General features: G+C 37.1%; 104 protein-coding genes, 2 pseudogenes and 3 riboswitches (1 of these 109 running past the window's edge). Of the genes and pseudogenes, 15 read left to right on the forward strand and 91 right to left on the reverse strand.

Annotated elements, in window-relative coordinates; all coding sequences use genetic code 11:
• Positions 1–210: 210 nt before the first annotated feature.
• Positions 211–312, reverse strand: a riboswitch (purine riboswitch).
• 143 nt (positions 313–455) lie between these two features.
• The 3 genes from ACIQYS_RS11530 to ACIQYS_RS11540 are packed head-to-tail and all read right to left on the reverse strand — an operon-like array spanning position 456 to position 2903.
• On the reverse strand, positions 456–752 hold the full coding sequence (locus ACIQYS_RS11530) for a hypothetical protein (protein WP_402979475.1): 297 nt from the start codon (positions 750–752) through the stop codon (positions 456–458).
• 27 nt (positions 753–779) lie between these two features.
• The gene (locus ACIQYS_RS11535; protein WP_402979478.1) at positions 780–1868 is read right to left on the reverse strand and encodes an NAD(P)/FAD-dependent oxidoreductase; all 1089 of its coding nucleotides are present in this window, start codon (positions 1866–1868) and stop codon (positions 780–782) included.
• Positions 1869–1871: 3 nt separating this feature from the next.
• Positions 1872–2903, reverse strand: a complete 1032-nt coding sequence (locus tag ACIQYS_RS11540) for a S66 family peptidase (RefSeq protein WP_402979805.1) — start codon at positions 2901–2903, stop codon at positions 1872–1874.
• A 65-nt stretch (positions 2904–2968) separates the two neighbouring features.
• Here ACIQYS_RS11540 and ACIQYS_RS11545 point away from each other — a divergent pair.
• The 3 genes and pseudogenes from ACIQYS_RS11545 to ACIQYS_RS11555 all read left to right on the forward strand — a co-directional run.
• Positions 2969–3130, forward strand: a pseudogene (locus ACIQYS_RS11545) (neutral zinc metallopeptidase); the annotation flags it as partial.
• A gap of 204 nt (positions 3131–3334) precedes the next feature.
• Positions 3335–3898 carry a 3D domain-containing protein gene (locus ACIQYS_RS11550; RefSeq protein ID WP_402979481.1) on the forward strand — a complete coding sequence of 188 codons (564 nt, stop codon included), beginning with the start codon at positions 3335–3337 and terminating at the stop codon, positions 3896–3898.
• A 149-nt stretch (positions 3899–4047) separates the two neighbouring features.
• Complete coding sequence (locus ACIQYS_RS11555) at positions 4048–4944, forward strand: DUF899 family protein (protein WP_402979484.1); 897 nt, start codon at positions 4048–4050, stop codon at positions 4942–4944.
• A 21-nt stretch (positions 4945–4965) separates the two neighbouring features.
• Here ACIQYS_RS11555 and ACIQYS_RS11560 read toward each other — a convergent pair whose 3' ends face one another.
• Entirely contained in the window at positions 4966–5598 is a 633-nt protein-coding gene (locus ACIQYS_RS11560) for an NUDIX hydrolase (RefSeq protein WP_402979487.1), read from the reverse strand.
• Between the two features lie 237 nt (positions 5599–5835).
• Here ACIQYS_RS11560 and ACIQYS_RS11565 point away from each other — a divergent pair, with 237 nt between their 5' ends.
• Complete coding sequence (locus ACIQYS_RS11565; RefSeq protein ID WP_402979490.1) at positions 5836–6963, forward strand: polysaccharide deacetylase family protein; 1128 nt, start codon at positions 5836–5838, stop codon at positions 6961–6963.
• A gap of 64 nt (positions 6964–7027) precedes the next feature.
• Here ACIQYS_RS11565 and ACIQYS_RS11570 read toward each other — a convergent pair whose 3' ends face one another.
• Together ACIQYS_RS11570 and ACIQYS_RS11575 are read right to left on the reverse strand one after the other, a co-directional pair.
• On the reverse strand, positions 7028–7276 hold the full coding sequence (locus ACIQYS_RS11570) for a DUF3006 domain-containing protein (protein ID WP_402979493.1): 249 nt from the start codon (positions 7274–7276) through the stop codon (positions 7028–7030).
• Positions 7263–8453 carry an MBL fold metallo-hydrolase gene (locus tag ACIQYS_RS11575; RefSeq protein WP_402979496.1) on the reverse strand — a complete coding sequence of 397 codons (1191 nt, stop codon included), beginning with the start codon at positions 8451–8453 and terminating at the stop codon, positions 7263–7265. The genes ACIQYS_RS11570 and ACIQYS_RS11575 overlap by 14 nt, the downstream gene beginning before the upstream one ends.
• A gap of 135 nt (positions 8454–8588) precedes the next feature.
• Positions 8589–8633: riboswitch (PreQ1 riboswitch) on the forward strand.
• A gap of 7 nt (positions 8634–8640) precedes the next feature.
• On the opposite strand from ACIQYS_RS11575, the gene ACIQYS_RS11580 reads away from it, so the two are divergent.
• Positions 8641–9132, forward strand: coding sequence for a QueT transporter family protein (locus tag ACIQYS_RS11580; protein WP_402979499.1), 492 nt, complete (start codon positions 8641–8643; stop codon positions 9130–9132).
• Between the two features lie 43 nt (positions 9133–9175).
• Here the strand turns inward: ACIQYS_RS11580 and ACIQYS_RS11585 are convergent, their stop codons facing one another.
• The 8 genes from ACIQYS_RS11585 to ACIQYS_RS11620 all read right to left on the reverse strand — a co-directional run bounded on the left by ACIQYS_RS11585 (position 9176) and on the right by ACIQYS_RS11620 (position 18443).
• On the reverse strand, positions 9176–10069 hold the full coding sequence (locus tag ACIQYS_RS11585; protein ID WP_402979502.1) for a glycine betaine ABC transporter substrate-binding protein: 894 nt from the start codon (positions 10067–10069) through the stop codon (positions 9176–9178).
• A 6-nt stretch (positions 10070–10075) separates the two neighbouring features.
• Positions 10076–10720, reverse strand: a complete 645-nt coding sequence (locus ACIQYS_RS11590) for an ABC transporter permease (protein WP_402979506.1) — start codon at positions 10718–10720, stop codon at positions 10076–10078.
• The gene (locus ACIQYS_RS11595) at positions 10721–11683 is read right to left on the reverse strand and encodes an ABC transporter ATP-binding protein (protein WP_402979509.1); all 963 of its coding nucleotides are present in this window, start codon (positions 11681–11683) and stop codon (positions 10721–10723) included.
• Positions 11684–11797: 114 nt separating this feature from the next.
• Positions 11798–12814, reverse strand: a complete 1017-nt coding sequence (locus tag ACIQYS_RS11600; protein ID WP_402979512.1) for an LLM class flavin-dependent oxidoreductase — start codon at positions 12812–12814, stop codon at positions 11798–11800.
• A 133-nt stretch (positions 12815–12947) separates the two neighbouring features.
• Entirely contained in the window at positions 12948–14681 is a 1734-nt protein-coding gene (locus ACIQYS_RS11605) for a methyl-accepting chemotaxis protein (protein ID WP_402979514.1), read from the reverse strand.
• A 209-nt stretch (positions 14682–14890) separates the two neighbouring features.
• Complete coding sequence (locus ACIQYS_RS11610) at positions 14891–15868, reverse strand: ring-cleaving dioxygenase (protein WP_402979516.1); 978 nt, start codon at positions 15866–15868, stop codon at positions 14891–14893.
• 164 nt (positions 15869–16032) lie between these two features.
• Entirely contained in the window at positions 16033–17016 is a 984-nt protein-coding gene (locus tag ACIQYS_RS11615) for an ornithine cyclodeaminase family protein (RefSeq protein WP_402979518.1), read from the reverse strand.
• 83 nt (positions 17017–17099) lie between these two features.
• Positions 17100–18443: an MFS transporter gene (locus ACIQYS_RS11620; protein ID WP_402979520.1), complete on the reverse strand. Its 1344-nt coding sequence runs from the start codon at positions 18441–18443 to the stop codon at positions 17100–17102.
• 596 nt (positions 18444–19039) lie between these two features.
• Between ACIQYS_RS11620 and ACIQYS_RS11625 the strand changes: the two genes are divergently transcribed.
• Positions 19040–19552, forward strand: a complete 513-nt coding sequence (locus tag ACIQYS_RS11625) for a helix-turn-helix domain-containing protein (protein ID WP_402979523.1) — start codon at positions 19040–19042, stop codon at positions 19550–19552.
• 54 nt (positions 19553–19606) lie between these two features.
• Here ACIQYS_RS11625 and ACIQYS_RS11630 read toward each other — a convergent pair whose 3' ends face one another.
• The 3 genes from ACIQYS_RS11630 to ACIQYS_RS11640 form a co-directional block, all read right to left on the reverse strand.
• A complete protein-coding gene (locus ACIQYS_RS11630) occupies positions 19607–20890 on the reverse strand; it encodes an NCS2 family permease (RefSeq protein WP_402979525.1) in 1284 nt (427 codons plus the stop codon).
• 39 nt (positions 20891–20929) lie between these two features.
• A riboswitch (purine riboswitch) is annotated at positions 20930–21029 on the reverse strand.
• A gap of 759 nt (positions 21030–21788) precedes the next feature.
• Positions 21789–23384 (reverse strand): long-chain-fatty-acid--CoA ligase, encoded by a 1596-nt coding sequence (locus tag ACIQYS_RS11635; protein WP_402979527.1) that lies wholly within the window; start codon positions 23382–23384, stop codon positions 21789–21791.
• 15 nt (positions 23385–23399) lie between these two features.
• Positions 23400–24608 (reverse strand): CaiB/BaiF CoA transferase family protein, encoded by a 1209-nt coding sequence (locus ACIQYS_RS11640; protein WP_402979529.1) that lies wholly within the window; start codon positions 24606–24608, stop codon positions 23400–23402.
• 177 nt (positions 24609–24785) lie between these two features.
• On the opposite strand from ACIQYS_RS11640, the gene ACIQYS_RS11645 reads away from it, so the two are divergent.
• Entirely contained in the window at positions 24786–26222 is a 1437-nt protein-coding gene (locus ACIQYS_RS11645) for a phospholipase D family protein (protein WP_402979531.1), read from the forward strand.
• A 74-nt stretch (positions 26223–26296) separates the two neighbouring features.
• Here ACIQYS_RS11645 and ACIQYS_RS11650 read toward each other — a convergent pair whose 3' ends face one another.
• The 5 genes from ACIQYS_RS11650 to ACIQYS_RS11670 form a co-directional block, all read right to left on the reverse strand.
• Positions 26297–26833 carry a GNAT family N-acetyltransferase gene (locus ACIQYS_RS11650; RefSeq protein WP_402979534.1) on the reverse strand — a complete coding sequence of 179 codons (537 nt, stop codon included), beginning with the start codon at positions 26831–26833 and terminating at the stop codon, positions 26297–26299.
• 22 nt (positions 26834–26855) lie between these two features.
• On the reverse strand, positions 26856–27182 hold the full coding sequence (locus tag ACIQYS_RS11655) for a YnfA family protein (RefSeq protein ID WP_402979536.1): 327 nt from the start codon (positions 27180–27182) through the stop codon (positions 26856–26858).
• 33 nt (positions 27183–27215) lie between these two features.
• Positions 27216–27692: an NUDIX hydrolase gene (locus tag ACIQYS_RS11660; protein ID WP_402979538.1), complete on the reverse strand. Its 477-nt coding sequence runs from the start codon at positions 27690–27692 to the stop codon at positions 27216–27218.
• Between the two features lie 18 nt (positions 27693–27710).
• Complete coding sequence (locus tag ACIQYS_RS11665; RefSeq protein ID WP_402979540.1) at positions 27711–28181, reverse strand: YbaK/EbsC family protein; 471 nt, start codon at positions 28179–28181, stop codon at positions 27711–27713.
• 194 nt (positions 28182–28375) lie between these two features.
• Positions 28376–28531: a DUF1540 domain-containing protein gene (locus tag ACIQYS_RS11670; protein ID WP_402979542.1), complete on the reverse strand. Its 156-nt coding sequence runs from the start codon at positions 28529–28531 to the stop codon at positions 28376–28378.
• Positions 28532–28651: 120 nt separating this feature from the next.
• Here ACIQYS_RS11670 and ACIQYS_RS11675 point away from each other — a divergent pair, with 120 nt between their 5' ends.
• Positions 28652–29029 carry an SLAP domain-containing protein gene (locus ACIQYS_RS11675; protein ID WP_402979545.1) on the forward strand — a complete coding sequence of 126 codons (378 nt, stop codon included), beginning with the start codon at positions 28652–28654 and terminating at the stop codon, positions 29027–29029.
• A 672-nt stretch (positions 29030–29701) separates the two neighbouring features.
• Here the strand turns inward: ACIQYS_RS11675 and ACIQYS_RS11680 are convergent.
• Positions 29702–32077 carry an EAL domain-containing protein gene (locus ACIQYS_RS11680; protein ID WP_402979550.1) on the reverse strand — a complete coding sequence of 792 codons (2376 nt, stop codon included), beginning with the start codon at positions 32075–32077 and terminating at the stop codon, positions 29702–29704.
• A gap of 24 nt (positions 32078–32101) precedes the next feature.
• Positions 32102–32992 carry a phosphate/phosphite/phosphonate ABC transporter substrate-binding protein gene (locus ACIQYS_RS11685; RefSeq protein ID WP_402979553.1) on the reverse strand — a complete coding sequence of 297 codons (891 nt, stop codon included), beginning with the start codon at positions 32990–32992 and terminating at the stop codon, positions 32102–32104.
• Between the two features lie 210 nt (positions 32993–33202).
• On the opposite strand from ACIQYS_RS11685, the gene ACIQYS_RS11690 reads away from it, so the two are divergent.
• The gene (locus ACIQYS_RS11690) at positions 33203–33493 is read left to right on the forward strand and encodes a phospholipase (RefSeq protein WP_402979558.1); all 291 of its coding nucleotides are present in this window, start codon (positions 33203–33205) and stop codon (positions 33491–33493) included.
• Between the two features lie 54 nt (positions 33494–33547).
• On the opposite strand, the gene ACIQYS_RS11695 is transcribed toward ACIQYS_RS11690, so the two are convergent.
• Both ACIQYS_RS11695 and ACIQYS_RS11700 read right to left on the reverse strand, forming a co-directional pair.
• Complete coding sequence (locus ACIQYS_RS11695; protein WP_402979561.1) at positions 33548–33745, reverse strand: cysteine-rich CWC family protein; 198 nt, start codon at positions 33743–33745, stop codon at positions 33548–33550.
• 161 nt (positions 33746–33906) lie between these two features.
• Positions 33907–34200, reverse strand: coding sequence for an RNA polymerase alpha subunit C-terminal domain-containing protein (locus ACIQYS_RS11700; protein ID WP_402979564.1), 294 nt, complete (start codon positions 34198–34200; stop codon positions 33907–33909).
• A gap of 152 nt (positions 34201–34352) precedes the next feature.
• Between ACIQYS_RS11700 and ACIQYS_RS11705 the strand changes: the two genes are divergently transcribed.
• Positions 34353–35201: a YitT family protein gene (locus ACIQYS_RS11705; protein WP_402979567.1), complete on the forward strand. Its 849-nt coding sequence runs from the start codon at positions 34353–34355 to the stop codon at positions 35199–35201.
• 55 nt (positions 35202–35256) lie between these two features.
• On the opposite strand, the gene ACIQYS_RS11710 is transcribed toward ACIQYS_RS11705, so the two are convergent.
• From ACIQYS_RS11710 to ACIQYS_RS11735, 6 genes are all read right to left on the reverse strand, one after another.
• Positions 35257–36165, reverse strand: coding sequence for a hypothetical protein (locus ACIQYS_RS11710; protein WP_402979570.1), 909 nt, complete (start codon positions 36163–36165; stop codon positions 35257–35259).
• Positions 36166–36291: 126 nt separating this feature from the next.
• Positions 36292–36798, reverse strand: coding sequence for a GNAT family N-acetyltransferase (locus ACIQYS_RS11715; protein ID WP_402979573.1), 507 nt, complete (start codon positions 36796–36798; stop codon positions 36292–36294).
• A gap of 19 nt (positions 36799–36817) precedes the next feature.
• Positions 36818–37831, reverse strand: a complete 1014-nt coding sequence (locus ACIQYS_RS11720) for a glutathione S-transferase family protein (RefSeq protein ID WP_402979576.1) — start codon at positions 37829–37831, stop codon at positions 36818–36820.
• Positions 37832–37985: 154 nt separating this feature from the next.
• The gene (locus ACIQYS_RS11725) at positions 37986–38690 is read right to left on the reverse strand and encodes a YetF domain-containing protein (protein ID WP_402979579.1); all 705 of its coding nucleotides are present in this window, start codon (positions 38688–38690) and stop codon (positions 37986–37988) included.
• 303 nt (positions 38691–38993) lie between these two features.
• Entirely contained in the window at positions 38994–40451 is a 1458-nt protein-coding gene (locus ACIQYS_RS11730) for a GntP family permease (protein WP_402979582.1), read from the reverse strand.
• A 16-nt stretch (positions 40452–40467) separates the two neighbouring features.
• Positions 40468–40908 (reverse strand): MaoC/PaaZ C-terminal domain-containing protein, encoded by a 441-nt coding sequence (locus ACIQYS_RS11735; protein ID WP_402979585.1) that lies wholly within the window; start codon positions 40906–40908, stop codon positions 40468–40470.
• A 492-nt stretch (positions 40909–41400) separates the two neighbouring features.
• Here ACIQYS_RS11735 and ACIQYS_RS11740 point away from each other — a divergent pair, with 492 nt between their 5' ends.
• On the forward strand, positions 41401–41685 hold the full coding sequence (locus ACIQYS_RS11740; protein ID WP_402979588.1) for a hypothetical protein: 285 nt from the start codon (positions 41401–41403) through the stop codon (positions 41683–41685).
• A gap of 31 nt (positions 41686–41716) precedes the next feature.
• Here the strand turns inward: ACIQYS_RS11740 and ACIQYS_RS11745 are convergent, their stop codons facing one another.
• The 12 genes from ACIQYS_RS11745 to ACIQYS_RS11800 form a co-directional block, all read right to left on the reverse strand.
• On the reverse strand, positions 41717–43255 hold the full coding sequence (locus ACIQYS_RS11745; RefSeq protein ID WP_402979591.1) for an acyl-CoA carboxylase subunit beta: 1539 nt from the start codon (positions 43253–43255) through the stop codon (positions 41717–41719).
• Positions 43256–43267: 12 nt separating this feature from the next.
• Positions 43268–44062 carry an enoyl-CoA hydratase gene (locus tag ACIQYS_RS11750; RefSeq protein WP_402979594.1) on the reverse strand — a complete coding sequence of 265 codons (795 nt, stop codon included), beginning with the start codon at positions 44060–44062 and terminating at the stop codon, positions 43268–43270.
• On the reverse strand, positions 44055–44975 hold the full coding sequence (locus ACIQYS_RS11755; protein WP_402979597.1) for a hydroxymethylglutaryl-CoA lyase: 921 nt from the start codon (positions 44973–44975) through the stop codon (positions 44055–44057). The genes ACIQYS_RS11750 and ACIQYS_RS11755 overlap by 8 nt, the downstream gene beginning before the upstream one ends.
• 13 nt (positions 44976–44988) lie before the next feature.
• A complete protein-coding gene (locus ACIQYS_RS11760) occupies positions 44989–45201 on the reverse strand; it encodes an acetyl-CoA carboxylase biotin carboxyl carrier protein subunit (RefSeq protein ID WP_402979600.1) in 213 nt (70 codons plus the stop codon).
• A gap of 13 nt (positions 45202–45214) precedes the next feature.
• The gene (locus ACIQYS_RS11765) at positions 45215–46570 is read right to left on the reverse strand and encodes an acetyl-CoA carboxylase biotin carboxylase subunit (RefSeq protein ID WP_402979603.1); all 1356 of its coding nucleotides are present in this window, start codon (positions 46568–46570) and stop codon (positions 45215–45217) included.
• A gap of 32 nt (positions 46571–46602) precedes the next feature.
• Positions 46603–47394 (reverse strand): enoyl-CoA hydratase/isomerase family protein, encoded by a 792-nt coding sequence (locus tag ACIQYS_RS11770; RefSeq protein WP_402979606.1) that lies wholly within the window; start codon positions 47392–47394, stop codon positions 46603–46605.
• 18 nt (positions 47395–47412) lie between these two features.
• Complete coding sequence (locus tag ACIQYS_RS11775; protein WP_402979609.1) at positions 47413–48969, reverse strand: acyl-CoA synthetase; 1557 nt, start codon at positions 48967–48969, stop codon at positions 47413–47415.
• A gap of 224 nt (positions 48970–49193) precedes the next feature.
• Positions 49194–50555, reverse strand: a complete 1362-nt coding sequence (locus ACIQYS_RS11780; RefSeq protein ID WP_402979612.1) for a sigma-54 interaction domain-containing protein — start codon at positions 50553–50555, stop codon at positions 49194–49196.
• A 155-nt stretch (positions 50556–50710) separates the two neighbouring features.
• On the reverse strand, positions 50711–51217 hold the full coding sequence (locus ACIQYS_RS11785) for a YehS family protein (RefSeq protein ID WP_402979615.1): 507 nt from the start codon (positions 51215–51217) through the stop codon (positions 50711–50713).
• Positions 51218–51364: 147 nt separating this feature from the next.
• The gene (locus ACIQYS_RS11790; protein WP_402979618.1) at positions 51365–53722 is read right to left on the reverse strand and encodes a polyprenyl synthetase family protein; all 2358 of its coding nucleotides are present in this window, start codon (positions 53720–53722) and stop codon (positions 51365–51367) included.
• A gap of 180 nt (positions 53723–53902) precedes the next feature.
• On the reverse strand, positions 53903–54955 hold the full coding sequence (locus tag ACIQYS_RS11795) for an LLM class flavin-dependent oxidoreductase (protein ID WP_402979621.1): 1053 nt from the start codon (positions 54953–54955) through the stop codon (positions 53903–53905).
• A 245-nt stretch (positions 54956–55200) separates the two neighbouring features.
• Entirely contained in the window at positions 55201–56487 is a 1287-nt protein-coding gene (locus ACIQYS_RS11800) for a glycosyltransferase family 2 protein (protein WP_402979624.1), read from the reverse strand.
• A gap of 281 nt (positions 56488–56768) precedes the next feature.
• Between ACIQYS_RS11800 and ACIQYS_RS11805 the strand changes: the two genes are divergently transcribed.
• Positions 56769–58331, forward strand: a complete 1563-nt coding sequence (locus tag ACIQYS_RS11805; protein WP_402979627.1) for an alkaline phosphatase family protein — start codon at positions 56769–56771, stop codon at positions 58329–58331.
• A gap of 106 nt (positions 58332–58437) precedes the next feature.
• On the opposite strand, the gene pstB is transcribed toward ACIQYS_RS11805, so the two are convergent.
• The 9 genes from pstB to ACIQYS_RS11850 form a co-directional block, all read right to left on the reverse strand.
• Entirely contained in the window at positions 58438–59208 is a 771-nt protein-coding gene (gene pstB, locus ACIQYS_RS11810) for a phosphate ABC transporter ATP-binding protein PstB (protein ID WP_402979630.1), read from the reverse strand.
• 81 nt (positions 59209–59289) lie between these two features.
• Positions 59290–60117, reverse strand: a complete 828-nt coding sequence (gene pstA / locus ACIQYS_RS11815; protein WP_402979633.1) for a phosphate ABC transporter permease PstA — start codon at positions 60115–60117, stop codon at positions 59290–59292.
• Between the two features lies 1 nt (position 60118).
• Entirely contained in the window at positions 60119–61033 is a 915-nt protein-coding gene (pstC, locus tag ACIQYS_RS11820; protein WP_402979636.1) for a phosphate ABC transporter permease subunit PstC, read from the reverse strand.
• Positions 61034–61091: 58 nt separating this feature from the next.
• Positions 61092–61931 carry a phosphate ABC transporter substrate-binding protein gene (locus tag ACIQYS_RS11825; RefSeq protein WP_402979639.1) on the reverse strand — a complete coding sequence of 280 codons (840 nt, stop codon included), beginning with the start codon at positions 61929–61931 and terminating at the stop codon, positions 61092–61094.
• Between the two features lie 1022 nt (positions 61932–62953).
• Entirely contained in the window at positions 62954–63250 is a 297-nt protein-coding gene (locus ACIQYS_RS11830; protein ID WP_402979642.1) for an antibiotic biosynthesis monooxygenase family protein, read from the reverse strand.
• Positions 63251–63272: 22 nt separating this feature from the next.
• Positions 63273–64157: a VOC family protein gene (locus ACIQYS_RS11835; protein WP_402979645.1), complete on the reverse strand. Its 885-nt coding sequence runs from the start codon at positions 64155–64157 to the stop codon at positions 63273–63275.
• A gap of 147 nt (positions 64158–64304) precedes the next feature.
• Positions 64305–65882: a bifunctional 3-(3-hydroxy-phenyl)propionate/3-hydroxycinnamic acid hydroxylase MhpA gene (gene mhpA / locus ACIQYS_RS11840; RefSeq protein ID WP_402979648.1), complete on the reverse strand. Its 1578-nt coding sequence runs from the start codon at positions 65880–65882 to the stop codon at positions 64305–64307.
• Between the two features lie 177 nt (positions 65883–66059).
• On the reverse strand, positions 66060–67037 hold the full coding sequence (locus ACIQYS_RS11845) for a fumarylacetoacetate hydrolase family protein (protein WP_402979651.1): 978 nt from the start codon (positions 67035–67037) through the stop codon (positions 66060–66062).
• Between the two features lie 50 nt (positions 67038–67087).
• Positions 67088–67801, reverse strand: a complete 714-nt coding sequence (locus ACIQYS_RS11850) for a FadR/GntR family transcriptional regulator (RefSeq protein ID WP_402979654.1) — start codon at positions 67799–67801, stop codon at positions 67088–67090.
• Positions 67802–68347: 546 nt separating this feature from the next.
• Between ACIQYS_RS11850 and ACIQYS_RS11855 the strand changes: the two are divergent.
• Positions 68348–68491 (forward strand): annotated as a pseudogene (locus ACIQYS_RS11855) (transposase); the annotation flags it as partial.
• Between the two features lie 105 nt (positions 68492–68596).
• Here ACIQYS_RS11855 and ACIQYS_RS11860 read toward each other — a convergent pair.
• From ACIQYS_RS11860 to ACIQYS_RS11915, 12 genes are all read right to left on the reverse strand, one after another.
• Positions 68597–69508 (reverse strand): 1,4-dihydroxy-2-naphthoate polyprenyltransferase, encoded by a 912-nt coding sequence (locus tag ACIQYS_RS11860; RefSeq protein ID WP_402979658.1) that lies wholly within the window; start codon positions 69506–69508, stop codon positions 68597–68599.
• A 20-nt stretch (positions 69509–69528) separates the two neighbouring features.
• Positions 69529–70077 carry an NADPH-dependent FMN reductase gene (locus ACIQYS_RS11865; protein WP_402979661.1) on the reverse strand — a complete coding sequence of 183 codons (549 nt, stop codon included), beginning with the start codon at positions 70075–70077 and terminating at the stop codon, positions 69529–69531.
• The gene (locus tag ACIQYS_RS11870) at positions 70074–70508 is read right to left on the reverse strand and encodes a MarR family winged helix-turn-helix transcriptional regulator (RefSeq protein ID WP_402979664.1); all 435 of its coding nucleotides are present in this window, start codon (positions 70506–70508) and stop codon (positions 70074–70076) included. The genes ACIQYS_RS11865 and ACIQYS_RS11870 overlap by 4 nt, the downstream gene beginning before the upstream one ends.
• Positions 70509–70613: 105 nt before the next feature.
• Positions 70614–71309 (reverse strand): DUF4386 domain-containing protein, encoded by a 696-nt coding sequence (locus ACIQYS_RS11875; RefSeq protein WP_402979667.1) that lies wholly within the window; start codon positions 71307–71309, stop codon positions 70614–70616.
• A gap of 267 nt (positions 71310–71576) precedes the next feature.
• Positions 71577–71954, reverse strand: a complete 378-nt coding sequence (locus tag ACIQYS_RS11880; protein ID WP_402979670.1) for an SET domain-containing protein — start codon at positions 71952–71954, stop codon at positions 71577–71579.
• Positions 71955–73030: 1076 nt separating this feature from the next.
• On the reverse strand, positions 73031–73954 hold the full coding sequence (locus ACIQYS_RS11885) for a ParB/RepB/Spo0J family partition protein (protein ID WP_402979673.1): 924 nt from the start codon (positions 73952–73954) through the stop codon (positions 73031–73033).
• A 21-nt stretch (positions 73955–73975) separates the two neighbouring features.
• Positions 73976–74893: a ParB/RepB/Spo0J family partition protein gene (locus ACIQYS_RS11890; protein ID WP_402979676.1), complete on the reverse strand. Its 918-nt coding sequence runs from the start codon at positions 74891–74893 to the stop codon at positions 73976–73978.
• Between the two features lie 549 nt (positions 74894–75442).
• Entirely contained in the window at positions 75443–77779 is a 2337-nt protein-coding gene (locus ACIQYS_RS11895) for an ABC transporter permease (protein WP_402979808.1), read from the reverse strand.
• A 10-nt stretch (positions 77780–77789) separates the two neighbouring features.
• Positions 77790–78551: an ABC transporter ATP-binding protein gene (locus tag ACIQYS_RS11900; RefSeq protein ID WP_402979679.1), complete on the reverse strand. Its 762-nt coding sequence runs from the start codon at positions 78549–78551 to the stop codon at positions 77790–77792.
• Between the two features lie 225 nt (positions 78552–78776).
• Entirely contained in the window at positions 78777–80042 is a 1266-nt protein-coding gene (locus tag ACIQYS_RS11905; protein WP_402979682.1) for a HAMP domain-containing sensor histidine kinase, read from the reverse strand.
• Positions 80039–80728, reverse strand: a complete 690-nt coding sequence (locus ACIQYS_RS11910) for a response regulator transcription factor (RefSeq protein ID WP_402979685.1) — start codon at positions 80726–80728, stop codon at positions 80039–80041. The genes ACIQYS_RS11905 and ACIQYS_RS11910 overlap by 4 nt, the downstream gene beginning before the upstream one ends.
• A 408-nt stretch (positions 80729–81136) precedes the next feature.
• Entirely contained in the window at positions 81137–82009 is an 873-nt protein-coding gene (locus tag ACIQYS_RS11915; protein WP_402979688.1) for a YitT family protein, read from the reverse strand.
• A 189-nt stretch (positions 82010–82198) separates the two neighbouring features.
• Between ACIQYS_RS11915 and ACIQYS_RS11920 the strand changes: the two genes are divergently transcribed.
• The gene (locus ACIQYS_RS11920) at positions 82199–82639 is read left to right on the forward strand and encodes a YtoQ family protein (protein WP_402979691.1); all 441 of its coding nucleotides are present in this window, start codon (positions 82199–82201) and stop codon (positions 82637–82639) included.
• A 76-nt stretch (positions 82640–82715) separates the two neighbouring features.
• Here ACIQYS_RS11920 and ACIQYS_RS11925 read toward each other — a convergent pair whose 3' ends face one another.
• Complete coding sequence (locus tag ACIQYS_RS11925; protein ID WP_402979694.1) at positions 82716–83678, reverse strand: tRNA dihydrouridine synthase; 963 nt, start codon at positions 83676–83678, stop codon at positions 82716–82718.
• Positions 83679–84074: 396 nt separating this feature from the next.
• Here ACIQYS_RS11925 and ACIQYS_RS11930 point away from each other — a divergent pair, with 396 nt between their 5' ends.
• Positions 84075–85772: a M3 family oligoendopeptidase gene (locus ACIQYS_RS11930; protein WP_402979697.1), complete on the forward strand. Its 1698-nt coding sequence runs from the start codon at positions 84075–84077 to the stop codon at positions 85770–85772.
• Positions 85773–86115: 343 nt separating this feature from the next.
• Here ACIQYS_RS11930 and ACIQYS_RS11935 read toward each other — a convergent pair whose 3' ends face one another.
• From ACIQYS_RS11935 to purL, 25 genes are all read right to left on the reverse strand, one after another.
• Positions 86116–86625, reverse strand: coding sequence for a YfiT family bacillithiol transferase (locus ACIQYS_RS11935; protein WP_402979700.1), 510 nt, complete (start codon positions 86623–86625; stop codon positions 86116–86118).
• Positions 86626–86930: 305 nt separating this feature from the next.
• On the reverse strand, positions 86931–87671 hold the full coding sequence (locus ACIQYS_RS11940; protein ID WP_402979703.1) for an SDR family NAD(P)-dependent oxidoreductase: 741 nt from the start codon (positions 87669–87671) through the stop codon (positions 86931–86933).
• 236 nt (positions 87672–87907) lie between these two features.
• The gene (rlmD, locus tag ACIQYS_RS11945) at positions 87908–89269 is read right to left on the reverse strand and encodes a 23S rRNA (uracil(1939)-C(5))-methyltransferase RlmD (protein ID WP_402979706.1); all 1362 of its coding nucleotides are present in this window, start codon (positions 89267–89269) and stop codon (positions 87908–87910) included.
• 201 nt (positions 89270–89470) lie between these two features.
• On the reverse strand, positions 89471–90175 hold the full coding sequence (locus tag ACIQYS_RS11950) for a YjjG family noncanonical pyrimidine nucleotidase (protein ID WP_402979709.1): 705 nt from the start codon (positions 90173–90175) through the stop codon (positions 89471–89473).
• 75 nt (positions 90176–90250) lie between these two features.
• The gene (cydS, locus tag ACIQYS_RS11955) at positions 90251–90355 is read right to left on the reverse strand and encodes a cytochrome bd oxidase small subunit CydS family protein (RefSeq protein WP_402979712.1); all 105 of its coding nucleotides are present in this window, start codon (positions 90353–90355) and stop codon (positions 90251–90253) included.
• 11 nt (positions 90356–90366) lie between these two features.
• Positions 90367–91392, reverse strand: a complete 1026-nt coding sequence (locus tag ACIQYS_RS11960) for a cytochrome d ubiquinol oxidase subunit II (RefSeq protein WP_402979715.1) — start codon at positions 91390–91392, stop codon at positions 90367–90369.
• Positions 91389–92735 (reverse strand): cytochrome ubiquinol oxidase subunit I, encoded by a 1347-nt coding sequence (locus ACIQYS_RS11965; RefSeq protein ID WP_402979718.1) that lies wholly within the window; start codon positions 92733–92735, stop codon positions 91389–91391. The genes ACIQYS_RS11960 and ACIQYS_RS11965 overlap by 4 nt, the downstream gene beginning before the upstream one ends.
• A 224-nt stretch (positions 92736–92959) precedes the next feature.
• Complete coding sequence (locus ACIQYS_RS11970) at positions 92960–93874, reverse strand: diacylglycerol kinase (protein WP_402979721.1); 915 nt, start codon at positions 93872–93874, stop codon at positions 92960–92962.
• A 124-nt stretch (positions 93875–93998) separates the two neighbouring features.
• Positions 93999–94562: a thioredoxin family protein gene (locus tag ACIQYS_RS11975; protein WP_402979725.1), complete on the reverse strand. Its 564-nt coding sequence runs from the start codon at positions 94560–94562 to the stop codon at positions 93999–94001.
• A gap of 494 nt (positions 94563–95056) precedes the next feature.
• Positions 95057–96484, reverse strand: coding sequence for an Asp-tRNA(Asn)/Glu-tRNA(Gln) amidotransferase subunit GatB (gene gatB, locus ACIQYS_RS11980; RefSeq protein WP_402979729.1), 1428 nt, complete (start codon positions 96482–96484; stop codon positions 95057–95059).
• 1 nt (position 96485) lies between these two features.
• The gene (gatA, locus tag ACIQYS_RS11985; RefSeq protein WP_402979732.1) at positions 96486–97949 is read right to left on the reverse strand and encodes an Asp-tRNA(Asn)/Glu-tRNA(Gln) amidotransferase subunit GatA; all 1464 of its coding nucleotides are present in this window, start codon (positions 97947–97949) and stop codon (positions 96486–96488) included.
• A 21-nt stretch (positions 97950–97970) separates the two neighbouring features.
• On the reverse strand, positions 97971–98261 hold the full coding sequence (gatC, locus tag ACIQYS_RS11990) for an Asp-tRNA(Asn)/Glu-tRNA(Gln) amidotransferase subunit GatC (protein WP_402979735.1): 291 nt from the start codon (positions 98259–98261) through the stop codon (positions 97971–97973).
• A gap of 94 nt (positions 98262–98355) precedes the next feature.
• On the reverse strand, positions 98356–99492 hold the full coding sequence (locus tag ACIQYS_RS11995) for a CamS family sex pheromone protein (protein ID WP_402979738.1): 1137 nt from the start codon (positions 99490–99492) through the stop codon (positions 98356–98358).
• Positions 99493–99505: 13 nt separating this feature from the next.
• Entirely contained in the window at positions 99506–101509 is a 2004-nt protein-coding gene (gene ligA / locus ACIQYS_RS12000) for an NAD-dependent DNA ligase LigA (RefSeq protein ID WP_402979741.1), read from the reverse strand.
• Positions 101510–101532: 23 nt separating this feature from the next.
• On the reverse strand, positions 101533–103761 hold the full coding sequence (pcrA, locus tag ACIQYS_RS12005) for a DNA helicase PcrA (RefSeq protein WP_402979745.1): 2229 nt from the start codon (positions 103759–103761) through the stop codon (positions 101533–101535).
• A 60-nt stretch (positions 103762–103821) separates the two neighbouring features.
• Positions 103822–104505, reverse strand: coding sequence for a heptaprenylglyceryl phosphate synthase (gene pcrB / locus ACIQYS_RS12010; protein WP_402979750.1), 684 nt, complete (start codon positions 104503–104505; stop codon positions 103822–103824).
• A gap of 96 nt (positions 104506–104601) precedes the next feature.
• On the reverse strand, positions 104602–104922 hold the full coding sequence (locus ACIQYS_RS12015) for a YerC/YecD family TrpR-related protein (protein ID WP_402979753.1): 321 nt from the start codon (positions 104920–104922) through the stop codon (positions 104602–104604).
• A 30-nt stretch (positions 104923–104952) separates the two neighbouring features.
• A complete protein-coding gene (locus ACIQYS_RS12020) occupies positions 104953–106005 on the reverse strand; it encodes a DUF3048 domain-containing protein (protein ID WP_402979756.1) in 1053 nt (350 codons plus the stop codon).
• An 11-nt stretch (positions 106006–106016) separates the two neighbouring features.
• Positions 106017–107747 (reverse strand): adenine deaminase C-terminal domain-containing protein, encoded by a 1731-nt coding sequence (locus tag ACIQYS_RS12025; protein WP_402979759.1) that lies wholly within the window; start codon positions 107745–107747, stop codon positions 106017–106019.
• A gap of 212 nt (positions 107748–107959) precedes the next feature.
• Positions 107960–109219 (reverse strand): phosphoribosylamine--glycine ligase, encoded by a 1260-nt coding sequence (gene purD / locus ACIQYS_RS12030; protein WP_402979762.1) that lies wholly within the window; start codon positions 109217–109219, stop codon positions 107960–107962.
• A 14-nt stretch (positions 109220–109233) separates the two neighbouring features.
• Entirely contained in the window at positions 109234–110769 is a 1536-nt protein-coding gene (gene purH / locus ACIQYS_RS12035) for a bifunctional phosphoribosylaminoimidazolecarboxamide formyltransferase/IMP cyclohydrolase (protein ID WP_402979765.1), read from the reverse strand.
• Between the two features lie 115 nt (positions 110770–110884).
• Positions 110885–111457, reverse strand: a complete 573-nt coding sequence (purN, locus tag ACIQYS_RS12040) for a phosphoribosylglycinamide formyltransferase (protein WP_402979768.1) — start codon at positions 111455–111457, stop codon at positions 110885–110887.
• Positions 111457–112512 (reverse strand): phosphoribosylformylglycinamidine cyclo-ligase, encoded by a 1056-nt coding sequence (gene purM, locus ACIQYS_RS12045; RefSeq protein ID WP_402979771.1) that lies wholly within the window; start codon positions 112510–112512, stop codon positions 111457–111459. The genes purN and purM overlap by 1 nt, the downstream gene beginning before the upstream one ends.
• Positions 112513–112523: 11 nt before the next feature.
• Positions 112524–113945, reverse strand: coding sequence for an amidophosphoribosyltransferase (gene purF, locus ACIQYS_RS12050; RefSeq protein WP_402979774.1), 1422 nt, complete (start codon positions 113943–113945; stop codon positions 112524–112526).
• Positions 113921–115343, reverse strand: the 3' portion of a protein-coding gene (purL, locus tag ACIQYS_RS12055; protein ID WP_402979777.1) for a phosphoribosylformylglycinamidine synthase subunit PurL. 809 nt of this gene lie beyond the right edge of the window; only the last 1423 of its 2232 coding nucleotides appear in the window; its start codon lies beyond the right edge, outside the window; the stop codon is at positions 113921–113923. The genes purF and purL overlap by 25 nt, the downstream gene beginning before the upstream one ends.

Here is a 115343-nt window from a genome sequence, read left to right on the forward strand (position 1 = left end):
TCAAATGTTGGTGTGGTAACTACATTTTACACGAGGTCGTTATGGGCTTCTTTTAATTCAACTTATAGGTGTTGCACTTAATATTACAATTCGTCTAAACAAAAAAGCTCGAAGACATTATATCCATCCATACAAGGAGTGGAACAATGTCATTCGAGCTTATAAATTCGAATTAAAATAAAAGAAATCATGACAACTAGGTCATAATCCAATTATTTCATTGCCACTCATAGTCAGCTTATTTACGGTAAGCCGGTAGAAACTTGCAGGCCATATCCCTGCGATTATACGAGTTGTTGCTATTTGAATATTTCCCATTATAGCACGACAATTTTCTATTTCAATGAACATAAAATAAGTTGCATGATTCACAAAATTCAGTAGAAATATTAAAATTACATTATAATGTTATTGCCAAACTATTGCAGGTGCCTGACATCTGCAATAAATAGTTGCTATGCTTTGTTTTCTGCTTTTAAAGATTTGAATGCATGCATTAAAGGTGTTGGGTTATCTTGAATCTTATAAGAAAATACTCCTTGGTTTGTATGTAAATATAGGATGCCTCCACCGAACGAAAAAGATTTATGAGATATATCATGGACATGCCCAAGCTCAAATTGATGACGTGCTGTTGTGATTCCTTCCGTATTTAACTGAAGTTCATACTGTATTTCAATTTGTTGCATTTGATAATAAAAGTCTATTTTCCGTTCAATTTCAAAGTAAACTATAGAATGCTTGCTCAGCATCCACACCTCCTCAATCAATTTATTTTTTTAAATCGGCGCGTACAAAGATAGATCCAATTCAGTTTCATGCCCCAGCGCTAGTCTAGCGAGCTCGGCACCGACAAATGGCCCTGCTGTTAATCCAGAAGCTCCTAATCCATTTGCAAAAAATATGTACTCAAAACCTGGTAGATTCCCGATTACAGGTAAAAACTCTGGTGTATACGGTCTGAATCCTACGCGAACTTCCTGAATTTGCGCTTTTTCCAATGTTCTGGCAATGCCCGTAGCATTCTCTACTAATAATCGTTTTCCTTCTTCTGTAACATGGTGATCATATGCTACGACTTCTTCATATGTAGAACCCGCCACTATTTTGCCATTTTCAAATGCTAGCAAATATTGGTTTGTTGGGGGTAACACGACTGGCCAATCCCCTGTTTCCTCATTCTCTACATGAAAATGCATAATTTGCGCTTTTTGAAAGCTTACTTTCATATTTACACCTAGTTTAGACGGAATTTCATTGCCCCAAGCACCTGCAGTTAAAATTATTTTGTCAGCCACTAGCTGTTTTCCATTCACGAAAACAACGCCATCCGAAAACTGTGCATTCCCATCTATTATTTCCGCCCCAAGCTTTTCTGCTGCACGGACCAATGCATCTCGCATTGCACGTCCATCCACCCTCGCAGCCCCTTCGACATATAAGGAAGAATAGTCTTCTGAAATAAGCGGAAATAAGGATCTCGTTTCATCGGGTGAAAGAACTTTCAACTCACCAACTTCAGGTGCTTCTTCTCTTTTTTCTTTCGCACGATCAAGCATTTTTTTCAATTTTTTCGTATCATTTTGTAATGCAATTGCTCCAACTTGTTTGTATCCAGTCGAAGTTTCCCCTAAATCCTCGAGCTCTTTTACAAGCTGTTTATAATATTTCGCGCCATTTCGAACAAGTGCGTACCATTTTTTATTTCGACGCTGTGAGATCCATGGACAGATAATACCTGCGGCGGCGGCTGACGCTTGCCCTAGATCCTGTCGATCAATTAGCGTAACTCTCACATTCTGTTTTGCCAAATGATACGCTGTGGAGGCACCTAAGATTCCTCCTCCTATTACGATAAAAGAAGACATTTGTTACTCCACTCCACTTTCTAAAATAGAAAAAGTTCCATTTACACAATCAATTTCTGCCATAGCCCCATATGGCAACACAAATTTTGGCTCGGTATGACCAAAGTTCAAATTGTATAGAATCGGCAAATTCGTTAAATCGAATTCTTTCATTATTGTTAAGATCGATTCTTTATACTCTTCATAATAGGTTTCTTTTAAGGGCTTACCAAAAATAATTCCATTCACTTTTTGTAGTATTCCTTGCGAACCGTAGTTCCGTAACCAATATTCGATCAGTGAAGGTGCTGGCATATCTTCTGATGTCTCGAAAAATAAAATACTATCTTCCCAATAAGCTGACTCTGGCCAAAGAGATGTCCCTTTCGCAAATTCTAGTACTTCGATACATCCCCCGATTAATCTTCCGTGTACTAATCCAGTACCTTGCAGTACTTCGTAGCCCTTATTCGGATATAACTTTCGTTTTGTATGTTTATTTTCCTCGATCCATTCTAAACGGTCACTTGTCCATTCAAGTGCTGGTTTTATTTCCCCGATTATGTCATTTGCAAATACAGTCTTTTTCAATGCCTCCACTGTGTATTCATGCATTTCTACATTTTCCGCAAAGTCCATTAATATGGCAGGACCATAAAAAGAAGAAACGCCTGCTTTGTGACAAAATAAATGAGTCACAGTGGAATCTGAATAACCAATGAACACTTTCGGATTTGAACGTATGACATCAAAATCAATATATGGCAGTAAACGAATGCTGTCACTTCCACCAATATTTGAAATGATTCCTTTAATCGATGGATCCTTAAAAGCATTCATCAAATCCTCTGCCCGGGCTTTAGGGTTTTCATATAAATAATTAGCGCCTTTTAAACTATTTGGCATGGAAACAACTTCTAATCCAAACACTTTTTCCAGGCGTTCAACTCCTTGTTCATATCTCCATTTTAAGTTAGGTTCCCCTGCCCCTCCCCAAGATAAACTAATCGTAGCAACTTTATCCCCAGCTTGAAGCATTTTTGGTTTTATTAGCATCATAACGACTCCCACCCTTTTTAATCTAATTATAGCGGAAACATTGCATTTTTTATTGTCTAAAAGACTATTTCTCTGGTGTATGGGTAAAACATGCCGGGGGAATGGACTACGTTGTTCCAGAAAGCTTTACGCACGGTACATCTGAACAACGTAAAAATTGGTTTTACAAAGGCTATGAAAACGAAACAGAAGCTTTCGAAGGTATTGTTCAGTGGAAGAAATAAAATCAACTAAATGCGTTTTGAGGCATTCAAATATCTATTTGAAAGATTTTTTATGCATACTCCAAATAACTCTGGAATACACTTGTTTAGTATTTTGTAATATTATCTTTCTACTTTGTAACGCTATTGGTAAATTGTCGTAATATTCCTGTAATACAATACTGCTAACATATTGCTTAGACTAAATAGTAAGGAGTAGAGTATTTGAGAAAATTTCTTGGGACACTCATCATCACATTTGCACTATTGGTTAGCGGGACAACATCAGGTGTGGCCGCATCTACAACGCACACCGTACAAAAAGGAGAAACATTATATAAAATTGCGCAAGCGTATAATGTTTCCACCTCTAATTTAAAATCATGGAACAATTTAAAAACAGATACTATTCAACCTAAACAAGAACTAAAGATTGCACCTACAAATCAAGCATCCAAAACTAAAAACCCTTCTCGCTCTAATTCAGAGGATAAAGTAGTGAAGGAAATTGTTGTATCCGCAAGTGCATTTACTGCGAATTGCAATGGTTGTACTGGGATTACAAGTACAGGGATTAACTTGAAAAAGAATCCGGATATCAAAGTAATAGCGGTAGATCCAAAAGTAATTAAGCTTGGGACAAAAGTCCATGTGGAAGGATACGGTTATGCTATTGCTGGTGATACGGGAGGAAATATTAAAGGAAACAAAATTGATGTGTTCTTCTCCTCCCAGAGCGATGCGTATAAATGGGGACGTAAAGACGTGACAGTTAAAATATTAGAATAGGAATAAAAATGACTCCAACATTTTTTTGGGAGTCATTTTTCATGATAGCACTTGCCTTTTTATTTTTCGCCCTTAAGAATAAAGGAAAATTGGCTGCGTTAATTGAATTATAAAGGTAATCAAATAATATCAAAGGAGCTAGATAGCAAATGCCTAATTCAGTCTTACTCAGTCAAATTGAAGCACTTGAAAAAGAAATTCTTGAGAAAAAAGGACAGCTAACAGAGTTAAGAAAATCAGTGCCGGATAAATTAGTAAAAAACTATTCTTTTGAACAATCTAATCCACAGAAAACTACTTTGCTCGAATTATTTGGTAATAAAAATGAGCTTATCCTCATTCATAATATGGGAAAATGTTGCTCGTATTGTACAATGTGGGCAGATGGATTTAATGGTGTCTTTCATCATTTGATCGAAAAAGCAGGGTTTGTGTTAGCTTCTCCTGATTCCCCTGCTATACAAGAGAATATTGCAGCAGAGCGTAAGTGGAACTTTCCGATGATTTCTACTAGAGGAAGCTCGTTTACGACGGATATGGGGTTCCAGAAGGGTAATTCTCTCATGCCAGGTGTTTCAACGTTTTACAAGGATGAGGATAATAATATTTATCTTCACTCTCAAGCTCCTTTAGGACCGGGTGATGATTTCTGTTCTACATGGCCTTTGTTTGATTTACTCCGGTCAGGTGCAAGTGATGTTATTGCAAAGAAAAAGCTCAACAATCACTCTGCTTTTCAATTGACTAATAATATAGCTGTAGGCGTTAAAAATGTTGAAAAAGCAGTTGAATTCTATGAAAACATTATTGGAATGAAGAAAGTTAATACGCTAGAGAACGAAACAAAGCTTTCCATAAGCGGTACCAACTTTTATTTAGAAGAAAGTAATGAAAATAATACTTTTTTTGAATTTGCAGTGGAGGATTTCGAGTCAACCAAAAACAGTCTTCTTAGTAACAACTGTACCATTACAGAGGAATTTTCAAATACGAGTATAATGATTGCAGATCCATACGGCATAAAATTTCATTTATTCCAAGTTTAAAAGACTTTAGAGCCAGGCTATTTAGTAACTGGCTCTTATTATTTTATCAATGCCACGAATTATAGCTTCATAGTAAGACTGTTCATGTAGCACAAAGTTATTCTTTGTTACGATCTTATTAAATGAAACTCTTTTTCCTGCTTTATTTATTTCAAAGCCTTCTATTTGAATCTCTTCTAATTCCCCCAACCAAAGCTCCGAGAATGGTTTGAATTTAGCTCGAACAACTCCTGAAACTTCTTCTGTTTGAATAGCAAAATCATCAAAACCTAAAGTACAATTATATACATAGACATTTGCTAACTCTCGATCAATAAGTTCCCCTGTCGTCACCGAATAATCTATTATCCCAAGCGAAACTAGCTCCTCAAACGAAACGCCGATTCCAAGTTCTTCTTTCACTTCTCTAACACCATCTTGCACCGTCTCATTGGCTAATAAATGACCTGCCGCTGTAATATCTAAAAGTCCAGGATAATCCTTTTTGGAATCACTTCGGATTTGCAAATAAATATAATCTACTTCCTCTTCCCGACTAATAAACCAACAATGAAATGTTTCATGCCAATGCCCGAGCTTATGCACTTCATGGCGTGGTGCTGTCCCTATAGCATTTCTATTTCTATCAAATATTCTCAGTAATTCCTCTTCCATCTCTTTATCCCTACTTTCAGTTTGTCACATGTGCCTGGCACCAGAAACATTATGCTTTTATAAGATTTACAAAGTCATTTAATTTGTCTAATGATGTTAAATTGCGATTACATTTGACTGTCTTGGCAAATATAACTGCCTTTCTTTATTCATAGTTTATTACAAGCATACATGGATTACCAAATTCATATAGTTTTTAAAAAGAGATTCTAAACTATATTAAGGGTGGTCAATAACATGAGAAAATTGTTACTAATATTCGTAGTTTTTATTATTTCTACTATTTTTAGTTCAACCACTGGAACAGCAGCTGAATTACCTGTGACCCACATCGCATTCCAAGATCAATTGCTCGATTTTAGTGAAATCAAAGTGATAAATGAAGATACAAAAGTTCCATTGGAAGAAATCGCCGCACATCTAGATATCCCTTTTGAAATAGAAAAAGTCGTTACTTACATACGAAAAAATGGGATAGAAATTAGTTATAACGAAACTTCACAACTAACATCCAAAGACGGCGTAGCACTCGACTGGACACCAATTGTTAAAGTCGATGGCAAGCTTTTTATTAGTGTTAAATATATAGCAAGTGAAATAGGATACAAAGTGAAAACTTTTGAGAAACAGAAAACACAACGCATCTACAAGGAAGACTGGGCTCATATTTCACATGAGAATTTTGAGATTTATCTAAACAAAATCCTGAATAAAAAACAACCATCTCAAGCCAAATCGAAAGCAAATGTCTATTTAACATTTGACGACGGTCCTAACAAATTTACAGCGATTAATAATTCCATATTAAAAAAATATAACACCAAAGCAACTTTCTTCTTTTTGGGAAATCTTATGAAAAAGAACGAATCCATTATCAATTCGGTCGTAAAAGATGGACATTATATTGGAACACACAGCATGACACATGACAAAAATAAAGTTTATCTTTCCTCCAAATCTTTCATAAATGAAATGATTGAAGGGACGAAACTGATCAAAAAAATGACTGGGAAAGACGCAAAACTTGTCCGTACGCCCTATGGCAGTAAACCACATTTAACAACCGCTATGAAGGATGAGCTAGTGGCAAATGGTTTCAAACTATGGGATTGGGACGTTGATTCAAACGATTGGAAATACACCGATAAAGAAGCCAACAAAATCGTCCAAAACGTCAAAGTCGGTGTAGATAAAGCCTATAAATCTGGAGATCAGGACATCATCATCCTTCTCCACGACCGTAGTCAAACAACCAAAGCACTACCACAAATAATAGAATGGCTTCAAAATGAAGGCTATACACTCAAAACATACGAACCAGAACATCATATCGTACAAAACTTCCTTCGAGACAACACCCTATAATCAAAAAATGACAGTTATGTTACTAGTGCCAGGCGCCGGTAACATAACTGTCCTAATGAAAATTTTACTTTTGCTGATTTTTCAATTTTTCCAATAATCCTCTTACTTTTTCTCTTTGATTCTCTGTTTCTTCTGCTAATCTTTTTACTTTATATATGTCATTCTCAATCGAGATCAGGACAATATCACCTTCTTTTATCCCTTCATCTAGTTCAGAAATAGGGATATGCAGTGTTTCTGTTTCACCCGGATATTTTAAAAACACTGCGAGCTCTCCTTCTACTCGATCGAGTGTGTATCTATTTGAGTTCACTCATCACTACCCCTTTCTCATTTAACAACTGTGCTGCATCTCCATCGTTATTCCACATTTGTCTATTCGTCCATTTCAAATGTCGTTCGTCTTCTTTCGCATTCGGACCACTCGTAATATAAATGGTTTCCCCGGCCTCGATAGATATATTCGGAAAATTATACACTTGATTGCCCGCAACGGAAACCAACTGCCATCCCTCTAAATTTACTACTCCATCCCCTTGATTTGTAATACCAACAGTTTCTTCCCGTAAATCTTTCTCCGAAATAAAAAGTGGTGTTTCCGCTACATTTCCCTGTTCATTAGGAAGATAATCCTTGGAAACAGTATATCCTCTTCCATCTGTTGTCACTATAATGTTTCCTAACTCTGCTGTGCTATAAATCTCCGAATTCGCTTTTTTCAATCTAGTCACTACTACTGGGGTAGGATGACCATATATATTATTTTCTCCATAACTTAAAATCGTTACTTCCGGTTGAACCGCACGAATAAAAGCATCCGAGCTACTCGTATCCGAACCATGATGTCCTGCTTTTAAAACAGTAGACTTCAAGTTATAATCGTTTATCATGCTTTTCTCCACACCAGCATCAGCGTCCCCGGTTAATAAAAATGACACATCCTCATATTGTACCTTTAACACAATGGAAGCTTCATTATTATCCTTGGCATCTTCCCCCGTATTCAATACAGTAATTTCTACATTTGAATCTAAATGGATCGTATCACCTTTATTCGGCACAATAAACGGGATATGCTTGTCCAAAATAAGCTGTAACATTGTTTCATACGTCTCGGTCGTATGCTCTTTTCCAGAATCTAAGAAGTTTTTAATCTCTACGGAATTTAACACTGCAAGCAGTCCACCAATATGGTCAGCATCGGGATGAGTCGCTACAACATAATCTAACTTTTCCACTCCCTGTTGCTGCAAGTAAGTCACTACATCCTTCCCTGCTTCTTTCTTCCCTCCATCGACAAGCATATTTTTTCCTTCTGGAGATTGAATAAGAATAGAATCCCCTTGCCCAACGTCTATAAAATGAACGCTCATTTCTGTTGTGTTATTTGTTTCTACTTTCGTTTCTTGATTAGGTGCTGGCATTTCTATCGTGCAACCAAATGTCACGAAAATCAAAAATGCACTGATGACTGATATTATCTTTTTCATTTTATACCTTCCTTTTTTTACGTTGCTCCTATTTTATCATAGAGAAATTCATATTCAGACGGTCCATTTGAAGAATTTCAAACTTTCCTTGACAAATGTCCTATGACTGTCATATAATTATCAATTGTGATTACAAATTACGTGGTTCGAGAACCTCCCACGAAAAAAAACTAAGGAGAAATGAATAATGAAAACAAGAACTCTTGCAATAAGTGGTATTATTGCAGCTTTATATGTTGCGGTTTCGCTTCTAATTGCACCTTTCGCATTTGGTGCAGTACAATTTCGTATTGCTGAAATGTTCAATCATCTGATTGTCTTTAACAAAAAGTATGTTTTTGGAATTGTACTTGGTGTATTTGTAACGAATTTATTTTCCCCACTTGGCTTGTATGACTTAACTTTTGGGGTAGCACATTCGATCATTACCTTGTCGATCACTATTTTTGCATCCAGGTATATAAAAGGATATCTAGGACGTATGATTTTTAATACGCTCATCTTCACATTCATGATGTTCATCATTGCATTCGAATTGAAGCTCGCAATCATAGACATTCCTGATACTTTCCTATATCTTTGGTTAACAGTTGCAATTGGTGAATTTGTTGTATTAGCAGTAGGTATTCCATTTATTGCTGCTTTAAATAAGCGATTAAATTTTAAAGCTATGATTTAAATAATTTGCACCCGATTCTAACTAGAACCGGGTGCTTTTTTAGTTATTTATCAATCAAACCTTTCTCCACTAAGAAATCATGGGCAACATCTTCCGCTTTTTTTCCGTCAATATCCACTTTTGCATTCATCTTTAACATATCCTCTTCCGAAATTTTTCCTGCTAATTCGTTTAATACTTTTTCTAGCTCTGGAAACTTTTCTAGTGTCTCTAAACGTACTACTGGTGCTGCATCATACTTAGGGAAAAATCCTAAATCATCCGTTGTTGTTTGTAATTCAAATCGTTCAATACGCCCATCTGTTGTAAAAGCTGGAATTACATCCACATCCCCATTTTTTACTGCCTCATACATCAAGTTTGGATCCAGACTTTTCGTTTCCGTGAATGTGAAGGGATAGGAGTTAATTAGGTCATCAAATCCATCTCCTTGCCGTTCATAAAAAGCATGAGGGGCACCGAACACCATATTACCAAACCTAGAGACTTCCACAAGATCCGAATAAGTCTTTGCGTCATAATCTTTGTCTTTGGCATAAGCCAATGTATACGTATTTTCAAACCCCAGTGGACTTAACCAAGTTGCTTGAAACTGTTCTTCATACCCTTTTTTCACTCGTTCTAGCACATTTTCTGAGCTTTCTCCTACTTCCGATGACTCTTTTAGCACATCCTTTAATCCTGTACCCGTGTACTCTACATATAAGTCAATATCACCTTTCTCAAGTGCTGGAGTCATTATCGCCACTTCTCCGAGTCCTTCTTTATACTTCACTTGATAATCCGTACGCTCTTCAATATATTGACCTAAAATTTGCGGTAATATATATTGTTCTGTCCAAGGCTTTCCACTTATTACGAGTGTCTCCCCCGAGTTCGAACAAGCACCTAGTAATACGACCGCTACAATCCCAATCATGACGAACATTTTCTTCATTCCTCATCATCCCCTTGTATTTAATCCTTTTGGTGTCGCTTTTTTCTCAATCCATTTCAAAGCAAGGTCAAACAAAATGGCTAATAAAGCAACAGGCAATGCCCCTGCTAAGACGAGCGCATTATTATATGATTGTAAACCTCTATAAATAACATCGCCTAACCCACCTGCTCCAACAAAAGTCGCAAGTGTCGCAATTCCAACCGTCAGAACGGTAGCTGTTCGAATACCTGCCATGATAAATGGTAAGGCGAGCGGAAACTCAATCTGCCGTAACAATTGACTTGTCGTCATCCCCATTCCACGCCCTGCTTCAATAATAGAATCATCGATTGTTGTAATGCCTGTATATGTATTTCGTAAAATAGGTAAAAGTGCATAAATAATTAAGGCGATCAATGCAGTCATCGTTCCTATTCCAATGAGTGGCACTAGAAATCCAAACAACGCTAGACTAGGAATTGTTTGAAAAACGGCAGTCACCCCAATAATCGGTTCCGCAAATTTTCGATATCTTGCCACGAAAATCCCTAAAGGTAAGGCGATACCAATGCCTATCGCTAAGGCAATAAACGATAAATAAATATGTTGTAAAAATGCCTCCTGTATTAAATCAGATCTACTTTGAATCGTGTCTAAAAAAGTTTGCATTTACAACACCTCTTCCTTTTTAAGCAACGCACGTAGAAGAATGGACTGGTTCACAAAACCTAATTCTTTCTTTCCCTTTTTTACGAGTAAACTTTCGGTTCCTTCGTTTTCTAATAATTTTATTGCTTCTTCTACTAATATGTTTGATTCAACGACTAAATAAGGAGTTTGTTGACTTCGTTCAAATAAAGGCATGAACTCTTGTAGTTCTCGTTTTCCGACTGATTTTTTTCGATTGATACGTTCCGCACCTATAAAATGTTTAACAAAAAGATTGATTGGAGTTTCTATTAATTCGGTAGGTGTACCTATTTGCTCAATCTGACCATTTCTCATGACAACAATTGTATCTGCTATTTTTAACGCTTCATCCATATCGTGTGTGACAAATACGATTGTTTTCTTCAGTTTTTTTTGTATATTTTTCATTTCCATTTGTAGTTGTTCGCGACTAATAGGATCTAAGGCGCTAAACGGCTCATCCATTAAAACGATATCTGGATTTCCAGCTAATGCTCTTACAACCCCTATTCGTTGCTGTTGACCACCACTTAACTCTAGTGGATACTTAGATAAATATTGATCAGGGTTAAGTCCAACCATCTCCATTAGTTCATGAATCCGTTCCATTGTTTTTTCTTTCGTCCAGCCCTTTAGATTTGGTACAAGTGATGCATTCCTTTCAATCGACATATGCGGAAACAAACCTATTCGTTGAATAACGTAGCCAATTGTTTTTCGAAGCCCTACTGCGTTCACTGAAGAGACCGCTTTACCATCTACATATACTTCTCCGGAGGTCGGAATTTCTAACCGATTGATCATTTTCATCAATGTTGTCTTCCCGCAACCACTTGGACCAATAATGGCCACTAATTGCTCTTTGGGAATGGTTAAAGAGACATCTTTTAATGCTTCTGTCCCGTCCTCAAATACTTTCGTAATCTTGTCAAATTTGATCAACTGAACTTTCCCCCTTGTTACACTATATTTAACTGTTACTATATATACCCTAGAAAATTAGATTAAAGCGTAAAAAAACCAGATTCTAAAATGTAATAGAATCTGGTTTGTTCCTTATGATTTCATCCCTGTCACTTCTGCTACTATTTCATACGATCTTAAGCGGGCTTTATGGTCATATATCGTTGAGTTAATAATCATTTCGTCTGCTCCTGTTTCCTCTAAAAACGCCTGCAGCTTTTCTTTCACTTCATCAGGATTTCCGATAATGGTCGATTTCAATTGATTCAAAATGCTTTCTTTTTCAAGTGGATTCAAAATCCCTTCCATCGTTTCCACTGGTGGTTGGATTTGACTTGGTGTATTTCTAATTAGGCTTAAAAACTGCTGTTGATGAGTTGTAGAAAGTATTTTTGCCTCTTCGGTTGTATCCGCTGCGACAACATTAACACCGACCATTGCATATGGTTTATCTAATACGGCTGATGGCTCAAAATAATGACGATATCTCTCGAGCGCGGGTAATGTATTTTCCGGTGAAAAATGACTTGCAAATGAAAAAGGTAATCCTAACTGGGCAGCTAAAGTGGCACTAAAACCACTTGATCCAAGAAGCCAAATTGGTATATTTTGTCCTTCTCCTGGAATCGCACGTACTTTATTGTGCTTAGAATTGGCATCTAAATAGCCACGTAGCTCCTCTAATTGCTGAGGAAACTCGTGACCACTGCTTCTTGAATCACGTCGCAATGCCATCGCAGTTATCTGATCCGTTCCTGGTGCTCTACCTAATCCTAAATCAATTCTTCCTGGGTACATTGCTTCAAGCGTTCCAAATTGCTCTGCAATAACAAGAGGTGCATGGTTTGGCAACATAATGCCACCTGATCCGATGCGAATTTTTTGCGTAGCTGCAGCTACATACCCAATTACTACAGAGGTTGCTGAACTAGCAATACCTGGCATGCTATGGTGCTCCGCAAGCCAAACACGATTATATCCCCATTTCTCTGCATGCTGTGCTAAATCTTTCGTATTTTGAAATGCTTCAGTCGGAGTAGCCCCTTCAATAATAGGAGCTAAATCTAAGACTGAATATTTAATTTGATCTAATGTTTTCGTTTCGATCAATTATCTCATCTCCCTACTTATAACTTGCTATAGATTTAACGATAGCGTACAACTAGGGAAAAACAAAATAATTGAACCTAAAAAAGCAGATTCCTATACAACATAATATTGTATAAGATCTGCTACTTTTCGATTAATTCAATTTAAAATCAGAAACAACATCTTGAAGTTTCTCAGACATTTCTGCTAATGAACGGGATGCTGCTGTCATTTCGACCATTGATGCATATTGTTCCTCTGCAGCTGCTACGACGTTCTGTGTGTAATCCGTCGATTTTTCTGTTACACCTTTTGTGTTGTTCACTTCGGTTACAAGAACTTCCGTATTACTATTAATTTCTTGAATTTCTGATGAAATAATAGATAATTTAAGATTTATAGCGTTTACATCGTCCGCTATTTTTTCGAACGTTTCGCCGGCATTTGCAACATAACTCATACCAGTTTCAATTGCTACTTTTCCTTCACTAACAGTTTGAACAGTATGGTTTGTATCTATTTGTATTTCACTAATTAACGAGGAAATATTTTTTGCAGCGTTCCCCGATTCCTCCGCTAACTTTCTCACTTCATCAGCGACCACTGCGAAACCTTTACCATGTTCACCTGCTCGCGCTGCTTCAATCGCTGCGTTTAGGGCAAGTAAATTGGTCTGTTCTGCTATGCTTGTAATCACATTAATAATTTCACCAATTTCTTGTGATTTCCGTTCTAGTACTATCATTGCTTCAGTCGTCACCGAACTCTGATTATTGATGTGATTCATTTGTTCCACTGTTTGTGTAATCACTTCATTACCAAAAAGAGAGATTTTAGAAGTTTCAAGAGAAAGATCATTTAATTCTTTAATATTCGTCGTTATTTCTGTGATACTAGATGAAATTTGAGATACGGAGTTTTTCGACTCTTCCATACCTAATAATTGTTTTTCTTGCCCAGAAGAAATTTGCTGAATAGACTCCGTGATTTCTTCTGATGCTCTACTCGTTTGCTCGCTACTTGCAGTAAGCTCTTCTGATGTAGCCGCTACTTGTTGTGCGGAACTTGAAACCGAATCGATTACTTCTCGTAAATTTGCGGTCATTGTATTTATGCCGGTAGCTAGATCACCTAATTCGTCCTTGTTTTTTATTCTAATATTTTTAATAGATAAGTCCTGGTTCGCAATTTTTTTCACATTTTCAGCGATTAGCTTAATAGGGTTAGCTAAATGTTTTGCAAACAGATAAATAACAATGATTCCTATTATTGCACTTAGAACAAGTGTAATCATAATCGTTACCAGTATAGAATGAGAACCAGCATTAAAGGCTTCCATATATGTCCCAGCACCTATAACCCAACCCCAGTTCGGATCTAAGGCACTATATACTATTTTCGTTGCGGCAGTGCCTGGTTGGTTTGGTAAATCCCATTTATAACGTGTAAACCCTCCACCATCTTTTGCTGCTTTTATCACATCTTGCACAATGTATTTTCCATCAAGATCTTGATCTTCCCAACCATTTACTCCTTCTTTGGAAGGATGAGCCACTTCAAGTCCATCTTCTAAATAAGCTACAAAGTAACCATTTTCCCCTAAGTCAACTTTGCTAGTTATGGCACGTTTACCATCGCTTTGTAGTTCACCAAGTAAATATTGTTTTACTTGTTCCTGTGCTTCTTCTAAAGTTATGTCACCATTTTTAACGGATGTATTCTTTGAATCAATTAATAAAAGTGCCATTTCCACACCATTTTTAAGCGTTTTTTCTCCTAGTTCGTCTAAATTGGTTTTTGCAGAATAGTAGCTGCTAACGCCTATTATTAAACTCGGTATTAGTAATAGACATATGGAAATAATAAAAAGTTTTGTACGTATCTTCATTTTTCTTTCCCCTTTGACTAAAGTCTAAATGATTTGCTGTAGTCCTTCCCAGTTGAACCTCCCACATCAAAATAACAACATTTATATGTATTTTTCGACTACCTTTTTATTATCGACTGAAGTTTCATAATCTTTAACACCTATATAACATAGAAATTTAATCTACAAAAGACCCACGTTCACAATAGAAAGTGGGTCTCATATCATCTTTATTCTTTTACAAAGTCAATTGTACTTCTTACCGTATCAATTGGACGAACTAAGCTTTCTATTTGTTCACGTTTTGGTTCTAAAAACGGAGGTAAAGATAATTTTTCTCCAAGTGTTTCATAAGGTTCATCTCCCATAAATCCTGGACCGTCTGTCGCAAACTCAAACAAAATGCCATTTGCAACTCTTGCGTATAAACTTTGGAAGAAGAAACGATCCACGTAACCAGACGTTTGGAATCCGAAACTTTCCATTCTAGTTGTCCATTCATCTAGAACAGAACGATCTTCAACGCGGAAAGCTGCATGGTGGACTGTTCCAAACCCTTGGCGTCCAGGAGGAAGAATGATATTCTTTTCCACAATTACTTGCGCACCATTACCGCCTTCTCCAACTTCAAACAAATGCAAAGATCCTTCTTGTGCAATTTCTTTAAAAAGCATTACTTTTTCTAATACTTCTTTCATATAATCGAACTCTGCAATTCGAATATGAATCGGTCCAAGTCCTGTAATCGCATACTCTAAAGGAATTGGTCCTTTTTGCCACGGTGTTCCTGATGCAATACCTTCATTATTTTCATCTGACACTAATTGGTATTGTTGGTCATCAAAGTCTACGAAAGAAAGAACTTTCGTACCAAATTGCTCTTGAATTCCGGTATGTTTTACTTCTAAACGATCGAAACGTTTTACCCAATAGTCTAATGCTGCATCGCTCGGTACACGGAACCCTGTTTTATAAATTTCGTTTGTACCGTGTGTCCCTTTCGGAATGCCTGGGAAATCAAAGAAAGTCATATCTGTTCCTGCTCCGCCTACATCATCAGCAAAAAACAAGTGATATGTTTGAATATCATCTTGGTTCACTGTTTTTTTGACTAAACGCATTCCTAATGTATAAGTAAAAAATTTATAGTTCTCTTCTGCACTACTTGTAATTGCTGTTACATGGTGCATACCTTTTAAATGATTCATATTAAATCCCTCCACATTACATTACTTTTAATTAAAACATCTCTAATTCAAAGTAATTTTAACATGATAAAAAATTCTTGTCAATCAAAGAGAAACTATCCCCAAAACTCAAATGCAATGGAGATAGTTTCTATTGTCATTATGTACTTATTTGCTTGAAAACATTATACGTCTATTTCTGTTCCAATTCGTTGTCCTTTCGATTTTGCATACACGCCTTGTGCCACGGCTAAATCGAAATAAGCAGCTCCAACAGATTTGAAAAAAGTGATTTCTTCTTCATTTTCTCTTCCTTTTATTGCACCTACTACAAGCTTTCCTACTTCCCCGTGAACTTGCTCAAAAGACCATTTACCTTTTTCTTGTGCATCAATTAACTCTCCAGCTTCTTCTTTTACCCCTGCTAAATCATCCACCACGATTTTGGATGCACGAGTAATCGTCGTTACGTCTATTTCATGCATATGCGGTAAATAGGATCCAACGCCGTTTATATGTGCGCCGGGTTTCAAGTCTTCTCCATTAAAAACGGGATCGATTGCGCGTGTGGCACAGTTAATAATATCTGCTTGTCGAACGGCAGTCGCTTCCTCTTCTATAACTTTATAAGAAGTCTCTACACCAAATGCTCGGAGTTTTTCACCGAATGCTTTTGCTTTTTCTGGATTGCGATTGACTAGGAGAATGCGTTCGATTGGTCGAACAGCAAGTACCCCAAGCACTTGTTCAAATGCCATCGCACCTGTTCCAATTACCGCCAACACTTTGGCATCTTCTTTAGCTAAATAATTTGTTGCGATGCCACTTAAAGCACCGGTTCGAAGTCTTGTTAAATAAGAGGCATTCAGCATAGCTAAATGATCCCCATTCGTAGCATCCGATAGTAAGATAACCCCCTGTGTTGTCTCTTTTCCGTTCGCTGGGTTATGCGGAAAAATCGTAACGACTTTTACTGCCGCTACTTCTCCAACTAAATCGGCACTCGGCATATATAACGCAGAAGCTTCATGCTGTGGAAATTCGATAACTGTGCGATGAGGGCTTGCAATCTTTTCTGCTTCCTTTGCTTTTAATACTTCGGTGACATCTTGAATTGCATCTTTCATATCATATGTATTCATAATTTGTTGTTCATTTACTATTAACATTCAAAAACCTCCACTTATAAGAAAACCTCATCTTTCACTAACCATTGCGAAAGACGAGGCATTTGCTTTTATCGCTTTATTTATTATGCTTTGCCTAATGCATTTGAAACTTTAGATTTCTCTTTTGAGTTTTCAGCATCTACTTTGCTAGTATCATCCAAATGCTCTTGACTGCGGTCTTTAACAGCCCATATCGCTATCAATGAAATAATTGCGGTGAAGACAATATAGCATGCCACTGGTATATAAGAGTCATTGAACTTCAGTAGTAAACTTGCCGCAACTAGTGGTGCTGTACCACCTGCAACCGCTGCTCCTATTTGATACCCAAGCGTAATTCCTGTATAGCGTACTTTTGCATCAAATATTTCGGAGAACATCGTACCTAGCACCGCAGTGATCGGTGACCAGATGATACCTAATCCGATAATCGTCGCAATAACTAATAAAGCAACGGATTGTTGATGTAACATCCAGAAGTATGGGAAAGCAAAAACAATCATTCCAATAGTTCCAGCCACGTATAATTTTTTACGACCTACTTTATCCGAAAGGCTTCCCATAATCGGGATTAATATCGTTGTAATTATTGTAGCGATCATAACCGAGTTTAACACTGCTGTTCTGGAGAAGCCTAAATTTGCAGTCGCGTAAGATACGACGAACGTACCGAAGATATAAAATGGTGCTGTTTCTACTACTTTTGCACCGATTGCAATAAGAACCTCGCGCCAATGATACTTTAATGTATCTACTATTGGCAGTTTTGGAATTTCACCTGATTCTTGAACCTTTTTAAACGACGGTGTTTCATCAATTCCTTTACGGATCCATAACCCAAAAATAACTAATAATGCACTAAAGATAAATGGAATACGCCATCCCCAAGTCATAAATGAACCTTCTGGAAGCAATGTCATTATCGATAACGCAACTGTCCCTAGAACCATCCCTATTGTGACACCCATTTGAGGAATAGCCCCATATAAACCACGTTTTTCTTTCGGTGCGTACTCAACTGCAAGAAGTAGCGCTCCACCCCATTCTCCTCCAATTCCTAAACCTTGAACAAGACGAAGAGTGATTAATAGTATAGGAGCCCATACACCTATCGCTTGATAAGTTGGAAGTAATCCCATTCCAAATGTTGCAATACCCATTAAACTTAATGTAATAACAAGTGTCTTTTTACGACCAATTCTATCTCCAATATGACTGAAAATAACTCCCCCGAATGGACGTATAAAGAATGCTAATGCAAATGATGCATAGGCAAGTATTGTTCCTACGGAAGGGTTTTCTGTAACAAAGAATAGCTGATTAAACACGAGCGCTGCTACTGTCCCGTACAGGAAGTAATCAAACCATTCAATCGAACTTCCTACTAAACTAGCAATCCACACTTTCCTCATTTGTTTTGAATCCATTTTACTTCTCCCCTTTTTTAAAAATTGAAGTGACACTTTAATTTCTCCCCATTTTCATTGTAATTATATTATAATTTTCTGTCAATTAGATATTGAACATATTAGATATAATGCGTCTTAGTGTGCTTCTATCTAGCGACCGCAAGGCCTTTGCGCTAGCCACACTATGGAAAAAGTATCCACAAGATTGGTTTTGTCGCGTTCAGCAAGGGCTATGTCGCTTTCGAGATGGGTTTTGTCGTGTTCGGCAGGGAGTTTGTCGCATTCACAGCATGTTATGTCTCGCTTGACCATTTATTTGAATTTAACTTCAGCAAATATTACATAAGATTGAATTTAGAGCAGTGACGAAATTCCATTGATTGCAGCGGAAGGTCGGCGACTCCGGTGGCATTAAGTGAGCAAAATGAGACTTCACACCGTACGCGCAAGCGGCGGTGAAGGCTCATCGCTCACCCCACGGAAAGCGTCCGCCCTGCAGTGAAAATCACAGCGGACACTTCACTTCTTATGACGCATTATCCCTATTAGGTGTACTTTGCTATGTAATATATGGTTAACTGAATAATACATAACATAGAATAGGAGATTTATAGATGCCCTCTCATTCAATCGGACAGAAATTAAAGGAACTTAGAAAAGAACGAAAACAAACACTGAAAGATTTATCCGAACAAACCGGTGTCTCTATCAGTTTCCTTTCCCAAGTGGAACGTGGAAAATCGAGTGTCACTTTAGAATCTTTGAAGAAAATAGCAGATGCATTGAAAGTAAACCCAACTATCTTCTTTTCGGATGATTCTAAAGCGGAGGACTTAGAATCTATTAGACAACAATTTTATTATCAAGATTTATCGAATGGAATCGTTAATGCTTCCTACCTACCAATTTTAGTCACACTGCAACCTGGAGAAAATGAGGGAAATGCTTTTTCACATAATGGGCATGAATTTTTATTTGTCGTAGAGGGGACACTGACTGTAGTCGTGGATGGAGAAAGAAAGAATTTAGTCGAGCAACAATCTATCATGTTCGATGCAACTAAAACTCACTATTGGTATAACTTAACTGATCATGCTGTACGATTTTTAGTCGTCTCTTCGAAATGATTTAAAAAAACTTCCAATAGCATAAGACCATTGGAAGTTTTTCATTAATTAATATCAAGAAAAGAAAATCATTTGAATCGCAAAAATAACCCCAAAAACGTATATAATCGGATGCACTTCACGACCTTTACCACTTACAAGTTTAAGGATAGGATACGTAATAAATCCAACCGCAATCCCTGTTGAAATACTCCCAGTTAAAGGCATTGTTAAAATAATCGCAAATGCCGGAAATGCTTCATCGAACTTCTTCCAATCAATTTTTGCAAGCCCCTCCATCATATAACAACCAACAATGATTAAAGCAGGAGCTGTAATAGCTGGAAGTGATGAAATAGCTGACACTAATGGAGAGAAAAACAAAGCAACAAAGAAAAGAATAGCTACAACAAGCGCCGTTAATCCAGATCGTCCACCTGCCGCAACTCCAGTCGATGATTCAATATAAGCAGTAGAAGGGCTAGTCCCGAGTGTTGCTCCAACAGTTGTAGCAATCGCATCTGCAGCAAGTGCGGATTTCGCTTTCGGCGATTTCCCGTCCTTCATTAAACCTGCCTGCTCTGTAACACCAATCAATGTTCCAGTTGTATCAAATATCGTCACTAGTAAAAATGAAAATACGACGGCATATAATCCACTCGCAAACACACCCGGAATATCTACATCAAAAAATACGATTGATGGCGGTGTCGAAACAACACCATCTAGTTGTAACATGCCCATAAAATAGCCGATAATTGCAGTAATAAACATACCAACAAACAGCGCTCCTTTTACTCGAAGGGCTATTAATATTATCGTTACAAACAATCCGATAATCGATAAGACAGTGAGTGGATCACGCAAATCACCGAGCATTACAAGCGCGTCACTATTCCCAACAACAATTTTAGACATCTTCAATCCAACAAACGCAATAAATAACCCTATGCCAGCGGTAATTCCATATTTTAATGAAGTAGGAATTGACTCAATCAGTAATTCTCGTAACTTCGTAAACGTTAACAATAAAAAAATAATACCTGCTACCAAAACTGCTCCAAAAACGACTTGATAACTAACACCTTGTGTAGCGACAACACTTGTAAAATAAGCGTTCATCCCCATACCTGGTGCAATCGCAATTGGATAATTTGCAAACAAAGCCATGATTAATGTACCGATGACTGCAGCAGCGATCGTTGCTATAAATACTTGATCAAAAGGGACCCCCGCTGCCGAAAGTATTGCAGGGTTAACAAAAATGATATATGCCATCGTTAAAAAAGTAGTAAAACCTGCCAATACTTCCGTTTTCACATTCGTACCTAATTCACCTAATCTAAATAAACGTTCCATAGTTCCTCCTTAAAAATAAAAAATCTAACTAAAAATGGATAGATGAAATCTACCATTCATAGTTAGAAATTAACGGTTCCTACTAGAAACTCTCAGACCATATTACTGAGAATATACGAATGCAGCTTGATTCTTTCATTTTCTTACTCCGAAAAATATAATATACGAACAATAAATTAATGTCAATAATAAATGTTCGTTTTTTCTTCTTAGTGTGCAAGATAGTAATAGTGTGTCTTATATGTAACCGCGTAGGATTTCCGCCGGCATGGCTTCAGCCGCTTCCCTCGCTCCTGCGCAAGCTCGTTGCAAAAAATAATTTCGCTACGCTCAGTCTAGGGTCTTCAGCTCATGCTTTTCCGGTTGGAGTCGCCGCCCTCCGCTCCAATCACGAAACCTGCTAGCTACTTAGTATCGCTGCATTAAATTCACTCTTATATGCTATTTCCTAATAGAAAATCTAATAAATGGACAACTAGAAAACTCAATGCGAACTCGACAAATTCCATCTTGAACACGACAACTTGTCTTGAGATAGCCGCTCAGTTACTCGATATGTTGCGCATAGCTTCTGCAAAGTTGCGATTAATGCTTGCTGCGCATATTTATTGGTCAAACTTCTCCCACCAAAAAAGCGAATACATTTCCCTAAGTAATGTGTCACTGACTAGATAGCAAGTTCTACTGGATTGGAGTGGAAGGGCGGCGACTCTTACGGGATGAGTGAGAAGATGAGACTTCACAGCGTACGCGTATGCGTCGGTGAAGGCTCATCGCTCCCCCCGTGGAAAGCGTCCGCTCTGCAGCGGAAATCTCAGCCGATATTTGTGTAGTGCGCTTTATTCATAAAAAACGGTTCCCCATTCAATATATAAATGGAAAACCGTCTACTGCTCTATTAATTTACTTTTATTGGTCCATTCCAATACATTTCTCGTAGTAAAAACTTTTGAAGCTTACCTGTTGCTGTTTTTGGTAATGACTCCACGAAGTCAAATGATTTTGGTGTTTTAAAATGAGCCATATTAGTTCGGCAATATTCGTTCATTTCTTGTTCTGTCACATTACTTCCTTCTTTAAGTACAATAATAGCTTTAGGAACTTCTCCCCATTTTTCGTCCGGTACAGCTATTACTGCTACTTCCAAAACAGCTGGATGTTTGTATAATACCCCTTCAATTTCTGTGGAAGAGATGTTCTCTCCACCTGAAATAATCATATCTTTTATACGGTCTTGAATTTCAATATACCCGTCTGGATGTGTTACTGCTAAATCACCAGTATGGAACCATCCATCGACAATTGCTTCTGCTGTTTTTTCTGGATCTTTGTAATAACCTTCCATTACTACATTTCCTCGTGTGACAATTTCGCCAATTTCCTTGCCATTCCAAGCAACTTCTTTTCCATCTTCTTGACTGACAACTTTTGTTTCCCCATTAAAAGCTAATTCAATTCCTTGTCTTGCTTTAATCGTTGCTTGTTCATCTGGTGATTTGTTACCGAATTCCTTCTTCCATTCACTATATAAAATGAAAGGTGACGTTTCTGTTAGTCCATATACATGCATCATATTTAGTCCAAGAATCTCTTGCGCTTTTCCAATAAGCGCTGCGGCTGGCGGTGCTCCTGCTGTAGCCATTCGAGGGTTTGTTGTAATTTTTACTTCTTTTGCTTTTGGTTCATTCACTAACATATTAACAACGGTAGGTGCACCACATAACAAACTTATTTTCTGTTTTTCAAATAGCTCCAAAATAAGCGGCGGATCTACTTTACGCAAACATACATGCGTTGCCCCGGCTGCTGTAATTGCCCAAACTCCACCCCAGCCATTCGCATGGAACATTGGCAATGTGTGAAGATACACATCATCATGAGTCACACTAAGATGATACAAGAAATTAGCTGCATTTAAGTAATTACTTCGGTGGGTTAACATAACACCTTTTGGTTTGGAAGTGGTCCCACTTGTATAATTCAATGTGAGCAACTGGTTCTCATCTATATCCACTTTTGGAAGAGAGGCATCTTCAAAGTCCTGATTAATAAATTCTTCGTAATAAATACCTTCCAATAAATTCGTTTGCCCTTCTACTGCTACGACAATTATTTTTTCTAATGACAAGCTTTGACGGATTCCCTCTATTAAGTGACTATATTCTTCATCCACGATAAGCATTTTGGAATCACTATGTTTGATAATATACTCCAAGTCTTCAGCATTTAGTCGATAATTTAAAGGGACTTGTACTGCACCTAGCTGGCAAATTCCATAAAAACTTTCAAGCATATAATGCGTGTTTGGCAACATGACTGCAATATGATCACCTTTTTGTAAACCAGCATTTACTAAAGCAGCAGAAAGTTTATCAGTACGCTTCCCAAATTCCTCATATGTAAATTGTTTCTCTCCATCGATTACCGCTACTTTTTTCGGATAATATTTAATCGCTCTTCTTTTCCAATCTAATGGTGTTAATGCAGCAAACATTTAACCAACTCCTCTTTATAATGAAATTTCTTTTTGTTCGATTGATCCAAAAACCCCTTTTTGCTTGAGTGTATCTATTGTATCTTTGCTATGACCCATTTCCTTCAAAATTTCTTCCGAGTCATATCCTGTTTTCACACCGGTAAAACTGTATTTCGCTTGATGTGTGGAAAATTTTATCGGAAAAGCAATTTGTTTCTGTGTACCCCCTTCTTTCTTCGGTACCGAAACTACCATCTTTCTAGCTTTAATTTGTGGATGATTTACAGCTTCTGAAAAACTCAATACGGGTTCAATACACCCGTCAAAGTCATCTTCCATAATACTTACCCATTCATGAAAAGTTTTTTGTTTAATAACTTTTACTAGAATTTTTTTAAAGGCCTGTTGGTCCTCTCCACGTTCACTACTACTTAATTTGATTAAACTTGGATCGCCGATTAACTCGCAAAGCTTCGCTTGAAATTGCGCTTCCAAACTACCGATAGAAAGATAGCGATTATCTTTCGTTTCATAATAATCATAAAAAGAGCCTCCATTTAACAATAATGACTCAGACTCAGGCTCTTCCTTACCTGCTAGATATCCCGGACCATACATTGCATTTAACGAAAAAGATACATCCGTAAGACTTATATCAATTTGCTGACCTTTTCCCGTTTTTTCACGGTGATAGACAGCTGCTAAAATTCCTATTACAGCAGGCATGGATCCTCCTGCAATATCAGCTACTTGTACTCCAGCTGGTACAGGAATCTTACCTTTTCTATAGGAATAACTCGTAACACCTGCCAAAGATAAATAATTAATATCATGCCCTGCTCGATTACGAAGAGGACCAGTTTGACCATATCCAGTAATAGAACAAAAAATAATTTTAGGATTAATTTCTTTTAACTTTTCATAACCTACTCCTAATCTATCCATTACTCCTGGACGAAATTGTTCGACCACAATATCGTATTCATGAATTAGTTGATAGATGATTTCTTTTGCTTCCGTTTGTTTAAGATCCAATGCTAGTGATCGTTTGGAACGATTTAAATGCCCAAAAGTAGCGGATACTTCCCCGTCGATAGGTCCTAAATATTTTACTAAGTCCTCACGATCAGGAGCTTCAACTTTTACCACTTCCGCTCCCATATCAGCTAACATCATAGTGGCAAACGGTCCAGGTAGTAAGGTCGAAAAATCTAATACTTTCAAACCCTCTAAGATGCCCATGTACACACCTCCTTCAAACTGAAAATTAATAAATTTTTAAATTTTCTATCTATAATTCTATTGTATTGAATATTGTATGCGTTTTCAATAGTTGTCATATCAAAATTCTCGATAGTTTGGTTTCCTTTATTCTAGGGAATATCCATGAGAAAAAGATTTAATTAGGAGGAAACACAGATGGTTAAAAAGTCGAAGAAGCGAATATTTATCAGATTTCTCTGTTTGTTCGCTCTTATTTATATAGCGGTTATTTTATGGCATACATATAAACCTCTTCCTGAAGGAGTCTCATTTGAGGGAAAAGTACATAAAACTGATCATGTAAAATTTATAACGGACCTTACATATGCACAAGATCAAGAAGGAACTGGAATGATACATGAGAATCATATTTTTAAAGAAGTTAATGCAATGATTAATAATGCAGAAGAATTTGTCGTTGTCGATTTTTTCTTGTTTGATGGTTATTATGATGAAGACGAAGATTTCCCCAAAATCGCAGACACCCTATCCACTACCCTTGCTAATAAAAAGAAAGAGAATCCGAATATGCCGGTAATATTCATTACAGATCCGCTTAATCGTGGGTACGGTTCTTATGAAAATGAATGGTTCAAAAAAATGAGAGACGCTGGTGTAGAAATAGTCTATACCGACTTGGATCCACTGCGAGACTCAACTCCGATTTACTCAGGCATCTATCGAATATTTTTTCAGTGGTTTGATATTGGTGGAAAAGGTTGGATAGCAAATGCAATGGCAAGTGATGCTCCTAAAATGACAATTGCGTCATATATGACTTTATTAAACGTGAAGGCAAACCATCGTAAAGCAGTCATAACAGAGAAAAAAGCAATTGTGACATCATCCAATCCGCATGATGCGAGTGGATTCCATGGAAACATTGCATTAACAGTAACTGGTCCTATCATTAATGATATTTTGAAATCAGAGGAAGTTGTTTCCTTATTTTCTGGAGGACCAAACCTTCCACGTATAAAAGTGAAAGAAACAGATGGTGAATATGAAGTCCAGTACTTAACAGAGAAAAAGATTTTAGATAAATTACTTGCAGATTTAGCAGACACGAAAGAAGGAGACAAAATTTGGCTTGGTATGTTTTTTGTAGCTAAGCGAGATATTGTAAATGCTTTAATCGATGCAGCAAATCGAGGAGTGGATGTGAATCTCATTTTGGATCCAAACGAAAACTCATTTGGACAAGAAAAGTCAGGATTGCCAAATAGGCCAGTTGTACAAGAGATGGTAGAAGATACGGAAGGCAAGATGAAGGTTCGCTGGTACAACACCGTCATCGGCCAATACCATACGAAAGCTATATGGATTCAAAATGATGATCGTACAATTATTTTAAATGGATCTGCGAACTATACGGAACGTACATTGGATAATTATAATTTAGAAAATAATTTACGGGTAATTGCACCAAATGATAGTGAACTTGTTTCAGAGATGGAAGCCTATTTTGAGCGTCTATGGAACAATGAGGATGCCATGTATACGTTGGACGTGGAAGAATATCAAGATGGATTTACTTGGTGGCAGCGCTGGATTTATTCGTTACAAAAGATTTTTAAAATAACAACTTATTGATGAGACAAAACTAAAGGTTCTAAAACAATTCAAAATTGATTTAGTACCTTTAGTTTGGCATTCTCAGTCACATGCTATTTAATATATTCGATCAACCAGCAATCACGATATTCACCTTCGTGAAGTTCATTTTTTGGTAAAAGCTTAACTTTTTTAAATCCACATTTTTCATAACAACGGATTGCTCTTTCATTCCATGTTTGCGGATCCATTACTACTCTGTCTGCTTGATTTTGCTCGACTAAAAACTCTACCATGGAATTTACTAAAAGTGTTCCAATACCTTTGTTCCAATATGCAACTTCTCCTATAAACTGGTCCATTCCGTATATCACATCTGATACATTTGCATACCCATATAATTTTCGTTCTTCATTATCTACTTGATAATATTGGATATATCCGATAGGAATTTTGTCAAACTCCACGATACATCGAGCTAATCCTTTTTCACGGTTGTAAAACTTCTCATGCACCTTCTGTAAGTCAAATGCATTATCTCTTCCTTCATAAAACTCAAGTACACTAGGGTCAGAAAGCCATTTAACTATTAAAGAATCATCCTTCTGTTCTAATTGACGAACAGATAACTTATCGTTTTGAAATAACATCTTCCTTACTCCTCCTTTTTAGTTAACTCCGGGGAGCAAACAACATAACTGATACACCAATTATGCAGATCAGCGCCCCAATCCAATCATATGAATCTGGTACTTTTTTATCGACACCCCAACCCCAAAGGACAGATAATACGATAAATACACCACCATAGGCAGCATAAACTCTTCCGAATGAAGGGGACATTTGATATGTAGCAATTACACCATAAAGAGCTAAAGTAATTCCCCCAATAAGTCCTAAATATGCCGACTTACCTTCCCTCAACCAGAGCCAAATAAGATAACCGCCCCCGATTTCAGCTAATCCAGCTATCAAAAATAGAGCAATTACGGAAACCAAAATATATCCATCCTTTCAAATTTCTGCAAACAATTATTTCACTTCTACAACATGTCCTATATTCATTGGTAATTCAGTAATTCTCTCTTTTAGAAATAGTGGATATAAGTTCGTATCTTTTATTTCCTTCATGCGTTTCCAGTAATATGTATGTATTTTCCCATTTTCATTTACAGTGAATTCATTACCTCTATTTAAAAACTCATCGTTTTTCAACTCTACTATATAGAAAAAACAAATTTCATGAAATTTTTCCTGTGAAGTAGGCTCCATAAAAAAGTTTTCATTCACCCATAACAAACGCTTTACATTCACTTCTATTGAAAGCTCTTCTCTGATTTCCCGTTTTACCGCATCTTCACTTGTTTCATTCAGCATTACCCGGCCACCCGGAACATAGTAATACGATTGGTTTTCATCTTTCATAATGAGTAATTTACCGTCATGTATTAATAACCCCGCTACTCGGTAATTGAATCTGCCTTCTGTTGTTTGAAATGAAATATCCATGTCTTTACCCCTTTTCTTTTATTCCCACCCTTTGCAAACGTCTACCCATTGTTGTCCTTTAGCATATGTAAATAATTCTTCACACGAAAGTTCTATAGCACTATTGCTGCTCCCACATGCAGGAAAAACAGTGTCGAAACGTTTTAACGATTCATCTAAGTACACGCCTACATCATCTGGAATACCAAATGGACAAACACCACCTACTGCATGTCCTACCTGTTCGACTACTTCTTCTGGAGTTAGCATTTTTGCTTTTACTCCAAAAGTCGCTTTAAATTTAGCGTTATCGATTTTAGCATCGCCTGCAGCTACTACTAAAATACAACCGTCCTCTTTCTTAAAGGATAATGTTTTGGCAATACGCGCTCCTTCTACATTTAACGCTTGTGCTGCTAGTTCAACAGTTGCACTAGATTCCTCGTATTCTAATATTTTTTCTTCTATTCCGAACTGTTTAAAATAATCTCTTACAATTTCAATTGCCATTAATAGCACCTCTTTTTTTCAATATTATAACTTCTCATTTAATCTTACCATTATAAATACTTGTCGCGCTCGCTTTACAATTTTGTTTTGTCACTTTCGAAGTAAGTGTCTTTGCCATGTTCACAATATGATTTTATTGTTTAGTATTATTTTTATAAGAAAAGGGTAACCAAAAGATGGTTACCCTAGGTGTATTACGCTTCTGGTTCAAATGTTTTGCAATCTGTTTCTTCACTTTTGGATGCTTGTTTACCTTTATTACTTACGACATAAATAGCAGTAGCATTGCATTTGTTTCCAGATCCCCAATACGTACAGTTGTTTACTTCACAAAGAACATCTTGAGCCAAAGTATCACACCTCCTCATTGCTAGCATGAACAAGTGGATTATAATTAATACTAGTAAAAATGAAGTGCGTCTTCGTAGTTGTGTTAAAATGAAATTATTTCATATCGGGGGAGTAAATTAATGCAAAAGCTTGAATTTGAATCATCGTGGGACAAAACAATTTCCAATAAGGATCGCCAAAAAATTGAAGTAATCTTTCTCGAAACAAGCCAATCTAGTAATCGAGGTATTCAACTTACACCACTATGGCAAGCTTTCAACCATAAAGGTGAATTATTAGTAACCGCGCTCATTCATAACTTCACCATGCATTCTTATTCCTTTCAAAACACGAAACTAAGATACATCGAAGCTGATAAAGTTACTATAGAGCATTCCTTCACATTACCTTCCTTTAGCATACAAGCAAGATGTAGCATGCCATGGACATTTATTTTTCCAAATGAAAAATTGGATAAAAAACTTTCACTTGAAAATGGACTGTTAGAAATTATTTAAGCGCCCCTTACTTGAAAGTTCAATTTTTACTAATCGCAAGAAAGTATCCGTTCTTCGCAATATTTCCGTGCATATTGGCAACAGTTTTACTCACTTGCGTAATATAGGAATAATGCGTAAAATTAGTTTCCGCTAGGATTTCCGCTGCAGGGCGGGCGCTTTCCGTGGGGTGAGCGATGAGCCTTCACCGCCGCTTGCGCGTACGCCTGCGAAGTCTCGTCTGTCTCACTTAATCCCTTCGGAGTCGCCGCCCTTCCGCTCCAATCCATGAAAATTGATAGCTAATCAGAGTCACACGTTTTAATTTCAATCTTATGTATTGTTTCTGAAAGTGAAATCCAATAAATGGTTGAATGGACTGAATAGGCTGTAGTATTTCGATGTATAGGTTTCCAGTAAATGGCTAAGGGCAATCAATCAGTTTTGAAAAGCAACCAGTTCTATTCGGAAAGCAACTAAATCAGCACGAGAGCAACCAAAATGTTGTTGAGAGCAACAGTTTTCTTAAAGTAACAAGTTAACTTGAAGTGAGACATCAATAACTTAGACGCATTATTTCAATTATGATCAACTATTCTATGATTTTGCGTAACATCTCCCTCAATCTCACAATTAATATAAAAAAGTAGTGCAGTTTCCTAATCTGGTCTGCACTACTTTTAGTTAGCAATGTTAAATTCTCATCTGAAGTGTTTCTTGTTCTTGTTGCAAAAGATTATTGATTGCTTCATAACTCACTGGCTTACTTATATAATATCCTTGAACCATTTCACAATTATAGCTTCGGAGCATGTCAAATTGTTCCCTATGCTCTACCCCTTCAGCTACAACATGTAAGCCGATCGTATGCGCCAATTCGATAATCGTCTCTATGAACTTACCATCTTTTTCCGATTGAAGCATTACATCTACAAAGCTCTTATCAATCTTCACATGGTTGATTGGTAAACTGTTTAAGTAACTTAGAGAAGAGTAGCCTGTTCCAAAATCATCGAGATGAATGGATATCCCAAGTTTCTGGATTTCCTCTAACTTTTGCTTATTTATATCGAATGATTTCATCAAAGAGGTTTCTGTAATTTCGAGCTCGATCCAGTTTGGGCAAACACCCGATTCTTCTATTATTTCTCGTACATTATCGACAAAATCTTGTTGCATAATATGGACCGCAGAAATATTGACGGCTATACTAACTGGATGTTCTCTATTTCTGTTAATCTTTTGAATGGTGGTACATGCTTTCTTTAATACCCATTTGTCTATTTCTACTATTTGACCAGTCATTTCAGCAACTTGAATTATTTGTAAAGTATTATAGCTAGACAGAGCAGAAGGTTTTATTCGTAAAAGTGCTTCTATGCTCGCAATCCTTCCTTCATCTGTTTTCAATAATGGTTGGAAATACAACTCGAATTCATCTTTATCTAGACATTCTCGAATGCCTAGTTCTATTTTTAATTTTCCTTCTAGTTCCTGTTTCATTCCCTCATCAAATATTCTATACCCATTTTTCCCAAAGCTTTTTGCTTCATACATGGCCATGTCTGCCAGCTTCAACAATTCTTCCGAAGTAATAGCGTGAATTGGGTATAAGGAAATACCCACACTTGCGGTAACATTTAAAATTCTAGATTCTACAGTAATAGGCATATCAAATTGCCGGATAATTTCCTCCGCTACGTTTCTTGCTTGTTCTATTGACTCTAAATCATGCATCACTACGATAAATTCATCGCCACTTATGCGAGCGACGTCTTTATTTATCGATGACAACGCATCAAGTTTTTTTGCCACTTGCGTAATTAATTTATCTCCAAAGGAGTGCCCGAGTGTATCATTCACTGTTTTAAAATTGTCTAAATCAACAAAAATAACTGCTTTTAAGCAATCTACTTCATCGTTTTCTAGTGATTCTGTAAGCAATTCTTGTATGCTCCTTCTATTTAATAACCCTGTCAGTGAATCATACGATGCTAAATGTTTTATCTTGTCCTCTCTTGTTTTTATAGCCAAAATCATACTATTAAAACCATTCGCTAGACGTTCTATTTCTTCATAATCCTTTACGTTTGCTTGCACGTCATAATTTCCATTTTCTACGGAAACCATTAGCTTTCCAAGTTTTTTTAATGGTCGAACGCCTCTTAACGTTGCAAAATATGCAATAACACCAAATAGAAGTAAACAGAATAGTCCGATTGCTAGTATAGGTTGATGCCTGTTTATAAGGGTTCGAATTATTTCTTCTTTGCTTATCGCCGCTACGATACTCATATCATTTTCCACAATTGGTTGTGATGTTACTAGATAGTCCTTATTGTGTATAATATACGGTACATAACTTTTTTCTGTGTCCTTTAACATTTTTGCGAGTTGATTTCCAAAAAGTGTTTCACCAATCATATGATTATCACGATTAGCCAATATCGTGCCATTACTACTTAGTAATAGGACAAATCCATCTTCTCCAATTTTCGAATTACTGATTCGACTACTCATTTCTTGTAGGTTTATATCTAGCGCAATAACCCCTAGTGTTCCTTTTGGACTCACGACGGACTTTGAAGCTGTAATAATAATTTCTTGTGTCACATAGTCCAGGTACGGCTCCGTCCAAAATACCTCACCTGGATTTTGCATAGCAAGCTTGTACCAAAGTTGTTCTGCTGGATGATAGCTATCTGGAATTTCTTTATATTCTCCCCTGTAAAATTCACCATTCGCTAATCCATACATCATTTTCCCATTCACGATCGAATTTTTTTGATGTTCCTTTAGCATGGTTGCAATCTCATCTTGACTACTAGAATAGTCATTTAATAACAGAAGAGAATCACTAAGCTGCTCCAACGTATTCTCAACGGTTAAAAATTGATATCCAAAAGATAAGAAAGTTTGCATGAGGACAGATTCTGCTTCGTTTTTATACAGCTGCTCTAAACTTTCTTTTAAATTTTTGTATGACAATAAAATGAATAAAGACATTGTCACAATACACATTAATACGATCAAAGTCGTTGCCCAAAACTTAATACTTTTTATTTTCAAAAGGTCCACTCGCCTCTATGTCTATTATTCGCCTTTTAAGAAATGCTCGTACATATAATCTTTACCAAGAACGGTTGCAATATTTCTTATAGAATTATAGTATTTACTGTCTACTTCTATGTACTTCTCAATCGTATTATCAAAACTATTCAAAGCATCTAGTTCTTCTATGTGTATCGCTAACATAGCTTTTGTAAAACGTTCTTGCATCTCTTTATCTAGCTTACTTCTTGCAACATACGGAGACCCCGGAATATCTTCTGACTTCCAAATAACGTTCATATCTTCCGGACTTACTATCCCTTTTTCTATCAAATTATCATACTGAATACTACTTATAGCCCCAGCATCTACCTCATTAGTCAGAATATTAGCTAGTACTTGATCATGAGATCCTGCGTACTTAATTTCGCTGAAAAATGCTTCATAATCTATATTTCTACTTTTGAATAATGCGTAAGGAAGGACAAACCCAGATGTAGAGCCAGAGTCAACGAATGCAAACTTCTTTCCTTTTAATTTTTCAATGCTACTGATACCTGAATCTTTGGGTGTAATAATAAGTGAATTATAGTTAATACCAATATCTTTTCTTTGTTGAACAATCAAAGGAGTAAGCTCCATTTCGCTTTCAGCAGCTACATAAGAAAAAGCACCATACCAACCAATATCGATTGTTTCATTCTTCATTCCTTCTATTAAACTAACGTAACTATCGGCAGCGTCCACTTCAATAGGAATGCCTAATTTTTCTTCTAGATAAAGTCGAATAGGTTCAAATTCCTTTTCCATTTCATTTGCATCTTTTACCGGTATCATTCCGATTATTAGTTTTTGGGGATTTGTAGTGCAGCTTGTTAATAGGAAACTTATTAAAATGATAATCAATAAGAATGCGAATTTTCTCCCACTCATCGATACATGCACCTCGTTAAAATAGTCCGTTATTATTAGTTACTATCATACTACAGGTTTGTTAATTGTTTGTTAATTTCATATGTAGTTATGTTTTCCGTTGCATACAGGCGAAATATTTTTACATTATCCAGAAACTAATAGGTAGCAGTTTATACATACGCAGAGTTTATTGAATAGTTTATAAGAAGTTATGAATATAAGGAGGTTATGATTTTGTCACGTAGAAGAACGCCCCGTTTTTGTATATTTCCAGGATATAACTGGTGTGGACCTGGTTGTAGCGGACCCGGCGCACCTATTAATGAAGTAGATGCAGCATGTAAAGCACATGATGAATGTTACAGTAAAGGGAGAGATCGATGTGAATGTGATCGTGAGTTTCTCGAGCGGCTACGCCCTAAAATAAATCCGTATACACAACAAGGAAGACATGCTCGGGTACTTTACAACTATATGAAATTGCAATCAAGTTTTACATGTAACTCTTTTAGAATATAAGCATCATTTAATTCTCTTTAGCAAAAAAAGTCTGAATACCATATAAAACGGAATTCAGATTTTTTGCATTTCTCCTTTATATTTAGTTACACACTTTTGGCAAATACAATGCTTTCGTCTACTTTCTTCCGGGACTAACTCAAAAATCCCTTTTGGAAATTCCTCTATCGTACACCAGCATCCATTTGGTTCTGTTGCATCGACCATACATTTGTTTTCCTCTCCGCAAAGCGGGCAATGTGTATTAGCCATTACAAATCCCTCCTCTTTTGCGTAATCTTCACACGATACGTCCGATCGTTCTAGTCGCCCCTATAATTCTACCTTCCATTTTATATTCAGATTATTTAAATAGCAATAAAGAAAGGTATCTAATTCCGATTGAGTTCCGAAACCGATACCTTTCCTATACTTCAATTTTTAAATGATAACCCTTCCGCTTCTAGTGCAGCTCTGAGTTTTGGTAAAGAGGCTGGTCCCATACCGTGAAACTTCAAAATATCTTTTTCACTAACGTTTGATAGCTGCTGCAAAGAAGTGATGCCATTGTTTTCTAAAGCACGTCTTGCAGGTGCGGAAAGAAGAGAAAGAAATCCAGTTTCAGGTTTTCGTTCCTGTTCACAAGTTGGGCATGTAGGGCAGTCGCTGCTTTTGTAGTATTCGTGTCCTCTTTTGCAAGTTTTTAAAGTTTTTTGGGTAGTTGTCATGAGGAGGTTCTCCCTTTTCTAAAGAATATAATGTATAAGATAGTAATTATAAATCCAATATAGATAAACATTGAAAATCAAACACTAAAATCGTAAAGCCTCCATACAATGATCTACATATATACTATCATTCTTTTAAGGGGTACTTCCATATGGAAAATATAAACAAGAAAAGTACATCAATTGTTTTAGATTTGTTAGCAATCATTGTTGGTACAATAGTTTCGGCTGTTGCACTTAATATGCTGATTATTCCTTCTGGACTACTATCAGGAGGGTTAACGGGGATTGCTCAATTTATCCATCACTTTTTTCCAGTTAGTGTTGGTGTTTTTTATTTTGTACTAAATATCCCACTAATGGTGCTTGCTTATAAATTATTAGGGACGAAGTTTAGTATTTATACGATGATTGCCATTATTTTATTATCTGGTTTTTTGTATCTTTTGCCCGTTCAACAATTATGGACGGATAATACAATCCTTGCTGCAATTTTTGGTGGTACGCTAAATGGGATTGGGTGCGGTATTGTCTTAAGAAGAGGGGGCTCACAAGGTGGGCTTGATATTCTTTCTAGGGTCATTTCAAAATACCACAATGTATCGATAGGAAAAGCAAGTTTAGTTGTAAATATTTTGATCGTCATTGTTTCTGGTTTTATTTTTGGTAGTGAAATTGCCTTATTCACGATTATTTCAATGTTTGCGACGATGAAAACATATGAAATTATTTTAAGTCATGTCAACCGTGTATCCGTTTTGATCATTACGAATAGCGGCGAAGAGGTAAGTCATGCGATCAATTCGAATTTACATCGTGGAACAACTATGTGGGATGCGACTGGTGGATATACACATGATCAAAAAACTGTATTATTTTGTGTTACAGTTGTTGGGGAATTGACCACTTTAAAAAAAATCGTGAGAAAGATTGATTCTCATGCATTCGTTAGTGTCATTTCAACTCAAAATGTTATTGGTCGATTTCATCAAATTTGGTGAACAGTTATGTAAAAATAGCAAGCAGCCAAGGTTAACCTTAACCGCTTGTTAGTCTTTATTCAACTTCTAATGGTTTACTTTCTAAGATTCTTTCCACTTCTTCGTATCCAGTTGGAAATGCGAAGTTATAACGAGCAGGGATAGTAAAAACGTAATTCTCATTGCGATTTAGTTCTGTTGGGCCGATAGGTGCTGCCCCTATGTGAAATTTCTCTTGTCGCAGTAGGTCCCATTGGTCCAGCGTAAAAATCATAATCGGGATATCTTGATACGGATTTTCGGTAGTCCACTCAGGGTGTCGAATCAAAATCATTGGACCAGCTTCAACGACTTTTTCGCCGCCAGTTGTTTCTATAGACAGTCCTTCCCATTCCTCCTTAACGATTGAATAATTTTCCCAAGAGTTCGGTAATTTGAATGAAAAACTATACTCCTTGTTTGTATAGGTGATGGAATCCTCGTTCCCGGCGTTACCAAGCATAACTTTGGTAATAAGCCACTGATCTCCTACTTTTTCAACCACAAGTTCAATAGGCATATTGTTCATGACTTCATCTACACTTTCTACTTCAATTATTTCTCCACTTATTGCATATGCATTGTCAGATAGTTTTTCCGTGTTTTGTATATCGATGCGGTCTGGCCAAGGACTAGAAGTTAATCTTCCTGGAGCATTAATTGGATCTGTCAGCCATTGTTCTATAAGCTCGGGAGAAACGACATCACCGTAGTTGTTGTACATATCCTTTTTTAATTGCTCTTCCGGTCCTAATAATGACACTTTTTGAAGACTGTTTCCAAACCTTTCTACTACATCTACTACCGTCGCTTCTGCATTGTCATTAAAGTGCGCTGTTTCTGTCGTCTCCTTGACCTGGGGCTGTACTTGACTTGCACTTTCTTCGTCCATACATCCGAACAATGAAATGCTTAATAAAAGAATCAAACCTACTGATTTTTTCATTTTCTTTCCCTCCCGAAAATACATGTATAAAATTAGACGTTTGCCATTGGTATTTTGTTACATTCTGACACTCCCTTAACCTAAAAAGATCCTCTATATTTTTCATATAGAGGACCTTTCATTTTGTTAAAAACGAATCCGAAACGCTTTTACGATAATTCCATCATTTGCTGGTTCAAAGTCAAACTGTGGCAACCTTTCGAAACCTAGACGTTCATATAGTCTTATGGCATCTTCCATAAAATCTGCAGTATGTAGCCCCATTTCGGAGAAACCCTTTTCTTTTGCACGTTTAATACATTCATTAATGAGCAATGTTGCTATTCCTTTTCCTCTCGATTCGGAGGAGATAGCAAGCATTCGCAATTCTGGATAACCAAGTTCATCTTCCAAGAGTCCATCATAGGCTTTTATATCAGGAGAAAATAATGCAACACTTCCTATAATTTCTCCATCACTTTCTACTATTATTCGTTCCACACCGGTTTCAATATCTCCATCCGATAAGATGGATTTTCTTAAAGCCTGCCAATGCGCTTCTGGTATTTTTGATGAATGTTCCTTATATGCAGCTAATCTTAGTTCTCTAATATTAAATAGTTCTTCTTCTACAGCATCTCGAACAATGACCATTTTTTCATCTCCTTACCTCTTAATTACTTTTGTGAACGAGAAACTTTTCTTTCTTTCCACTTAAAGCTTCGCGATTATGTGCAGAATGGAAGTTAGTCGTATCCGGACCTTTTGGTAAAATATTTAGGCTTTTTTGATCATCGCTCGCGATATGATTGGATAGATGATAATGGATTTTGATCGCCTCAAAATCTGTTGTATCCCCAAAACCAGGAGTTTGGTATAAATCTCGCAAATATCCCCATAGGTTTGGAAAATCTACAATACGATTCCGATTCGCCTTAAAAGCGGAATAATACGCAACATCAAAGCGCACAAGCGTCGCATACAATCGAACATCTGAATCTGTAATAAAGTCTCCGAATAAAAAGCGTTTCGTTGATAAACGTTGTTCCAACTCATCTAATCGATCAAACAAAACATCATATGCTTCTTCATATGCTTCTTGCGACCTAGCAAATCCACATTTATACACACCGTTATTCACTTCATGAAAAATAACATCACTTAGAGCATCAATCTCTTCCCGTAGATGTTCCGGATATAAATCCGGCGCATCATCCTTATGAAATGGAATCCATGCCGTTTCCAAATGATTCGTTAATCTAAAATAATCATTATTCACTACTTTTTGTTCCTTCATATCAACGATGACAGGTACAGTCGGTCTACCAGCATATTCTGGGTCTGTCTTTTTATACACTTCACTTATATATTGAATGCCTAAAACAGGATCTACCCCGTCTTTATCTAAAGAAAATTCCCAATCTACGCGATCGATTTTAGGACGCATTGGACTAGTGGTACCTAAACTAATGATATCTTCTAACCCTAGTAAGCTCCGCACAATGACAGAACGATGGGCCCACGGACAAACAGCAGCCCATAAAAGACGGTATCTTCCAGCTTCTACTGGAAGTTCACCTGGGTTATCTCCAAAAGGCGTTGCAAATTGATTTTTTTGACGAATAAATTTCCCGTTTTTATCAACTTCAGTTGGAACTGCTTTCTTAGTCTTTTCCACTTGTATCATCCTTTTCTATTTAATATTTCACAAATTCATACTTTTCTACTTGGTTTTATTTAGTTTATGATCTTTTTATCTCGAAGTCAAGACAAAAAAATAATGGAATATATAAAAACCGCTTGACTGTCCAAGCGGTTACTGTTTATTTACTTATTCTTTTTTATTGCCTATCGAAAGATGAAGGAGTGTCGCGAAGAAGTTGAACAAAAAGCCCGTCCCCTTCTAACCATTCTGCAATGAGAATGTCTTTATCGCTCGAAATGCCTTTCGCATGAAGTTGATTGGTTAACCATGCCTCGTCAAAACCCAAATCCTTAATCTCGTCCCATAAAACTTTGCCATCTCTGATAAGCGTGACAGGAACATAAACAGCTTTAGAAGCTAAGTTGAAATCCTCTTGTGTTGTCTTTTGATACTTAGTTTTTTTCAAAATGCTTAACGATCCATTTGCCTCTAAATAACAATAGGCGACCTCTCGAATGGAAAATGTTTCACTTTGTCTAAGTAGGCTTTGTAGCTGATTCAAATTCATTCGATTTTTCTTTAACTCTTCACGGTCCACAATGCCATTTTTTATTAATGCGGATGGTTTCCCTTCAAAAAACCCACGAACCGCTAAAAACTTTTGCCCTAAAAATTCAACGATAAAAAGCAAAATACTCCATAATGCCATCGTGTAAACAATATAAAATAACCCTACATCATCATGATACAATCCCCTTCCAAGTAATTCACCTAATACTATCGCTGCGATAAACGTAAACGGGCTTATTTGTTTAATAATTTTCTTCCCAACAAACTTAACGATAAAAAAGAGAAGAAAAAAACCAACAATTAGTTCCAACGTAATATTTAAAACGTGCATTTTCAAAACAACCCCATTCCACCTATTCTTCCATTCAGTTATCTCCAAATGCCAAAAGATATAATACTCCGCTGGAAGAAATTGCTCTGATAGAATTGTTTGTTGTAAATATATTTCCAAAAAATAACTATTGCAACTAAGTAGCTGATTTTTACAACTAAAAGCTCATATATTACAACTAATACGACATTTTCTCTTACTAAATACTCCCTTATTACAACTAAAGGATTATCGAAAAGAAATAACCGCCATCCCCTATAGGATTTGGCGGCTATTTCTATATTCTGTGAGTGACTGTAATCCTTAAACAATTCCAGTCAAAAGATATACGCCAATTACAAAGAAACACGCTAATGTCTTAATGATCGTAATTGCAAAAATGTCTTTATACGCTTGTCGATGGGTCAATCCACAAACCATAAGTAGCGTAAGTACTGCTCCATTATGTGGTAGTGTATCCATTCCACCTGCAGCCATTGCAATGACCCGGTGCATGACTTCTAAAGGGATACCGGCAGCATTCGCAGCCTCTACATACTTATCCGCCATTATACCTAGCGAAATAGTTATCCCGCCGGAACCAGACCCTGTAATACCTGCAAGTGCGTTTGTCAGCACAGCACCATTGACTAAAGGATGTGTAAAGGTGTTAGCTAAGAAATTCTGAACGACAGCAAAACCTGGCAAAGCCGAAATAATTCCTCCGAAACCAAACTCAGAAGCAGTATTCATCGTAGCCAGTAAAGCACCACTTATCCCAACACTTAAACTATCTTTGAAACTCAATTTAACCTCTTGGAAGTTCAAGGCAATAGCAGTAAAAATCCCTACAAGAAGGGCAAGCTCCACTGACCAAAGTGCAAGCTGCTGATTCATATTAACGGTTCCGTATTGTGCTAGATTAATGCTGGCAAAATCGAACCCATCTGCATACCATTTAGGAATATAAGTAGTGAAAAACTTATTCATCACTCCGACTAATATCAGCGGTAGAAAAGCTAACAAATCTTTCACATCTATTTTTGCATTTAGCATGGTAGTACTAGGTGCAGCAATGGCTTCACTAGTAGCAGCCATTTCGCTAGCAGCCGGCGACTCACTAACCGCATTTTTTCCTATACCATAATAACCTTCCCCATTTTTAGCTGCTTTCCGGCGACGGCTCTCTAGGTACAGCATACCTACTACCAAAATAAACAGTGCACCGATTCCACCTAGCATTGGCGCTGCATAGACGTTCGTATCAAAAAAGGTGGTCGGAATAACATTTTGAATCTGTGGCGATCCAGGAATCGCATCCATTGAAAAAGTAAAAGCACTAAAAGCAATGGTAGCCGGTATCAATCGTTTTGGTATATTTGCTTCACGGAACAAATGATTAGCAAATGGATAAATCGCAAATACGGCTACGAATAAACTTACCCCACTATAAGTTAGTATAACTCCCATTAATACAACAGTAAGAATGGCCTGTTTAACTCCAATAAATCGAATAATTACTTTTGCGATTCTTGCCGCGATACCGGACATCTCAATTACTTTACCGAAAATAGCTCCAAGTAAAAATACTGGAAAATATGATTTTACGAAGCCAACCATTTTTTCCATAAAAATATTAGAAAAGAACGGTAACACATGGCTTGGGTCTGTCAAAAATACGGCAAGTAAAGCACATATCGGAGCAATGATAATGACAGAAAAGCCACGATAAGCTAAAAACATGAGTAGTCCTAGTGCTAATAGAATAATAATTAGATTCATAAATGTTCTCCCTCAATTAATCTAAAGTCTTTTTATTCACCAAGAGCTTCATTTCGAATACCGCCACTGTTTCATCTGTTTGCTTCTTCACTTCTTGTAATACCGTTACAACCCCTTGGTTCTGCCCTTTACTCTTCAAATCAATTACTTTCCCTGATAGCTGAATGGTATCTCCAATAAAAGTTGGATTTGTAAATCTTACTTTATCCATACCGTAAAATGCGACGACAATTCCCGGTTCAAATTGTACTAATCCGGTCGTAATAGAAAGTACTAGCATCCCATGAGCGATTCGCTCTTTATATTGGGTTTCCTTTGCATATTCAATATTCGTATGAAGTGGGAACCAGTCCCCACTTAAAGCAGAGAACATAACGATATCGGCTTCTGTTATCGTTCTTCCTTTAGAACTCCAAGTGTCTTCAAGTTTATAATCTTCAAAGTATTTATTGAACATTTCAATCTCCCCTTTGTTTATAAATACTAATATATCAATTACGTCTCAGCGTAATTTCGTTTGGACAATCCTCCACGAAAGCGGCAATACGTATCCAGCTTGGACTATCTCACCGCAAAGTTGGACTATCTTCGATAAAACCTGGACAATCCCTTCAGATAGTTGGACAATCTCCCACGAAAGTTGGACAATCGTATCCAGCTTGGACGATCTCACCGCAAAGTTGGACTATCTTCTATAAAACCTGGACAATACCTTCAGATAGCTGGACAATCTCCCACGAAAGTTGGACAATCGCATCCAGCTTGGACTATCTCACCGCAAAGTTGGACTATCTTCTATAAAACCTGGACTATCCCTTCAGATAGTTGGACAATCTCCCCCGAAAGTTGGACAATCGTATCCAGCTTGGACGATCTCACCGCAAAGTTGGACTATCTTCTATAAAACCTGGACAATGCCTTCAGATAGTTGGACTATCTCCCACAAAAGTTGGACAATCGTATCCAGCTTGGACTATCTCACCGCAAAGTTGGACTATCTTCTATAAAACCTGGACAATCCCTTCAGATATTGGACAATCTCCCCCGAAAGTTGGACAATCGTATCCAGCTTGGACTATCTCACCGCAAAGTTGGACTATCTTCTATAAAACCTGAACAATGCCTTCAGATAGTTGGACAATCTCCCACGAAAGTTGGACAATCGTATCCAGCTTGGACGATCTCACCGCAATTACCATCATTGGAAGCAGCCATTTTAGCAAGAGTTCTTTAAATCAGCAGAGTGTTTTCACTACTGAGCCAAGTTAAACTGGATACACCCCGTGTTTACGATCAGTGAAAACCAAATATTTCGACATATAAACATCTAAACGTGATGCAAGCTCCTCCCGCAAACGGTTTGCCTCGACAACATCATCAATAATTAAATCAGATGCTAGACGATAAATATCAATGTCTTCTCTGTATTCTTCCCGTTTTTCCGCTATAAACGCAGCTCTCTCTTCTTCTGGAAGGGAAGCAATTTTATTTGCATATACTGCGTTTACCGCGGCTTCTGGCCCCATGACCGCAATAGAAGCTGTAGGTAGCGCGATACAGCAATCTGGTTCAAAAGCTGGACCCGCCATTGCATATAAGCCAGCGCCATAAGCTTTGCGGACGATTACTGTCATTTTAGGGACAGTTGCTTCACTCATCGCTGAAATCATCTTAGCACCATGTCTAATAATCCCAGCTCTTTCTACATTTGTTCCAATCATGAAGCCCGGTACGTCGGCAAGGAATAATAAAGGGATATGATAAGCATCACAAAGATTAATGAATTTCGCTGCTTTATCTGCACTATCATGAAATAGTACGCCGCCTTTTACACGTGGTTGGTTTGCAATAATTCCGATTGGCTGACCGTTGATTCGTCCTAGACATGTTATAAGTTCAGGTGCAAACAGTTTCTTAATCTCACACATGGAGTCTTCATCTATTAGTCGTTCAATCAACTGATACATATCAAATGGTACATTTTGATTTTTAGGAATTAACTGCTCAATGCTTTTTTCAAAAAAAGCTGGTTCTTTTGCTTCCGCTTTTACCGGCTTTTCAGTAAAGTTTTCCGGAAAATACGTTAAATATTTTCTAGCGTACGCAATAGCTTCTTCCTCGCTTGGTACGAGCACATCACCGCAACCAGAAACGGAACAATGCATTTTCGCTCCACCCATTTCTTCTAGGGACACTTTTTCACCGATAACCATTTCTGCCATTCGAGGAGATCCTAGATACATCGAAGCATTCCCTTCCACCATCACCACTACATCACAGAATGCTGGAATATATGCTCCGCCAGCTGCAGACGGTCCGAATAGCAGACAAATTTGTGGTACTTTCCCTGACATTTTGACTTGGTTATAAAAAATTCGTCCAGCTCCTCGACGACCTGGGAACATTTCTAGTTGATCTGTTATGCGAGCCCCAGCAGAGTCAACAAGATAAAGCATTGGACAGCGCAGCTTTTCAGCTGTTTCTTGAATACGGATAATTTTTTCTACTGTTCGTTTCCCCCAAGAACCTGCCTTAATAGTAGAGTCATTGGCCATGACACAAACGGTACGGCCATTTATTTTACCAATTCCAGTAACAACACCATCCGCTGGAAGATCACCTGCTAGTAAGTTGGCAAACATGCCATCTTCCGCTTTTAAACCATCATCAAATAGCAAGTTCAATCTATCTCGAACGAACATTTTCGCTTGTTCTTGGTTTTTTTTATGGTATTTTTCTTGCCCACCTTGCAAGATAGCATCTTTTTTAAGCTGGTAATCTGTTTGTGAAGCTGTCGTTGTCATGTTGTTTCCTCCTTATTTTCCTGTATATTGTGGTGCGCGTTTTTCCGCAAATGCGCGTAAACCTTCTAATCTATCTTCAGTCGGTAGCAATTCGTTGTACGCAAGCTCTTCTATTTTCAATCCTGTGCTAAGATCTACTTCAAACCCATTATTGATTGCAGCTTTTGCTTGGACTAATGCAAGCGGAGCGTTCTTTGCCATGGATGTTGCTATTTCTAGCGCTTTATCTAACAGGCTTTCACGAGGGACTACATATTCTAGTATTCCAAGCGCTTCTGCTTCCTCAGCAGTCAATCGCTTAGCGCTATAAATTAGTTCTTTCGCTTTTCCAAGTCCGATTAAACGAGGTAGGCGTTGTGTGCCTCCTGCTCCCGGAATAATACCTAAAGAAGTTTCTGTTAATCCTACTTTTGCTTCTAAAGCACCGATTCGGAGGTCGCAAGCAAGTGCCAACTCAAGCCCTCCTCCGAATGCAACTCCATTCAGTGCAGCAATAACAGGTTGTGGAAGAGCAGCAACTTCATTTAAAGTCTCCCCTATAGATCGAACAGCTTGTTTAACTTCGTTTTCTGTCATTGTTTTTCGCTCTTTTAAATCTGCCCCGGCGCAAAATGCTTTTTCCCCGGCACCTGTTAGAATGATTACTCGAACTTCCGGATTGTTTCTTAAATCATTAGCAACCATTTTTAAATCATGGAGCATCTGCTTTGATAAAGCATTTGCAGCAATCGCCCGATTTAATGTGACGATCGCAATTCCGTCACTACGTTTTTCTACTTGCATGTTTGTTAATACGGTTTCAACCATTGCAAACAGCTCCTTCTTCCGCATTCAAAATATCCATTTGGCGACTATTCAGCTTTTTTCCTCTTACTTTTTCAATAAGTTGGGCTGATTTCATCACTGCATCTAGATCAATTCCAGTTTCAATTCCCATTTCATGAAGCATATATAATAGATCCTCTGTCGCTACATTTCCTGATGCACCTTTTGCATACGGGCAGCCGCCCAATCCGCCAAGGGAGCTATCAAAGATTGTAATTCCCATTTCAAGTGATTTCACAATATTGGCTAGTGCCGTTCCTCTCGTATCATGGAAATGCATCGCAAGTTTATTTGCATCGAAATGAGGTAGTAGCTCCTCGAGCAATTGTTCCACTTGATTTGGCACGCCAATGCCGATTGTATCCCCTAACGAAAGCTCATCTATTCCCATGGAAAATAGACGATCGCTCACTTTCCTTACTTGCTGCGTTGCAATCACGCCTTCATATGGACATCCAATCACTGTAGATAAATAACCTCTGACCGTTTTTCCCGCTGCTTTCGCTTCCTTAACTACTTCGCTTAGAATTGGGTACGTTTCTTCAATCGATTTATTAATATTATTTTGATTATGAGCTTCACTTGCTGACATGAAAATACTCACTTCATCTACATTAGCTTCTAATGCCCGCTCAAGTCCTCTTAAATTAGGAACTAGTGCAGCATACGTAACCCCTTGTTCCCGCTGAATTTTCCCAAGCACTTCCGATGCGTCTGCTAGTTGCGGTATCCATTTGGGATGGACGAATGAGCTGACTTCAATATAAGAAAGCCCTGTCTTTGAAAGCGAGTCGATCCAAACAATTTTATCTTCCGTTGAAATAGTTTGCTTTTCATTTTGTAAGCCGTCTCTTGGGCCAACTTCTTTTATCTTTACGCTTTTTGGTAGTTTCAAAGATTTTACCTCCCTATTCAACATCGATGAGTACATCGTCATCATTCACGAAGTCGCCTTCTTTAATATGGATTTTCTTCACTACGCCAGTTTTCTCAGCTGCAATCGGAATTTCCATTTTCATTGATTCAAGAATTACTACATCTTGCCCTTCTGTTACTGTTTCTCCTTCTGTCACTAATACTTTCCATACACTTCCTGCCATACTTGCTACGATGTTTGTCATATTTATTTCCCCCTTATTTTGTTGCTTTTTGCGCTAAGTAATATTTATTCACAAAATCAGTTGTTGTATATCCAGCTAAAAATTGTTCATGGCTAACCGTTTCAATGAGCATTGGAATATTCGTTTTAATGCCTTCTACTTTGTAATTTTCAAGCGCTTCTTTCATTCGGGCACATGCCTCGCTGCGCGTTTCTCCCCAAGCGATCAGTTTGCCAATCATTGGATCGTAAAATGGTGTCACTTGCGAGCCAGCTTCTATCGCACACTCATTTCGGATACCTTTCCCTTGTGGTAGCTGAAATTCTGTTATCTTTCCAGGTGACGGGAAAAATGTTTTAGGATCTTCTGCATATATACGCACTTCAATCGCATGCCCTTTTCGTTGAACTTCTTCACGTGTAAGAGATAAACGCTCTCCATACGCCACTTTTAACTGTTGTTCTACTAAATCGAGACCAGTAATTTCTTCAGTAATTGGATGCTCCACTTGTAATCTTGTGTTCATCTCCAAAAAGTAGAAATTTTGCTCACGATCCACTAAAAACTCAATCGTACCCGCATTGGAATACCCAATATGTTTTGCTGCTTGGACAGCTGCATCTAGCATTTTTTGACGTGTTTCTTCACTAATAAATGGAGATGGTGCTTCTTCCACAACTTTTTGGTTACGACGCTGGATAGAGCATTCTCTTTCCCACAGTGGAATGACATTTCCATGTGTGTCGGCTAGAATCTGTACTTCAATATGATGCGGATCAGCGATATATTTTTCTAAAAACATCGTTCCATCACCAAAGAATGATTCTGCACGTTTTTTATTTCCTTCGAAAGCTTTTATTAGTTCTTCCTCGGAGTTAACGAGTTGCATACCGATTCCGCCGCCTCCCGCAGACGCTTTAAGCATCAGTGGATAGCCGATTTCTCTTCCTGCTTCTCTTGCTTGCTCCTTATTATCCAAAGCAGTATCGATCCCTTCTACAACCGGTACACCTGCTTCTTTCATCATCTTACGTGCTTCAATTTTACTTCCCATAGAAGCGATAATATCCGATAAAGGCCCGATGAATACGAGTCCTGCTTCTACACATTTCCTAGCAAATACCGCGTTCTCTGATAAAAGACCGTATCCTGGATGTACTGCCTCTGCTCCACTAACTTTGGCCACACGAATAATTTCGTCGATATTTAAATAGCTTTGATGTACAGGTGGCTTTCCTACGCAGTATGCTTCATCAGCTTGTCGAACGAACAAGGTCTCCGCATCTGCCTCTGAATAGATGGCAACAGTTTGAATGCCTAGATCCTTACAAGTTCGAATAATTCTTAATGCAATTTCTCCACGATTGGCGATCAAAATTTTTGAAAACATATACATCTCTCCTTTTAAGTTTCTTTATATAATCAATTATTCGTAAAATTAGCTTTTCGTTTTTGTATAAAAGCTTCCACGCCTTCTTGAACATCCTTCGTCTGAAAAGCATGGCCAAAATAGGTTGCTTCCGTAACAAGACTTTCATCAAGTGGTTGTTCATATCCAACATCAATCGAGCTTTTGGCAAAAGTTATAGGAAGTGAAGAGTGTTTATTAATTTTATTTGCGATTTCCATCGCTTTCTCCAAAGACGTCCCCTTCGGAACAACGTGATTAACAAGTCCGATTCGTTCTGCCTCTTCTGCCGAGATAGACTCACCAGTAAAAATCATTTCTTTCGCTCTTGCTTTTCCTATTAGCCGTGGCAGCCTTTGCGTCCCCCCAGCCCCTGGAAATAATCCCAATTTAACTTCTGGAAGACCGATCTGTACATGTTCCTCCGCAACTCGGATATCACAGCTTAACGCGAGTTCGCACCCCCCGCCAAGGGCAAGACCATTTATCGCCGCAATAGTCGGATGAGGTAACCGTTCGATCTTATTTAGTGGTTCTTGAAGCCAAAGCGATTTTTGCTTTGCTTCTTCGACTCCTTTTCCAATCCACTCTGGAAATCCTTTAATATCCCCACCAGCTACAAACGCCTTTTCGCCTGCACCTGTTAAAACTACTACTTTTACGTTAGGATCTCTTTCGATTTCATCCACGACTATGTTCAATTGTTCAATAACATCTGCGCTTAAGACGTTCACAGGTGGATTATCGATGACAATTAGTGCGATATTTTGTTGTAATGACCATGAAACAACTTGGACTTTTTGCATCGTTTTAGCACCTCGTTTTTATATTTTCACTTCGCTATAGTCTTGTCGTAAAACAAATTTTTGAATTTTGCCGGAAGGTGTTCGTGGTAATTCATCTACGAAAATAACTTTTCTAGGCTTTTTATAGCTTGCTAGATTTTTTACACAATGACTAATTACGTCCTCTTCTGTTAAGTTCGATCCTTCCTTTTTCACGACAACAGCACAAACAGCTTCTATGAACTTGGAATCGGGTATACCGATGATGGAAACTTCCTTTATCGCCTCGTGACGGTATAATACATCTTCAATTTCAGCGGCGTAGATATTTTCCCCACCACTTCGAATCATATCTTTTTTTCTACCCACAATCGTTAAGTAGCCGTCCAGATCAAACACGCCTAAATCCCCAGTTTTACACCAGCCATTTACAAACGTCTCCATTGTCGCTTCGGGTTTTCGCCAATACCCTACCGAAACAGCTGGACTTTTAATGGCAATTTCCCCTACTTCCCCGACTGGTATCGGGTGCCCATCGTCATCCAATATGTTAATCTCTGTTAATGGCATTGGCTTACCTACTGTTTGTCCTTTCGTAAAAGCATCTTGTGGATCGAGCGATGCTGCGATTGGCGTCCCTTCCGTCAATCCATATACTTGAACAACACCCACATCTGGGTATTTCTTTTTTAATTGTTCTAGTGCAGAAGGCAATAATGGATCGCCCCCTGTATAAATTGTTTTTAAATTTTTCAGTTGATACGAATCAATATTATCGAAATTCAACATTTCATAAATCATAAATGGAAATAAGAAGCAATCAGTCACTTTTTCTTGTTCAATTACGGATAGGATTCTATCAATCTTAAAACCTTGGCTTCTTGTAATGACAAGTGTTCCACCCATCAATAGTATTGGAAGTCCAATGTCTTCCATTGCGCCTACATGATAAAGGGGACCTGTCGTCATGCCAATTTCTTGTCCTGTAAACTTCCATTTCAACGATTGCATGGCAGAAAACCAAAGTGTCGTGTCATGCGTCCAAATGGCGCCTTTTGGTCTACCCGTTGTACCTGACGTATACATTAACATGACTGGATCACTCAATTTAATATTATTTTCCACTACTTCATCCGTAGGGCCGCTTTCTAATAGACTCCATGGCTTAGACCAATCCGGTTTTATTTCCCCTTCATTTTTCAGGCATATGTACTGTTCTACGGAAACATGCCCTCGAACTTCCTCCAGTTCACTTGCCAAATTAGAATGAAAGCATAATATTTTCGTTTGAGAATCGTTTAATGCATATTTTAATTCTGCACTCGAAAGTCGAAAATTAAGACGAACGGCAATTGCACCGATTTTCGCAATAGCAAAATATAAACCGAAATATTCCAGGCAATTGTAAAGCAATACGCCAACTCGGTCTCCTTTTTGGACTCCTAATTCAGCAAGCTTATTCGCGTATGCATTTGATATTGTATGGAGTTCTTTGTATGTCCATGCTTTACCCATTTCTTCTTTTATTGCTATTTTTGCTTGATGATTGTCATTTAACACGTTTGCCATTTTCCTAGTTATAAGTCCAACGTCCATTGAAATTCCTCCTTTCGTCTCTCCCTTTTATATAAGCAAGTTTCATGCCAAGTTTAAAAATGCGAGTTTTCGATACTTTGAGCCTATTTTATAAATTAGACGTAAATATTTTTCCGAAATATCGGAATTTACTTCCCTTTATTCGATAAGATGCATTAGAATGCCTGCTAAAATAAAAAAATCCGAAATATCGGAGCGCATTCCGACATTCTGGATTTTTATACTTAAGTGATTCTATATTTTTTTATTTTCTCGTATATGGTCGAATTACTAATTCCAAGCGCTTCAGCTGCCATATTTTTATCGAATTTATAAATCATTAACATTCTTTTTATTTCTCTTTTTTCCGTTTCTTCTACTATTTCTTTTAATGTTCTCTTCTGGATTTTTTCAGAATCTCTTTTTATATATTCCGGTAAGTCATCGATTACCAATAAGTCCTCATTTGATAAATGGACACCTGCATTCACTACATTTTCCAGTTCTCTTATATTTCCTGGCCAACTATATTTTATTAACAACTCATATATGTCATCGTGTATGGAATTCACACGTTTTCCAATTTGTGCTTTCGCTTTTTCAAAAAAATGATGAATCAGAAGTGGGATATCTTCTGTTCTTTCACGTAAAGGAGGACTTACTATTTGAATGGCATTTATTCTATAATATAGGTCTTCCCGAAATTCCCTATTTTCTATCATTTTCTCCAAAGGTCGATTGGTGGCAGCAATCACCCGAACATTAACTTTTTTTGGTTGAAGGGATCCTACAGGTTCATACTCCCGCTCTTGTAGAACCCTTAATAATTTGACTTGCATATGCTGTGGCATATCGCCAATTTCATCTAGAAAAATAGTTCCCCCATCTGCACTTGGAAACTTTCCTACTTTCCCACCTTTTTTAGCACCTGTAAAGGCACCTTCTTCATAGCCGAATAACTCGGACTCGATTAGATGTTCTGGGATAGAGCCACAATTCACGATGACAAATGGTTTAGTGCTACGTGAACTTAGTTGATGAATACTTTGTGCAATTATTTCCTTCCCTGTACCGCTCTCGCCCCTTATCAATACCGAAATATCTCCACCAGCCACTCTTTTCACACGTTCTTTTAATTCCTTCATTTCATGCGAGTTTCCGATTAAATCATGTAAAGAATACCTTGCCCCATTTGCTTTATCTACCACGGGCGTATACAAATTGTTCCTTGCTAATAACTCTTTAATATTACTATTCATTTTCTTCCAATCATCTAAATCTCGAAAAATGATAGTCCCTATTGCCCCGATAATCTCCTTATCATCGAAAATCGGGATACGATTTGTAATGACAAAACTCCCTCGTAGAAATTGTAAATCTGCCATTTCCGCTTTTCCTGTTTGAACGACAAGATGTAATCTCGTATTTTCAATATGATTAACAATATATCCCCCGATTATATCGTCTCTATTTACTTCTAAAAACTCGCAATATTTATTGCTAATATATTGTATTTTTCCATTGTTATCGATAATGACCGTTCCATAGTTTGCATTTTCAAATACGACATCAAGTAATTTATGATTAAACAATTGTCCAGATACCATATTTATTTCCCCCTTCTCCTTCTGAATCCTCTTACTGCCCCTTTCTTATATGATAACTGAATTTTCGACAAATGGATGTTTCATTTTTTACTAAATAGCTTTTAAACGAAAAAAAACAGGATGAAGTTTTTATCTCATCCTGTTTTGTCGCTAGCTTATTCTCGGTGTTTTACAGCTAATCCTCTTAAAAATTTCCGTGCAAAATTATCTCCACATACTTTATAATTTCGATGTCCTTCTTTACGTAAAATGGCTCCTAGCTCCCCTTTTGATACTGCAATGCCACCTTCATCCAATATATCTAACATATCTTCTGTTGTTAATTGTAGCGCAACTTTTAATTTTTTTAGGAGCATATTATTAGCACTATTCTCAGGAGGTGCAGGATTTTCAAGTTGTCCAGGTTTTGGATCTTGTTTACCTCTTTTAAAAGTAATGAAGCCGTTTAAAAAGGAATCTAACATCTTATGTGTACATTTTATCTGATCTTCCGTTTCCTCTACATCCACTACATCATCGTATTCGTCTTTTGATTTTGTTAGTATCTTTGGTAGTTCTTCTTTCGTTACTTCTATACCACCAAGATTAAATATCTCAATCATATCTTTGTTTTTTATATCTAGTGCGTATCTTAGTCGTATTAATATATCGTTGTTATCCATTTAAAAACCTCCTCGTATTGCCTAATGACCAGCCGTTTCACATTGCGTTAAATGCTGTTGGCAGATAATAAATTATAGCAGAGATGTAGTAAATTCACCTAAAAAACAGTGAAAACATTATTATTTGACTAGTTAATGAATGATATCCTAATGGTCTCGATTGATAATATAATTTAAAAAATGTTTCAAGAATGTCGTATTACGTGGCACTTCTTGTAATACTTCCATTGCAACACAGTAGTTTTCCCACATTTCTTTTTTAGCATTTTCCTGACCTAATATGGACACAAAAGTTGAGTTATTGTTTTCTGCATCCTTGCCAATAGGTTTTCCGAGTATTGTTGCATCTCCTTCCACATCAAGTAAATCATCCTTAATCTGAAATGCTATGCCTGCATGACGGGCAAATTTTTTCAAAGCGTCTATTTCTAATTCATTTACCCCGGCAAGGATAGCAGGCATTACTAGTGATGCCTCGAATCCAATTCCAGTCTTATAAAAGCACATCATATTCAACTGTTCTACTGTCAGCTGCTTCCCTTTGGAGTCCAAATCCATCACTTGCCCTCTGCACATATTTGCTGTAGCTTGGGCGGAATATTTTATCAGTTTAAGGACTGTTTTCGAATCGAACCGATCAAGAGATGCTTGTGCCTCTACAGCCTTTTGGGTTAAAAAAAGTCCAGTTAACTCTGCAACGGCTATGCTATACACCTCATGAAGTGTCGGACGTCCCCTACGAGTAGATGCATTATCTTGGGATGGCAGATCATCCAATATTAGTGATGCGGTATGCATATATTCTAGCGATTTTAAAAGTGGTTCGATTGCTGAACTTTGTAATCCATATGCGTTTACCCCCATGAACCAAGATACTATAGGTCTTAAACGCTTTCCATCTCCTTCTAGACTATAATTGGCGGCATCAATAATTTGCTCTTCCGTTATAAACATGTTTTCTGTTTTAGGGATAGTAAGAATGCAGTTGATCTGATGACGTAAGGTTTTGATTGTATTTAGAAATCCTTCCTTTTCTATACTTTCATTTTTCAAAATTGTAATCATATGGTCGCGGAGTAGTTTATCGAAAAAATCTACATCATCTGCTTTTCGGACCATATGTTGTATTAGCTTATGGAATGTAGCATCCCCGCTTGCAAATATGCCCATCACTTCGTTGTATTTGTTAGTACCCACTCGTTCTTTATAGCGTTTCAGTCCGTTGATAGCCCGATCCAAAATGACCTCGCAAGTCTTCCTATCTGAGTTATACACGTTATGAATCAAATTAGAAATAACCGTCCAGTACAATTCAAAGGGGTTGATAAGATCCGAACGTGTCTGGTGATATTTCAAATAATAGGTATAGGGGGTTACCGAACCATCCTTCAGATCATCAAACATATCTGTGAAATCATCCGCTAGCTGATTATAAATGCCATAAAAAAATGTTCGGTTGTCCAATTCCTTATCCTCAGGAGCACCGATTACCGAACGGACAATCAATCGAGAAGAAGAGGATTTTAAAATGATTGGTATATAAAGTTCTTCATTGGTATAGTTTGCGTTAGATAGGTCTTTGACACGGTCCACTTCTTGAGAATTAAAAAACACATAAGATTGCTCAAAAAAACCTGTTCTTGTATCTGGTTGCTGACAGTCCTTAATATACTCAAAAGCTTCTTGAAGTTCCGAATGAATATATCCCATTAGTTCCACGTTATTTCCAATCCACTCCCCTAATGCTGGCACAGTTCCCGTAATAAGCGTGGTACGTATTAAATCGGAATATTGCTTTTCCTCTTCATCTGATAAAATTTTTGCATCGAGTAGATCGTCAATAAAGGGATAAGTTAGTCCATAGGAATAACCAAGCCTAATAGCTTTATCAAGTCTCCGAGTACGTTCCTCAGAGGTCGTCTCATCGTTCATCTCTTCAATTTCTTGCATAATAACACCCGCGATTATTTTAATAAGCTTTCTCTGAGCTTGCTCAGCATCCATCCCTTTTGGAATGCTTTCGGATACCGCCTTCAGTTTGTTTATCACCCAAATTAGGCCCGATTCAACTCCTTCTTTCTGAGCAAGACGGTATAACCCTGCCATACTAAACGTCTCATCTTTGCCTTTTTTAGTTAAGTCACTTTTTAACCCATCTACTACGCTTTCAATCCTGTTTAGCGTATCAGGTGAATCTAGTGCTTTGCCCAAATCACGCATAAAAATGTAAGAGATGCTTCGATCGAGATAGTTATCCAGTTTGCCTGTGTAATTTAGCCATTGAATATAATGGTGATACTGACTAGAATTAGGTTTTCTTTTTCTGCGTGAAAATAAGGCTTGAGAATGAATATGGTTGCGTTTCCATAATCGAATATCTTCTGTAAGAGTTGGGACATAAGTCTTTTGCCTAACTTGCTCATAAAGTGACTTAAAATAGTGTTCGGCCTTCTGCTCAGCTTGCCTATAGCATTCATCCGGATTTATTAATAACTCCTTAATCATTCAACATCACACCTTCACTTTATGTTCGCTCTTATCCATTTTGAAAAATAACAGTAGCTAATTAATAATCTATTCTTCTAAAAATCCTGGGATACCTTTTTATACATGAAAAATATAAGGCTTGACTCCATTTCAATAGAATCAAGCCTTTATTATCATTATAGTTTCAACAGAAGACTTTCATTCCCCTTCTGCTTCCCATCGGTCTATTTCTGCTCGAACCAATGGTGCCACTTCTGTTCCAAGAAGTTCAATTGCTTTTAACACTTCATGATGAGGCATTGAACCTACTGGTACGTGAAGCATAAAGCGTGTAATACCCACGTTTTTACGAAGGAAAATAATTTTTTCAGCTACTGTTTTTGCATCCCCTACATATAATGCGCCTTCCAAGCTACGAGCACTATCAAACGTAGCACGACTATATAGACCCCAACCACGTTCTCTTCCTAAGATATTCATAGCGGCTTGAGTCGAGGGGAAAAATTTATCCACTGCACTATCAGTACTTTCACCAACGAATCCATGCGAGTGTGATGCTACCGTCAGTTTCGAAACGTCATGTCCTGCCTGCTTTGCTGCGTTCTTATAAAGTTGCACAAGTGGTGCGAACTGAAGTGGACTACCTCCTATAATGGCTAAAACAAGCGGCAATCCTAGTACACCCGCACGAGCAACTGATTGTGGAGTTCCACCACTTGCAATCCAAACTGGTAGAGGGTTTTGAACAGGGCGTGGATATACACCTCGATTTTGAATTGCCGCACGATGCTCCCCACTCCAAGTAACCATTTCTGATTCCCTTATTTTTAACAATAAGTCCAACTTCTCATTGTATAATTCATCATAATCTTTTAAGTCATACCCAAATAGAGGAAATGACTCGATAAAAGAGCCGCGTCCAGCCATAATCTCTGCACGACCATTTGAAATCGCATCAAGCGTCGCAAATTCCTGAAACACTCGTACCGGATCATCAGAAGAAAGAACAGTTACCGCGCTTGTCAGTCTTATACGGTTCGTCTGAGACGCTGCTGCAGCGAGTATAACCGCAGGCGCAGAAGCAGCATAATCTTTCCGATGATGTTCGCCAACACCAAAGACATCTAAACCTACTTGATCAGCCAAAACAATTTCTTCTATAACTTCGCGAATGCGCTCCGCATGACTAATTACTTTCCCAGTTTCTACATCCGGTGTTGTTTCTACAAATGTCGTAACACCAATTTCCATATTTCTTCTCTCCCTTTAAGTTAAAAACTTCTTTTTATTCTTTCACTCGTTGTACACGTTCATCTATGTATTCATGCATAATACATTCTACTGTTCCATAACATGCAATGAGATGTTAGCTGTTTATTGTTTATTATATTGTAAGATATACAATGACCTTATAACACAAATATGCCTTACAGATCGATTATAAAAGTAACCCCAATTGTTAGTTACTATGACTACAATTGGGGTTATTTATTCCATTATCGTATATCATCGACTGATTTCACCACTGTGTGAGCAATTGGTTTCCATTCAACTTTCTTAAACAAGGCTACGATAGAAATAGGAATATAGGTAAACATAAAAAAAGGAAAAGTGATTGTATAAGCGATTTTTTTCCACCCTGAACAATGTATCTTTTTCCACTCCGTTAAGGTTGTAATGAAACCAAGTGTAAATAGTATTCCATAATACCAGCCAATGGAATTTAATAGTTCCATTGTGGTCGATTGAATAATCTGTTTCCCATCAAAAAAACCTAAAAAACCAGCTAAGTAAAATAATCCATTTACCATCATGCTAATACTGGAAACAAGCATAGCTGGCATAATCGTCATTGTCATATCGAAGCATGAAAACTTGTTATGTCTCCCACGAAAAACATTTCGAATTAAACCCCCGCCATATTTACCAAAAACTTGATAAAACCCTTTCGCCCAACGCAATCTCTGATTCCAGGACTGGTCAAAGGTAACTGGTTGCTCATCATAGAACATGGCACTTCTGCAGTACCCGATTTTTTCGCCTTTAATGATCTGAGAAACCGAAAACTCGATGTCTTCTGTTAAGAGATGGTGTATCCACCCTCCATTGTCTTTGATCAAATTTGCATGTACTAGAAATCCGGTTCCAGAAATTGCACAACTGGAGTTAAGGACCATTCTTGGAAGGTTCAGATATTCAGCTTCATGTAGGAACCAGAGGGCATAACCTGCAGAAATCCAATTTTGGTCATAATTCTTGGAGTTTCGATAACTAGTGATCACCCTATATCCTTGATGGAAAGTTTTGTTCATTTCCGCTATATAATTCTCATCAAGGAGATTATCGGCATCAAATACAAAATATCCTTCATACTTTCTGAATGAATATTCTCTTTCGATTATTTTAATCATATAGTTGAGGGCATACCCTTTTCCAATATTATCCTTATCGAAGCGCTCCCTCACAATTGCCCCTGCGTTTTCTGCAACCTTGGCTGTATCATCGGTACAGTTGTCTGCTACAACGAAAATATCAATCATTTTCCCAGGATAGTTCTGGTTTTTTATACTTTTGATCAGTTGACCGATGACGAGTTCTTCATTTCTAGCTGCGATGATTATTGCGTATTTGTAGGGATGAACATTCTCCATCACAGGATGATTATTTCTTTTGGTTTTAAATGCCACCAACATGTAAACAATCTGATATGAATACATCAATGTAAATAATAGGAACATGTAAAAATTAAAATCATTTATAAAACTTAATAATTGCGAGCCCAAGCCGATCCCCCCATGATGTTATCATTTTATTATTAACATTCTTCGGCTTCATTCCCTAAATTTATGCCCATTCAAAAGGTATCAAGAATCTGTCAATATCCTTTAAAAAGCAAGTATATTACATCTATTTACATCATGGATTAAAACGATGTTAAGTCTATGTAAATTGTTAGCATTTAGTGGAAGATTCCCCATAAGCACTGTAAAACCTATGAATTGATATGATGTATCACCTGTTCCATTTAAACCATACTAAGAAATATAATTTAAAGGGTGAAAGCATGAAACTGAATATACTCGTATCGATTATTGTTCTCCTTATACTAGTGGCTAGTTTTCTATTGATCTTTTCAATGTCGCGTACAAAAGATATTAACGACACCATTATCCATAAAAAGCAAAAACCAGTCATTTTTATCACAGTTGACTCGCTTATGAGTCAGCCCCTCCAAAAAGTCGTGCAAGCCGGAAAAGCCCCTGCCCTATCCTTTTTAATAAACAATGGACAATTCCATCCTGAAGTAATTAGCTCCTATCCTACAATGTCCGTGACGATTGACAGTACTGTGTTGACTGGCACTTATGCAGATCAGCATAAGATTCCAGGTCTCATTTGGTTTAAGAAAGATGAAAATCGTATTGTTAGCTATGGAAGCGGTTTAAGAGAAATATGGAGTCTTGGAGTGAAAAATGTTGCGCTCGATAGCATTGTCCATCTAAACGAAGAACATTTAAACAAAAACGTTCAAACCATTCATGAAAAACTTACAAACAATAACATTCAATCTGCCTCTATTAATGGGCTTCTATATCGAGGGAGTTTCCACCAACCATTGAATGTTCCAAAACTAATTTCTGCAATGAGACTTCTACCGGATGATATAAATATTAGCGGGCCAATAATACTTTCATTGGGAACATTATCTCAGTATAATCCCAAAAATGATCTTCACAAGTTAGCATGGTCAAGAATGGGTGTGAATAATCAATTTACCGTTAACGAGTTGAAATTCTTAATGGAACAAAATAAATTGCCCGCATTTACGCTCGCCTATCTACCAGATACAGATAAGGATTTACATAAAAACGGGCCAGATGATCTTAGGGCAATTGAAAAAGCAGATAAGTATCTTCAAGAACTTTTGAATTCTTATTCAACTTGGAAAGAAGCGATTGAACAGACAATTTGGATTGTGCATGGAGACAGTGGTCAATCTACAGTTATGAAGGATAAAAACACTTCTCTAATAGATTTAAATGATTTATTGAAGGACTATACCTTCTGGGAACGTAGGAACACAAATGGTGAAATTGCAATCGCGATTAACGAGCGAATGGCGTACATTAACTTAAATGATGAAAACTTGAAGCTTTCAGAGATAGTAAAGATATTAAAGAAGGATATACGAATCGGCATTATTGCATGGAAAGAGGGAGAAATAAACTATGTCATCTCTCCGCAATCTAATCAGGAGTTTACATTTTCTCCAAAAGGTTCGTATAAGGATATGTATGATCAATCATGGAAGTTAGATGGAGATCTTTCAATTTTAAATTTGTCAATCAATAGCGAGGGGCATATAGAATACAGCGATTATCCGGATGCTCTTGCAAGACTTCACGGTGCACTACATTCACATGAAGGGCGATTCATAATTGTAGATGCAAAGCCACACTATGAATTTATTGAAAAACACAGTCATGATCATGCTGGGGGTGCAGCACATGGTTCTTTACACAAAATCGATTCCATTGTCCCCCTCATAATTACAGGGACTCAAGAAAAACCCGAATACAATAGACTCGTGGACTTTAGAAAATGGATTCTTACACTAATGAAATAAACGTATCTTCAATCAATCACTTACAACTAAAAATGATAAATTAACTAAAAAACAGGTGTAGAAAAAAGAGCTTTTTTCTACACCTGTTTCAATTTATCTTACCCTATTATCCGAATCGACCTGATACATAATCTTCCGTTCTTTGATCCTGTGGAGTTGAGAAAATGTTATCTGTATCATCGTATTCAACTACTTCTCCATTTAAGAAAAACGCTGTTTTATCGGAGATTCGTGCAGCTTGTTGCATGTTATGTGTAACAATGACAATCGTATAGTCTTTTTTCATATTAGATATTAGTTCTTCTATTTTCAGCGTAGAAATTGGGTCTAATGCGGATGTAGGCTCGTCCATTAAAATAACATCTGGTTTCATCGCAATAGCACGAGCAATACATACACGTTGTTGCTGACCACCTGACAAACCAAGTGCTGATGTTTTAAGACGATCTTTTACTTCATCCCAAATAGCTGCACTGCGCAAACTCTCTTCCACAATATTATTTAATTCTTTTTTATTTTTAATGCCTTGCATTCTTGGTCCATAGGCAACATTGTCATAAATACTCATTGGGAATAAATTTGGTTTTTGAAATACCATACCCACTTTTGTTCGTAATTTGATTACATCATTTGTTTTGTAAATGTCTTCATGATCAATGACAACATCACCAGTAATTTTCACACCATCAATTAAATCATTCATACGGTTTAATGTTCGTAAAAAAGTTGATTTACCACAACCCGAGGGACCGATTAAAGCAGTAACCTCTTTTTCATGAATAGCAAGATCCACTCCGAATAGCGCTTGTTTCTCCCCGTAAAATAAATTTAAATCTTTCACATTAATTTTCGATGTACCTTTTTTACGTTGCTCCATCTGCTAAAATACCTTCCCTACTTGATTTATTTGGTCGTTAGCTCATCATCTTCTATTGCTGAAGTACTCCTTGACGTTCTTTTATTTGTTTGTTGCTTTGTTAAATTTTTTCGAGATATAGGTTGCTGAAAGATTGATTGCTAAAATAATTACGATTAAGACAATACCTACCGCTGCAGCAAGTTCAATGTCTCCAGACTCTTGTGTTACTAGATAAGCATGAACTGTTAAAGTTCTAGCTGATGATAGAATGCTCGCTGGCATAGCTGCTACTGTCCCAGCAGTCAAGAAGATTGCCGCTGATTCACCAACAATTCGTCCAACTGAAAGGATAATACCAGATAAAATTCCTGGCATGGAACTTGGTAAAATCACTTTATATAATGTTTGTAGTTTTGTCGTTCCAAGCGCTAATGAACCTTCCCGATATGAACGTGGCACTGTTTTTAATGCTTCTTCCGTTGTTCGAATGATTACAGGTAACACGATAATTATTAAGGTTAAGGAAGCAGCTAGAATCGACATACCTAATTTTAATGTTGTTACAAAGAATACCGCTCCAAATAAACCATAAATAATGGAGGGAATTCCTGTTAAACTTTCTGTTGCAAAGCGTATTAGTCTAACTAATCGCCCTTGTTTCGCATATTCTTGTAAATAAACAGCTGCCAATATTCCGATAGGTGTTGCAATGACTAACGAAATAAGGACTGTGTATATAGTTGTTACAATCATTGGCCAAATGCCACCACCTCCGGTTGGAGAATAATCACCGAAGATGAAATTAAAGCTAATAAAACCGATCCCTTTATAAAAGATAAACCCAACGATCATGACGAGGATGGCAACAGATAAGCAAGCTGACAACCATAATAGTCCACGTAACAAGTTATCTTTAATTTGTCTCATCTTAGTTACCTCCCTTCGAACTTATTTTTGCTAATACAAAATTCAAAATCAATATAAATGAGAATAAAACAATTCCGGTTGCAAATAACATTTCTTGATGTGTACCGAATGCGTAACCCATTTCTAATGCAATATTGGTCGTTAGTGGACGAACACTATCGGTTAAGCTAGTTGGAACGATTAAACTATTACCAGCTACTAAGATAACTGCCATCGTTTCCCCAATTGCTCGACCTAAACCTAATACGATTGCTGTCATAATACCAGATTTAGCTGCTGGTACAATGACCTTAAAAATTGTCCCAATTTGTGATACTCCTAGAGCGTATGATCCTTCGCGATATGTTTGTGGAACTGCACGAATCGCTGTTTCTGCTACAGTCACAATAGTTGGTAGCATCATGATTGCGAGTACAAGAATAACAGCTAATAAACTTTGCCCCTTTACTAAACCAAAAGTATTTTGTAAAAACGGAACAATGATTGCCAGTCCAAATACACCATATAAAACAGATGGGATGCCCGCTAGTAACTGAATTGCTGGCGAAATTATTTTAGCAAGCCTCTTAGAGGCAATTTCAGCTATGAAAATAGCTGTGAATAAGCCTATTGGAACTCCAATAATTAATGCTCCAATCGTTGCAAAAATAGATGCAACAATCATTGGGAATATACCGAATTTATCTTCACTCGGTACCCAATCCACACCAAAAATAAAGTCTATAAAGCTATATCCCTCTGCTACAAAGGGGTGAGTTCCTTTATAAAATACAAATCCAATGATTAACAATAAAGTTATTACCGAGAGAAGCGCACAAATCAAGAAAATTCTTGCAGACAGCTTTTCTAACATATACTTCCTTTTATTTGTTTTACCGATATCTACGGCATGCTTGTTAGTTGTTGGGATAGACACTCTTTATTCCTCCAAGATTCCGTTTAAAATTATGTTGTTGCCTTCCTGTAATAATGTTTTACTTTACAGGGATTGCACCTGCTTCCGCTGCAATGAGTTGTCCATCTTCACTTAAAATAAAATCTATAAATCGTTGTCCCGAGTTTGTTAATTGTCCTTCTTTATAGACAAACAAGAACGGTCTAGACAAGCTGTATTTTTCTTGTAGAACATTTTCTGCAGTAGCTTCTACACCATTAATATCGATTGTTGAAATGGATTCATCGATATATTCAAAAGAGATAAAGCCTACTGCATGTTTATTGTTCGCGACTGTTGTTTTAATATTTCCATTACCACTTGCGATTATAGCGCTTCTAACTAATTCACCAGAACTGTAGTCAACGATTTCTTGGAATGCATCACGGGAACCTGATCCATCCTCGCGAGATACAACTACTATTTCCATGTCATCTCCACCAAGTTCTTTCCAGTTCGTCACTTTCCCAGTAAAGATCTGCTTTATTTGCTCCATTGTAAGATCTTTTACTTTGTTTGTTGGATGAGTTACTACTACAATTCCATCATAAGCAATAACTACTTCATTCAAACCACTCGCTATTTCTTCTTCCTTTAGGTCCCGCGAAGACATACCTATCTCTGACACTCCACTGATAGCGTTGGTAATTCCTGCAGAAGAACCAATTTGATTTATCTCAATATTCGTGTTGTCTTCCTCTGCATATTTTGCTGCTAGCTTTTCAGCAAGTGGTCCCACAGATGTAGATCCTGAAATAGATACGGTAGCACCTCTACCATTTGGCCCTTGTGTATCATTATTATTGCTCGTACATGCAGATAGTACAGTAAGCATAGAGAGCATTATTAATCCTATTTTTATTTTTTTCAAACTGATCATTTCTTACCTCCAAGAAATATGTTAGGAACTTTTCTTTGTCGAATTTTGTCTTACTATAGGATAATTGCACAGTGTAAATTTTCGACTAGACTATTGTAAAGGTATTGTAAATTTTATTAAAAACAAGATATTTTTTGTTAAATATTACTAAAATTTTATTAAAGAAGATAACTTATGATGAGTTTAAATTGAAATATTAATACTTTGTATTTATTTCTTATTCATTCTAAATTGTCTGTTTAATTTTTTATTAGTTGAATCAATTTCATAATAGGGAACAAGCAATTGAAATCCTAACAAAGTTGATTTCCGCTTCAGGCGAACTCTTTAACGCGGACTTGGCTTCAGCCTCATCAGGCCAACAGGATGTTGGTCACGAAGGCGTTGCCACACAAGGTGGCGTTCTTAGCTTTTGTTCCTTTACTAGCTAATATTCCATATGGATATTCGGATTTTTAGTTACAATAAGCAATTGAAGTCAACTCAGTTTGCACAATAATAAAAAGCTCGAAGATTCAAGTGACATCTTCGAGCTTTTTATTATTGTATCTAATCGTTTCGATTCTCCTTCCAACTCACTTGCAATAAACGTTTCTGAATGATTATTTTCTAACAAGAATTCAATTTCGCGATTAAGCGACGATACCGAATTATATCGCACATTCACCTGCTTACCGAAAGCAAGTTTTGCAAAGTTGTATTTTATTATGAAGAAACGGATTGAGCCATCGTAATCTGACACGATTGGGGAATAGTTACATAAGATATTGTACTGTTAAAAAAGCATCTGCTAAATGTCCATTATAAAAAAAACAGTCAGCATGTAGCAAATAAATAAAACAAGCCGTATATTCGACAAAAAATCGTAATATACAGCTATTTGTGATAGTTACCGAAAAGGCGCTCTTATCTTTTATTATTCGGGTTTACACATAATATCTAATCGAAGTAAAAAATGAGAGTAATGACTTTTCCTATTAATTAAATTTAGCGCTTACAATTTAATCTTTTCACAAGAACATTTATAGTAGATTAACTATTTCATAGTGTTCGACGAGAGGTCTATTCAAATAATAAGGTCCAATCAATTCTTTCATTTCAGAAAAAGCTTCTGAATTCTTAAAGTGAATTATGTGGTCTTCAATTGTTTCCCACTTTATCATCACTAAATATTTGTTTTCATTCTCTACACAACGCTGCATTTCATATCCTAAGCAGCCCTTTGCCTGAGAAATGAAAACCGCTGCCTTCTTAAATGCAAACTCGAAATCTTTTTGTGTTCCTGGATTTACTTCCAGTAACATCGTTTCTTGTACCATTTTCTAATCTCCTAGATTCAATTTAAATTTTTGCCAAATCTACTTCAAATTCAGTTCCCCAAGAGCTTAACCCTTCCCATTTTCTAGGTTTCAATGGTAATTCTTGATGCCATGGACGCGGTTCGAAAATATCAAGTTCAGAAATATATACATCCATTTCTGTATATAGTTCAACTACATTTCCATCTGAGTCATGGTGATATGTTGCAATGTTATGTCCAGCGGTGTGACGAGAAGGACCCCAAAGAACGTTCAAACCTTGTTTTGCTAAAATATCTGAACTCGCATACTGGTGACCTGCATCTCTTAATTGATAAGCGATGTGATGCAATCTTGTTTCATCTGATGATACAATATTTAATACATGGTGTTCATGATTACATGTTAGGAAATTGCAGAATGCCTCTCCGATTTTATCGGTAAAAGTGAAGCCTAATACGTCACTGTAAAATTCAACTGTTTCAACAAAGTTTTTTGCATAAAAGGCAATATGACCTAGTTTAAGTGGAAGAATACCTGTCGTACCATAACCAATAACCGGTTGAGCCATCACTGTAAATAACTCAACAGTATTTCCAGCTGGATCATGTAATTCTAGGTATCTTGAAACACCTGGTTTTCCGTCTACTATTAAAGTTGAATCAATACCTTGTGAATGTAATTGTGCTTGTACTTCTTCTAATGACAATTTCCCATCTAATTGATAACCATAGCTTCGAATTCCTTTTTGATTGCCAGGTCTAATCACAATATTATGATGGTCCACACCATTACTTAGATAAGTGATCCCATCTTGTTCTTCCATAATACGATAGCCCAACGTAGTTGTATAATAATCCACCATTTTTTTAGGTTCTTGTGAAAAGAAATCTGCGTACGCTAATCTAAATACTTTTACGTTTGACATAGAAATTTCCTCCTCTAAATAATACTTCAACATAGTTTTTTAGACTTGTTATAATAATGGTATTGGTTTTGTAAGACCAAGTTTCTTTTTGATTGGATTTGTCCGCAATACAAATTCAATCTAACGCAGTGGCTCATGATTTAATTTTTAATTCATAGCCGTTGTGTTCATAAACTTTTCTAACTGATTTCTTAAATCCTCTAACATATCAGGAAGCTCAGAGAATGTAGCCACACTTCCGAAATTATAGAAATCTGGACGAACAATAACAGCTTCTATATCATTTTGATTGAAATATTCATAATACTTTCCATTGATATCAATAATGTTATCTGAGTCTATTTCTGTATCTGCTATTACTATAAATCTTGCACCCATTTTCTCGAAAAATTCAATTTGCTCCGTGTCTAAAATAGTTTTCGGGTTACTTACTGGGCTAATTACCATCCAACCAGTACCAACTACATCATCAAACAAACCTGTTTTCCCTTGATATCTCACTTCGCTTTGTAAAGAAAGCTGTCCAGCTAAATTACTACTTTTACTATTTTCTGGTTGATAAAGTATTCCACTTTTTAGAATTGGAAATTCAGGGAATGGTGGAGCATCTCCGTTTAAGAAAGCCTGGTCTCTTTCTTCAGCCTTTTTCGGATCTGCTACACAAATCAGATTACCTAAATAAATTGCCGCCTCAACGACTTTTTGATTATGAGGTTTCCGCTCTTCTGTATAGGTTTCTAAAATACTATCATTCACATTTCCTCGTAAAACTAGATCAAGTTTCCAGGCTAAATTAGCTGAGTCACGAAGACCTGAACACATTCCTTGTCCCATAAATGGTGGCGTTAAGTGTGCCGCATCCCCAGCAATCATTACTCTACCTTTTCTCCAAATATTAGCCCATCTTGCCCTAAACGTGTATAACGCATGTCTTTCTAAAATTGCGTTTTCTTGGGTGATATCCCATGCTTCAAGTAACTTCCAGACATTTTCTTCCGTGTTAAATTCTTCTCTTGATTCATCAGGACGAACCATAAACTCCCAACGTCTTCTACCATAACCACCTGAAACGACTGTCGTTGGTCGGACTGGATCACATAATTGCAAATTCATTGGACTAAATGTCCTTTCTTCTTTCGGAATAATATCAACAACAAGGAAATCCGAATTGAAGTCTAAATCTGTCATTGTATTTTCCATAGTTTCTCGAACAAAACTATGGGCTCCATCACAACCGACAACATATTTGGTATGAATATTTGTTTCTTCTCCATCCAAGTTTTTCACAATTAGCTCAACATGGTCATCAAATTCCCTTATTTGAATGGCTTCCATTCCAAGATTAACACTTACCGTTTCTTGTTCTCGGCATTTGGCATCCATCTTTGCTTCTACATCTGGCTGACAGAAAAACATATCTGCTTGCCATCCTGAAATACCAAATTGTGACCAATCAAGTTTTATTAGGGGTATGCGATTCGCATTCTGCCATTCGTAAAAGTCATGAACGGTTTGTAAAACCTCCTTCAATTCATCCGTCGGAATAACGGATTGTAAAAGCCTAGCAACCTCGTGATCTAACTTTACAGCACGAGGTAATGGATAAGGTTCAAGAAATCTCTCATATATTCCTACCCTCCAACCTTTCTGACCAAGTAATGTTCCTAATAACTTTGCCACTGGACCGTAGCCAACAATCGCAACATCTATATTTTCTTTTTTCATGGGTTTACTCCAATCTAATAGAAATTAGTATTATTCCACAAACATGTAAGCGCATTCAAAAATATAAATAATCTAATTAATCCATGTCGCTTTATCGTTTTCATTATTCAATAGAATAAAGTGCTGAGAAAAAATTAATTAGTCTGCAATATTATCTCAGCACATAAATGACTTTATTTAGGAAACAGTTACTTTACTAGGAACCACTTTATTTACTTGTTCACCAAGGTCAATTGTTCCATCTGCACTTTTAATACTGCAGCGGATAACATCCCCATCTTTTAAATAATTATTAAGCTTTAATTGACTTTCTAGCATAATATTGACTTTCTCTTCATAAGGAGTCGTTAAACTTGAAACTTTACTCATTTCTTCAGCAGCCAGATTCATCGCTACACCACCTGTTGTACCTGTAACAATTAAATCACCTTTTGAAAGATTCATAATCTCAGATAGCTCGTTTATAGTTTCAAGCGGTTTAAATAACAACTGATTTGTGTTAGCCGATTGGCGTAGTTCTTCATTCACCCACAATTTAATATCAAGGTCGTAAATGGATGATATTTCATCTTGATCAAGCAAGTAAAAATATGGTCCAGTCGGTCCGAACGTACGGTAGCTTTTTCCTTTTAACCATTGTCCTTGACACAGTTGTACATCCCTTGCTGATATATCGTTAAAAATAACTAATCCCGCAACAAATTGATAAAGGTTATCTTCTGTTATCTCTACTGGCCCTGTAATCTCGGAACCAATGATTAAACCTAATTCAATTTCATAGTCTAATAATTGCACATTAGCTGGACGGATAATTTCTGTATTTGCTCCACATAAAGAACTATCCGCTTTACCGAAAATCAAGTTAAAAGGAGGTTTTTTTGCTTCTAATCCTGATTCAGCTCTGTGTGAGCTATAATTGGCACCTTGACAAACGATTCTTGCAGGAGCTGTTACTGGACTTAAGAAAGTTACCTCGTTTAGTGAAACTTTTTCACCATTTTCTTGTTTATATAATTTCCTTGCTTCTTCTTTACCTTCATCTAGAAACTGAGCCAGAGAACTATATGTATCTTGTAAAACGAATATTTTGTCCTCTTTTAATACACCCCAACGCTCCACATTTTCTTTTTCAAATCTTACAATTTGTAATCCCACTTTAAATTCCTCCCTTTTTTAAAATTGCCACTATCATGCGCTTACGAGTACTAGTTAAATATTTTTTGTAATATAGTCCTTACACGTAAGATTAATTCCATCATTTTTTGTTTAGCCGTTTCTTCATCACGTGACATGATTGCTTCATAAATCATACGATGCTTTTCTAAAGCTGCCTTTGTTGGTGAATCGTAAGAGAATTCTTGATTATCATTTGTTAAAGGTAATGTCTTTTCCCTACTGACGGTAAGAGCTTTACGCATTATACGAATCGTTCCGATTAATAAATCATTATTTGAAGCTTTTAATATACTTTCATGAAAATCATAGTCCGCTTTAATCCAAGCTTTTTCATCCCCTACAGATTGTTCTAGTTTCTGAAAAGCTTCCTTTATGTTTATTCTATCTTGTTCTGTTCCTTTACTGGCTGCTAATGCTGCTGCTATGGGTTCTAGCCCCATCCTTACTTCTGTTAAATGAAGTATGAAATCTTTATTATTTGGATCTTCTAACAACCAAGTCATTATCTCAATGTTCCACCATTGCCACTCAGATCGCGGTAAAACGACAGTACCCGAACGCTGATTGGATCGCACCAGACCTAGGGTTGATAACCCTTTATATGCTTCACGGACTACAGTTCTGCTAACATAATATTCTTCACTGAGATCTTCTACTTTAGGTAAAATTTCTCCAGGAATATATTCCCCTAAAACGATTCTTTTTCCAAGCTCTAAAATTAATTGTTCACTTCTACTCTTCATTAAAGTCGCTCCTATCCTCTTATAACTATTAGTATACCTAAATTATTTTTAAGGATTGGAGATTTTAATAGGATTATTAATAAAGTTAACGCTTACATAAAAATCAAAATATTGCTCTCCCCCTTCATCTATCTTCTTTTCAAATCTAAATAAATATTATTTATCTAATTATTATAATAAATCATATTTATTATAATTGTCAATATTTTATGTAAAATACTCTAAAAAGTTATTTAATTTTATTTTTTCTTTAAAATTATTTAGTCTCTTTAACTAGATCGTTTTTACTCAGTAACAAATAGAAGCTACTCACCGTTTGGATTTGTTCCATATTTCCAGTAATTCATAAAGTGCCATAAAAAAACTCCCCCATAAGATCATTGAGGAAATAATCACATTGAATTGTCATCTGAACATGCAGAAAAATGTAAAGCTTACTTTTTCGCAACACAAGAGATATTGGTGGGTTTAAGAAAATTGGTGAGGTCCCTGTTATAGTGGATCCTAGCCTTTTTATTTATCTTCATACAGTTTTTCTTCAACTCAAGCGATGCAAAAGAAAAGCATGGGATGCGAAGGACAACCTTACGGGGGCTTAAAAAATTGACTATGCAGGCGATGCTTACTTTTGCTGCCATAAATTCAAAGAAGCTTGCTAATTGGACTTGGCAAGCTTCGGAAATGATCTAAAATATAATATGCTCGAGGAGAGGAGAGTTCTTGCCTAAACTGGGTCTATAAAATACCCGAAAATCTATACAAATTACAAATGGCCTTCCTTGAATGCTATTTCTTTTAAAACAAGTAACTAATTAATAATCCTGCTGATAACAGAATAGCAAAAATGGTATTTGTCATGGCAGTTGATTTCATAGCTACACGCATATATAGAGGTTCCTTTGCTCCTTTTTGAAACCCTCTAATGGCTGCGATTGGCTTATTTATACCTAGAAACATAATGAGTGTCCAAGGACTAACATACTCCATCCAAACTATTACAACGACCCATAAGTATGAAACGACAAAGGAGGATGCTAGAACTACTACCGCTTTCTTTCTCCCTAGGAGAATAGCCAGTGTTTTTCTACCTCCTTTAACATCTTCATCTATATCTCTAATGTTATTAGACATGTTGATTGCTCCTACTAGAATTCCAATAGGAACAGAAATTAAAATACTTTCGATTGTTAAAGTATTAGTTTGGATAAAGAAAGCAATTAGGACATAGAATGTTCCCATCAACAAACCAGAAACTAACTCTCCAAATGGTGTGTAGGCTATCGGTATCGGACCACCTGTGTACAAGTAGCCAGCTGCCATCCCAATTATTCCGATTGCAGCCAGCCACCAACTGCTATTCATGCAAATATACACACCAATCAATGCCGCTACGATATACAATATAATTGCAGCTGTTAACACATTTTTCGGCTTCAATCCATGACGGACGATTCCACCACCAATCCCGACAGAATCAGCGTTATCTAATCCGCGTTTAAAATCATAATATTCATTAAATAGATTTGTGGCAATTTGCAAAGCTAAACAGGCTAGCATCATCGCAATAAATAAAAGCCAGTCAATCCCGCTTTCATAAAGTGCAGCGACTGTCCCTAATATTACAGGCGCAAACGTTGCCGTCAGTGTATGTGGGCGAGTCATTTTCCACATTAATTTAGCGGAGCTGATTTCTTTTGGATTTCCCATAGTATTGGACCCTTGTTTATTCATACCGATTTTACAAAATCAACAAACGCATATACTTTACTATCTAGGAAACTAAGCGTTCCTTCATCGACTAGCTGTCCTGTTTGCTCATCTATTTTTTTATTTGCAAAATTAATTAGCACTTCATTACCTCCTGGTGGAAGTATCTTAGCCTGAACACCAGGAGCTACTAAAATTTCACGCAAATGCATTTGAGCACGAACTGTTCCGAGCATTCCAGGAGTTGCACCGAGAGTCATTACTGGTTTACCAATGAATACTTTGTCTACCCTAGAAGCCCAATCTAAAGCGTTCTTTAAAACACCTGGAACAGACCAATTATATTCTGGCGTAATAATAATAACTCCATCAGCATTTGAAATCGCCTCTTTGAATTCCTTTACAGGTTGCGGTGAGTTGTTTTCTTCGTCTTGGTCAAAATGAGGTAAAGAACGGATGTCGGTAATCATAATGTTCAATTTATCCTTGTATCGTTCTTGCATTGTTTTAGCTAATTTCATATTATATGACTCTTTTCTTAAACTTCCTACGATTGTAACGATGTTCACGACTCATTACCTCCTAAAGTATTGTTTATCATTATTGAAATTAAATTTCGCAGTTCAACTAACTGTTCCTCAGATATTCCATCCAAAACAGTTTGATGAGTTTTTCTAAGAATAGGTACAACCAAACTTTCGAGATGTCTCCCATCTTTAGTTAAATGAACTTTAAATGTGCGTTTGTCTGAAGGGTCATCTTCTCTTTTGATATATCCTTTCTTTTCCAAACTGGCAATCATTCGTGCAATGTTGGCTTTGTCTTTATTGAGTTCGAAAGAAAATTCATTGGGCGAAATTCCATCCTTCTTCCAAAGCATCATCATTATTAAATTTTGTTCTGGAGCGAGATCAAAAGGTTCTAGCTGTTTCTTAACATAACTGGAAATGCTCAAATGTGCATTACGAACCAAGATCCCAATTTGGTCATCAAAATTCAAAGGGTATTCACCTCCCCAAAGTTCGTTGACTATACAACGTTGATATATCAACGATATATTTTTTTAGTATCATTGTCAAATATCACTTCTAACCTACCTTTTAGCCTAAGTACATTTCTTCTCAATCTTCTCTATTTGATCTAACATTTCAAGATTTCCCTTATGAAAACCCTTCACAATTAACCAGACAGCTAAACTCATCTCAAAAACGCCAACAGGTAAAGCAATGAGTCCTTTTGCAGTTGAGTTAGGTTCTACTATACCAAACATGTCTAATAAACCGGCTATGAATACCATAACGGCTGTAACCATCCCAAACAGCGCCAAGGTTTTTGGCACTAAACCTGTTCTAAAAAGTAAATAACTATACATGATCGTATTTAAACCTAACATTAAATTTGGACCTAACATAAAAGTCCAACGATGAAACGCTTGCAACATTAAACCTACAGAGTGAATATTTTGACTCGCTAAGCTGTCTGCTTCATAAAAAACACTAAGATGCAATAAACCTAATATACTTACCAATCCTATTGCAATAAAAACAGCTTCCATAAATCGAAAACAAAGATACCCTAATGCAATATGTTCATTCCAACGACGAAGATAAGGAAATAGCATGACTGCCGTCCCAATAGCCGCCACTATAAGAAAAAGATCATTTAGTACTCCATTCAAAATCTTCATTTCAAATCCATTTGCCACGGCCATATACCATTGTTCCGACAACACCGGTTGATAAGATACAACAGCTATGATTGAAGTGACTGCAGCTACTATATATAAAATACCTATTATCATTCCATTCATTCTATCTTGTGTTATTATCCTTACCTCCTCGAAAAAAATGTTAGCTATTTATCTACTATCATATGTTTTATTGATTCCGAAATATTCGAAAAACACTTTATAGGAGTAGTTATATTTCTTCTATTTTAAACACAAAAAAACGAGACAGCGTACAAACAGTACGTATCTCGATTTTGGTATTTGTGTTATGAAGTTTTCTTCTACGTTTATCAGTTACTTTGATAAATGGCAAATCGTCAAGAATAACATCTATATTTTTTATTCCTGATTAAACCACAATGGTTCATTGTCATCAACGTCTCCATTATAATTGATTAGAATTTCATCGCCTGCTTTTATATCTGAGTAAGCATAGAAGTCAAATGTATGATTTTTAAAGTTAATCTCATACATCGCATTTGGTTCATAAGAATGATTAAACAACATTCCATAACCAAGAAGGATAGCAGAGTGATTTATACCATACTCAAAAGCGTAATCAGCTAGTAGAGTTTGTTCAATGTGTTGATGTTGGTCGTTTGGATAAGAAATAACGGGTGCCTCATGTAAAAGTTCTCCTTTTTTGATATCGCATGTAGCAAATACCCCTCTGTTGAATTCTCCATCACTTAATGAAGATGTTTTTATCTCAATCATGTTTGTTCTCCTACTCACTTTTAAAATATTCTTTCTTACTGTAACATTAAACTCTATTTATTTGTTTTTAAACGACTTTATAAATTACACACCTTTATTTTTCCACTGAATAGTTAACATGTTTTAAATAAATCACTACTTTATAAATACTCATTTTCATATGTTTCAGTACATATCAACACTTTAGAGATTTTTTGAATTAACAAAAAAAGAAAAAGTATAAACTTTTTCTCGTTTATCATTCCTACTATATTCTCCCTTACATTAATGCTTCGTTTTTTTCGAGTTGCAAAAAAATTGTGCTTCCACTCTTTTTTCCAAAACAGAGTAGGGATAAGGATTTAGTTACAGTTAGTGTCTAGAATCAACGATTACCTTACTAAAAGGAGTTACTCTTTGAGATTTAGCACATGCAAATAATACATATATAGAAGCAATTTAATAAGTGAATCTTTTTTCAACTGAGCATATTCATTCTTGGAATATCCTAACAATTGCACAACAAGAACAATATACAGTTAAACATGGTAACATATTACGGGATATAGCCCTAGATATCAAGTAACAGTTTCATCAATTTTAAAAAATAGAACCAACTACATTCCAATCTCATTCATTCTTGAATAGGTCTAGTAATCTTTGATGAACAATTTACACGTCAGTAACTGAAAAATAATTACTACAGCACAAAAACCAAAGACAAGTTCAACTGAAATGCTTTGACAAATAATGAAGTTCCAATGCAAATCACAGTGGAAACTACAGATTATATAGCTTCATGCAAGGGCTATTCCAGTATTACCTTTAATTTGAAATAATCTTTTAAAAAACAAATACAAAAGTTACCTCAATAGATTCAACTGTTATTCCACTTGGCATTAAAGTTTATATATAGGGCTTTTGGGAAGTAAAAAAGTAAACTCAGGGTGAAGTAATACAATTATTGATAACAATATTAGACTAGGATATCTATAGTTTTTTCTTATAATGTAAAAAGATACCGTTTTTGTCCATTTTTGCTTTTTTTCAGTTTCAGATAGAGTTGTAATTGTTTCTTTTAAAAAAATAGAACCAACTTACTTTCCTAAAATTTTCTTTAATTCCTCTTGTTTATTTAAAATCTCTTTTTGAAGTTCGCTCAAATTAGATAGCAAAATTTTCGCATCCTTTGATTCTTCAAAATCCATTTTATTTATTTGGATTTGTTTATTATTCAGCTTCATTAAATGCGTTTTCAACCGACTATTGTTCCTATATTTTACTTCTTCCCCACTAATTTCATAAAGTACATCAGAGAGTCTCTTTTCTGGATGTAGAAGAAAATTAGTCATATGTTCATCACTTGATAATTCAATAAAAGTTTCATTTCTCAAATCATTAACACTGACCAATTTCATTTCAATTTTACGTAACATTGTTTTTCTAATCATTTCTTCTTTATAATGCTTAACCAAATTTGGTTTTTCTTTTTGAAGTTTGTCTAACCATATAATTAATGTGTACAATGCAGATAAAGTATAGATTCCATTTGCTAATTTTTCTTCAATTTCACTATGAGGATAATATTGAAATACTTTAACTCTACTTGCAATTTGTGACTCACTAATATTCATTTTATGTGCAAGCTCTTTATAAGAACATTTATTCCACACGATCCACATTTCATAGGTATATTTGGACCATTCATATACACTCCAATCAACTTTGCCTCCCTGTACTGAACCTAACCGATCGAGTTCTTCTGCCTCCGATTTCGGTGCATGTACAAGAAGAACAGGTATTTCTTTTATTCCCAATTGTTGAGCTGCAAACCACCGACGATGCCCCGAAAGAATCACATACTTTGATTCTTTTTTATAACATGTTATCCCAGTTTCCCAACCCTTGCTTTTAATTATTCTCTGCATCTCTTCAGACTTTGTAGAATGATTTTTACGTGGATTTAAAGGATTAGGTATTACATCATTAATACTTACCCATATTAATTTTATTTTTTCCATATATACTCCATTTTCTGCCATTTATTTTAGGTCAATTTGTTTATTTATAAAATTACTTTTATCACTGACGACCGTTAATAGTTTATTCAATTCATCTATAAGTTTTTCTGCTTCTTTCTTAGTTCGACATTTTATCTTTTTAATATCACTAATTGTCGCATTAATCTCTAGGCTATTTTGAATAATATCGCTATTTTTCACTTGTATTTTTGAGGAAATTTCCATTTGGCAATCGGATAAATTTTTATTTATATCAGATAGAAAATCTATTATCTTTTGCGAGTTTGCAGAATTAACAAAAATTTTATCGTTTACAATTTGACTATTAAAACATTTGTTCTCATATTTTTTTAGTAATTGTTTTCTAATGAAATCTTCACCCATGGCATCTACAACATCTTTGTTATATTTTTTTAATTTGTTTATCCACAAATTAATATAATATAACATTGTTATTGAATACATTCCATTTTCCAATTTATCCTCTATTTCTATTCTAGGATAGTACTGATATACTCGTATTCTTGCAGAAATAAGACCTTGTGTAACACCCAATTTTTTTGATAGTTCTGAATACGAAATCTCATTTAGATTTTTCCACATATCGTATGTATACTTTGCCCACTCGTATGGGTTCCAATCTACTTGCCCCCCCTGAACTGAACCCAAGCGTTCCAACTCTTCAGCCTCGTTTTTTGGTGATTCTACTATGAATACTGGTACTTGTTGAGTACCCATTGTTTTAGCCGCATACCATCTCCTATGTCCTGATAAAATTATATAAAACTCTCTATTTTTATAACATGTAATCCCTTCTTCCCAACCTTTTGAATTTATTATGTCCTGCATTTCTTTAGATTTAACTGAATGATCTCTTCTTGGATTTAATGGATTTGGAAGTATTTTGTTTATGTCAACCCACTCCAAACTTGCTTGCATTCTTGTTCCTCCATTCTTGATGTTAATTTTAAGATAACTCTTTACTATTTTATAAAATTTTTCCTTGTGAGTCTCTTTAAAATTAATACCATTTTTCCCTTTATTTGTTTAGTATCTTCAAAATAATATTTATATCACTTTAATTGAGATTAAAAGGCTGAATTACAATCCCTTAAGCCTGACTTACCAAGAAGATAACCAGTTTCGAAGGATTGTTTGTTAATTTTTTTATTGCATTCTAGTATTGATTGTTCGTTTACTGCATGTGGTTACTTCCTTTCTGAAAATATAAAAGTCTATACCATAAAATGATATAGACTCACAATTACTATATAATTAAAGTCAAATAGTATTGGAGGAATTAGAATGAAACTTATTGTTTATTTAACAGGTCAGATTCATGGTAGTGTGTGTCTCGCAGCTCATTTAAAAAGAAGGCAACTAACGAACTGCTAGTTGCCTTTGTATAGAGTTTTTATACTACTTGTTCAACAATAAATACTAATGAAATAGTTAATACAAAACTATGCATGATTTCTCTGCTTTCCATTACTCTGTAATTAAACTATAAGCAGAAATTTTCTTAATTCTTCGAGATACTAACATTGAGATTATGTAGGCTAAAATAAGGATTCCTACACAAATCATTAGAATAATTGGTAAATGAATGATAAAATCCAAACGTTTAACCCCTGCACTAGAAAGTAATACGGAAAGCATGGGATTAGTGCAAAATAGCCCAAGTACACCACCAATCGCAACACCTGTAATGATCACAGGTAGAAAACTGATGGATATTTGATTCATCAGTTGAATCGTTGAATAGCCTATTGCTTTCATTACACCAAACTCTTTCTTACGCTTTGTAATCATCGTTTTAATGACTAGATATAGAATCATTACAACTACTAGAACAGTAATTATTAAAACCATCACCATAACAGCAAATACTGCAGCTGTATACATACTCGTTTGACTTTCTATATTTTCATCGATATCTATTGTTTCAACTATATAGTTCCCGTACTGTTCCTGGACATTTTTGATAAAGTCTTTGTTCGATATTCCGTCTAAATATACATAAAGGGTAGTACCTTTATAATCTGATTGTAATTGCTGAATTCCTTCCATTGTTACTGCGGCTACCTGACCTAAATTACCAATTGATTGACTGAGTCCCGTTACCAAATAACTTTTTGTTTTAGCCCTATATTCCACTTCAACTGTATCACCAATTCCTTTATTGATTTGACTAGATACAACCCATGAGATGGATATTTCATTTTCATGCAGTGGCTGTCGTCCTTCATAAACAATATTATTTTCTAATTGGTTATAATGATTGGTAACGTTTGTATATACAGTTTGACCATCAATTTTTGTATTAATAATGTCGAATATATTCACTTTCCTTACATGGTCCATTTGTTCAACGTCTCTCAAAAGATCTCTTGTATCTGCATCTGGCTTAACAGCTATAAACACATTTGCAGGTTCTGATCCGAATAAGTTAACAAATGCGGTTTTGTCAAAAGCAATATTGTAATATAGCACTACTGAAAAGACTGTGGCAAAAGTTAAAGCCATAATGATTATAATAATCATTATATTTTGTTTTGCATTTGCCAACATTGATTTAATAGCAAGTAAAAAATGAAGACCACCTTTCGCTTTCTCCAAAGGAATGTGATTTTTTCTAAAACTATGTGTTTGAATACCTCCACGGAGTGCCGCAACGGGGAGAATTTTTCGTACACGGAAGGCCGATAATAATGTTACGATTACAACACAAATCGTCACAAGGAATAGACTGATTAAGTTAACGTTCATATCAAAGCTTTGAAGCCATACTAATCCAGATAAGGTTGAAATAATACCTCCAATCAGAGGCATTAGAGCATATGACAATGCAATTCCTACCACGCTCGCACAAAGAGCAATCAAGATATACTGCAGAATAATGGATGAAAGAATTTGCCCACTTGTATAGCCAATTGCTTTCAGCACTCCTATATTTGCCATTCCGTCTTCCATGTTATTTGAAACACGGAACTTAATGACAATTAGTGAAACAAGCACAATAATTGTTGCAAAAGCTACTAATATTGTAGCCACTATGTTAATAGTCAATGTGTTTACGTTTTTTACTAGTTCAATATTTAAACCCCAAATGTTTAAAGTCGATTCCTCTAATTGAGATTCCTTTACATTCTGAATAAAATCATTTTCCAACTTCGAAGATTGTGTTTGGTCTTCCATCACTGCCGATATGATCAACCCTTTTGATTGATTGTCTAGTTCGTCTGCTAATGTTTGATAGGAAGTCTTTGGTAACATAAATTTCATAACTCCGATGTTATTTGTACCCATTATCGTTGTTTCAAAGAATCCAGCAATTCGATATTCATATTCCTTGTCTTGATAAGTGATGGTAAAATCATCACCTAATTCATAACTGCCATTTGTTTTAAAACTATAAGGCACAAAAATATCATTGGTACTCGATGTATTTAGCTTTTCAATCATCTTTAACGGTCCAATATTACGATCAGCATCCGCATTAAAAATAACAGCACTGCTCGATAATTCCCCATTACCAAAGTTGAAATTAGCAGTGTTCATATTGATAATCTCTTCTGTTTCAGTCTCTTTTACCCCAGAATAGTTTGCTAAAAATTCTTCGTGGATCGAATGATAACTTGATTGATCCATCACAATCGTTACATGAGGATCGTTTAATTGTTCAACTTTCTGATCAAAAAATGCATTTAGTTGAATAATGACCATTAGGCCAATATTCAGAAGTAGCGCAGCAACCAAAATGAATATAAATAAAGAAACGGTAGCAGATTTACTTTTTCTAATATTCGCCATAGCTAGATTCATGATTTTCACCTTACCACCCCATTTCTGCTAGGAAATGTTGGAGCTTTTCATGCCGTTCGATATTCTTTTGTTCACTGTATACACTTAACTGCAAATCACCACAAATGACACCATCTCGCAAATATAAAATTCGATTTCCGCGCAATGCTGTTTTCATATCATGAGTGACCATGACAATACTTTGCCCATTTCGATTTACATTTGTTAATACATCTAACACACTATCACTAGATGCAGAGTTTAATGCACCGGTTGGTTCATCTGCGAATAGTATTCTCGGACTGTTAATCAATGCACGAACAATTCCAACTCGCTGTGCCTCACCACCGGAAAGTTGTGTCGGAAATTTAGACCATGTGTTTTCATTGATCCCCACCTGAATTAATAATTCTTTCGCTTTTTGTACGAGCTCACGCTTATTCTTATTTACTAAAAGACCACTTGCCAGTACATTATCGAGTACGCTCATATTATCTAGTAAATATATTTGTTGAAACACAAAGCCACAATTGTTTCTTCTAAATATCGCTAGTTGATCATTGTTTAATTTAGCTAAATTTTTTCCAGCAAAATCGATTTCACCTAATGTTGGTTTATCCATGCCACTAATTGCGTAAAGTAGAGTGGATTTCCCAGATCCTGAACTACCCATTATGATGGTAAAATCCCCTTCAACTAAACTGATATCTACATTTTTCAAAACATGTTGCTGAATTCCACCGCTCGAAAAGGTTTTACATAGCTTCTCCGTCTTAATAATTGTCTTTGTCATGTTTTTTTAGCACTCTCCCTTTATTAAGCTCCTGTTTGTATTTTTAACTTTAGAAAAACACAACTCGGCCAAAATAGGTCGAGTTGATGTCTTTTATGCGGATATCTATGAAAACTTATACATTCCTATCCGCCAAAGAAAAAAGACCGTAATGAAGATTACAGTCTTATCATACAAAATGAATTCTTATTAAATCTTTGTGCAATTCTTAACTAATTCTTAAATTTATGCAAGCTTGATTTTCAAGACTACAGTAAACCCATCTTTTAGGTTGTAACAGTTAATTTGGCCATACATATTTTCCATGAAGTACTTCGATATATATAGACCAAGGCCTGAACCATTCTTGCCATCGACATTTTTCCCTCGATAATATTTATTAAATAGTAGAGGTAATTCTTCTTCACTAATTCCAGATCCGAAGTCTATAATGTGGAGTTCAAGGTACCCCTGATTGATTTGAGACTTAATAGTGATCTTTGTTCCGGCATATTTATATGAATTACTGATAATATTATCTATTACCTGCTGCATACGTACGGGATCCGTTAAAATAATACATTGTGGAATTAAATCATAGACGATTTGATGATCATAATTGACATTCTCAATCATATCAACAAGTACTTCGCTCGATTCTTCGGATACCGTTAATTTTAACTGTTGGAGCTCTTCTAAAGTGGCGTGAAACATATCCGTAACAAGTAAGTTAATTTGCTCTGCTTTCGTATAGATAGTATTCACTTGCTTAATCACCTTCTCGTCTTTTGCCTGCATAAGCATTAATTCGCTAACCGCTTTGATTGAAGCGACAGGCGTCTTAATATCATGACTTAATGTGGCAACAAGCTCTTTCTTACTACGGTTAGATTCATACTCTCTTTGACGTGCACACCCTAGTTCTTCACGTAATAAATCAAAACTTTCCGTGAACGCACCAAAGTAATTGTTCTTGTCCATATTTAAAGGTATGTCTAAATTGCCCCTAGCCACATTTGCTGCGAAATTTCGAAGCTGCTGAAACGGTCTCAATAACGTTCTATATAGATAAATAATATAAAGAATACTAATAATCATTAATAAACCAAATATCAAACTGATAGATGTGACTAGTTCACTTTTCATTTGTTCCACTATTTCTTGTTCGTTATTACGGATAATTATTTTCCCTACAATTTCGTTATTTTGCTTAAGATCTATTAATGTATCTCTATTTTTTATGGAATCAAATAAATTGTTAAAATGATTGTCTGGTGTTTGGTAAATCACGTTTTCTAATTGATCTATGATAGAAAATGGTTGTTTTATGTCGCTGTTGTGAAAAGTTTCTTCACTAACTTTTCCCCAATTTTTTTCGGCAGTTTTAACCACATCATTTATGGCTACAAGATCCACTTCTGAAATATTTTTATTGCTAATAATCATTATTGAAAAAGTAATTCCTGCAGCAAAAACAGCCAAAATCATGACAATTAGCAGTTTTATTCTCATTGGTTGGTATCCTCTAAAACATATCCTGTTCCCCACACAGTTTTTATATATTGCGGTTCCTTTGGATTACGTTCAATTTTCTCACGTAAATGTCGAATATGTACATTTAGGGTACCATCACCTACAAAGGAATCTCCCCATACATTTTGAAACAATTCATCTTTTGTGATGATACGGTTTTTATTTTTCGCCAAATATGACAGAAGTTTATATTCCATTGTCTTTAGTTGAATATCAATACCATTTACTCGAACACGATGAAGTTTCGTATCAATTTGGATCTGTCCAAACTCTAAAACTTCTTGTTGGTTGCTAGAACCACTGCCATATCTTTTAAGTACTGCTTTTACTTTTGCTAGTAAAATACTTAGTGTATATGGCTTTTGTATGTAATCGTCGCCACCTATGTTAAGCGCAATTAGCACGTCGTCATCGCTAGAACGAGCACTTATAAATAGAATCGGAATCTGCGTTGTTTTACGCAATTTTTTACATAAATCAAACCCCGAATCATCCCCAAGATTGATGTCTAGAAGAATCAATGATGGTTCATGTTCCTCCAAAAAACGTTCGCATCCTTGCGCGCTTGTCACAAATTCCGTTTTGACTTCAAACATATTAAAGTATTCACAAGTTGTTTCAGCTAGAGCAATCTCATCATCAACAATTAAACAATCTAATTTCATCGTATATCTCCTAGAAAAAGATTATCCCGCTTTGATCAGATGCGCCTTAGCGTAAGCTTTCACTTCATTCAGTCAGGGTTTGGACCCACAAAAATTGAGAACCTTTTGCATTAATCTCCCCACTTATAGAAGTGGGAAACTTCTGTACCTGTCGCAAACTCTCGGTACAAAAAACCATTTGCTGAATGAAGTTAACAGGATATCTTCAGTATACATTAGATTTGATAAGTAGGTGTAAAGTCTAACCCACAAAAAAAAACGGCTCTCGTCTTGCACGAGACTGACCGTTTCATATAGCTTGACTATTTGTAATTTATAATTCAGGCTTTTTGTTCCAGTAGTACCACCGTTTCTACATGTTTGGAGTGTATGTGACAACATTGGGTACTGTTGGGTTTATGTTCAGGATTAATGAATATCTCGCTTTGTGAAACTACCACCTTTAACTTCTGCTACGTCATAGACCGTAATAAAGGCATTTGCGTCAATTTCATTAATAATTTCTTTCATTTTACTTTCTTCCAAACGGTTGATTACACAAGTGATTTCCTTTAAACGATCATTTGAATAACCGCCGTAAACATCATTATATGTTGCTCCACGACCTAATCTAACGCGAATTGTTTCAATCATTAATTCGTGTTGATTTGTGATAATTTTAAAGGTTTTAGAGCCACTTAAACCTTCTTCAACAATGTGAATTACTTTAGAAGCAATAAAGTAAGCGATTGCTGAAAGAATAGCCCCTTGTAGACCAAATACTGTTGAAACAACAATAAAGACAAACATATTTAAGAATAATATTAAATCACTTGTCCCAAAAGGCAATTTTTTAGAAAGTAATACAGCTAACATATCAATTCCATCTATTGCGCCACCATTACGCAATGCTAACCCCATACCAAAACCAATGATAATACCACCAACAACAGTAACTAACAACGTATCACCATGAATAATCGTTGGTACCTTATGCATAACGGTAGTACCGGCTGCTAGTGATGCAATGCCAATAACCGAATAAACAGCAAAACTTTTACCAATTTGCTTGTATCCTAACCAAACAAAAGGAAGGTTAATAACTGCAATTAGAAGGCCTAATGGCAATCCAAATAGTTGTGAGCCCACGATACTTAAACCTGTCACTCCACCATCTGAAACGTTGTTTGGGATTAATACTGCTTCTAGGCCATACGCCGCAATAAGAGCACCAATAATAATCAATAATACTTTTGAAAGTATCTTCAGTTTATTTGGTTTTTGTTTTGTAATTTTATTCATTTATCTTCCCCGTTTCAAACTAATTTCTTTTTTGATACTTATGTATTTTTTTGTTCATACCGCTTTAAAAGTATAGCTTATTCAACTAAAAAATGGAAATAAAAAGTGTCCTTTTTGGTGCTCGCTTTGAAAACTTCATTAATATTAGATACAATATAATTACAGTCAAATAATATTGGAGGAATTAGAATGGAACTTATTGTTTATTTAGCAGGTCAAATTCATGATGATTGGAGAGAAGAAGTTGCACAAAAAGCAAAGGCAAAAGATCTTCCTCTTCATTTTGTAGCCCCGCAAACAAACCATGATCGTTCAGACAATATCGGCGAAGAAATTCAAGGAAAACAGCCATCTAATCTTTATAAAGATGATGCAGCATCAGATATTAATAATTTCAGAACACAAGTCTTAATGCAGAAAGCAGATATCGTTATAGCTTTATTCGGTGAAAAATATAAACAATGGAATACAGCAATGGACGCCAGCATGGCCATTGCCATGAACAAGCCGACGATTATCATTAGACCTGAATCATTAATTCACCCATTAAAAGAGCTTTCAAACAAAGCAAATGTAACCGTAGCAACCGTTGATCAAGCGATAGATGTGATCAGTTATATTTTTGATTGATATCAAAATGAATAAAAACAGTGAGTTTGAATCTTTACTCACTGTTTTTTATCATTCTACTATTTTCCCCATCCCATTAACTTTCTTTTCCAAAGTTATCGAGCATTGCCCGCACTTCATCTGTTGATTTCGTGTTCATCAATTGATTTCTTAATTCACCAGCTCCACGAAATCCTTTGACATAAATTTTGAAAAAGCGATGAAGCCCTGTGATTGACCGTGGTAGTAGCTCCGCATATTGATCTTGAAGATCAAGTTGCAATCTTAAAAGATCAAGGTATTCTTTACTGCTATGTTCTTTTGGCTCTTTTTCGAAAGCAAAAGGATTTTTAAAAATACCTCGCCCGATCATAACGCCATCAATACCATATTTCTCAGCAAGCTTTAGCCCAGTTTCACGGTCAGGAATATCACCGTTAATTGTTAAAAGTGTATTGGGTGCGATACGGTCACGTAATTTTTTGATTTCCGGAATTAGCTCCCAATGCGCATCTACTTGGCTCATTTCTTTTCTTGTACGTAAATGAATAGAAAGGTTCGCAATATCCTGTTCTAAAATATGCGTTAGCCACTCCTCCCACTCATTTACATCGTTATAGCCAAGTCGTGTTTTCACGCTGACAGGCAGTCCACCCGCTTTTGCTGCTTGAATAAGCTCTGCCGCAACTTCAGGACGCAAGATAAGGCCACTACCTTTCCCTCTCGTTGCTACATTTGGTACAGGACAGCCCATATTAATATCGATGCCTTTAAATCCTAGCTCTGCCATGCCAATACTCATTTGACGGAAATATTCGGGATTATCCCCCCAAATATGTGCCACCATTGGCTGTTCATCTTCTGTAAAAATCAAACGGCCGCGCACACTTTTCATGCCCTCTGGATGACAATAGCTATCCGAGTTTGTAAACTCTGTGAAAAATACATCCGGTCTACCGGCTTTACTTACTACGTGACGAAAAACAACATCTGTTACATCTTCCATTGGTGCAAGTACAAAAAATGGTCGCGGTAAATCACGCCAAAAATTATCTATCATATTAAAATCCAAATCCTCTCATTACTATTACTTCGTTTTTGATGATGAAGCTTTCTTTAAAACATTCCTAAAGAAGCTCGGTTCACCTTCACTATAAACTCTAAATATGCATAGCTCTACGGTATAGACTAATCTGCGCGGACTCTCATATTCCTTAAAATAATTATACAACTAAATTATTTTAGTTCCAACCATGTAGTGTATGTGGCAACACATGGGCCGTTTGGTGAGTTTATACTTGTTTTATAAAGCTATATCCCGTTAAAAAAGCAGATTCTATCATCTTCCATTAATGCCCATTGTTGATATTTTTGAAAAAACTAGATCTAATAACTAGAAACCTATAATATAATTATTAAGATAATTAAAATAATTTGAAGGGGAGGAGAGTTATCTATGACACAAGATATAAGTCATAAATATTATAAAGAATTAATTGATTTACAAGATGTAGAAGGGGTCGAAGCTCAGATTCGAAGTTTACTTGATGTTCCCATTGAATCCATTTCAGACCTAGAAAAGTGGTTAACAGATGAAAAAGATTTAATGATTAAAATCAAGGAGGCGATGACAGGTCACGAAGTCGACTTCTACCGAAACACAGAGGATGCGGACATTAAGTCAACTTATCTTTACGATCAGCAAGTCATTCAACCACTTTTAATGAAATATGAAGCAAAATTGAATGAGAAATGCTGTGAGTCGTCTTATATAAATCAATTAGATGAAAACCGTTTCGGCTTAATGCGACGCGTTCGTGAGTCCAAAATTAAACTGTTCCGAGAAGAAAACATTCCATTGTTTGTAAAAGAACAAGAACTCTGTACTAAGTATAGTGAAATTATGGGTGGACTAACAGTTGAATGGGAAGGGGAGGAAAAGCCTTTTCCATTTATCGAATCCCAACTCGATAACCTAGACAGAGCCGTGCGAGAAAAAGCTTATCACGCAATGATATCAGCCTATCGTCAAATTAAGTTCGAGATGGATGCCATTATGGATGAGCTCGTTCAACTACGTCATCAAATTGCTTTAAATGCAGGCTTTGAAAATTATCGTGATTATATGTTTGTGGCCAAAAATCGTGAGTATAGCATCCAAGATTGTTATGACTTTCATGAAAATGTAGAGAAACATATTATTCCAGCTTGGAATCGACTCGCAGAGGTTTTTAAGTCCAAGCTTGGTGTCGATACTTATCGCCCTTGGGATAACACTGCTAAACTCTTGAAAAATCCACCATACTCCGAGGTGTCTACTCTTATGGATGGCGTTTCTGAGATGTTAGGGAAAACCGACCCATATTTTGCAGACCGTTTCGATTATATGAGAGAGCATGGGTTACTTGATCTTGGAGATCGGAAAGGGAAAAGCCCAGGTGGTTTCTGTACCACCTTACCCGTTTCCGAGGATACCTTTGTTTTTGCGAACTTTAGTCCATCCTTTTTCTCTCTTATCGCATTAATTCATGAAATGGGCCATGCGGTAAATGCGTACCTCGAGTTTTCGGAGCACGGTCCTTTGGAAGAATACCAACATCGAAGTGAAGTTGCTGAACTGTATTCTCATGGGATGGAATTGCTCTTATTGGATAAGCTGGATCGATTTTATCCAGAAGAAGAAGAATTTAAAAGCGCACAGCGGGAAGAGCTGAGACGGGCATTTACAATGTTATTCGGCCCATTGTCAGCGGACCTCTTCCAACATTGGATGTATACGAATCCAAAACACACTGCCAAAGAGCGTGATGAAAAATTCTTTGAAATCTCAAAACGTTATGGCCTAAACCCTGTCGATACTTCCGGGCTTGAGGATGCAATTGGGATGAGTTGGGTAGGTACCCTTCATTATTTCCAAGTTCCTTTCTATATGATTGAATACTCCATCTCCATGCTTGGTGCTCTAGAAATACTTGAGAATTATCGAAACAACCCGGAGCAAGCTGTCGAATCCTTTAAAAAAGGTGCAAGTACGGACTACAATCAATCCATCGCAGCTATTTATAAAGAAACTGGGGTCAGTTTTGATTTTTCAGAGCCGGCCGTTAAGCGAATGGGTGAATTCCTCGAAAAAGTCATTCAAGACATTCATTAACGAAGTGGGTGCACAGGGACGGTTTTTAGTCGTGGACAATCGGTATGGAAAGAAAGCCTGTCCTGACAATTTCCGTCCTATTGAGAAAGAGCTAACTCAAGCATTATTAGATGACGCTAATACACCATACTTTTCAACTTTTTCGGGCTACTACAGAGAAGCTATTAAACTATATTAGCTCGATTTCATAAGACAACAGTAAGAGCAGACGGCCAATTAGAGGTGCATTTTTGCACTTCCAAACCGTCTGCTTTTTATGTTTCATCAAATATTTAGTTGAATAAAACGATTTATTTATAAAAATAGCTTATCGAACCTCGATAAGCCACTTCTATATATTATATCATTTTGATAATGCAATTTTTATATGGGCTAAGTGATGCTCTTCGTGCCAAGCTAATTTTGCAACTTTTGTTGCCACTGTAATTTTACCGTTTGTTTGATGAGTAAATACTCGTTCTAATTGTTCTTCAGTTAAACTATTTCCTAAAGAAACGATACGTTCATTTATACCTTCTAACATTTTAATAGAACTCTCTACAGGAAGCTCTGTATCTGGTTGAATAGCCCACTTTTCTTCGTTAAAAGCTGGTACTGTTGGATTGTCATCTGTTAAAGCTAATTTTAAACGTTGATACATATTCAACTGAGAATCTACAATGTGGTGCACAAGCTGACGAATAGTCCAGGCACCTTCACGATACGTTTTGCTTAATTCCTCATCACTTAATGAGTCGACAATTTCTCTCAGTCGAATTGTGTAAGTCTCAATTTCCTTTAACCATTCTTGAATATTTTCAAATTTTACTTTTTCAGGAACTTGTAATTTTCCAATTGGGTATCTTGCATCCATTTTCAAACCCCTTTTCCCTATTCTGTATTTATTGTTATTCGGTATTAACAATTAATATATCAATCGGATCAGTTGTTGTAAACCTTAGTTAACTGAATAATTAGGAATAATCCATCATTTCAACCCAAAAGATTGAATCCCTTTATTTGGAATTCACTCTTTTTATTTCTACACTAACTCTAACTTGATACACTTCAATTTATAATTAATTCTGGTATAAGCCTGGTATTTCAATAAAACAAAAGTCTACGCTATAAAAAAGCCGACTCATCACAAAGTATGTGACAAATCGACTGTTACAAACTTTAGAACTTCGCTGTTAAGCCACCATCAATAACAAACTCCGAACCTGTAGAATAGCTTGCATCTTCTGCTAAGAATAATACTAATTTTGATACTTCTTCAGGTTGAGCTCCGCGTTTTAGTGGGATATGTTCTCCAAGTTGATCAACACTATCCGCAACATCTTCTTGCACAACCATAGGAGTTAAAATTAAACCTGGATGAATTGAGTTTACTCGAATCCCGTATTGTGCCAGTTCAAGTGCAACTGTTTTTGTCATTCCACGGACAGCAAATTTCGACGCATCATACGCCACCATGTTTGGATTTCCTCTTAAGCCGTCTACTGAGGAAATGTTAATAATTGAACCGCCAGATGTCTTCTTCATGGAAGGAATAACTGCTTTCATCCCTAAAAATACACCGACTTGGTTAATATCAATCACTTTTCGATATTCTGCTTCTGTTGTCTCTTCAATTGGTTTACTAATGACAATTCCCGCATTATTGACTAATACATTAATTGGACCAAATATCGCTTCAGTTTCTTCCACAACCGATGACCATTCCTCTTCAGATGTCACGTCATGTTTGAAAAATACAGCGCTGCCACCTAACTCCATTGCTAAGGCTTGTCCTGCATCAACAAGGACGTCCGTGATAACTACTTTTGCTCCTTCCTCAACAAATGCTCTAGCATGTGCAGCCCCTTGTCCACGAGATCCTCCCGTAATTAGTACAACTTTTCCACTGAATTTTCCCATTACATTCATCCCCTAGTTAAAAGTTAGCAAAAAACTTACTACACTACACTCTATTCACTAGAAAATAAAATATACTAGGGTTTAGAGAATAGTAACTCATTGCAATGAAATAAATATAGAAATCTCTTCTCTAAATGCATTACTTAAACAAACATAGCATCAATATATAACCACAAAAAAGCTGCGTCGCAAAATCCTATTACAATCAGATTTACGACACAGCTACTTTTACTTTATTAAACCAATTCCAACCACGCCACCGCTTCAACATGCGTCGTCTGTGGAAACATATCCACTGGCTGAATTTCTTTTGTCTTATAACCACCATTTTCTAGAATACGAAGATCACGTGCAAGTGTCGCTGGGTTACAAGAGACATAAACTACTCGTTTTGGACGTTGCTCAATGATTGTCGTTAGTAAAGCTTCGTCGCAGCCTTTTCTAGGTGGATCAACTACTAATACATCGGCTTTTTTACCTTCTTTGTACCATTTTGGAATGATTTCTTCTGCAGGACCTGCCTCGAAATATGTGTTGGAAAATCCATTCAACTCAGCATTTCGTTTCGCATCTTCAATTGCTTGCGGAACGATTTCTACACCTAACACTTGTTTTGCTTGTTGTGCAAGGAATAATGAAATTGTACCGATTCCGCAATATGCATCAATTACCGTTTCATCACCGGAAAGCTGTGCATAATCGAGCGCTTGCTTGTAAAGTACTTCTGTTTGCACTGGATTCACTTGATAGAAAGATCGAGCTGAGATTTCAAAACGCACGTCTCCAATTAAATCTTCGATAACTCCTTTACCCCAAACGACATTTGTTTCATCTCCGAAAATCACATTTGTGTTTCGGGCGTTCACATTTTGAATAATGGAAGTAACATTCGGTTCTACTTCACGGATTAGCTCAATTATAGTTTCTTTTTTTGAAAGCTTCGCATGTCTTGTCACAAGTACGACCATCACTTCACCAGTTGCTCGCCCTTTTCGAACGACTAAATGGCGTAATTGACCTTTTTTTGTTTCCTCATTGTATGGGATTAAATCTAGCTCTAAAGCTTTTTCTTTAACAGCTCTTAGCAAACGGTCTGCTTCGTCGCTTTGGATTAAACAAGTATTTGTATCTGCAATACGATGAGATTTGGATTGATAAAATCCAGCGAGTACTTGTCCATCTTCCAAGGCAAATGGTATTTGAGATTTGTTACGGTATTCCCATGGTTTCTCCATCCCTTTAACTGGAAGGACAGGAGCATCTATTTTTCCAATACGCTTCATCACATTTCGGACCATATTTTCTTTCCACGCAAGTTGTCCTTCATACGATAAATGCTGTAATTGACAGCCTCCGCATTCTCCGAATACAGGGCATGGTGCATCTACTCGAAATGGAGATGGTTCAACAATTTTCGTTAGTTTAGCGAAGCCATAGTTTTTCAATGTTTTTAAAACATGGACTTCCACTGTTTCATTCGGCAATCCGCCCTGGATAAATAGCGGGTAGCCATCGACTTTTGCTACTCCTGCTCCGTCATGTGTTAAATCTTCTATATGGACTGTTAACTGTTCATTCTTTTTTACTGGTGTATTCAAATTATTTCTCCGTTCTTGTTTTGATTGATTTATTATACCAAAATTATGACCGAAAAATCATTATTCCTACTAAAGCTGTTATTTTTACAACTAACCAATGAAAGATTACAACTAAATACTCCAAAATTACAACTAAACAACCTATCTCTCCAACTATCCGCCAATGCGTAAAAAAAGAACCCTAATGTCAGGTTCTCCAAATTATTTAGTTTCCACTATTTCCGTATTTACTATTTCCACCAACTGATCCCATGTTTGAATTTCGTAAGTTGGTTGGATCATTGTTACATTCTGTTTCACATGCGGATTAAACCAACAAGTGTCAATACCAAAATTATTCCCACCATGAATATCCGATGAAAGGGAATCACCAATCATCAATACTCGAGATTTATCTGTTACTTGAAGTTTGTCCAAGAGGTGTTCAAAAATCTCTATCTGAGGCTTTTGAAAACCAGCTTCCTCCGAAGTAACAATTACCTCAAACAAATCTCTCAAAGAAGATCCACCTATTCTTGCATGCTGTGCAATTGTAAACCCATTTGTTAAAACTGCAAATCTACAGCCAGAAAGATTCGCAAACATTTCTTCTACGCCTTCAATTATATGTACTTCTTTTCCTAAATTCTCTATGTATTGATGACCAAATATTTCCGCATTTATATCTAACGCTTCCTGCAAAAATAAACGTTTAAATCGTTCTACTTTTAACTCTGCTAAGTTGGTTCGACCTTGTTCCAAATCATCCCATAAAACATTACAAATCGCTTTATAGCTAGCAAAATAATCATTAAACCCATTAGGTAAACCATATTCCGTAAATAAACGATGAAGTGCATTTTTCTCAGTCATTCCAAAATCAAACAGTGTATCGTCCAAATCAAATATTAATACGTCATACCTCATTCTTTTCTCATCCTTCCACTAACAATATTATTTCCATTTTACCACATATTAAAAAGAACCTCGGATTTCCGAGGTTCATTTATCCCTAACTGCTCCATCTTTTGAAGCTGCCCAAAATGCTACCACAATTGCTAAAATCAGAACAATAAAAGGTGCGTAAAAGATTAAAAAGTTTGTCATGCTGCTCCTCCTTATGCGTGGTTGTCTTTTTTGCCCCGAACATACTCTTTATTGAATAAAAATAGACGTAACAATAAATAAAGAGATGGTATCAATAACGCAAATCCTGCGATAAATGCAATAATGAGCGCAATCGCCATGGCTTCATTCGTAAAGCTATCGTAAATCGTTAAGTATGGATAAAGTAAATACGGACGATGTGCAAAACCATAAGCGAAAAATGCGATGAGAAATTGTCCACTTAGTAGTCCGAACGCCAATCCATAATTTCTTTTTTTAACTAACAGTCTAACCGTTCCTAGAAACAATAAAAACGATAGTCCAAACGCCCACCAAATGTCCATCATATTATCGTAGTGCTCCGGATTATGTGAGCGAAGTTCAACCATAATCCCTGCCGCAGTAATGATCGTCGGCAATGCCCAAATGAGCGCGTATTTTCTCATTAACTTTGTTGCATCTCGATCTCCTGCTTTATTTGCATACCATGTTAAAAATACGGCTGAAATATAGAGAACAGCTGAAAGACTAAGTACAACAATCGCCCAAGTCAATGGACTTGTAAATAATGCGTAGTAATCGAGTGAGGGTGAACCATCCACCATATCAATGAAACCACCTTCAGAAATTGTTAGTACAATCGACAATGCTGCCGGTATAAACAATCCAGCTAATCCGTACATAAACGAATACCCTTTATGTCCTCGAGAGCCATACGTCTCAAAAGCGTAATAAGAACCACGAACGGCAAGTAAAATAATCCCGATACTAGCCGGAACTAGTAATGTCGTCCCATAATAAAATGCCGTCTTCGGAAAAAATCCAACAATCCCTACAAAGAAAAATACAAGAAATACATTCGTTACTTCCCAAACTGGGGATAAATAACGTTGGATTATATTCGTCAAAATATGCTGTCTTCCGGTTAGTAAGCTGTATGCATTAAAAAAACCTGCTCCAAAGTCGATAGAGGCTACGATTAAATAACCAAATAAAAACATCCATAGAACCGTAATACCAATGATTTCTAATGTCATGAAATGTCAGCCCCCTTTTCAGCATGACGATCTTCCAACTCTTGTTCTACTGGATTCCGCTTAAACATACGAGTCAATACAACAATACTTCCGATCCCAAGTACTAAATATAGCCCGGAAAATAAGATTAACATTTTATCTACATGCCCACTAGTCGTGGCAGCATCTTCTACACGCATCAAGCCTCTTAGTATCCATGGCTGTCTACCCACTTCTGCAAGCCACCATCCCGTTTCAATTGCTAATATAGTAAGTGGTCCACCTAAAACGATTAACCAGCGAAACAGTTTAGATTCTACTAACTTCCATTTCATCTGTGTTCCTAACCAATACGCCGCCGACAGTATAGTCATCCATGTACCAATCGTCACCATCGCGTTAAATAAATAATGAATATATAATGGTGGAACTTCATCTTCTGGAAACTGGTCTAGGCCAATTACTTCTGCGGTTGGATTTGAATGCGCAAGAATGCTTAAAGCAAACGGAATTTTAAAGGCATATTTCACTTCGCCATCATCCAACACACCATACAATATAAGCGGCGCGTTTCTTTCTGTTTCAAAATGCCATTCAGCAGCTGCTAGTTTTTCCGGCTGATACTCGGCTAAATATTTTCCCGAGAAATCCCCAATAATGGCTGCAGCAATAGAAAATACAAGCCCGATCTTCATCGTTAAAAAAAGTGCTTTTTTATGATATACATGATTCGAACCTTTTAATAATCGGAAAGCGGCGATTGCTGCCAACACAAATGCTGCAGTCATATAAGCCGTTACAACAACATGCGCAACCTTCGTAGGCATTGCTGGGTTGAACATGGCAATTAACGGACGAATATTCACTAGCTCGCCGTTCACTACATCGAACCCTTGAGGAGCGTTCATGAAAGCATTCACAATAGTTATAAATACTGCTGAAGCCGAAGCCCCAATCGCTACTGGAATAAGTAATAATAAATGCTTCTTCTGGTTCTCAAATCGATCCCATGTGTACAAATAAATGCCTAGAAAAATGGCTTCAAAAAAGAATGCAAATGTCTCCATAAATAATGGAAGTGCAATGACATTTCCAGCTAACTCCATAAAGTTTGGCCATAGAAGTGAGAGTTGCATCCCAATAGCAGTTCCCGTGACAACACCTACTGCAACTGTTATTACAAAACCTCTTGCCCATCTTCTAGCAAGTAATATGTAGTGCTCGTCATTCTTTTTAATCCCTATCCATTGGGCAATCATAATCATGAGCGGAACACCGACCCCAATGGTTGCATAAATAATATGAAAAGATAAGGTCAATTCAGTTAACACTCGACTATAAAAAACCGCTTCTTCATTTCCCATACATTATCCCTCCTTAGCTCCCGAAAATTCTCCCTACTATTGATAGCGCCATGATTCCTGCAACAATAAATGCGAGCCATATCAAATATTTTTCTTGTTTTTTATACATGCACATCACTTCCTTTGCTCTATTTTACCCCTAAAATAGATTGTTCTAACATCGTCTTTCAAAAAATAAAAGTAAAGAAAAACCCAGCATTCTATTTTGAATGCTGGGTCTAGTTTCACGGTCTGTCTTGTTCACGAATTTCATCAATCGGAACAAAAACCTCTATATGTCGATATAAATTTTGGAATGTTGCTGGAATGTTGCCACCATATTCACCGTCTAAGTTAAGGAGCACTTTTTCCTCTGAAGTCACTTTTATTTGCCTTGCCTTTTTGTAAATAACATGTGGATCCTCTAAGTGATCTCCACGGATCGCCAGCGACGCTAAACGGATAAACTCTGCCATATTAACTTTTTTCAAAATTAATAATGAAAAATTACCGTCATTCACACTGGAGTTAGGAGCCAGTTTTTCAAAGCCTCCAACTGAGTTCGTCAGTCCAACTAAGAACATCATCGCTTCATCTTCAAACACTTCATCATCATATTCAATCCGAACTTTCGTAGCATTAATCGATGGAAGCATTTCTATACCTTTTAAATAGTAAGCCAGTTGACCAAGCACTGTTTTTAGCTTACTCGGCACTTCGTATGTCAACTCGGTAATACGTCCGCCACCGGCAATATTTATAAAGTAACGCTCATTATTCACAAGTCCAACATCCACAGGTATCGTATCACCTTTTATAATGATTTCCACCGCTTTTTGAATATCTCTTGGAATATGCAAAGCTCTTGCAAAATCATTTGTCGTCCCCATAGGAATAAGCCCTATTTTAGGTCGTTTTTTAGTTTCACTTACACCGGCTACCACTTCGTTTAGTGTGCCATCTCCACCTGCAGCTATGATTAGGTCGAAGCCATTTTCTACTGCTTTTTTCGCAGCGGAAGTTGCGTCTCCTTCCCCAGTAGTCGCATGGCAAGAGGTTTCATATCCTGCAATTTCTAAAGACTCTAATACATCTGGTAGATGCTTTTTAAAAAGTTCTCTCCCCGAAGTTGGATTATAAATGATTCTTGCACGTTTCATACAGATTTCCTTTCTGCTTCACAATTCTTTCTAGTCATAAAGACTACCCGACTAAAGAAAAGGTTTCATTCCAAATTACTAAAAGAGCCGACTTATGCCGGCCCCGCTCTTTAGTTCTTTTTTTTTATTTTTGGAGCGCTTGTAACCAGTTATTTCTTATGTCTTCGTAAACCGCTAAATGGAAATCTTTATTGTCGGTAAACTCTTTACTCATTTGTGCATAAAATGCTTTTTGCACTTCTTCGAATGTAGGATCTTCTTTGTCTGGGAATTTCGCTCTACCTTCCATTACAAATTGTTGTACTTTTTCAGCACGCGGTCCCCATTTGGAAATGACTTCTCCGTTGCTGTTTAACAATAAATAAACAGGAATTGAGCGTCCACCATTCGTTAAGTATTGATCCATCAAATCAAGGTTTTCATCTCGATATACTGCTCGTACTTCAAGGCTAGCTGCTTCGGCAATTCTGCGCACTATTGCATTATTCATCATTGCATCACCACACCAGTCTTCTGTAATAGCGAGTACATGTGGTGCTTTTTCTTTTAATAATTCGATAAATTCATCATCCGCAGGAACTTCGAATTGATCATAAATACTAAAAGACTCTTCTTTTTTTGTGTTCATATCATCCATATATTGTGTAAGTGTTTTTGCATTTTCAAAGTATTGTTGTTCTGTAGGCATTCAAAATTACCCCCTTTTTACTTTAGTATACTTCGTTCTGCTAGCTAATACAAATAAGTGAGCTAACAAAATTTAGGGTAATATTTCGTTACAAAAATAATGATTGACTTTATATTAATAATCCGCCATAAATAGATTCCGCTACAGGGAGGACGCTTTCCGCGGGCGTTGCCTCAGCCTCCTCGTCGCAAGCTCCTGCGAGATCTTCGTTTAGATAGTGAGCTCCGATTGGTTGGAGCAGAAGGCGGCGACTCCTGTGGGATGAGTGAGACAGATGTGCCATCGCAAGCGAACGCGTAGCGTCGGTGATGGCACATCGCTCACCCCACGGAAAGCTTCCGCCCTGAAGCGGAAATCCAAGCGGATACTATGTTATGACATACTATCTCTATATTACCGCTCAATTTTTGCTGTATGGAGAAAGTCACCACATACAAAGGAAAATTCCCAAGCAACAATAAAAGGATGACCCTAGAGAGTCATCCTTTTAGTTATTATCTTTTTACGATTTCTTCATTTAAGATTTTATTGACAAGTGGTGGGTTCGCTTGTCCTTTTGTTGCTTTCATAATTTGACCGACTAAGAAGCCAATTGCACGGTCTTTCCCGTTTTTAAAGTCTTCAATCGATTGTGGATTTGCATCAAGTGTAGCTGTGACAATTTCACGAAGTGCGCCTTCGTCTGAAATTTGTACTAAGCCTTTAGCTTTTACAACTTCTGCAGCGTCTCCGCCGTTATCCGCAAGTTCTTTAAACACTTTTTTCGCGATTTTCGATGAAATCGTGCCATCGGAAATTAGCTTGATCATCCCTGCAAGATTAGATGGTGTCAGTTTAACGTCTTTTAATTCTTTTTGATCCGCATTTAAGTATGCAGAAACTTCACCCATTAACCAGTTTGAAGCAAGCTTCGCATCAGCTCCAAGGGCAATTGTTTCTTCAAAGAAATCAGACATTTCTTTTGTTAATGTTAATACCATTGCATCGTATGCTGGAAGTCCAAGTTCTTCGATGTAACGTTTTTTACGAGCATCTGGAAGTTCCGGGATTTCTGCACGCACTCGTTCTAACCATGCGTCATCAATCACGATGTCTACTAAATCCGGTTCTGGGAAATAGCGATAGTCATCTGTTCCTTCTTTGACACGCATTAGAATTGTTTTACCAGTTTTCTCATCATAACGACGAGTTTCTTGCTCGATTATTCCACCTGAAGAAAGTACTTCTGCTTGGCGAATTTCCTCGTGCTCTAAACCTTTACGTACAAAGCTGAAAGAGTTTAAGTTCTTTAACTCTGCTTTCGTACCAAATTCCTCTTGACCGTATGGACGTAACGAAATGTTCGCATCGCAACGCAGTGAACCTTCTTCCATTTTACAGTCGGAAACATCTGTATATTGGATAATTGATTTTAATTTTTCAAGATATGCGTATGCTTCTTCTGGTGTACGAATGTCTGGCTCCGATACGATTTCTACTAAAGGAGTACCTTGACGGTTGAAGTCTACTAACGAGTAGCCATCTGCATGTGATAATTTACCAGCATCTTCTTCCATATGAAGACGAGTAATCCCGATACGTTTTGTCTCTCCGTTTACTTCAATTTCAATCCAACCATTTTTACCAATTGGCTTATCGAATTGAGAAATTTGATAAGCTTTCGGATTGTCAGGGTAGAAATAGTTTTTACGATCAAACTTTGTATGTTGTTCAATTTCCATATTTAACGCAAGCGCTGCACGCATAGCAAAATCTACTACATTTTTGTTTACCACAGGAAGTACACCAGGGTAACCAAGATCAATTACGGTTGTATTTGTATTTGGTTCAGCGCCAAAGTGATTCGGTGCTGCAGAGAAGATTTTAGAGTTCGTTTTTAACTCTACGTGTACTTCTAATCCAATAACTGTTTCAAAGTTCATATTATTTTCCCTCCCAAATTTGAGGAGTTTGTTTATGGAAATCTGTCGCTTGCTCATACGCATGAGCTACGCGATAAATTGTTGACTCATCAAAATAATTCCCGATAATTTGTAATCCTAGAGGCATTCCATCTTCGAACCCACATGGAATCGAGATTGCTGGTACACCTGCTAAGTTAATCGGAATCGTTAAAATATCGTTTGCATACATCGTTAATGGATCTTCTACAATTTCACCAATTTTAAATGCTGGCGTAGGTGCAGTTGGTCCAATAATGACATCATAATCAGCTAGCACTTTATCATAATCTTCTTTGATCAGCGTACGAACTTGTTGTGCTTTTTTATAGTAAGCATCGTAAGTTCCAGCACTTAATGAATAAGTCCCGAGCATAATACGACGTTTTACTTCGTCACCGAAACCTTGTGCACGCGTTTCTTTATATAGATCCATTAAGTTTTCAACATTTTCCGCACGGAAACCATAACGTATCCCATCGAAACGAGAAAGGTTAGAAGAAGCTTCTGAAGAAGAAAGGATATAGTATGTCGCTAAAGCATATTTAGAATGTGGTAATGATACCTCTTCCCAAGTTGCTCCAAGAGATTCTAGTACTTTCAATGCAGCCATAACGGATTCACGAGCTGCTTCGCCAACACCTTCTCCTAAGTATTCTTTCGGAACAGCGATACGTAAACCTTTAATATCTCCAGTTAAAGCGGCTGCAAAGTTTGGTACTTCTACATCTGCTGAAGTAGAGTCAAGTGGATCTAGTCCTGAAATTGCTTCTAGTAGTAAAGCATTGTCTTCTACATTGCGTGTAATCGGACCAATTTGGTCTAAGGAAGAAGCAAATGCAACTAGTCCAGAACGAGAAACACGTCCGTATGTAGGCTTCATCCCAACAACACCACAATAAGCTGCTGGTTGACGGATAGAACCTCCAGTATCAGAACCTAGTGAGAATGGTACTTCTCCTGCGGCTACTGCTGCTGCAGATGCACCTGAGGACCCACCTGGTACTCTATCTAAAGCCCATGGGTTTTTCGTCGTTTTATACGCTGAGTTTTCATTGGAAGAACCCATCGCAAATTCATCCATGTTTAACTTTCCAATTGTAACCATTCCTGCTGCGCGTAACTTTTTCACAACAGTAGCATCATAAATTGGGTTGAACCCTTTTAATATTTTACTAGCACAAGTTGTTTCTAATCCTTCTGTTACGATATTGTCTTTTACTCCGATTGGCAAACCAAATAAAGGTCCACGCTCTTCAAAAGGTACTTGATCTAATTCTGCAGCTGTTGCTGTTGCTTTTTCTTTATTTAATGCTAAGAAAGCTTCTACATCGCCATCTAGTTTTTCTACACGTTCAAAAGCTTCTTTTGTTAAATCCGAAATCGAAACTTCTTTGCTATGTACAAGTTCTTGTAGTTCTTTCGCCGAACGTTCAAATAACGTCATTAGTTTCCCTCCTTACAATGATTAATCCATAATAGCTGGTACTTTTACTTGACCTGCTTCTTGTTCTTTTACATTTAACATCATCGTCTCACGGTCGAGTCCTTTAGTTGCTACGTCTTCACGTAGAACATTTACTAAAGGTAGTACATGTGTCGTTGGTTCTACATTTGTTGTGTCCAATTCTTTTAATTGCTCAGCAAATTCCGAAATTGCACCTAGTTGAAGCGCAAACTTTTCCGCTTCTTCTTCCGTAATTGCAAGACGTGCTAGATGTGCAACATGTTTAACTTCTTCTTTTGATAATTCCGCCATTTTTCACACCTCCGAATTCAATAACCATAGGCAACATCATACCATTTTTCACTCTGCTTGAACAGAGTGACACATTTTAGAACGAGTAAACTATTTAATGTGCATATATATGCACAAATGGTTCCTCTTCACCGGGTTTCTTAATGAGTAACGCTTCTGCCCCATTCAATGAGTTTACTTGCACTTCAACATTCATCGAAGAATTAAAACGTTCTTTTACTAGTCCTGCGAGATGTTGTGTAAACCCAATCACCTCCGAAGTACCATAAAACTGAATGGGAATCGTAATCGTCCATTTTTGCAGTTGCTTGTCTTTAAAATAACCGGTTCCAATTACGCCTGTATAATTCGAAAAATAGGTTTCTACATCTTGTTTGAAGTTTCGAAAAATCGTATCTAAATCACGATATTTTTCTTCCGATGCTGCTGTAGGGAATAGAATATATTCTTCATCGATCGGTTTCCAATCAGAAACGTTCTTACCCGCAGGAGCCGTACTATAAGTGAAATATGTTCCAGGAACAACCGCATTTCTGCTATTTTGTTTAAAAAGACCTACAACAATCGGAACGTCTGCTAATCCTTCTATTTGACGCATACGATTTACAACTTCTTCTGCAATTTTTTTCCCATTTTCTTCGATTTGAGCTTGTGATAACTGTTCTTCATAAGTTGCCCCGTACGCTTCTTTTTGATAATAATAAATAGAATTTAACGCAAGTCCTACAGAAACTCCTGCAAGCTTTACTGTATTCCCTTCCTTTATCAAGTAGTTTTGTTCCACAATATGCGTTATATAAACGGGAGCATTTTTTGCTTTCTCTTCACCAGTAAGCCCTTCATCACTTGGATTTAAACCATCCTTTGTTTGATTGCTTCTTGCCAACCAAGAACTGATTGTACTACCTTTTAAATATTGACCTTCTTGGAATAAATACTTATCCGGTGAAAACTGATTTTGAGAAACACGGAGAAGACCAGTCTCTACTTCTTTCATATCATATTTTGTCGCTAAATTAGATACAACTAGTCCTCTACTTGCGCTTTCTTCATAAGGCAAAATAGTACGATAGTATTTTTCATCTAATTGTAAACTTGGAATAATTACTGTTTTTGTAGCTTTCTCTTCTGTATTTTGAATAACGTCTGTTTCGTTTTTCAGAGAAGGAGTACACCCAGAAACGATTAGCATTAACACGAGCATCGCTATGCTTATTATTTTTTTGTTCATGTTTTGAACCCCTTTAATCCGCTAAATGATCTAATAATTTTTGTTCATCCCAAACTTCAATGCCAAGACTAGTTGCTTTTTCTAACTTAGATCCCGCCTCTTCTCCTGCTATCACTAAATCTGTTTTTTTACTTACACTTCCTGCAACCTTTCCACCAAGCGCTTCAATTTTTTCTTTCGCTTCTGGTCGAGTCAACTGTAACAGTTTTCCAGTGAGTACAATTGTTTTATTAGCAAATGGACTATCTTCTAGTAAGGACATATCTACAATTTTACCAGTATACTGTAGTGCTAATCCCGCCTCTTTTAATCGTACGATTAGCTGTTGTACTTCTTCTTGCTCGAAATAAGTAACAAGTGAGTCCGCCATCTTGTCACCGATTTCAAAGATTACGGTTAACTCTTCTTTTGTAGCATTCATAAGTGCATCGAAATGATGGAATGTTTCCGCTAGTATTTTCGCAGCTTTTTCTCCAATATGGCGAATGCCAAGTCCAAATAATACCCGTTCCATCGAATTCGTTTTAGAAGCCTCGATTGCTGCTACTAAATTCGTTGCAGATTTTTGTCCCATTCTTTCTAGCTTTACTAAATCTTCTATCGTCAACTTATACAAATCCGAAACATCTCTTATGAGCTGTTCTCTAAATAACTGCTCTACAACTTTTTCCCCGAGCCCTTCGATGTTCATCGCATTGCGAGATGCAAAATGGTAAATACCTTCTTGAATTTGCGCAGGGCATTGTGGATTTACACAACGTAGTGCTACTTCTTCTTCAATTCTTATTAAGTCGCTTTCACATACTGGGCAATGTGTCGGCATTTCATATGGTATTTCCGTACCGTTTCTTTCTTCTAAAATGACCGATACTACTTCCGGAATTATGTCTCCTGCTTTTCGAATAATCACGCGGTCACCTATGCGGATATCTTTTTCCCGAATTAAATCTTCATTATGAAGGGTTGCCCGTTGAACGGTTGAACCCGCTACTAGCGCTGGCTCTAATATAGCAGTGGGTGTTACTACCCCCGTACGACCAACCGTTAAGTCGATATCTAGTATCGTTGTGACAACTTCCTCTGCCGGAAATTTATAGGCGATAGCAAAGCGCGGGCTTTTTGCTGTGAAACCTAATTCCTCTTGTTGGGCATAATCATTAACTTTAATAACAATACCATCGATTTCATAAGGAAGGTCATTTCTTTTTGCAGTCCATTCCTCGACAAATGCAAGCACCTCTTCAATAGAAGCACATTCTCTCGTTTCTTTATTCGTCGGTAAACCTTGCGCTTTCATAAACATCAATGCTTCGGAGTGTTTCTCAACATTTTGTTCCTCACCATCTCCGCCCATGCCGTATATGAACATGGACAAGTTTCTACTCGCAGCCATTTTTGGATCTAACTGACGAAGTGATCCAGCAGCAGCATTACGGGGATTGGCAAGAAGTTCCTCCCCGCGCTTTTTTCGCTCCTCGTTTAGCTTCATAAAAGAAGATTTCGGCATATATGCTTCTCCTCTTGCTTCTAGCGTCACGCTATCTTTTAAACGAAGTGGAATAGAACGGATTGTTTTAATATTACTCGTAATGTCTTCTCCAGTTGTGCCGTCACCACGGGTAGCGCCCCTTACTAAACGTCCCTCTTCATAAAGAAGAGAAACCGCTAAACCATCAATTTTCAGTTCACATACATACGTTGGAATTTCATCGATAATACCTTGTATGCGTCGATCAAAATCGCGTAAATCTGCTTCGTTAAATGCATTAGAAAGACTGAGCATTGGGTTTGTATGCGTAACTTTTTGAAACCCTTCACTAACTACTGCCCCTACACGTTGCGTTGGAGAGTCGGGCAATATTAAATTTGGATTTTGCTCCTCTAAAGCAATTAATTCGTGCAAATATTGATCATATACCGCGTCTGGAACAATTGGATCATCTAGCACGTAGTATGCGTATCCGTAGTCGTATAGAAGCTTGTGAAGCTCTTTTACTCTTTCTTCTAATTTATCCATGGGGTTTTCCTCCACTAAGTGAATTATCCTTTTTCGATTGGTGCAAATTTTGCTAGTAAACGTTTAATACCTGTTGGACTTGGGAATGCGATATCTAGTTCTGTATCTTCACCATTTCCTCGTACGCTAACAACCATACCTTCGCCCCACTTTTTATGCACGGCTTTATCTCCTACTTGCCAACCCATCTTATCTCCACCTGATTGCTTATAGGCAGGACGAACAACAGCTGTTTTTTTAGTTTGTGGAACAGCTCTAGTATTAGATGAAGACATTCTGTTATTGTCACTTTTTCCACCGACAACCTCTATTATTTCATCCGATATTTCTGCTATAAAACGAGAAGGGCTATTGAAACTACCTCGTCCAAAAATGGTACGAGACTGTGCACAAGTAATAAACAATCGCTCCTCTGCCCGAGTAATACCCACGTAAGCCAAGCGCCGTTCTTCTTCCATTTCATCATCATCGCCAATGGAGCGAGAATGAGGGAAAATATTTTCTTCCATACCAATAATGAATACTACTGGGAATTCGAGTCCTTTAGCCGCATGCATCGTCATTAAAATTATATTACCTTGCGACGTATCTTCCTCTTCATCCAGCTTGTCTATATCGGAGATGAGGGCTAAATCCGTTAAAAATGCTACTAGTGATTTATCATCACTTTTTTCTTCAAATGCCTTCGTAACAGATAAAAACTCTTCGATATTTTCTAAACGGCTTTCTGCTTCAATCGTTTTTTCATTTTTTAACATTGTTTTATAACCAGTTTTTTCAAGCACTTGCTCGACAATTTCCGTCACGGACAAAAATTCTTGCATTTGTGTAAGATTTTGAATAAGTCCATGAAACCCGACAACTGAGTTTACTGCTCTTGCTGGTAACCCCATAAAGTCAACTTCATGTAATGCATCAAGTATAGAACGATCTTGTTCCAGTGCATACATAGCCATGCGCTCAAAAGAAGTTGCTCCAATATTTCGTTTTGGCTCATTTATGATGCGTGCAAGTGATAAATCATCATCGTTATTAGCGATTAAACGAAGATACGCTAGTAAGTCTTTAATCTCTTTACGATCATAGAACTTTGTTCCTCCGACGATTGTATACGCCATATTCGATTTCACAAGTACTTCCTCCATCACACGTGACTGAGCATTTGTACGATATAATATGGCGAAATCATCGAGTGTGCGGTTTTCATTCTCCATCATCTCTTGAATGGATTGCACGACGAACTGCGCTTCTTGTTGTTCATTAAAGGCACGGAATAGCTGAATTTTTTCTCCTTCGCTATTTTCCGTTCGTAATACTTTTGGGTATCTGCTTGTGTTATTACCAATGACGTCATTTGCAGCTTGTAAGATGCGCTGAGAAGAACGATAATTTTGCTCTAGCATGATCATTGTTGCGTTCGGATAGTCTTTTTCGAATGATAAAATGTTTTGAATATCTGCTCCGCGCCAGCGATAAATCGATTGATCCGAATCACCAACGACACAAATATTCTTAAACTTCCGTGCAAGCATTTGTACTAATTCATATTGGGATTTATTGGTATCTTGATACTCATCTACATGAATGTATTGGAATTTATTTTGGTAGAACTCTAATACTTCTGGAACCCTCTTAAATAGCGTCACAGTAGTCATGATTAAGTCATCAAAATCGAGAGATTGGTTCTTTCTTAAACGCTTTTCATATCCTGTATAGACTTCTGCTACCGTTTTTTCAAACGGATTCATCTCGTTCATCTGTGCTTTGTACGTATCCGCATCGATGCAAATATTTTTCGCACTGCTAATTGCATTTAACATCGAACGCGGGTCATACTTTTTCGGATCAATATTTTGTTCTTTTAAAATACTTTTAATAACCGTTAACTGATCCGTCGTATCAAGAATGGAGAAGTTCTTTGAATAACCTATACGGTCGATATCTCTTCTTAATATTCGAACACACATCGAGTGGAACGTAGATACCCACATACGCTCGCCTGTCCCCGCTCCTAAAATACTATCGATACGTTCTCGCATTTCACGAGCTGCCTTATTCGTAAATGTAATGGCAAGTATTTTCGAGGGGTATACTTCTTTTTCCACGATTAGATACGCAATTCGATGGGTTAATACGCGTGTTTTTCCGGACCCTGCTCCAGCCATGATAAGTAGAGGACCCTCTGTAGTTTTAACGGCTTTTTCTTGTTCATTGTTCATACCATTTAGTAGGTTTTTTCCTAGGAGTTCCATCATGCACTTCCTTTCAAGAACATTTGTTCTCATTATATAGTTCATTTCTTTTATATTCAACTATCGCTTCACAGCATGTACTGTTTTTAGAGCTTCTGCGAGGTTTTCATATACTTGATTGCCAACTATTATTGTATCAGCATATGCAGCCATTTCACTTGCTTGGGTTGCTGTTTTAATACCTCCCCCATAGAAAAGTCTCGTATTTTGAAGACCTTCTTTTACCTTTTTCACTACTTTTACATCACCGTACATACCACTGTATTCCATATAAAAAATAGGGAATTTAAACAGATGCTCGACCATTTGTGCATAAGCGATAATATCTTCATCTGTCTCTGGTTGTTTAGCATTTGTTAACTTGGCAGCTTTACAATCAGGATTTAATATACAATACCCTTCCGGAATAATTTCATCCCAGTTCATCACTTCTCCAAATTCCTTTGTAGCCGCGTGGTGTAAATCCTTCACCCATTTTGTCTCTCGGCTGTTCAATACACTTGGAATAAAATAATAATCAAAACCAGGGGTAATCGATTCTATCGTCGATACTTCTAAAGCAACAGGGACTGCATACCTTCTAATCCGCATTAACAAATCAATCACATTATCCAGTGTTACCCCGTCCGAACCCCCAATGATAATAGCATCGGTTCCAGACTCACAAACCTTTTCTAAGGCTTCCGCCTCTATTTCCTTTGCCGGATCCAATTTAAATATATGGCGCCATTCTTTATAATCCATTTTTTCACCTACATTAAGTTAGTTAAGCACGTTTCATTATAACAAAAAAACTGAACAGAGGCTTCTGTTCAGTGGTTAGTTCAAGATAGTTCTAGATTATTCTTTTGGCTGTTTAATCGACGACTCTTCTGGATATAGTCGACCAAGAATCTCATCATAATAATCATTACCGTAATCATATGCACGTCTCACACGTGAAATTGTTGCTGTACTTGCTCCAGTTTCCTTTTTAATCGTTTCATATGTTTTTTTCAATCGAAGTAAATGCGCAACCTCAAAGCGCTGAGCAAGCGATTGAATTTCACTTATTGTACATAAATCATCAAAAAATCGATAACATTCTTCTATATCGTTTAGCTCTAGCACAGCTTTAAACAATTGATCCGTTTGATGTCCTTTTATCTTTTCAATTTGCATGTTGTATCATTCCCCTCTTTATAGCTAATATCAAGGTAAATAGTTTACCATGTTTTCTAATCCCGGTTTGGTTGGCACAAAACTAATCCATGATTTTCCCGGTACTAATTTTGCTGGAACACCATTTTCCATCGGTATAAGAATTCCGTCAATATTTTCCCATTCAATCACTTTCATCGTCCCTGCTTGAAAAAGATACGCTTTTCCTCCAGCAGTCAATGTTAACTGCCTGCGCCCAGCATTATCAATTGTTTTATGTGGTATTTCCATAAATATTACATTTGCTATTTCTACAGGTTTTTCTGATTCCTTATCAACCGTTACAACTCCGCCAGTTTTCCTTTCATATAAACCACTTTCCGGTATATATGTATATTGATTTTCAAAACTTGCCCCTGACCCATATTGAATGCTTATTGAAGATACTGGATCTCCAATTTTTGCTCCTTCTATCGAATCATAAAAAGAGAGGGTAGGAATTTTGTGGATTTCCATCGGTGCCCCTACTTTTTCTGCACCTGCAAAAATATTCTCTTTAGAAATATATGAATTATGTGGTGCCTTACGTTCTTTGGAACGCTTAAAAAGTATACCATCATATTGCATACCATTGATATTATCTACAACTCTCGCATTTAACATTTTCTGCGCATCTGGGCTATAGCCATGTGCAATGTAAAAAGCATCTAATCCTTTTGCTACTTCAACGAAATAGTCACGAGCACTTCTTACCGGCCCAATTACATCGGGTATGTCACTTTGATAAAGTGCTAGAAATCTCGTTACATTCCCTTCTGCTAACATCTCATAAACCATATCCGCCTGTGCAATTCCTGATTGTGGTCTTGCAAGCGGATGATTATTCATCGTAACAATAATTGGTCTTTGGGTTTGTTCGACATCTGAACGAATGCCAGTAAAAGGCGCAACATAGGGTAGAACAGCGGGTTCCTCTACAACTTCTTCTACTATATCTTCTTCTATGTCTTCTACCGGTTTTACTTCTTCCACTGCTTCTTTCTCATTGGAACAAGCGACAAGAAATAAACCGAGTATGCTTATAATCCCCCATTTTTTAAACACACAAAATCCCCCTACCTCATGACTGCTGGAAATAATACTTGTTTTTTCATGACATCAAAAATTCCTCTTTGCGTAATTCGAACATAAGGTAAATGCGTAGCTTGCAAGAATAACAATGTGTAAATGGCATCCCCATGCTTAAATCCTCTAGCCGCTAATTCTCTCTTTAAACATAATTCCTCTTCTATTAATGCTTCCATCGGCTTATCCGATAATATGCCACCTATAGGCAGTTTAAGCGTGCAAACAACTTCCTCATTTTCAACGATGACTATTCCGCCATTCATTTTTTTCATTTCATTGAAAGCTTGAAGCATGCTCTTTTTATTTTTTCCGATTAATATTATATCTCCAGTACTAGAATAAGAAGAAGCAAATCCTTTTAAATTCGTTGCAAATCCTTTAATAAGTGTAGAAACTTTCCACTTACCTAGACGATCTACTAGTAGCAAGAAACTCTCATCATGTTCAGTCGAAAGTTCGGTATCGGACGTATCGACCGTAATAGAATACGGCTTCGTAATAACATCGTTCACCATCTCAATTCCAAATGGCATCGAAAATTGGAAATCATCATCGGTCAGATTAAAATCCAAGTCTAAATTTGGTATATTCGACCAATCGGTTGGTGCTAATGAATGCATTCTTTTGCCATCGCGTTTTAACCAAACTCCTTTGGATAAAACACTTGTTGGGACTGGATTTAACTCATCTTCCAAGAAATTAAGCGTAGCAAATCTTCCACTTGCAATGACTCCATGCAAATTAGATAAGTTATAATATTTTGCTACGTTGAATGAAGCCATCAAATAAGCATCTATCGAGTTTACTCCAGCATCCAATGCAACTTGAATACATTTATCCATCACACCGTCTAAGTGGAATGAAGGAGTAGCCCCATCTGTCGTCATCATGAGGTGATCAAAAATTTGCAAGTCCTTCTCTAGAATCCCTTTTAATAAAATTGGCAAGTCAGGTCGAATCGATGAATGACGAAGCGTCACTGCATATCCATGGAGAATTCTTCTTTCCACTTCTTCAATCGTCATTGCTTCGTGGTCTCCATCTGCTCCCAGTAAACGCATACGCGCTAACGTACGTTCAGAGGCTCCAGGAAAATGACCTTCGATTTTCATCCCATTCGTCTTTGCTTGCTGCATCCAATACAGCATTTGATCATCACCTGAAAGAAGCCTTGGCCATCCCGTTAGCTCCCCGCCCATAATAACGTCTGGACGCGCAATCCATTCTCCAACCGTTTTAGATGTAAATAACTCTTCTTCGTTCTCTAATTCCGTTTGCGAATCAAAACGAGCCCACCAATAGAAAGAAAAAGGTAGTGTACTTAGTTCATCCATTATTGAAAACGCTTTCTTATTTTTAAGCATCAAAAACAATACTAAGTTATCTGCTATAAATGTCGTCGTTCCTAATTGAGCTGCATAATCGGCAAATGTTTGCGGGTTATATAATTGGAATGGATGTACATGGGGTTCAATATAGCCTGGTACAATCTTTTGACCAGCAGCGTCATACACTTCCGTTTCTTTAGAGACAAGTGGCAGTTCCGACCCAGTATACACAATTCGATCTTTCACAATCCATATATTACCAGTAATCCATTTCTTTAAATGGCTATGTAAAAATGTCGCATTAGTAATTAGTATATCTGGTGCTTGTTTTCCATTCACCACTTCAATTTGATATCTAATTTCTTCTATTTTCCAAATTGGATATTGCATATCATCCATTTTCCTTTCTATAAAATTACTCTTAAAAATAATAGTAGCATAGTACTTTAGTAAAGCAAAGTGTTGATTCGTAAATTTTGTAAATTTGTATATCAACGCTCTATAGTGAGTTGGGCTTTAAAGCAAACTCTTTACTTTGAGAATTGGTTGCTCTGCAGTGAGACGAAAAGGATATCTCCAATATTAGAGACATCCTTTTCAAATTATTGAAATGTTCGCCAGCCGATATCTGTTCGGAAGAATAAGCCTTCCCATTCTAACTTGGACAAGCCATTGTATACTTTTTGTTGTGCTACATTTAGGGTTGATTCGCTTGCAGCAACTAAAATAACACGACCACCGTTTGCGATAAAACTATCCGTATCAGCTTTCGTACTTGCGTGGAAAACGTGAAGTCCAGCATCTAATAATACTTGAAGATTGGGAAGCTTAGCACCTTTTTTCACATCCGCTGGATATCCCTCTGATGCAAGAACTACACCTAGCATCGCATCTTCAGACCACTCTAAGTGGAACGGTTTTTCATCCATTAATGCCATCATAAATTCACCGAAATCACTTGTCATTCGTGGTAACACGACTTGTGTTTCTGGATCACCAAAACGAGCATTGAATTCAATAACTTTAGGTCCTTCATTTGTTAAAATTAGGCCAGCATATAAAATACCAGTAAACGGTGTTCCTTCTTCTGTCATCGCCTTTACTGTTGGAACAACAACTGTTTCATAAGCAGTATCCACTATCTCTGAAGAAATTTGTGGAACCGGAGAGTACGCTCCCATACCACCTGTGTTCGGTCCTTTATCCCCGTCATATGCACGTTTATGGTCTTGCGCAATTACCATTGGATAAATTTGTCCATTATGCACAAATGACATAAATGAAAACTCTTCGCCGTCTAGAAACTCTTCAATTACAACACGAGAAGATGACTCACCAAATAACTGGTTACCAATCATGTCCTCCACTGCCGTATTTGCTTCTTCCACTGTCATAGCAACTACTACACCTTTTCCAGCAGCTAGCCCGTCTGCTTTTACAACAATTGGAGCACCTAGTTTTTTAATATAGGCCTTTGCTTTTTCTACTTCTGTGAACGTTTCATAAGCGGCAGTTGGAATACTGTATTTTTTCATTAATTCTTTAGCAAATGATTTACTTCCTTCAATTTGTGCAGCAGCTTTTGTTGGTCCAAAAATTCGAAGGTCTAGTGCTTCAAAATGGTCTACAATTCCACCAGCTAGTGGTTGCTCTGGTCCAACAAATGTTAGATCGATTTTATTTTCTTTTGCAAAGCTTGCTAGTTCTTCAAAAGCCATGACATCGATTGGTACGATTTCTGCATCGTTTGTCATGCCTGCATTACCAGGTGCTACAAACACTTTATCTACGGAAGGAGAATCATTGAATTGCTTTGCAATCGCATGCTCACGACCGCCACTCCCTATTACAAGAATCTTCATATAGACAGCCTCCCTTAATGTTTGAAATGGCGTACGCCAGTGAATACCATTGCGATTCCGTATTCATTTGCCTTATCGATTGAATCTTGGTCTTTCACCGATCCACCAGTTTGAATGATTGCCGTAATACCAGCTTTTGCAGCAGTTTCTACTGTATCATTCATTGGGAAAAATGCGTCTGATGCAAGTCCTGCTCCTTTTGCACGTTCTCCAGCTTGTTCTAGTGCAATTTTTGCCGATCCGACACGGTTCATTTGACCAGCACCTACACCGATTGTCATATCTTCCGTAGCCACTACAATTGCGTTCGATTTAACATGTTTTACAACACTCCATCCAAGCTCTAACGCTTTCCATTCTTCCGGAGTCGGTTCACGGTCTGTCACTACTTTCAAATCTGCATCTTTTAATCCGTAAGCATCTGGTGACTGAACTAATAATCCGCCTTCTACTGAAACGGTGTTCCAATCATCTTTTTTTGTTTGTTCAAATGCAATCGTTAGTAAACGAATATTTTTCTTCGCCGTTAACATCGCAATTGCTTCTTCTGAGAATGAAGGGGCAATAATAATTTCTAAGAAAATACCTGCTAATACTTTGGCAGTTGCTGCATCTACTTCGCGGTTTAAAGCTACAATTCCACCGAATATAGACGTTGAATCCGCTTCGTATGCTTTATGGAAAGCTGCAGAAATAGTATCACCAGTCCCAACTCCACAAGGATTCATATGTTTTACGGCCACAGCTGCAGGTTTCTCAAATTCTTTTACGATTTGAATAGCGGCATTGGCATCTTGAATATTATTATAAGAAAGCTCTTTCCCATGCAGTTGAGTTGCAGAAGCTATCGAGAAATCTGATCCTAATGGACGTTTGTAGAATGCTGCTTTTTGGTGAGGATTTTCCCCATAACGTAACGATTGTTTACGCTCATATGTAAGAGTCAACAGTTCAGGGAATTCTTCTCCTGTTAAATCTGTCATGTAGCTAGCAATTAATGCGTCATACGCTGCAGTGTGACGGAAAACCTTTGCAGCCAACTTGCGACGTGTTTCAAGTGTTGTTTCGCCAGTTTCTTTTAGTTGGTCTAATACTTCCTCATAATCCGATGCATCTGTTACTACTGTAACGTATTGATGATTTTTTGCTGCAGAACGTAGCATAGATGGACCACCGATATCAATATTTTCGATTGCATCTTCAAACGTAACATCTGGTTTGGAAATCGTTTCGCGGAAAGGATATAAATTGACACATACTACGTTAATCGGTGTAATATGATGCTCTTCTAGTTGTGCTTGGTGGGAAGGATCATCTTGTTTTGCTAGTAATCCACCGTGAATCATTGGGTTCAATGTTTTTACGCGACCATCCAAAATTTCTGGAAAGTTTGTGACAGAATCTACTGATGTGATCGCTACTCCATTTTGTTCTAAAAATGCTTTTGTACCACCAGTTGATAAAATTTCATAACCAAGTTGTTCTAACTCTTTTGCAAATTCGAGAATTCCTGATTTATCTGAAACACTAAGTAAAGCACGTTTTGACACGTTAATTCCTCCTCTAATTAGAAATGCGTAAGCACCACCTATGTTCAGCCCCGACGGGTAAACGGTAAGGGTAGTGCTGCAGCTAGACACTTAAGATAGAAAAGCCGGTAAAGACTTACCGACTCCATAATTTTTGTAATGTTTTCGTATACAGTTCATGTTCCATTGCATGGATACGTTCTTCGGTTTTCTCTCTATTGCCGTCTACTACTTCAATGGCTGCTTGCGCTAAAATAGGTCCTGTATCCATCCCAGCATCGACGTAGTGAACTGTTACTCCTGTTACTTTCACACCGTGTGCCATCGCTTGTCCAATCGCGTCTTTTCCTGGAAATGCCGGTAGTAATGAAGGATGGATATTGATAATCCGATTTGGATATGCTTCGAGCAAAACACTTCCGATTAAACGCATATACCCCGCAAGCACAAGCCATTCTACTTCGAGCTCTTTTAGCTTTTGTAAAACTACTTGCTCAAAAGCTTCTTTCGTAGAAAAGCTAGAGGGTTTTATCGCAAGTGTTTCTATTCCTGCAATACGCGCACGTTCTACTACAAATGAATCTGGCCTATCTGTCACTACAAGCGTTACAGTTCCGGATAAATGACCAGATTCAATTGCATCATAGATCGCTTGAAAGTTACTACCACTACCTGATGCAAATACTGCAAATTTCGGTTTTCCAATCATTACACTAAACTCCCGTCATGCGTTCCGTTGAATAAGACACCTTCACCTTTCACAACACGACCGATTGTGTATGCTTTTTCCCCGTGAGCGGTTGCAATTGCAATTGCTTTTTCTGCTTCTTCCGCAGAGAGCGCAATGACAAAACCAATCCCCATATTAAATACATTATATAAATCACGATCTGTAAGCTCGCCTTTTTCTTTCAATAAGTTGAAAACAGGCAGTACTTCCCATGATCCTAAATCGACTTCAACCGCTAATCCTTCTGGCATCATTCGTGGTAAATTTTCATAAAAACCGCCACCAGTAACATGAGCCATTCCGTGAATAGCAAGCTCGTTATGCATTTCCATTACAGGTTTTGCATAAATTTTCGTCGGTGTAAGAAGTGCTTTTCCAATTTCTCCAAGACTTTCATAACCTTCTACCACTGTATCGGTGCTATAGCCCTGCTCTTCAAATATTATTTTACGTACAAGTGAATAGCCATTAGAGTGGACGCCACTAGAAGCAAGACCAACTAGCACATCGCCTTCTGTGATTTTTTCACCGGTTACAATTTTCGATTTTTCGCAAGCACCAACTGCAAATCCAGCTAAATCATACTCATCTTCTTCGTATAGACCTGGCATTTCAGCCGTTTCTCCACCGATTAACGCTGCTCCAGATTGAACACAACCATCTGCAACACCTTTGACGATTTGTTCAATACGCTCAGGTACTGCTTTTCCTACCGCAACATAATCAAGGAAAAACAATGGTTCCGCACCTTGTGCCACAATATCATTCACACACATTGCCACACAGTCTACACCAATTGTATCGTGTGAATCTGTCATAAACGCTAATTTTAACTTCGTACCAACGCCATCTGTTCCAGAAATAAGAACAGGTTCTTTATAATTTAATGAAGACAAATCGAACATACCACCGAATCCACCAAAAGTACCCATGATACCTTTTCTAGCTGTACGTTCGACATGTGATTTCATGCGCTGAACTGCTTCATAGCCAGCTTCAATATTAACGCCCGCTTTTTCATATGCTTTTGACATATATTATCCTCCTATCGAACAAGCTCTTTTTCATGCGGTAATTTGGTACTAGGAGTGATCGGAGTAGGATACTCGCCAGTAAAACAAGCCAAGCAGTGCCCACAATTCTTTCCTTCATCCGTTCGCCCAATTGCTTCTACCATGCCTTCTACTGATAAAAAGGAAAGCGAGTCCGCACCAATGAGTTCACACATTTCTTCCACGTTATTATTGGATGCGATCAGTTCCGAATCCGTACTAATATCAATACCGTAAAAACAAGGATTTTTTAATGGTGGTGAGCTAATAACAACATGTACTTCTGCCGCTCCAGCCTCTTTCAACATTTTCACAATACGTTTAGAAGTTGTCCCGCGGACGATGGAATCATCCACCATTACTACGCGTTTTCCAGCTACAACTTGACGTACTGGAGAAAGCTTCATCTTCACACCGCGCTCACGCAAGTCTTGTGACGGTTGGATAAATGTACGACCTACATAGCGGTTTTTAATAAGTCCCATTTCATAAGGGATTCCAGAAGCTTCTGAAAATCCAATTGCCGCTGAAATACTAGAATCGGGAACACCCGTAACAATATCTGCATCTACTTGGATTTCTTTTGCAAGCTGTTTTCCAAGACGTTTTCTTGCCATATGGATATTAATACCATCTATATTTGAATCAGGTCGAGAGAAATACACATACTCCATTGTACAAATCGCCCGTTCTGCTGGCTCCGAAAAACGTTCTGAACGTACACCTTCATCATCAATAATAAGTAGTTCACCAGGTTCAACTGAACGAATAACTTCTGCACCGATTAAGTCAAACGCACTTGTTTCCGAAGCTACTACCCAAGAATCGTCTAGTTTTCCTAATGAGAGTGGGCGCATGCCATGTGGATCTTGCGCTACTAATAATTTATCTTCTGTTAAAATAACAACTGCAAATGCACCATCTAATAATCTTAGCGCTTCTTTCGCACGATCCACTACCGAATTATGATGACTTTTCTTTAATAAATGGGCAATTACTTCTGTATCAGAAGTCGTTTGAAATATACTACCTTGCTGTTCTAAATTTCGCTTTAAACGCCCCGCATTTACGATGTTTCCATTATGTGCGATTGCAAGACTGCCAGTAGTCGAATTAAAAAGAAGTGGCTGAACATTTTCAAGACCAGATCCGCCTGCAGTTGCATAACGAACATGTGCAACTGCGGCTTTTCCATCTAGTTTTTCAAGCTTTCCATTACTAAAAACATCATTTACTAATCCTTCACCTTTGACTGTTCGTAAAGTTTGCCCGTCTGTTACGACAATTCCAGCACCTTCTTGACCTCGATGTTGAAGTGCATGCAAACCATAATAACTAATCGGCGCGGGATCTGGATGTCCCCAAATTCCAAAAACACCACATTCTTCGTTTAAGCCTCTGATTTCAGCAAGCATGGTATTGCTCCTTTCCAAGCGGAACGGAATTCGTCAACAGAACCGCTAATCCATTCAGTTCCGTCTTCGTTAGAGATTACTACTTTATTAGAATCTGTTACAGCACCAATTTGAACAGCATCTTTTACGATTTCTTCAAATTTAGCTGCATTTTCAGGTTTAACAGTTATCAGGAAACGAGATTGAGATTCGCTAAACAATGCTGTTGTTGCAGAACCATTAATCGTTACTTCTACTCCAAGCCCGTTAGCACCGAAAGCTTTCTCAGCTAATGCAACTGCAAGTCCGCCTTCTGCAATATCATGTGCAGATTGTACGACTCCAGCTTGAATTGCTGACAGTAACGCTTTTTGACGTGCCGCTTCCACTTCTAAATCGATCGAAGGTGCTCTACCAAAAATACGTTTTTCTACTAATTTTTGAAGCTCTGATCCGCCGAATTCTGTTTTCGTTTCACCGATTACATATACAATGTCCCCAGCTTGTTTCACTTCTTGAGTTGTAACATGTGCTAAATTTTCTACTAGTCCAACTAGACCAATTGTTGGTGTAGGGTAAACTGCTGTTCCGCTACGCTCGTTGTATAACGAAACGTTACCACCGATAACTGGCGAATCTAATGCGATACAAGCTTCTGAAATCCCGTCAGCAGATTTATCTAACTGCCAGAAAATTTCTGGGTTTTCTGGATTACCAAAGTTTAAGCAGTCTGTAATTGCAAGTGGTTTTGCCCCAGAACATACGACGTTACGTGCTGCCTCTGCTACAGCAATTTTTCCTCCTACAACAGGATCTAAATAGATGTATCTAGAGTTACAGTCAGTTGTCATTGCCAATCCTTTATTTGTCCCACGTACACGAACTACTGCGGCATCCGAACCAGGAGTTACTACTGTGCTAGTACGAACTTGATAGTCATATTGGTCATAAACCCATTCTTTGGAAGAAATTGTTGGTTGTTTTAATAAGTTTAATAATGTCTCTTTATAATCTGTAACTGCTGGTTCTACATTTTCCATCGCTTGGAACTCTGTAAAGTAAGTAGGTACTGAAGATGGCTTATAATACACTGGAGCTTCCTCCGCTAGTGCATCTGCAGGAACTTCAGCAACCACTTCTCCGTTATGAAGCAAACGAAGCATTTTATCATTCGTTACTCTACCTACAGCTACACAATCTAAACCGTACTTATCAAAGATTTTAACGATTTCATCTTCGCGACCTTTTTTCACGACGATTAACATACGTTCTTGTGATTCTGAAAGCATCATTTCATATGCAGTCATACCCGTTTCACGTTGCGGAATATAATCTAAGTTCAATTCCACACCATGACCAGCTTTCGAAGCCATTTCAGCTGATGAGGAAGTTAATCCAGCAGCACCCATATCTTGAATA

This window comes from Psychrobacillus sp. NPDC096426, assembly GCF_044762745.1.
Taxonomy (GTDB): domain Bacteria; phylum Bacillota; class Bacilli; order Bacillales_A; family Planococcaceae; genus Psychrobacillus.

What these genes read in the sequence shown, in the direction of transcription:
- ACIQYS_RS11530 (WP_402979475.1), bottom strand. Translation starts at nt 752, where the DNA reads ATGCTGAGCAAGCATTCTATAGTTTACTTTGAAATTGAACGGAAAATA.
- ACIQYS_RS11825 (WP_402979639.1), bottom strand. Translation starts at nt 61,931, where the DNA reads ATGATCAGTTTGAAAAAAATAAAAATAGGATTAATAATGCTCTCTATG.
- ACIQYS_RS11920 (WP_402979691.1), top strand. Translation starts at nt 82,199, where the DNA reads ATGGAACTTATTGTTTATTTAGCAGGTCAAATTCATGATGATTGGAGA.
- ACIQYS_RS11735 (WP_402979585.1), bottom strand. Translation starts at nt 40,908, where the DNA reads ATGTTCAATAAATACTTTGAAGATTATAAACTTGAAGACACTTGGAGT.
- ACIQYS_RS11690 (WP_402979558.1), top strand. Translation starts at nt 33,203, where the DNA reads ATGATTTTGTCACGTAGAAGAACGCCCCGTTTTTGTATATTTCCAGGA.
- ACIQYS_RS11935 (WP_402979700.1), bottom strand. Translation starts at nt 86,625, where the DNA reads ATGGATGCAAGATACCCAATTGGAAAATTACAAGTTCCTGAAAAAGTA.
- ACIQYS_RS11805 (WP_402979627.1), top strand. Translation starts at nt 56,769, where the DNA reads ATGAAACTGAATATACTCGTATCGATTATTGTTCTCCTTATACTAGTG.
- purM (WP_402979771.1), bottom strand. Translation starts at nt 112,512, where the DNA reads ATGTCAAAAGCATATGAAAAAGCGGGCGTTAATATTGAAGCTGGCTAT.
- ACIQYS_RS11710 (WP_402979570.1), bottom strand. Translation starts at nt 36,165, where the DNA reads ATGAAAAAATCAGTAGGTTTGATTCTTTTATTAAGCATTTCATTGTTC.
- ACIQYS_RS11720 (WP_402979576.1), bottom strand. Translation starts at nt 37,831, where the DNA reads ATGATACAAGTGGAAAAGACTAAGAAAGCAGTTCCAACTGAAGTTGAT.
- ACIQYS_RS11950 (WP_402979709.1), bottom strand. Translation starts at nt 90,175, where the DNA reads ATGAGGTATGACGTATTAATATTTGATTTGGACGATACACTGTTTGAT.
- ACIQYS_RS11540 (WP_402979805.1), bottom strand. Translation starts at nt 2,903, where the DNA reads ATGCTAATAAAACCAAAAATGCTTCAAGCTGGGGATAAAGTTGCTACG.
- ACIQYS_RS11965 (WP_402979718.1), bottom strand. Translation starts at nt 92,735, where the DNA reads ATGGGAAATGAAGAAGCGGTTTTTTATAGTCGAGTGTTAACTGAATTG.
- ACIQYS_RS11660 (WP_402979538.1), bottom strand. Translation starts at nt 27,692, where the DNA reads ATGGATATTTCATTTCAAACAACAGAAGGCAGATTCAATTACCGAGTA.
- ACIQYS_RS11700 (WP_402979564.1), bottom strand. Translation starts at nt 34,200, where the DNA reads ATGACAACTACCCAAAAAACTTTAAAAACTTGCAAAAGAGGACACGAA.
- ACIQYS_RS11775 (WP_402979609.1), bottom strand. Translation starts at nt 48,969, where the DNA reads ATGGACGTTGGACTTATAACTAGGAAAATGGCAAACGTGTTAAATGAC.
- ACIQYS_RS11785 (WP_402979615.1), bottom strand. Translation starts at nt 51,217, where the DNA reads ATGGATAACAACGATATATTAATACGACTAAGATACGCACTAGATATA.
- ACIQYS_RS11640 (WP_402979529.1), bottom strand. Translation starts at nt 24,608, where the DNA reads ATGGGCATCTTAGAGGGTTTGAAAGTATTAGATTTTTCGACCTTACTA.
- ACIQYS_RS11730 (WP_402979582.1), bottom strand. Translation starts at nt 40,451, where the DNA reads ATGAATCTAATTATTATTCTATTAGCACTAGGACTACTCATGTTTTTA.
- ACIQYS_RS11830 (WP_402979642.1), bottom strand. Translation starts at nt 63,250, where the DNA reads ATGGTACAAGAAACGATGTTACTGGAAGTAAATCCAGGAACACAAAAA.
- ACIQYS_RS11625 (WP_402979523.1), top strand. Translation starts at nt 19,040, where the DNA reads ATGCCCTCTCATTCAATCGGACAGAAATTAAAGGAACTTAGAAAAGAA.
- ACIQYS_RS11880 (WP_402979670.1), bottom strand. Translation starts at nt 71,954, where the DNA reads ATGATTGAGATAAAAACATCTTCATTAAGTGATGGAGAATTCAACAGA.
- pstB (WP_402979630.1), bottom strand. Translation starts at nt 59,208, where the DNA reads ATGGAGCAACGTAAAAAAGGTACATCGAAAATTAATGTGAAAGATTTA.
- ACIQYS_RS11975 (WP_402979725.1), bottom strand. Translation starts at nt 94,562, where the DNA reads ATGCCTACAGAACAACAATACTTTGAAAATGCAAAAACACTTACACAA.
- ACIQYS_RS11910 (WP_402979685.1), bottom strand. Translation starts at nt 80,728, where the DNA reads ATGAAATTAGATTGTTTAATTGTTGATGATGAGATTGCTCTAGCTGAA.
- ACIQYS_RS11875 (WP_402979667.1), bottom strand. Translation starts at nt 71,309, where the DNA reads ATGATAATAGGTATTTTATATATAGTAGCTGCAGTCACTTCAATCATA.
- ACIQYS_RS11760 (WP_402979600.1), bottom strand. Translation starts at nt 45,201, where the DNA reads ATGACAAACATCGTAGCAAGTATGGCAGGAAGTGTATGGAAAGTATTA.
- ACIQYS_RS11860 (WP_402979658.1), bottom strand. Translation starts at nt 69,508, where the DNA reads ATGGGAAATCCAAAAGAAATCAGCTCCGCTAAATTAATGTGGAAAATG.
- ACIQYS_RS11890 (WP_402979676.1), bottom strand. Translation starts at nt 74,893, where the DNA reads ATGCAAGCAAGTTTGGAGTGGGTTGACATAAACAAAATACTTCCAAAT.
- ACIQYS_RS11925 (WP_402979694.1), bottom strand. Translation starts at nt 83,678, where the DNA reads ATGATAGATAATTTTTGGCGTGATTTACCGCGACCATTTTTTGTACTT.
- ACIQYS_RS11795 (WP_402979621.1), bottom strand. Translation starts at nt 54,955, where the DNA reads ATGGAAATTGGTGTTACGACATTTGTAGAAACAACACCGGATGTAGAA.
- ACIQYS_RS11575 (WP_402979496.1), bottom strand. Translation starts at nt 8,453, where the DNA reads ATGAAAAAGATAATATCAGTCATCAGTGCATTTTTGATTTTCGTGACA.
- ACIQYS_RS11665 (WP_402979540.1), bottom strand. Translation starts at nt 28,181, where the DNA reads ATGGCAATTGAAATTGTAAGAGATTATTTTAAACAGTTCGGAATAGAA.
- ACIQYS_RS11930 (WP_402979697.1), top strand. Translation starts at nt 84,075, where the DNA reads ATGACACAAGATATAAGTCATAAATATTATAAAGAATTAATTGATTTA.
- pcrA (WP_402979745.1), bottom strand. Translation starts at nt 103,761, where the DNA reads ATGGAACTCCTAGGAAAAAACCTACTAAATGGTATGAACAATGAACAA.
- ACIQYS_RS11770 (WP_402979606.1), bottom strand. Translation starts at nt 47,394, where the DNA reads ATGCAAAAAGTCCAAGTTGTTTCATGGTCATTACAACAAAATATCGCA.
- ACIQYS_RS11605 (WP_402979514.1), bottom strand. Translation starts at nt 14,681, where the DNA reads ATGAAGATACGTACAAAACTTTTTATTATTTCCATATGTCTATTACTA.
- ACIQYS_RS11885 (WP_402979673.1), bottom strand. Translation starts at nt 73,954, where the DNA reads ATGGAAAAAATAAAATTAATATGGGTAAGTATTAATGATGTAATACCT.
- ACIQYS_RS11580 (WP_402979499.1), top strand. Translation starts at nt 8,641, where the DNA reads ATGAAAACAAGAACTCTTGCAATAAGTGGTATTATTGCAGCTTTATAT.
- ACIQYS_RS11745 (WP_402979591.1), bottom strand. Translation starts at nt 43,255, where the DNA reads ATGACAACGACAGCTTCACAAACAGATTACCAGCTTAAAAAAGATGCT.
- pcrB (WP_402979750.1), bottom strand. Translation starts at nt 104,505, where the DNA reads ATGGATTATAAAGAATGGCGCCATATATTTAAATTGGATCCGGCAAAG.
- ACIQYS_RS11970 (WP_402979721.1), bottom strand. Translation starts at nt 93,874, where the DNA reads ATGAAACGTGCAAGAATCATTTATAATCCAACTTCGGGGAGAGAACTT.
- ACIQYS_RS11695 (WP_402979561.1), bottom strand. Translation starts at nt 33,745, where the DNA reads ATGGCTAATACACATTGCCCGCTTTGCGGAGAGGAAAACAAATGTATG.
- ACIQYS_RS11850 (WP_402979654.1), bottom strand. Translation starts at nt 67,801, where the DNA reads ATGAAGAGTAGAAGTGAACAATTAATTTTAGAGCTTGGAAAAAGAATC.
- ACIQYS_RS11565 (WP_402979490.1), top strand. Translation starts at nt 5,836, where the DNA reads ATGAGAAAATTGTTACTAATATTCGTAGTTTTTATTATTTCTACTATT.
- ACIQYS_RS11995 (WP_402979738.1), bottom strand. Translation starts at nt 99,492, where the DNA reads ATGAACAAAAAAATAATAAGCATAGCGATGCTCGTGTTAATGCTAATC.
- ACIQYS_RS11610 (WP_402979516.1), bottom strand. Translation starts at nt 15,868, where the DNA reads ATGAATCATTTAAAAGGTATGCACCATGTAACAGCAATTACAAGTAGT.
- ACIQYS_RS11635 (WP_402979527.1), bottom strand. Translation starts at nt 23,384, where the DNA reads ATGTTTGCTGCATTAACACCATTAGATTGGAAAAGAAGAGCGATTAAA.
- gatA (WP_402979732.1), bottom strand. Translation starts at nt 97,949, where the DNA reads ATGACGTTATTTGAACGTTCGGCGAAAGAACTACAAGAACTTGTACAT.
- ACIQYS_RS11915 (WP_402979688.1), bottom strand. Translation starts at nt 82,009, where the DNA reads ATGAATAAAATTACAAAACAAAAACCAAATAAACTGAAGATACTTTCA.
- ACIQYS_RS11900 (WP_402979679.1), bottom strand. Translation starts at nt 78,551, where the DNA reads ATGACAAAGACAATTATTAAGACGGAGAAGCTATGTAAAACCTTTTCG.
- purF (WP_402979774.1), bottom strand. Translation starts at nt 113,945, where the DNA reads ATGCTTGCTGAAATCAGAGGCTTAAACGAAGAATGTGGTGTTTTTGGA.
- ACIQYS_RS11650 (WP_402979534.1), bottom strand. Translation starts at nt 26,833, where the DNA reads ATGTTATTTCAAAACGATAAGTTATCTGTTCGTCAATTAGAACAGAAG.
- ACIQYS_RS11585 (WP_402979502.1), bottom strand. Translation starts at nt 10,069, where the DNA reads ATGAAGAAAATGTTCGTCATGATTGGGATTGTAGCGGTCGTATTACTA.
- ACIQYS_RS11905 (WP_402979682.1), bottom strand. Translation starts at nt 80,042, where the DNA reads ATGAGAATAAAACTGCTAATTGTCATGATTTTGGCTGTTTTTGCTGCA.
- ACIQYS_RS12015 (WP_402979753.1), bottom strand. Translation starts at nt 104,922, where the DNA reads ATGCAAATTGAAAAGATAAAAGGACATCAAACGGATCAATTGTTTAAA.
- ACIQYS_RS11555 (WP_402979484.1), top strand. Translation starts at nt 4,048, where the DNA reads ATGCCTAATTCAGTCTTACTCAGTCAAATTGAAGCACTTGAAAAAGAA.
- mhpA (WP_402979648.1), bottom strand. Translation starts at nt 65,882, where the DNA reads ATGAAAAAAGAAAATATAGATGTTGCGATTGTTGGCTACGGTCCAGTG.
- ACIQYS_RS11675 (WP_402979545.1), top strand. Translation starts at nt 28,652, where the DNA reads ATGCAAAAGCTTGAATTTGAATCATCGTGGGACAAAACAATTTCCAAT.
- gatB (WP_402979729.1), bottom strand. Translation starts at nt 96,484, where the DNA reads ATGAACTTTGAAACAGTTATTGGATTAGAAGTACACGTAGAGTTAAAA.
- ACIQYS_RS11685 (WP_402979553.1), bottom strand. Translation starts at nt 32,992, where the DNA reads ATGAGTGGGAGAAAATTCGCATTCTTATTGATTATCATTTTAATAAGT.
- ACIQYS_RS11645 (WP_402979531.1), top strand. Translation starts at nt 24,786, where the DNA reads ATGGTTAAAAAGTCGAAGAAGCGAATATTTATCAGATTTCTCTGTTTG.
- ACIQYS_RS11790 (WP_402979618.1), bottom strand. Translation starts at nt 53,722, where the DNA reads ATGATTAAGGAGTTATTAATAAATCCGGATGAATGCTATAGGCAAGCT.
- pstA (WP_402979633.1), bottom strand. Translation starts at nt 60,117, where the DNA reads ATGAGACAAATTAAAGATAACTTGTTACGTGGACTATTATGGTTGTCA.
- ACIQYS_RS11895 (WP_402979808.1), bottom strand. Translation starts at nt 77,779, where the DNA reads ATGAATCTAGCTATGGCGAATATTAGAAAAAGTAAATCTGCTACCGTT.
- ACIQYS_RS11780 (WP_402979612.1), bottom strand. Translation starts at nt 50,555, where the DNA reads ATGGTATCTGGACAATTGTTTAATCATAAATTACTTGATGTCGTATTT.
- ACIQYS_RS11560 (WP_402979487.1), bottom strand. Translation starts at nt 5,598, where the DNA reads ATGGAAGAGGAATTACTGAGAATATTTGATAGAAATAGAAATGCTATA.
- ACIQYS_RS11590 (WP_402979506.1), bottom strand. Translation starts at nt 10,720, where the DNA reads ATGCAAACTTTTTTAGACACGATTCAAAGTAGATCTGATTTAATACAG.
- ACIQYS_RS11960 (WP_402979715.1), bottom strand. Translation starts at nt 91,392, where the DNA reads ATGACATTAGAAATCATTGGTATTACGGTTCTATGGATGTTTTTATTT.
- ACIQYS_RS11750 (WP_402979594.1), bottom strand. Translation starts at nt 44,062, where the DNA reads ATGGTTGAAACCGTATTAACAAACATGCAAGTAGAAAAACGTAGTGAC.
- ACIQYS_RS11630 (WP_402979525.1), bottom strand. Translation starts at nt 20,890, where the DNA reads ATGGAACGTTTATTTAGATTAGGTGAATTAGGTACGAATGTGAAAACG.
- ACIQYS_RS11615 (WP_402979518.1), bottom strand. Translation starts at nt 17,016, where the DNA reads ATGTTAATAGTAAATGAACAACAAATTATGAATACATATGATATGAAA.
- ACIQYS_RS11765 (WP_402979603.1), bottom strand. Translation starts at nt 46,570, where the DNA reads ATGTTTTCAAAAATTTTGATCGCCAATCGTGGAGAAATTGCATTAAGA.
- ACIQYS_RS11620 (WP_402979520.1), bottom strand. Translation starts at nt 18,443, where the DNA reads ATGGATTCAAAACAAATGAGGAAAGTGTGGATTGCTAGTTTAGTAGGA.
- cydS (WP_402979712.1), bottom strand. Translation starts at nt 90,355, where the DNA reads ATGACAAACTTTTTAATCTTTTACGCACCTTTTATTGTTCTGATTTTA.
- ligA (WP_402979741.1), bottom strand. Translation starts at nt 101,509, where the DNA reads ATGGATAAATTAGAAGAAAGAGTAAAAGAGCTTCACAAGCTTCTATAC.
- ACIQYS_RS11535 (WP_402979478.1), bottom strand. Translation starts at nt 1,868, where the DNA reads ATGTCTTCTTTTATCGTAATAGGAGGAGGAATCTTAGGTGCCTCCACA.
- ACIQYS_RS12025 (WP_402979759.1), bottom strand. Translation starts at nt 107,747, where the DNA reads ATGCAATATCCAATTTGGAAAATAGAAGAAATTAGATATCAAATTGAA.
- ACIQYS_RS11940 (WP_402979703.1), bottom strand. Translation starts at nt 87,671, where the DNA reads ATGGGAAAATTCAGTGGAAAAGTTGTACTAATTACGGGAGGATCTCGT.
- purN (WP_402979768.1), bottom strand. Translation starts at nt 111,457, where the DNA reads ATGATTGGAAAACCGAAATTTGCAGTATTTGCATCAGGTAGTGGTAGT.
- purD (WP_402979762.1), bottom strand. Translation starts at nt 109,219, where the DNA reads ATGAAGATTCTTGTAATAGGGAGTGGCGGTCGTGAGCATGCGATTGCA.
- gatC (WP_402979735.1), bottom strand. Translation starts at nt 98,261, where the DNA reads ATGGCGGAATTATCAAAAGAAGAAGTTAAACATGTTGCACATCTAGCA.
- ACIQYS_RS11725 (WP_402979579.1), bottom strand. Translation starts at nt 38,690, where the DNA reads ATGCACGTTTTAAATATTACGTTGGAACTAATTGTTGGTTTTTTTCTT.
- ACIQYS_RS11705 (WP_402979567.1), top strand. Translation starts at nt 34,353, where the DNA reads ATGGAAAATATAAACAAGAAAAGTACATCAATTGTTTTAGATTTGTTA.
- ACIQYS_RS11715 (WP_402979573.1), bottom strand. Translation starts at nt 36,798, where the DNA reads ATGGTCATTGTTCGAGATGCTGTAGAAGAAGAACTATTTAATATTAGA.
- ACIQYS_RS11835 (WP_402979645.1), bottom strand. Translation starts at nt 64,157, where the DNA reads ATGTCAAACGTAAAAGTATTTAGATTAGCGTACGCAGATTTCTTTTCA.